109 protein-coding genes (1 of these 109 only partly in view) are annotated in these 114,207 nt (G+C 66.6%); 59 read left to right on the forward strand and 50 right to left on the reverse strand.

Annotated elements, in window-relative coordinates; all coding sequences use genetic code 11:
- A protein-coding gene (locus tag OG326_RS15950; protein WP_327145413.1) for an MFS transporter crosses the window boundary here: on the reverse strand, positions 1-1,062 show its 5' portion. The gene continues 159 nt to the left of window position 1, outside the view; only the first 1,062 of its 1,221 coding nucleotides appear in the window; the start codon lies at positions 1,060-1,062; its stop codon lies beyond the left edge, outside the window.
- Between the two features lie 439 nt (positions 1,063-1,501).
- Here OG326_RS15950 and OG326_RS15955 point away from each other — a divergent pair, with 439 nt between their 5' ends.
- Positions 1,502-1,909, forward strand: a complete 408-nt coding sequence (locus OG326_RS15955) for a DoxX family membrane protein (RefSeq protein WP_327145414.1) — start codon at positions 1,502-1,504, stop codon at positions 1,907-1,909.
- Between the two features lie 52 nt (positions 1,910-1,961).
- Here OG326_RS15955 and mhpA read toward each other — a convergent pair whose 3' ends face one another.
- The 3 genes from mhpA to OG326_RS15970 are packed head-to-tail and all read right to left on the reverse strand — an operon-like array spanning position 1,962 to position 5,348.
- Positions 1,962-3,527: a bifunctional 3-(3-hydroxy-phenyl)propionate/3-hydroxycinnamic acid hydroxylase MhpA gene (gene mhpA / locus OG326_RS15960; protein WP_327145415.1), complete on the reverse strand. Its 1,566-nt coding sequence runs from the start codon at positions 3,525-3,527 to the stop codon at positions 1,962-1,964.
- Positions 3,528-3,537: 10 nt separating this feature from the next.
- The gene (locus OG326_RS15965; RefSeq protein ID WP_327145416.1) at positions 3,538-4,461 is read right to left on the reverse strand and encodes a VOC family protein; all 924 of its coding nucleotides are present in this window, start codon (positions 4,459-4,461) and stop codon (positions 3,538-3,540) included.
- Between the two features lie 32 nt (positions 4,462-4,493).
- Positions 4,494-5,348, reverse strand: a complete 855-nt coding sequence (locus OG326_RS15970; protein WP_327145417.1) for a fumarylacetoacetate hydrolase family protein — start codon at positions 5,346-5,348, stop codon at positions 4,494-4,496.
- Positions 5,349-5,495: 147 nt separating this feature from the next.
- Here OG326_RS15970 and OG326_RS15975 point away from each other — a divergent pair, with 147 nt between their 5' ends.
- Genes OG326_RS15975 through OG326_RS15985 form a run of 3 tightly spaced genes read left to right on the forward strand, consistent with a single transcriptional unit; the run spans position 5,496 to position 7,649 of the window.
- Positions 5,496-6,179: a GntR family transcriptional regulator gene (locus tag OG326_RS15975; protein ID WP_327145418.1), complete on the forward strand. Its 684-nt coding sequence runs from the start codon at positions 5,496-5,498 to the stop codon at positions 6,177-6,179.
- Positions 6,180-6,194: 15 nt separating this feature from the next.
- Positions 6,195-6,953 carry a CoA transferase subunit A gene (locus OG326_RS15980; RefSeq protein ID WP_327145419.1) on the forward strand — a complete coding sequence of 253 codons (759 nt, stop codon included), beginning with the start codon at positions 6,195-6,197 and terminating at the stop codon, positions 6,951-6,953.
- Between the two features lie 48 nt (positions 6,954-7,001).
- Positions 7,002-7,649 carry a CoA transferase subunit B gene (locus OG326_RS15985; protein ID WP_327145420.1) on the forward strand — a complete coding sequence of 216 codons (648 nt, stop codon included), beginning with the start codon at positions 7,002-7,004 and terminating at the stop codon, positions 7,647-7,649.
- Between the two features lie 3 nt (positions 7,650-7,652).
- On the opposite strand, the gene OG326_RS15990 is transcribed toward OG326_RS15985, so the two are convergent.
- Both OG326_RS15990 and OG326_RS15995 read right to left on the reverse strand, forming a co-directional pair.
- The gene (locus OG326_RS15990; protein ID WP_327145421.1) at positions 7,653-8,243 is read right to left on the reverse strand and encodes a carboxymuconolactone decarboxylase family protein; all 591 of its coding nucleotides are present in this window, start codon (positions 8,241-8,243) and stop codon (positions 7,653-7,655) included.
- A gap of 40 nt (positions 8,244-8,283) precedes the next feature.
- Positions 8,284-9,045: an IclR family transcriptional regulator gene (locus tag OG326_RS15995; RefSeq protein WP_327145422.1), complete on the reverse strand. Its 762-nt coding sequence runs from the start codon at positions 9,043-9,045 to the stop codon at positions 8,284-8,286.
- A 207-nt stretch (positions 9,046-9,252) separates the two neighbouring features.
- On the opposite strand from OG326_RS15995, the gene OG326_RS16000 reads away from it, so the two are divergent.
- From OG326_RS16000 to OG326_RS16015, 4 genes are all read left to right on the forward strand, one after another.
- A complete protein-coding gene (locus OG326_RS16000) occupies positions 9,253-10,863 on the forward strand; it encodes a bifunctional 3-(3-hydroxy-phenyl)propionate/3-hydroxycinnamic acid hydroxylase (RefSeq protein ID WP_327145423.1) in 1,611 nt (536 codons plus the stop codon).
- 26 nt (positions 10,864-10,889) lie between these two features.
- Entirely contained in the window at positions 10,890-11,462 is a 573-nt protein-coding gene (locus tag OG326_RS16005; protein WP_327145424.1) for a VOC family protein, read from the forward strand.
- Positions 11,459-12,394: a fumarylacetoacetate hydrolase family protein gene (locus OG326_RS16010; protein WP_327145425.1), complete on the forward strand. Its 936-nt coding sequence runs from the start codon at positions 11,459-11,461 to the stop codon at positions 12,392-12,394. Before OG326_RS16005 ends, OG326_RS16010 begins: the two co-directional genes overlap by 4 nt.
- Before the next feature lie 207 nt (positions 12,395-12,601).
- Positions 12,602-13,306 (forward strand): hypothetical protein, encoded by a 705-nt coding sequence (locus OG326_RS16015; RefSeq protein WP_327145426.1) that lies wholly within the window; start codon positions 12,602-12,604, stop codon positions 13,304-13,306.
- A gap of 69 nt (positions 13,307-13,375) precedes the next feature.
- Here the strand turns inward: OG326_RS16015 and OG326_RS16020 are convergent, their stop codons facing one another.
- Complete coding sequence (locus tag OG326_RS16020) at positions 13,376-14,386, reverse strand: amidohydrolase family protein (RefSeq protein WP_327145427.1); 1,011 nt, start codon at positions 14,384-14,386, stop codon at positions 13,376-13,378.
- A gap of 230 nt (positions 14,387-14,616) precedes the next feature.
- On the opposite strand from OG326_RS16020, the gene OG326_RS16025 reads away from it, so the two are divergent.
- The 5 genes from OG326_RS16025 to OG326_RS16045 all read left to right on the forward strand — a co-directional run bounded on the left by OG326_RS16025 (position 14,617) and on the right by OG326_RS16045 (position 20,227).
- Complete coding sequence (locus tag OG326_RS16025) at positions 14,617-15,234, forward strand: DedA family protein (RefSeq protein ID WP_327145428.1); 618 nt, start codon at positions 14,617-14,619, stop codon at positions 15,232-15,234.
- A gap of 18 nt (positions 15,235-15,252) precedes the next feature.
- Positions 15,253-16,461, forward strand: a complete 1,209-nt coding sequence (locus OG326_RS16030) for an amidohydrolase family protein (RefSeq protein WP_327145429.1) — start codon at positions 15,253-15,255, stop codon at positions 16,459-16,461.
- Positions 16,462-16,482: 21 nt separating this feature from the next.
- Positions 16,483-18,237 carry a CocE/NonD family hydrolase gene (locus tag OG326_RS16035; protein WP_327145430.1) on the forward strand — a complete coding sequence of 585 codons (1,755 nt, stop codon included), beginning with the start codon at positions 16,483-16,485 and terminating at the stop codon, positions 18,235-18,237.
- Positions 18,238-18,281: 44 nt separating this feature from the next.
- Entirely contained in the window at positions 18,282-19,217 is a 936-nt protein-coding gene (locus OG326_RS16040; RefSeq protein WP_327145431.1) for an amidohydrolase family protein, read from the forward strand.
- A gap of 77 nt (positions 19,218-19,294) precedes the next feature.
- Entirely contained in the window at positions 19,295-20,227 is a 933-nt protein-coding gene (locus OG326_RS16045) for a LysR family transcriptional regulator (protein WP_327145432.1), read from the forward strand.
- Between the two features lie 28 nt (positions 20,228-20,255).
- Here OG326_RS16045 and OG326_RS16050 read toward each other — a convergent pair whose 3' ends face one another.
- Positions 20,256-20,960 (reverse strand): GntR family transcriptional regulator, encoded by a 705-nt coding sequence (locus tag OG326_RS16050; RefSeq protein ID WP_327145433.1) that lies wholly within the window; start codon positions 20,958-20,960, stop codon positions 20,256-20,258.
- 158 nt (positions 20,961-21,118) lie between these two features.
- On the opposite strand from OG326_RS16050, the gene OG326_RS16055 reads away from it, so the two are divergent.
- Both OG326_RS16055 and OG326_RS16060 read left to right on the forward strand, forming a co-directional pair.
- Positions 21,119-22,318: an acyl-CoA dehydrogenase family protein gene (locus tag OG326_RS16055; RefSeq protein WP_327145434.1), complete on the forward strand. Its 1,200-nt coding sequence runs from the start codon at positions 21,119-21,121 to the stop codon at positions 22,316-22,318.
- Between the two features lie 11 nt (positions 22,319-22,329).
- The gene (locus OG326_RS16060; RefSeq protein WP_327145435.1) at positions 22,330-22,818 is read left to right on the forward strand and encodes a flavin reductase family protein; all 489 of its coding nucleotides are present in this window, start codon (positions 22,330-22,332) and stop codon (positions 22,816-22,818) included.
- 12 nt (positions 22,819-22,830) lie between these two features.
- Here OG326_RS16060 and OG326_RS16065 read toward each other — a convergent pair whose 3' ends face one another.
- From OG326_RS16065 to OG326_RS16085, 5 genes are all read right to left on the reverse strand, one after another.
- Positions 22,831-23,502 carry a TetR/AcrR family transcriptional regulator gene (locus tag OG326_RS16065; RefSeq protein ID WP_327145436.1) on the reverse strand — a complete coding sequence of 224 codons (672 nt, stop codon included), beginning with the start codon at positions 23,500-23,502 and terminating at the stop codon, positions 22,831-22,833.
- A gap of 140 nt (positions 23,503-23,642) precedes the next feature.
- Positions 23,643-24,866, reverse strand: a complete 1,224-nt coding sequence (locus tag OG326_RS16070) for an oxygenase MpaB family protein (RefSeq protein ID WP_327145437.1) — start codon at positions 24,864-24,866, stop codon at positions 23,643-23,645.
- A gap of 225 nt (positions 24,867-25,091) precedes the next feature.
- Positions 25,092-26,129 carry a PucR family transcriptional regulator gene (locus tag OG326_RS16075; RefSeq protein WP_327145438.1) on the reverse strand — a complete coding sequence of 346 codons (1,038 nt, stop codon included), beginning with the start codon at positions 26,127-26,129 and terminating at the stop codon, positions 25,092-25,094.
- A 9-nt stretch (positions 26,130-26,138) separates the two neighbouring features.
- Complete coding sequence (locus OG326_RS16080; RefSeq protein WP_327145439.1) at positions 26,139-27,110, reverse strand: alpha/beta hydrolase; 972 nt, start codon at positions 27,108-27,110, stop codon at positions 26,139-26,141.
- Between the two features lie 53 nt (positions 27,111-27,163).
- A complete protein-coding gene (locus OG326_RS16085; protein WP_327145440.1) occupies positions 27,164-27,292 on the reverse strand; it encodes a hypothetical protein in 129 nt (42 codons plus the stop codon).
- A 140-nt stretch (positions 27,293-27,432) separates the two neighbouring features.
- Between OG326_RS16085 and OG326_RS16090 the strand changes: the two genes are divergently transcribed.
- The 4 genes from OG326_RS16090 (at position 27,433) to acs (ending at position 31,112) form a co-directional block, all read left to right on the forward strand.
- Entirely contained in the window at positions 27,433-28,101 is a 669-nt protein-coding gene (locus OG326_RS16090) for a TetR/AcrR family transcriptional regulator (RefSeq protein WP_327145441.1), read from the forward strand.
- 88 nt (positions 28,102-28,189) lie between these two features.
- On the forward strand, positions 28,190-28,702 hold the full coding sequence (locus tag OG326_RS16095) for an alpha/beta hydrolase (RefSeq protein ID WP_327145442.1): 513 nt from the start codon (positions 28,190-28,192) through the stop codon (positions 28,700-28,702).
- The gene (locus OG326_RS16100; protein WP_327145443.1) at positions 28,624-29,148 is read left to right on the forward strand and encodes an alpha/beta hydrolase fold domain-containing protein; all 525 of its coding nucleotides are present in this window, start codon (positions 28,624-28,626) and stop codon (positions 29,146-29,148) included. Before OG326_RS16095 ends, OG326_RS16100 begins: the two co-directional genes overlap by 79 nt.
- Positions 29,149-29,177: 29 nt before the next feature.
- Positions 29,178-31,112, forward strand: a complete 1,935-nt coding sequence (gene acs / locus OG326_RS16105; protein ID WP_327145444.1) for an acetate--CoA ligase — start codon at positions 29,178-29,180, stop codon at positions 31,110-31,112.
- Positions 31,113-31,207: 95 nt separating this feature from the next.
- Here acs and OG326_RS16110 read toward each other — a convergent pair whose 3' ends face one another.
- Entirely contained in the window at positions 31,208-31,384 is a 177-nt protein-coding gene (locus OG326_RS16110; protein WP_327145445.1) for a hypothetical protein, read from the reverse strand.
- Positions 31,385-31,400: 16 nt separating this feature from the next.
- On the reverse strand, positions 31,401-32,378 hold the full coding sequence (locus tag OG326_RS16115) for an SDR family NAD(P)-dependent oxidoreductase (protein ID WP_327145446.1): 978 nt from the start codon (positions 32,376-32,378) through the stop codon (positions 31,401-31,403).
- Positions 32,379-32,786: 408 nt separating this feature from the next.
- Here OG326_RS16115 and OG326_RS16120 point away from each other — a divergent pair, with 408 nt between their 5' ends.
- The 6 genes from OG326_RS16120 to OG326_RS16145 all read left to right on the forward strand — a co-directional run bounded on the left by OG326_RS16120 (position 32,787) and on the right by OG326_RS16145 (position 36,944).
- A complete protein-coding gene (locus OG326_RS16120; protein WP_327145447.1) occupies positions 32,787-33,077 on the forward strand; it encodes a three-helix bundle dimerization domain-containing protein in 291 nt (96 codons plus the stop codon).
- Positions 33,078-33,168: 91 nt separating this feature from the next.
- On the forward strand, positions 33,169-33,525 hold the full coding sequence (locus OG326_RS16125; RefSeq protein ID WP_327145448.1) for a cupredoxin domain-containing protein: 357 nt from the start codon (positions 33,169-33,171) through the stop codon (positions 33,523-33,525).
- 44 nt (positions 33,526-33,569) lie between these two features.
- Positions 33,570-34,145 (forward strand): DUF6529 family protein, encoded by a 576-nt coding sequence (locus tag OG326_RS16130; protein ID WP_327145449.1) that lies wholly within the window; start codon positions 33,570-33,572, stop codon positions 34,143-34,145.
- Between the two features lie 72 nt (positions 34,146-34,217).
- Positions 34,218-34,517, forward strand: coding sequence for an antibiotic biosynthesis monooxygenase (locus OG326_RS16135; protein ID WP_327145450.1), 300 nt, complete (start codon positions 34,218-34,220; stop codon positions 34,515-34,517).
- An 11-nt stretch (positions 34,518-34,528) separates the two neighbouring features.
- Positions 34,529-35,986 carry an MFS transporter gene (locus OG326_RS16140; RefSeq protein ID WP_327145451.1) on the forward strand — a complete coding sequence of 486 codons (1,458 nt, stop codon included), beginning with the start codon at positions 34,529-34,531 and terminating at the stop codon, positions 35,984-35,986.
- Complete coding sequence (locus tag OG326_RS16145) at positions 35,970-36,944, forward strand: sigma-70 family RNA polymerase sigma factor (RefSeq protein ID WP_327145452.1); 975 nt, start codon at positions 35,970-35,972, stop codon at positions 36,942-36,944. Before OG326_RS16140 ends, OG326_RS16145 begins: the two co-directional genes overlap by 17 nt.
- On the opposite strand, the gene OG326_RS16150 is transcribed toward OG326_RS16145, so the two are convergent.
- Positions 36,935-37,984 carry an Lrp/AsnC family transcriptional regulator gene (locus tag OG326_RS16150; RefSeq protein ID WP_327145453.1) on the reverse strand — a complete coding sequence of 350 codons (1,050 nt, stop codon included), beginning with the start codon at positions 37,982-37,984 and terminating at the stop codon, positions 36,935-36,937. The two genes, OG326_RS16145 and OG326_RS16150, sit on opposite strands and share 10 nt — an antisense overlap.
- A gap of 95 nt (positions 37,985-38,079) precedes the next feature.
- Here OG326_RS16150 and OG326_RS16155 point away from each other — a divergent pair, with 95 nt between their 5' ends.
- The 3 genes from OG326_RS16155 (at position 38,080) to OG326_RS16165 (ending at position 41,134) form a co-directional block, all read left to right on the forward strand.
- Positions 38,080-39,300, forward strand: a complete 1,221-nt coding sequence (locus OG326_RS16155; RefSeq protein ID WP_327145454.1) for a M20 metallopeptidase family protein — start codon at positions 38,080-38,082, stop codon at positions 39,298-39,300.
- A gap of 7 nt (positions 39,301-39,307) precedes the next feature.
- Positions 39,308-40,627 carry an MFS transporter gene (locus tag OG326_RS16160; protein ID WP_327145455.1) on the forward strand — a complete coding sequence of 440 codons (1,320 nt, stop codon included), beginning with the start codon at positions 39,308-39,310 and terminating at the stop codon, positions 40,625-40,627.
- 207 nt (positions 40,628-40,834) lie between these two features.
- On the forward strand, positions 40,835-41,134 hold the full coding sequence (locus OG326_RS16165) for a hypothetical protein (protein WP_327145456.1): 300 nt from the start codon (positions 40,835-40,837) through the stop codon (positions 41,132-41,134).
- Positions 41,135-41,203: 69 nt separating this feature from the next.
- On the opposite strand, the gene OG326_RS16170 is transcribed toward OG326_RS16165, so the two are convergent.
- Both OG326_RS16170 and OG326_RS16175 read right to left on the reverse strand, forming a co-directional pair.
- Complete coding sequence (locus OG326_RS16170; RefSeq protein ID WP_327145457.1) at positions 41,204-41,839, reverse strand: response regulator transcription factor; 636 nt, start codon at positions 41,837-41,839, stop codon at positions 41,204-41,206.
- A complete protein-coding gene (locus tag OG326_RS16175) occupies positions 41,836-42,936 on the reverse strand; it encodes a sensor histidine kinase (protein ID WP_327145458.1) in 1,101 nt (366 codons plus the stop codon). Before OG326_RS16175 ends, OG326_RS16170 begins: the two co-directional genes overlap by 4 nt.
- Positions 42,937-43,152: 216 nt before the next feature.
- On the opposite strand from OG326_RS16175, the gene OG326_RS16180 reads away from it, so the two are divergent.
- On the forward strand, positions 43,153-43,716 hold the full coding sequence (locus OG326_RS16180; protein WP_327145459.1) for a GlcG/HbpS family heme-binding protein: 564 nt from the start codon (positions 43,153-43,155) through the stop codon (positions 43,714-43,716).
- Here OG326_RS16180 and OG326_RS16185 read toward each other — a convergent pair.
- Positions 43,668-44,333 carry a DUF998 domain-containing protein gene (locus OG326_RS16185; RefSeq protein WP_327145460.1) on the reverse strand — a complete coding sequence of 222 codons (666 nt, stop codon included), beginning with the start codon at positions 44,331-44,333 and terminating at the stop codon, positions 43,668-43,670. The two genes, OG326_RS16180 and OG326_RS16185, sit on opposite strands and share 49 nt — an antisense overlap.
- A 142-nt stretch (positions 44,334-44,475) precedes the next feature.
- Here OG326_RS16185 and OG326_RS16190 point away from each other — a divergent pair, with 142 nt between their 5' ends.
- Positions 44,476-45,684 carry a NupC/NupG family nucleoside CNT transporter gene (locus OG326_RS16190; protein ID WP_327145461.1) on the forward strand — a complete coding sequence of 403 codons (1,209 nt, stop codon included), beginning with the start codon at positions 44,476-44,478 and terminating at the stop codon, positions 45,682-45,684.
- Between the two features lie 36 nt (positions 45,685-45,720).
- On the opposite strand, the gene OG326_RS16195 is transcribed toward OG326_RS16190, so the two are convergent.
- The 6 genes from OG326_RS16195 to OG326_RS16220 all read right to left on the reverse strand — a co-directional run bounded on the left by OG326_RS16195 (position 45,721) and on the right by OG326_RS16220 (position 54,250).
- Positions 45,721-46,794: a hypothetical protein gene (locus OG326_RS16195; protein ID WP_327145462.1), complete on the reverse strand. Its 1,074-nt coding sequence runs from the start codon at positions 46,792-46,794 to the stop codon at positions 45,721-45,723.
- A gap of 284 nt (positions 46,795-47,078) precedes the next feature.
- Positions 47,079-49,883, reverse strand: coding sequence for a DUF5682 family protein (locus OG326_RS16200; protein ID WP_327145463.1), 2,805 nt, complete (start codon positions 49,881-49,883; stop codon positions 47,079-47,081).
- The gene (locus OG326_RS16205; protein WP_327145464.1) at positions 49,880-50,998 is read right to left on the reverse strand and encodes an ATP-binding protein; all 1,119 of its coding nucleotides are present in this window, start codon (positions 50,996-50,998) and stop codon (positions 49,880-49,882) included. The genes OG326_RS16200 and OG326_RS16205 overlap by 4 nt, the downstream gene beginning before the upstream one ends.
- A gap of 14 nt (positions 50,999-51,012) precedes the next feature.
- Positions 51,013-52,368 (reverse strand): VWA domain-containing protein, encoded by a 1,356-nt coding sequence (locus OG326_RS16210; protein WP_327145465.1) that lies wholly within the window; start codon positions 52,366-52,368, stop codon positions 51,013-51,015.
- The gene (locus OG326_RS16215) at positions 52,365-53,741 is read right to left on the reverse strand and encodes a hypothetical protein (RefSeq protein WP_327145466.1); all 1,377 of its coding nucleotides are present in this window, start codon (positions 53,739-53,741) and stop codon (positions 52,365-52,367) included. Before OG326_RS16215 ends, OG326_RS16210 begins: the two co-directional genes overlap by 4 nt.
- On the reverse strand, positions 53,741-54,250 hold the full coding sequence (locus OG326_RS16220) for a hypothetical protein (protein WP_327145467.1): 510 nt from the start codon (positions 54,248-54,250) through the stop codon (positions 53,741-53,743). Before OG326_RS16220 ends, OG326_RS16215 begins: the two co-directional genes overlap by 1 nt.
- Positions 54,251-54,470: 220 nt before the next feature.
- On the opposite strand from OG326_RS16220, the gene OG326_RS16225 reads away from it, so the two are divergent.
- The 3 genes from OG326_RS16225 to OG326_RS16235 all read left to right on the forward strand — a co-directional run bounded on the left by OG326_RS16225 (position 54,471) and on the right by OG326_RS16235 (position 57,718).
- Positions 54,471-55,874, forward strand: coding sequence for a lipase family protein (locus OG326_RS16225; RefSeq protein ID WP_327145468.1), 1,404 nt, complete (start codon positions 54,471-54,473; stop codon positions 55,872-55,874).
- A 33-nt stretch (positions 55,875-55,907) separates the two neighbouring features.
- Positions 55,908-56,327 (forward strand): hypothetical protein, encoded by a 420-nt coding sequence (locus OG326_RS16230; protein WP_327145469.1) that lies wholly within the window; start codon positions 55,908-55,910, stop codon positions 56,325-56,327.
- Between the two features lie 314 nt (positions 56,328-56,641).
- Complete coding sequence (locus OG326_RS16235; protein WP_327145470.1) at positions 56,642-57,718, forward strand: methyltransferase; 1,077 nt, start codon at positions 56,642-56,644, stop codon at positions 57,716-57,718.
- 92 nt (positions 57,719-57,810) lie between these two features.
- Here OG326_RS16235 and OG326_RS16240 read toward each other — a convergent pair whose 3' ends face one another.
- The 3 genes from OG326_RS16240 to OG326_RS16250 form a co-directional block, all read right to left on the reverse strand.
- Positions 57,811-58,848 carry a 3-oxoacyl-ACP synthase III family protein gene (locus OG326_RS16240; RefSeq protein ID WP_327145471.1) on the reverse strand — a complete coding sequence of 346 codons (1,038 nt, stop codon included), beginning with the start codon at positions 58,846-58,848 and terminating at the stop codon, positions 57,811-57,813.
- Positions 58,845-60,761: a ThiF family adenylyltransferase gene (locus OG326_RS16245; protein WP_327145472.1), complete on the reverse strand. Its 1,917-nt coding sequence runs from the start codon at positions 60,759-60,761 to the stop codon at positions 58,845-58,847. The genes OG326_RS16240 and OG326_RS16245 overlap by 4 nt, the downstream gene beginning before the upstream one ends.
- A gap of 380 nt (positions 60,762-61,141) precedes the next feature.
- Positions 61,142-62,437 (reverse strand): amidohydrolase, encoded by a 1,296-nt coding sequence (locus OG326_RS16250; protein ID WP_327145473.1) that lies wholly within the window; start codon positions 62,435-62,437, stop codon positions 61,142-61,144.
- Positions 62,438-62,670: 233 nt separating this feature from the next.
- On the opposite strand from OG326_RS16250, the gene OG326_RS16255 reads away from it, so the two are divergent.
- The 3 genes from OG326_RS16255 (at position 62,671) to OG326_RS16265 (ending at position 67,671) form a co-directional block, all read left to right on the forward strand.
- The gene (locus OG326_RS16255) at positions 62,671-63,462 is read left to right on the forward strand and encodes an SAM-dependent methyltransferase (RefSeq protein ID WP_327145474.1); all 792 of its coding nucleotides are present in this window, start codon (positions 62,671-62,673) and stop codon (positions 63,460-63,462) included.
- Positions 63,463-63,563: 101 nt separating this feature from the next.
- Positions 63,564-66,599 (forward strand): protein kinase domain-containing protein, encoded by a 3,036-nt coding sequence (locus OG326_RS16260; RefSeq protein WP_327145475.1) that lies wholly within the window; start codon positions 63,564-63,566, stop codon positions 66,597-66,599.
- Positions 66,600-66,705: 106 nt separating this feature from the next.
- The gene (locus OG326_RS16265) at positions 66,706-67,671 is read left to right on the forward strand and encodes an SDR family NAD(P)-dependent oxidoreductase (protein ID WP_327145476.1); all 966 of its coding nucleotides are present in this window, start codon (positions 66,706-66,708) and stop codon (positions 67,669-67,671) included.
- Positions 67,672-67,780: 109 nt separating this feature from the next.
- On the opposite strand, the gene OG326_RS16270 is transcribed toward OG326_RS16265, so the two are convergent.
- The 5 genes from OG326_RS16270 to OG326_RS16290 form a co-directional block, all read right to left on the reverse strand.
- Positions 67,781-68,185, reverse strand: coding sequence for a hypothetical protein (locus tag OG326_RS16270; protein ID WP_327145477.1), 405 nt, complete (start codon positions 68,183-68,185; stop codon positions 67,781-67,783).
- A gap of 142 nt (positions 68,186-68,327) precedes the next feature.
- Complete coding sequence (locus tag OG326_RS16275; protein ID WP_327145478.1) at positions 68,328-69,539, reverse strand: serine hydrolase domain-containing protein; 1,212 nt, start codon at positions 69,537-69,539, stop codon at positions 68,328-68,330.
- Between the two features lie 129 nt (positions 69,540-69,668).
- Positions 69,669-70,052 (reverse strand): Rv0361 family membrane protein, encoded by a 384-nt coding sequence (locus OG326_RS16280; RefSeq protein WP_327145479.1) that lies wholly within the window; start codon positions 70,050-70,052, stop codon positions 69,669-69,671.
- A gap of 128 nt (positions 70,053-70,180) precedes the next feature.
- On the reverse strand, positions 70,181-71,053 hold the full coding sequence (locus OG326_RS16285; protein ID WP_327145480.1) for a class I SAM-dependent methyltransferase: 873 nt from the start codon (positions 71,051-71,053) through the stop codon (positions 70,181-70,183).
- A gap of 69 nt (positions 71,054-71,122) precedes the next feature.
- Positions 71,123-71,683, reverse strand: a complete 561-nt coding sequence (locus OG326_RS16290; protein WP_327145481.1) for a TetR/AcrR family transcriptional regulator — start codon at positions 71,681-71,683, stop codon at positions 71,123-71,125.
- 151 nt (positions 71,684-71,834) lie between these two features.
- Between OG326_RS16290 and OG326_RS16295 the strand changes: the two genes are divergently transcribed.
- A complete protein-coding gene (locus OG326_RS16295; RefSeq protein WP_327145482.1) occupies positions 71,835-73,280 on the forward strand; it encodes an MFS transporter in 1,446 nt (481 codons plus the stop codon).
- 64 nt (positions 73,281-73,344) lie between these two features.
- Here the strand turns inward: OG326_RS16295 and OG326_RS16300 are convergent, their stop codons facing one another.
- The gene (locus tag OG326_RS16300; RefSeq protein ID WP_327145483.1) at positions 73,345-74,298 is read right to left on the reverse strand and encodes an acyl-ACP desaturase; all 954 of its coding nucleotides are present in this window, start codon (positions 74,296-74,298) and stop codon (positions 73,345-73,347) included.
- A 499-nt stretch (positions 74,299-74,797) separates the two neighbouring features.
- Positions 74,798-75,388, reverse strand: a complete 591-nt coding sequence (locus OG326_RS16305) for a TetR/AcrR family transcriptional regulator (RefSeq protein ID WP_327145484.1) — start codon at positions 75,386-75,388, stop codon at positions 74,798-74,800.
- Positions 75,389-75,507: 119 nt separating this feature from the next.
- Between OG326_RS16305 and OG326_RS16310 the strand changes: the two genes are divergently transcribed.
- The gene (locus OG326_RS16310) at positions 75,508-76,347 is read left to right on the forward strand and encodes an SDR family NAD(P)-dependent oxidoreductase (protein ID WP_327145485.1); all 840 of its coding nucleotides are present in this window, start codon (positions 75,508-75,510) and stop codon (positions 76,345-76,347) included.
- 8 nt (positions 76,348-76,355) lie between these two features.
- Here OG326_RS16310 and OG326_RS16315 read toward each other — a convergent pair whose 3' ends face one another.
- Entirely contained in the window at positions 76,356-77,120 is a 765-nt protein-coding gene (locus OG326_RS16315) for an alpha/beta fold hydrolase (RefSeq protein ID WP_327145486.1), read from the reverse strand.
- Positions 77,121-77,225: 105 nt separating this feature from the next.
- Positions 77,226-77,888 carry a class I SAM-dependent methyltransferase gene (locus OG326_RS16320; RefSeq protein WP_327145487.1) on the reverse strand — a complete coding sequence of 221 codons (663 nt, stop codon included), beginning with the start codon at positions 77,886-77,888 and terminating at the stop codon, positions 77,226-77,228.
- A gap of 239 nt (positions 77,889-78,127) precedes the next feature.
- On the opposite strand from OG326_RS16320, the gene OG326_RS16325 reads away from it, so the two are divergent.
- The 4 genes from OG326_RS16325 to OG326_RS16340 all read left to right on the forward strand — a co-directional run bounded on the left by OG326_RS16325 (position 78,128) and on the right by OG326_RS16340 (position 80,820).
- Positions 78,128-78,928, forward strand: coding sequence for a hypothetical protein (locus OG326_RS16325; protein ID WP_327145488.1), 801 nt, complete (start codon positions 78,128-78,130; stop codon positions 78,926-78,928).
- 28 nt (positions 78,929-78,956) lie between these two features.
- Positions 78,957-79,736: a GAF and ANTAR domain-containing protein gene (locus OG326_RS16330; RefSeq protein ID WP_327145489.1), complete on the forward strand. Its 780-nt coding sequence runs from the start codon at positions 78,957-78,959 to the stop codon at positions 79,734-79,736.
- Between the two features lie 141 nt (positions 79,737-79,877).
- Entirely contained in the window at positions 79,878-80,477 is a 600-nt protein-coding gene (locus tag OG326_RS16335) for a TetR/AcrR family transcriptional regulator (RefSeq protein ID WP_327145490.1), read from the forward strand.
- On the forward strand, positions 80,470-80,820 hold the full coding sequence (locus OG326_RS16340; protein ID WP_327145491.1) for a nuclear transport factor 2 family protein: 351 nt from the start codon (positions 80,470-80,472) through the stop codon (positions 80,818-80,820). The genes OG326_RS16335 and OG326_RS16340 overlap by 8 nt, the downstream gene beginning before the upstream one ends.
- A gap of 33 nt (positions 80,821-80,853) precedes the next feature.
- Here OG326_RS16340 and OG326_RS16345 read toward each other — a convergent pair whose 3' ends face one another.
- The 6 genes from OG326_RS16345 to OG326_RS16370 all read right to left on the reverse strand — a co-directional run bounded on the left by OG326_RS16345 (position 80,854) and on the right by OG326_RS16370 (position 87,119).
- Entirely contained in the window at positions 80,854-81,252 is a 399-nt protein-coding gene (locus OG326_RS16345) for a VOC family protein (protein WP_327145492.1), read from the reverse strand.
- Entirely contained in the window at positions 81,245-82,039 is a 795-nt protein-coding gene (locus tag OG326_RS16350; RefSeq protein WP_327145493.1) for a phosphosulfolactate synthase, read from the reverse strand. Before OG326_RS16350 ends, OG326_RS16345 begins: the two co-directional genes overlap by 8 nt.
- Positions 82,021-83,250 carry an acyltransferase gene (locus OG326_RS16355; RefSeq protein ID WP_327145494.1) on the reverse strand — a complete coding sequence of 410 codons (1,230 nt, stop codon included), beginning with the start codon at positions 83,248-83,250 and terminating at the stop codon, positions 82,021-82,023. Before OG326_RS16355 ends, OG326_RS16350 begins: the two co-directional genes overlap by 19 nt.
- Positions 83,247-84,698, reverse strand: a complete 1,452-nt coding sequence (locus OG326_RS16360) for a class I adenylate-forming enzyme family protein (protein ID WP_327145495.1) — start codon at positions 84,696-84,698, stop codon at positions 83,247-83,249. Before OG326_RS16360 ends, OG326_RS16355 begins: the two co-directional genes overlap by 4 nt.
- Before the next feature lie 156 nt (positions 84,699-84,854).
- Entirely contained in the window at positions 84,855-85,550 is a 696-nt protein-coding gene (locus tag OG326_RS16365) for an SGNH/GDSL hydrolase family protein (protein WP_327145496.1), read from the reverse strand.
- Positions 85,551-85,718: 168 nt separating this feature from the next.
- Positions 85,719-87,119, reverse strand: coding sequence for a glycoside hydrolase family 27 protein (locus tag OG326_RS16370; protein WP_327145497.1), 1,401 nt, complete (start codon positions 87,117-87,119; stop codon positions 85,719-85,721).
- Between the two features lie 194 nt (positions 87,120-87,313).
- On the opposite strand from OG326_RS16370, the gene OG326_RS16375 reads away from it, so the two are divergent.
- From OG326_RS16375 to OG326_RS16390, 4 genes are all read left to right on the forward strand, one after another.
- Entirely contained in the window at positions 87,314-91,264 is a 3,951-nt protein-coding gene (locus OG326_RS16375; protein WP_327145498.1) for an amino acid adenylation domain-containing protein, read from the forward strand.
- On the forward strand, positions 91,261-91,941 hold the full coding sequence (locus OG326_RS16380; RefSeq protein WP_327145499.1) for a DUF6875 domain-containing protein: 681 nt from the start codon (positions 91,261-91,263) through the stop codon (positions 91,939-91,941). Before OG326_RS16375 ends, OG326_RS16380 begins: the two co-directional genes overlap by 4 nt.
- 92 nt (positions 91,942-92,033) lie before the next feature.
- Positions 92,034-92,951, forward strand: coding sequence for an alpha/beta hydrolase (locus OG326_RS16385; protein WP_327145500.1), 918 nt, complete (start codon positions 92,034-92,036; stop codon positions 92,949-92,951).
- Between the two features lie 133 nt (positions 92,952-93,084).
- Positions 93,085-93,441: a hypothetical protein gene (locus tag OG326_RS16390; protein ID WP_327145501.1), complete on the forward strand. Its 357-nt coding sequence runs from the start codon at positions 93,085-93,087 to the stop codon at positions 93,439-93,441.
- Positions 93,442-93,450: 9 nt separating this feature from the next.
- Here OG326_RS16390 and OG326_RS16395 read toward each other — a convergent pair whose 3' ends face one another.
- Both OG326_RS16395 and OG326_RS16400 read right to left on the reverse strand, forming a co-directional pair.
- Positions 93,451-94,605, reverse strand: coding sequence for a lipase family protein (locus OG326_RS16395; protein ID WP_327145502.1), 1,155 nt, complete (start codon positions 94,603-94,605; stop codon positions 93,451-93,453).
- Between the two features lie 119 nt (positions 94,606-94,724).
- Positions 94,725-95,453, reverse strand: coding sequence for a S1 family peptidase (locus OG326_RS16400; RefSeq protein ID WP_327145503.1), 729 nt, complete (start codon positions 95,451-95,453; stop codon positions 94,725-94,727).
- A gap of 336 nt (positions 95,454-95,789) precedes the next feature.
- Between OG326_RS16400 and OG326_RS16405 the strand changes: the two genes are divergently transcribed.
- The gene (locus tag OG326_RS16405; protein WP_327145504.1) at positions 95,790-98,018 is read left to right on the forward strand and encodes a SulP family inorganic anion transporter; all 2,229 of its coding nucleotides are present in this window, start codon (positions 95,790-95,792) and stop codon (positions 98,016-98,018) included.
- Between the two features lie 211 nt (positions 98,019-98,229).
- Positions 98,230-100,461 carry a bifunctional SulP family inorganic anion transporter/carbonic anhydrase gene (locus OG326_RS16410; protein WP_327145505.1) on the forward strand — a complete coding sequence of 744 codons (2,232 nt, stop codon included), beginning with the start codon at positions 98,230-98,232 and terminating at the stop codon, positions 100,459-100,461.
- Positions 100,462-100,554: 93 nt separating this feature from the next.
- Here the strand turns inward: OG326_RS16410 and OG326_RS16415 are convergent, their stop codons facing one another.
- Positions 100,555-101,220, reverse strand: a complete 666-nt coding sequence (locus tag OG326_RS16415) for an SRPBCC family protein (RefSeq protein ID WP_327145506.1) — start codon at positions 101,218-101,220, stop codon at positions 100,555-100,557.
- A 142-nt stretch (positions 101,221-101,362) separates the two neighbouring features.
- Here OG326_RS16415 and OG326_RS16420 point away from each other — a divergent pair, with 142 nt between their 5' ends.
- On the forward strand, positions 101,363-102,007 hold the full coding sequence (locus OG326_RS16420) for a TetR/AcrR family transcriptional regulator (RefSeq protein WP_327145507.1): 645 nt from the start codon (positions 101,363-101,365) through the stop codon (positions 102,005-102,007).
- A gap of 10 nt (positions 102,008-102,017) precedes the next feature.
- Here OG326_RS16420 and OG326_RS16425 read toward each other — a convergent pair whose 3' ends face one another.
- Positions 102,018-102,392 carry a VOC family protein gene (locus OG326_RS16425; RefSeq protein WP_327145508.1) on the reverse strand — a complete coding sequence of 125 codons (375 nt, stop codon included), beginning with the start codon at positions 102,390-102,392 and terminating at the stop codon, positions 102,018-102,020.
- A 61-nt stretch (positions 102,393-102,453) separates the two neighbouring features.
- Entirely contained in the window at positions 102,454-102,798 is a 345-nt protein-coding gene (gene fdxA / locus OG326_RS16430; RefSeq protein WP_327145509.1) for a ferredoxin, read from the reverse strand.
- 111 nt (positions 102,799-102,909) lie between these two features.
- On the opposite strand from fdxA, the gene OG326_RS16435 reads away from it, so the two are divergent.
- A complete protein-coding gene (locus OG326_RS16435) occupies positions 102,910-103,842 on the forward strand; it encodes a LysR family transcriptional regulator (protein ID WP_327145510.1) in 933 nt (310 codons plus the stop codon).
- Between the two features lie 39 nt (positions 103,843-103,881).
- The gene (locus OG326_RS16440; RefSeq protein ID WP_327145511.1) at positions 103,882-104,271 is read left to right on the forward strand and encodes a VOC family protein; all 390 of its coding nucleotides are present in this window, start codon (positions 103,882-103,884) and stop codon (positions 104,269-104,271) included.
- A gap of 28 nt (positions 104,272-104,299) precedes the next feature.
- Here OG326_RS16440 and OG326_RS16445 read toward each other — a convergent pair whose 3' ends face one another.
- Both OG326_RS16445 and OG326_RS16450 read right to left on the reverse strand, forming a co-directional pair.
- Positions 104,300-104,746, reverse strand: a complete 447-nt coding sequence (locus OG326_RS16445) for a YdeI/OmpD-associated family protein (protein ID WP_327145512.1) — start codon at positions 104,744-104,746, stop codon at positions 104,300-104,302.
- Positions 104,743-105,459: a DUF998 domain-containing protein gene (locus tag OG326_RS16450; protein ID WP_327145513.1), complete on the reverse strand. Its 717-nt coding sequence runs from the start codon at positions 105,457-105,459 to the stop codon at positions 104,743-104,745. Before OG326_RS16450 ends, OG326_RS16445 begins: the two co-directional genes overlap by 4 nt.
- A 106-nt stretch (positions 105,460-105,565) precedes the next feature.
- On the opposite strand from OG326_RS16450, the gene OG326_RS16455 reads away from it, so the two are divergent.
- The 8 genes from OG326_RS16455 (at position 105,566) to OG326_RS16490 (ending at position 113,924) form a co-directional block, all read left to right on the forward strand.
- Positions 105,566-106,288 (forward strand): TetR/AcrR family transcriptional regulator, encoded by a 723-nt coding sequence (locus OG326_RS16455; RefSeq protein ID WP_327145514.1) that lies wholly within the window; start codon positions 105,566-105,568, stop codon positions 106,286-106,288.
- A 364-nt stretch (positions 106,289-106,652) separates the two neighbouring features.
- On the forward strand, positions 106,653-107,159 hold the full coding sequence (locus OG326_RS16460; protein ID WP_327145515.1) for a (2Fe-2S)-binding protein: 507 nt from the start codon (positions 106,653-106,655) through the stop codon (positions 107,157-107,159).
- Positions 107,160-107,271: 112 nt separating this feature from the next.
- Positions 107,272-109,323 (forward strand): threonine--tRNA ligase, encoded by a 2,052-nt coding sequence (gene thrS / locus OG326_RS16465; protein ID WP_327145516.1) that lies wholly within the window; start codon positions 107,272-107,274, stop codon positions 109,321-109,323.
- A gap of 3 nt (positions 109,324-109,326) precedes the next feature.
- Positions 109,327-109,959, forward strand: coding sequence for an HIT family protein (locus OG326_RS16470; RefSeq protein WP_327145517.1), 633 nt, complete (start codon positions 109,327-109,329; stop codon positions 109,957-109,959).
- Positions 109,960-110,039: 80 nt separating this feature from the next.
- The gene (pgsA, locus tag OG326_RS16475; RefSeq protein WP_327145518.1) at positions 110,040-110,711 is read left to right on the forward strand and encodes a phosphatidylinositol phosphate synthase; all 672 of its coding nucleotides are present in this window, start codon (positions 110,040-110,042) and stop codon (positions 110,709-110,711) included.
- Positions 110,712-110,731: 20 nt separating this feature from the next.
- Positions 110,732-111,763 carry a phosphatidylinositol mannoside acyltransferase gene (locus tag OG326_RS16480; RefSeq protein WP_327146499.1) on the forward strand — a complete coding sequence of 344 codons (1,032 nt, stop codon included), beginning with the start codon at positions 110,732-110,734 and terminating at the stop codon, positions 111,761-111,763.
- Complete coding sequence (locus OG326_RS16485; protein WP_327145519.1) at positions 111,760-112,884, forward strand: glycosyltransferase family 4 protein; 1,125 nt, start codon at positions 111,760-111,762, stop codon at positions 112,882-112,884. Before OG326_RS16480 ends, OG326_RS16485 begins: the two co-directional genes overlap by 4 nt.
- Positions 112,884-113,924 carry an NUDIX hydrolase gene (locus OG326_RS16490; protein WP_327146500.1) on the forward strand — a complete coding sequence of 347 codons (1,041 nt, stop codon included), beginning with the start codon at positions 112,884-112,886 and terminating at the stop codon, positions 113,922-113,924. The genes OG326_RS16485 and OG326_RS16490 overlap by 1 nt, the downstream gene beginning before the upstream one ends.
- The last annotated feature ends 283 nt before the right edge of the window (positions 113,925-114,207 follow it).

Genomic DNA, 114,207 nt, shown 5'->3' on the forward strand with positions numbered 1-114,207 from the left:
GATCGTTCCGAGGGCGGTACCGCGCAGTTCGGCCGGGAACGAGCCGGCGATGAAGCTGTTCAACAGGTTCTGCGTGCCGAAAGTCCCCACTCCGGCGAGTGCTGACATCAACAGCATCAGCCAGGTCGTGCCGACCGCGCTCAGGGCCAGCAGCGCCAGGCAGGCGCAGCCGAGACAGACGATTGTGGTGATCTTGGAATGCCCCCGGTCCGCGATCAGGGCCGCGGACACCGTTCCGGCGATTGCGCCGCCGTTGAACGCGACGGTGAATCCGAGCGCGGAGTGCAGGTCGAACCCGCGGTCCACGAGCAGGGTGGGTAGCCATACCGCGACGCCCGAAACCAGTAGCAGCACCAAGATGCTCGTGAGGGAGAACAGCACTGTCGGTCGCCACCACGGCGCCGCGCGCAGGGCGCGAAGCGGCGATCGGGGGCGCGGGGCCGTCGATGCGAGGGAGTTCGGCAGGACGAACCAGGTCACGGGGATCAGGATCAACGCCAGCATGCCGATCAGGAACAGCGCCTGGAAGCTGTGCCGATCCAGGAGGGCGCGCCCGGCGAACGGAACGATCAGTCCGCCGATCGCGACGCCGCACTGCGCGACGCAGATATGAAACGAACGCCGATGCGGCGGAGCGGAATCGGCGACAAAGGTGATCGTGAGGATGGTGAGGGCGCCGGTCGCGGTGCCGGTCAGCGTGAGCCCCGCGGCGAACAGCCCGAGATTCGGCGCCGATCCGCTGATCGCCATTCCGAGAGCGGCGAGCGCGAGTCCGATCAGCGTAGGTGTTCGCCTGCCCCAGGTGTCGCTGGCGCGGCCGGCGAGGATGCCGCCGATCGGCATGCCCAGTGAGAGCACGCTGCCGAGCATGCCGAGGGTGGCCTTCGTCGCGCCCCACTGTCCGGAATCGAGCAGAGCGGGACCGGATGTCCCCAGTGCCCCCAGATCCCAGCCTTCGATGACGAGGATCGCGGTGCCGAGCGGGAGCACCCAGCGTGCGTTTCTCGCGTGGGTGCCGGTCGCGCTGGAATCGTTTATCGCCGAGGTGTTTTCGATGCTCACGGTGAAAGGTGCCTCTCTTGCCTGACCGGCGCGCCGCTGCGTCCGAGGCCTTGGACAGGACACTCACCGTCGCCGAAAGGCTGTGTCCCCGAGATCGAAGCTGTGTCCCGCGAGATCGCAGGGGAGGGGTTCGCGACGATCGACCATGTCGGTTGAGTGTTCTGTGAGACAGAACATAGAACCTTCAGCAGAACAGTACAAGGCTTGACGTGGGTCGCAATATCTGTCTACTGTCCGGTGCGTGATCTGCTCTGCAGAACATTGCATGCCGATGCGCCCTCGCCGCGCCCACGTGAGCGGTCACGGCTGCCGAGGGCAGGCAGCGGCATACTGGTCGATCGTGGAGTCGGTGCGCGGCACTCGAACAGCCGCGCGCCCCTTCGCCGAGCCGAATTGCCCATGGCGGCAACCACATCCGTGACGAATCGAATGGAACTTCATGAACCTATTGCGCACCGCGGCCCGCGTCCTGACGGGGTCGACCTATGCGGTTCTGGGCTGGGAAGCCGCACGTACGCCGGGCCAGCGCGTCGATATGGCCGCGAGCACTCTGACAGCGGTACGCAAGGTCGTTCCGCTCCCTGTCGATGACGAGCTCATCGTCCGTGGCAATGGCGCTGCTCAGGCGGCGGGCGGCGCACTGCTGGCCCTGGGAGTCCTGCCCAGGCTGTCCTCCGCTGTCCTGGTCGCGTCGCTCGTGCCGACTACCTTTGCCGGCCACGCTTTTTGGAATATCGAAGACCCGACCGCCCGCAAACTCCAGCGGGTGCAGTTCCAGAAGAACCTCGCCATGCTCGGCGGCCTCGCGTTCGCGTATCTCGACGGACGACCCACCCCGCGAAGCTGATCCGGCGATCACCCGGGCACGGCTCCGTCGGGAGCCGGCCCGGATGATGCGTTCAATCCGCCAACTGCCTGCGAAGTTGATCGATCAGGTGCCCCAATTCGGCGGCGGTGCTTGCTGTTCCGTAAAGGTAGAAATCGGGTCTGATGATCGCGGCGATATGCCCGTGCGCACGAAGGTGCGGCAGGTAGCCGTCATCGACGTCCGCGTAGGTGCCGGACTGCCCATCGGGGGTGAGGGGGACCACGACGGCGTCGATACTGTCGAGGAACGCCCACTGATCGTCGTCGAGCGCTACGTCCGCGACGGGGCCGTCGGTCAGGATCCGGAAGCCGGGGCCGGTGAGATCGTCGAGCAGTCCGGTGTTGCCACCGTGCCGGACCCGGTGCTGCGGTGTCAGATGTCCGACACCGGGAGCTCGCTCGCCGTCCGGGCCACGCTGCAGTATTCCGTCGCCGAGCACCGGAGGCGCCGTGGGCGGCAGCACCCGGGCCGGATCCGCGTCTCCGGCGATCATGCGCCGATCACGTTGTGCCGCAGCGTCTTCGTCGAGAACGCAGATGACTTCCCCGAGTGCCATGGACATCTCGATGGCGTGGCGGACGTGGGTGGAGCGTTCGGAGGTATAGCTGTCGAGCAGGTCCGGCCCCGCGGCCCCGCGCAGTACCAGGTCCAGTTTCCAGGACAGGTTGATCGCGTCCCGCAGGCCCGAGCACATGCCCTGCCCGGCGAACGGCGGCATCAGATGGGCGGCGTCGCCGGCCAGCAGGAGCCGGCCGGCGCGCCAGGTGTCGACCCATCGGGCCTGGAAGGTGTACACGGTGTGCCGTTCGATCGTGGTGTTGCCGGGATGCCGGCCCCACGGTTCGAGCAGCCGCCAGGCCGTCTCCGGGGTGTTGAGATCGGCGACGGTCTCGTGCGGGAGTCGCAGGAATTCCCAACGGCGCCTTCCAGGTCCGCCCGACACGATGGTGGTGGGACGGGAGGGGTCGCACAGCTGCCAGTTCATCGGAGACCATTCCCGCTGCTCGTGCGGGACGGCGTCGACGATGAGCCAGTCGAAGAAGAAGCCGAGATCGGTCATCTCGGTGGACATCTGCTGCCGGACGAAGCTGTTGGCTCCGTCGGCGCCGATCACCCAGCGCGCGAGGTGCTTTCGTGACGGTGAACCGTCGACCGCCGCGGTGAGTCCGATGTGGTCGGGGTGTTCCTCGAGATCGATCACCTGGTTCCCGCGCAGGACGGTGACCGACGGGGTCGACTCGGCGGTTTTGGCGAGCACGCGTTCCAGCTCCGGCTGGGAGAAGAAGTTGGCTGTGGGCCAGCCGCTTTCGCCGATGCCGCTCCAGTCGATCCGTACCAGCGGATCACCCTGGCCATTGCGCCACTCGTAGAAGTCCGGCACCGGATCGGTGACCGCCAGCACCTCCTCGGCAATGCCCGCGGCCTGGAAGATGCGCCCGATCTCGTGATCGAAATGCACGGCCCGCGGTTTGTCGTAGGGCTGCGGCCAGCGTTCGAGCACCAGCACGTCGTGGCCCTGGCGGCCGAGCAGAATGGCGAGCAGCTGGCCGACGGGGCCGAAGCCGACGACGGCGACGTCATGAACCTTGTCCGACATGATCTTTTCCCTATTCCGCGTGGTGTGCGCCGGTCATCAACGCGGCCAGATCTTCGGGGTGCAGGAACGAGGGCGGGGGCGGCGGACCCCAATTGAACAGTCCCCGAGCGCCTTCGAGTGTCTCCGGCGTCCAGAGCTGGTCGTCGATGATGGAGTCCATATCGGAGTAGTACTCGGAGAAGTTGCCGGCCGGATCCTTCAGGTACCAGAAGAAATTCGATCCGGCATGATGTCGGCCCAACCCCCATACGTGCCGTTCAGGGTTGCCTTCGAGCATGGCGGAGGCGCCGCGGCCCACCTCGTCGATATCGTCGACCTGCCAGGAGGTGTGGTGCAGGAAGTTCACCGGCGCGTTGAGCACCAGGACGTTGTGGTGATCGGTGGAACAGCGCAGGAACGCACCGTGGCCCTTGATCTCGTCGGACACCTTGAATCCCAGTCCGTCGGTGAAGAATCGGCGAGTGGCCTCGAAATCGACCGATCCCATCACCACGTGACCGAGCTTGCGCGGGCGCACCGGGCCCTCCCGCAGGACACCCGGGGCGCGGCTGCCCCGGCGTTCGATGCGGCCCGGCCCGTTGTACGCGGTGGCCGCCGCGGCGGGCTGCGTGAGCCGGTCCTCGATGCGCACGATGGTCCGGAATCCGGCGATCGGTTCCTCCGCCATCACCGATTCCTCGCCCCGGTACACCCGCAGATCCAGCGCGCGCAGCCGGGCGGCGACGGCGTCCAGATCGTCGGGAGTGTCTGCGCCGAGGGTGATTTCGACCAGGCGCCGGGTAGCGGCCTGCACCAGCCGCAACTGATCACCGCCGTCGCTGGTGCCCAGCCAGCCACCGGGCCCGGGGGAGAGGCCGAAATCGGTGTAGTAGTCGCGGGTCGCGATCGGTTCGGGTACGCCGATCGTGACCGATGACAGTCGGTGCAGCGCCATTGCCTAGCTCCTTGCCAAAAACGTTGTGCTGATTAGTTGTCGGAGACCATCACGTGGCGCATCTCGCCGACGCCGCGCACGTAGCTCACCAATTCGTCACCGGGAGCGAGGAATCGCTGCGGGGTGCGGCCGATGCCCACACCGGCCGGGGTGCCGGTGAAGAGCACATCGCCGGGCAGCAGCGGGGTGATGGCCGACAGCCGCGCGATGAGCTCGGGCACCGGGAAGACCATGTCGGAGGTCTTGCCCTTCTGCATCTGCTCGCCATTGATCAGGCAGCCCAGTTCGAGGTCGTCGGGATTCTCGAATTCGTCCGGGGTGACCAGCAGCGGGCCGATCGGTCCGAACCCGGGGAACGACTTGCCCATGCTGAACTGTGCCGCGGGGCCCACCGTCTGCCGGACGCGCTCGGAAAGATCCTGTCCCACAGAGATTCCCGCAATGTGACTCCAGGCCTCGGCGGCGGCGATCCGGTATCCCGGACGGCCCACCACGACCACCAGTTCGACCTCCCAGTCCACCTTGCCGGGCGGCAGGGTGACGGTGCCGTACGGTCCGGCCAGTGAGGTCGCGAACTTGGTGAATACCGGCGGTTCCTCCGGCACGTTGAAGTTCGACTCGGCGGCATGGTCGGCGTAGTTCAGGCCGATCGCGAAGACCTGGCGCGGTTGCGGCGCCGGATTGCGGAACTCCGTGGGCGCGATATCGGCCAGTCGCGGACCGTCGGCGGTCTCGAGATCGTCGCAGAACCGGAGCAGTTCGTCCCAGCGGCCGTAGGCGTCCTGGATTCGTGTGCTGAACACGCCGCCGCTGACCTGCTCGATGTCGATCACGGCATCGGACGCGGCGACGAACTTGAGTCGATCGGAAATATTGGCGAACCGCACGATGCGTACTCCCTGAAATTCGGGGGACGGAGGCTCTCCGCCCCGGTTGATGTGCACTGAATCACTTTCGAAAGTAGCGGGTGAGTTTCGACAATGCAATACTGTTTCGTATGGTGCTACCGTGATCGCATGGCGATGAGCGGCGGAATGACTCGCACAGACGGCGCGTACCAGGCATTGCGTGCCGATATCCTCGGCGGCCGACTGGTTCCCGGGGAACGGCTCAAGTTCCCCGACCTGTCGGAGCGGTACAGGGTGAGCGTCGGCGCCACCCGGGAAGCACTGACCCGGCTGGCCGGCGAAGGACTGGTCACGACGAAGGCGCATCAGGGCTATCTGGTGCGGCCGCTGTCGCACGAGGACCTGGCCGACCTGACCACGGCGCGTGTCGAGGTCGAGTCGCTGGTGCTGAAACTGTCGGTGCTCGAGGGTGATATGCGCTGGGAAGCGGATGCCGTTGCGGCACACCACCTGCTGGAGCGCACCCCGTTCCGGGATCCGGCCGATCCGGATCATCCCAGCGACGAGTGGTCGGCCGCGCACGCCGCCTTCCATATCGCGCTGCTGGCCGGTTGCCGCAATCGCCGGTTGCTCGACACCGCGAAGGCGCTGCGGCAGGAGGCCGAGCTGTACCTGCAGTGGTCGGTGTCCTTCGGCAACGAGCCCGAGCGGGACCTGCCCGCCGAACACCGGGCGCTGCTCGACGCCGCGATCGCTCGCGAACCCGACCATGCCCAGGAACTACTGCGTGATCACATCGCGCACACCGCGCAGCTGTTGATCAGCTGCGCACTGGATGAACCGAATGCGGCCGAGGCCGATATCGAATAAGGAGATACGCACGTGATGGACAAGACGGTGACCGATCCCGCGGCAGCGATTGCCGCTATCCCCTCCGGTGCGACACTCGCCGTCGGCGGATTCGGATTGTGCGGCATCCCCGAGATTCTCATCGAGGCGCTGCAGGAGTCGGGGGTCACCGATCTCGACGTGGTGTCCAACAATTGCGGCGTCGACGACTGGGGTCTGGGAAAGCTGCTGGCGGCAGGCCGGATTCGCCGGATCACCGCGTCCTACGTCGGTGAGAACAAGGAATTCGCGCGCCGGTACCTGGCCGGGGAGCTCGAAGTCGAGCTGACTCCGCAGGGCAGCCTCGCCGAACGGCTGCGCGCGGGCGGCTGCGGCATCCCGGCGTTCTACACCCCCGCCGGCCTGGGCACGCCCGTCGCCGACGGCACGATGCCCCTGCGGTACGCCGCCGACGGATCGGTCGCCCTGCACGCACCGGCCAAGGAGCTGCGGACCTTCGACGGCCGCGACTACATCCTGGAATCCGCGATCCGAACCGACTTCGCGCTGGTGCACGCGGCCATCGGCGATCGTCACGGGAATCTCGTATTCAATGCTGCCGCAGGCAATTTCAACGCATTGTGTGCCATGGCAGGCCGAATCACCATTGCGCAGGTCGAGCGCCTGGTGGAACCGGGCGAGATCCCGCCCGGCCACGTGCACGTTCCGGGCGTCTTCGTGCAACACGTGGTGCCGGTCTCCGGCATCGACAAGCGCATCGAGAAGTTGACCGTGCAGCAGCCGGTCGCTGTCTGACGACATCGTCGTCACCCCTTCGATTCTCCGAACAAGTGAGGAACACCCATGCCCTGGACACGCCATGAGATGGCCGCTCGCGCCGCGCGCGAACTGACCGACGGCCAGTACGTCAACCTCGGCATCGGCCTGCCGACCCTGGTCCCGAACTATGTGCCGGACGACATCACCGTCATCCTGCACAGCGAGAACGGGATTCTGGGTGTGGGACCGTATCCCGTTGCCGGAGAACAGGACCCGGATCTGATCAATGCCGGAAAAGAGACTGTCACGCTACGGTCCGGTGGCAGCTACATCGACTCGGCCATGTCGTTCGGCATTATTCGGGGTGGACATCTGGACGTCGCCATCCTGGGCGCCATGCAGGTCTCGGCCGCCGGCGATCTCGCCAACTGGACCATCCCCGGCAAGATGATCAAGGGCATGGGCGGGGCGATGGATCTGGTGCACGGCGCCCGCCGCGTCATCGTCCTGACCGAGCACAGTGCCCGGGATGGCAGTCCGAAAATCGTTGAGCAGTGCACGCTTCCGCTCACCGGCGTCGGTGTGGTCCAGCGCATCATCACCGATCTCGCCGTGCTCGATGTCACCGGGACGGGCCTGCATGTTCGTGAAGTCGCGCCCGGGGTGACCATCGACGAGCTGCGTGCCAAGACCGGTGCGCATCTGGAGATCGCGGAACTTCTGTCGGCGTGAGGGTTACCCGCCGGCCGGGGCAGCGGTCGGATCCGGCTTCGGGGGCGGCGTCTGCGCGAGGTTCATGACCATGGCCAGCGTGGAGTAGTAGCCCGCCGTAACCGTGAGATCGATGGTCGCCTGAACACCCAGTCGCGCCACGGCGTCCTCGTATGTCGCATCGCTGACCCGATTGGCGCGCAAGGATTCGACTACCACCCGATACGCCGCTGATTCGTCGGCGGTGAGTCCGGTGGGCGTCGTGCCGCCCGAGATCGCCACGATCACCGTTTCGGCCACACCTGCCGCGCGGGCCAGCGGCAGATGGTAGTTCCATTCGAACTCCTGCTCTCGCTCGTGCGCGGTGAGCAGGACGGCCATCTCGAAAAGCGCTTTGGGAAGCGGGCTTTCGAACCGCAGGTACGCGCCGAGCTCCTGTAAATGCTCCATCGCGACGGGACTGCGCAGCAGCGGGACGAACGGGCCGAAGACGCTCCCGCGCGGCCCCGCCGAAATTCGCTGCACGGCCGCCTGCTGCTGCGGTGTGAGTTCATGGTCCGCGAGCGGAGGCAGGCGGTCGGGTCGCTGCCGGGCGTCGTCCGATGTCGGGTGCATGAGCTCTCTTTCGAGTGGTGAACGAGGGGATCCCGGATGCTCAGCCGATCCGATTGCCCAATTCCTGTACGCCCCAGCGCAGTTCGGTGACGAGTGCTTCGAGCTTGCCGGAGGGCAGCCGAAACGACGGGCCGGACAGTGCCAGTGCCCCGCGGACGGTGCCGCGGCTGTCGCGCACCACCGCGCCGACGGCGGTCAGGCCGTCCTCGGACTCGGCGTGGTTGGTGCCGAATCCACGCTGCCGGATATCGTCGAGCTCGTTCTCGAGCGCGCGCCGGGACCGGAAGGCCTCGGCGGTGCCGCCGGTCAGCTTCGACGCGGGGTAGCGGCGGCGGAATTCGGCGGGATCGAGCGCGGCGAGCAGGGCCTTGCCCGCACCGGTGGTGTGCGCGGGGGAGTGCTGGCCAGCCCGCAGTCCGGCCCGGATCACCTGCTTGCCCTCGACACCGTCGATGAAGGCCAGTTCCGTGCCTTCCAAAGTGGTGAGATGCACCGTCTCGCCGGTTCGTTCGGCCAGCTGCTCCAGGACCGGGCGCGCCGCAGCCTTGAGGTCGCTCGCGCCCATCACCGCGACGCCGAGCTCCACCAGTGCCGGGCCCGCACCGTAGGCCTTGGTCGCGGGGTCCTGGCGCAGCATGTCCCGGGCCTGCAGGGTCGTCAGCATGCGATGGGCGGTGGAGCGGGCCACGTCCAGATCGCGGGCCACCGCGGTGATCCGCAGGGCGGGTTCGTGCCTGAGCATCAACAGGATTCGCACCGCATTGTCCACCGATTCGATCGGATACCCAGCGGGTACAGCCACGACCCCTCCTCGTCCACCATCGATCACCGTGTGCAGGTTGTTCTGCTGACCAGAACGTACACCTGCGAGCGCAACATTTCAAAGCATTCGCCCTTGACGACGTTGCGTATAAGTAACTACTGTGCAGAACATGATCCGCACAGCAGAACACAGGCGGTGCGGCCGGAACCTTCCGTGGTTTCCGCGCAGAGATCGGAATCGAAACAGATGAATCAACCATCAGTGCAGGCGGAATCACCATTTCGCGTGGTGATCGCCGGCGGTGGGCCAGTCGGATTGACAGCGGCGAATCTGCTCGCCGTCGCGGGTGTCAGCGTCATCCTCGTCGAGCGCAACCCGTCGACGAGTGACGAGGCCAAAGCCATCAGCATGGACGCGGAATCGTTGCGCGTACTGCACGGGTTCGGACCGGGCGAGCGCCTCGACGCCGTGATGGCCCCGGGTACGGGTGTGCGGTTCTACGGCCGCCGCGGGCAACGGCTGTTCCAGGCCCGCGGCGCGACCCCGTATCCGTACGGGTACGCGATCAAAAGCCAGTTCTCGCAACCGGAACTGGAGCGGGTGCTGTTCGAGCAGCTGCGCGACAGTGACAGCGTGCAGATCCATATGAGCACCGAACTGCTTTCCTATCAACAGGATTCGGAAGGCGTCGAGGTCACGGTCCGGCATGCCGGCGGTATCGAGAACACGCTGCACGCGGACTACCTGCTCGCCTGCGACGGCGGTCGCAGCGCAGTGCGCAAACTGGCCGGAATTCCCATGACGGGCAAGAGTTTCGATGATGTCTGGCTGGTCGTGGACACCGTCGGCGATGCGCACGACGACCGGTGCAGCATCCACGTCGGCGATCCGGACCGGCCGCACGTGATCGTGCCGGGCGGTGAGGGCCGCTGCCGGTACGAGTTCCTGTTGCGACCGGGGGAGGGCACCGCCCGGGAACAGCCGTCCTTCGAGCTCATCCAACGGCTGCTGGCGCCGTATCGCACGATCACGCCCGAGCAGGTCGAACGCTGTGTGAACTACCGGTTCAGCGGGCTGGTCGCCGATCGCTGGCGGGATCGGCGGATATTCCTGCTCGGCGATGCCGCGCACATGATGCCGCCATTCGCCGGCCAGGGCCTCAATTCGGGTATTCGCGATGCCGCCAACCTGTGCTGGAAACTGGCACTGGTCGGGCGCGGGTATGCCACCCCGGCGCTGCTGGGTTCATATGAGGCCGAACGCAAGCCCCATGCCGAGGTCACCGTGCGCGCCTCCGTCCGGCAGGGCCGCGTCGTGATGACCACCAACCGTCCGGCAGCGCTGCTGCGCGACACCGTCGCGACCCTCATGCTTCGAATACCGCGGGGGCGCGCGTTTCTCACGCACCTGAAATATCTGCCCAGGCCGAGGTTCAGCACCGGTGTCGTGCTGCGGGACGGCTCGAGCGCCGACGAACTGGTAGGCGTCGCGCTGGATCAGCCGCAGGTGCTGCGACCGGACGGCACGATCCGGAAACTCGATTCTGTGCTGGGCGAGGACTTCACTCTGCTCGGCGTCGATGTCTCCGAGGAGGATTGGGAGCAGGTGCTGGCTGCGCTGCCGCCGCTGCCGATCAGAAGCGTCGACATCGTCCTCGGCGATCGGCGCCCCCGCTCCAGCGGTCCGCGAGTAGCGGTGGGTGATGCCGACGGCGAGCTGGAAACGCTCTTGCAACCGGCCTCGGGTCGTTTCGTGCTGCTGCGTCCGGACCGCTATGTCGCCTGCGTCTTCCCGGCCGATCGCGCCGGAGAGACCGCCGCGTCGCTGCGGCGACTGCTGGCGCCCCTGCGCGGGTAGCTGCCCACTATTGCGAAAGGTAAATGATGACAACCGATTTCACGCCGGCCATCGCCGAACTCGGCCATGTCGGCATCCGCTGTCACGATGTGGCGCGTCAACTCGAGTTCTACACCGGCACCCTGGGGCTGACGCTCACCGATCATGACGAGAAGCTCGGCGTCTGGTTCCTGTCCGCGCGGCCGGACACCGAGCATCACGAGGTCCTGCTCGCCTCCGGCCGCACCGCAGGGCCGGATGTCGGTCTGATCCAGCAGGTTTCGTTCCGCTGCGACTCACTCGAGAGTGTGATCGGATTCTTCCGCCGCTTCCGTGAGCAGGGCGTCACGCTGGACATGGTGGTCTCACACGGCAATGCCGTGGGCGTGTACTTCTACGATCCCGAGGGCAATCGCTGCGAGGTCTACTGGCAGACCGGACTCGAGGCGCGCCAGCCGTTCATCGAGCACATCGACCTCGACACCGATACCGATCAACTTCTCGAACGCATCCGCGAATCCGTCGCCCGCTACGGCGACACGGGCTTCACCGCGTCCTCTTACGTGGAATGGACCCGCACGAACAACGAGAAGGCAACGAGCGCAGGAGAATCCGAGTGAAACTGACCCGCATTCGCACCACCGGCGGCACCGTCCGCGTCGGCATCGTGGAGGACGACGGTATCCACCTGCTGAAGGATATCGACGATATTCTGCCGCTGCTCAACGATCCCGACAGGTCGCTGGCGGACGCGGCGCTCGCGCAGGGCGTCACCGGTGAGGTCGTGGCTTTCGAAGGCGTGCAGTACCTTTCGCCGATCGCCACGCCGCCGACGCTGCGTGACTTCTATGCCTTCGAACAGCATGTTCGCGCGGGGCGGGCCTGGCGCGGACTGGAGATGGACCCGGACTGGTACCGGATCCCGGTCTTCTACTTCTCGAATCCCTACGCGGCCACCGGTAGTGGTGACATTCCGATTCCGCCGGGAAGTGCGAAGTTCGACTTCGAACTCGAGGTGGGCGCGATCGTCGGCGGCCACGGCAGGGACCTGACCCCGGCCGAGGCGGAGGGGCTGATCGCCGGCTTCTGCATCCTGAACGACTGGAGCGCACGGGATCTGCAGAAGCGCGAGATGACGCTGTCGATGGGCCCGGTGAAGGGCAAGGACACCGCTACCGGTCTCGGGCCGTGGATCGTGACCCCGGACGAACTCGAGAAATACAAGGAGGGCACCGGATACCGACTCTCGATGCGGTGCGATGTGAATGGCAAGCAATACACCGAGGCCGTGTGGTCCTCTGTGTATTGGTCGTTCGCCGAAATGATTTCTTATGCGTCACGCGGTACCGAAGTACGTCCCGGCGACATCATCGGCAGTGGTACATGCGGCACCGGATGCATCAACGAACTCGCGAATACCTACAGTCTCGAACAATATCCGTTCTTACAACCCGGCGATACCGTAACTGCTTCGATCGAAGGTCTCGGAGTTCTCGAAAATCGCATTGTCTCGGGTGTTCCGGCGATTCCGCTGCGTGACGGAACCATCTGACCGGCAACCTATTGCGTATTGCCAAGGAGCCCCGCGGTCCATTCGGACCGTAGGGGCTTCTTGCTATTCAAAGGCTTTTCACTATCACTGATTCTGATGGTGGTATATCAATAGAAAATAGGTTTGTAGTGTTGAAAGTCACCTGATAGTTTCGAATGTGATCTGGTGCATAGCGCGTCGGATTCGAAAGAAATGGAGATGGGGCCAATGAGGACCTCTACCAATAAATCTCGCCGGGCCGCGATAATTACCGCAATTGCGGTGGCGGCCGTGGGCACAGCCGCCGGAACCGCACACGCCGATACCGCGCCGGTGGTGTCCGACCCGCAGCGATTGAGCACGCAAATTCTTCCCGGCGTGCAGTACACGAGCGACCTGACCGATGGATCGGTGCTCATCACCACACCGATCGGCACGCTGACGACGCGTGGCGGACAGTTCCAGGCCGTAGACCAGGCCGGAAATACAGTGGCGGGCAATGGATTCCTGGTTCCGCCCGCGGCGGCGGTGCAGCCGCAGGCCACGGTGTCGGTCTCGCCGGAGGCGGCTGCGGTGGCCGCGCCCGCCGACGCCGATCCCGGTGAGAAGTTCAACCGGGCACTCGGCCAGGCCGGTGCTCAGTTCGGTCTGGCCACCGGCATCGGGTCGCTGGTGGGTGGCACCACCGGGGTGATCGTCGGCTGTGTGGCCGGAGCGTTCACCGGCGGCAGCCTGTTCATCCCGGTCAGCCTGGGGACGCTGTCGCTTCCCGCGGCACTGGCCGGCTGTGTGGGCGGCGGCGCCATGCTGGGCGGATTCGGAACCGCCATCGGCGCTGCGGTACTGGGGATTCCGGTCGGGATCGCCAGCGCCATCCAGATGTACAACACGCTGAACGCGCCCGCTGCCCCCGGCGGGCCGGCGACCCCCTAGCGTTCCGGCAATAGTGATGGCCCGCACCGGATTCGGTGTGGGCCATCACTGTGTGGTCATGGATCTCGGTCACGGATTCGGGCGGGCGAATCGTCCGGTTGTCGCGCCGAGGACGAGATCGCCACTGTGGTCGAGAATCCGGTGCTTCTCCTGCTCGGACAGTCGGTCCGATCGCAGCACCGCGTCGACGGCCTCCATGACGGGTCCGCGCGGCGTATCGCTGCCGAACACCAGCCGGTCGACGCCGATCGTCGCCCGAACGGTGTCGTAGAGGTGGTCGTCTTCGATGAGGCTGGTATCGAACCAGAAGCGGCGCAGGCTCGGCAGCACACCACCGATCTCCTCGTGCAGTGCCGGATCGGACATCCGCAGCCCGCGATCCCACCTGTTGGCCAGATAGGGGATCGAACCGCCGGTAATGCCCGCGATCACCTGAATCCTGGGAAACCGCAGCGGAATCTTGGCGGCCACCAGCCGGCACACCGCGATCGCCATTTCCGTCGGACCGCAAAAGGCCGGCGCCAGTAGGTGTTCCGCCGATCCGACCGCCATCTGCGGCGTCGCTCCGGGATGCAGGAAGACCATGGCCGCGCGGTCGTTCAAGGCTGCCCAGATATCGTCGAATTCCGGTGCGTCCAACGGTGAACCGGCCGCCGAGCAGCCGAGATTCACGCCCTGGAAACCGCAATCGTCGAAGCAGAAGGCCAATTCGTCCAGCGCGGCAGCGGTATGCGGCAAGGGGAGACTGCCGAACGCGCCGAACCGTCCGTGCCCGGCGGCCACCGCCTCGTGCAGGAGCTCGTTCGCGAGGCGGGTCGCGGCGATCGCCGCCGGTGCGGATTCGAAGTAGGGCTGGACCGCTCCGACGCTCAGCATGGTCAGGTCGACCTCGCCGTTCTCCATGTCCTGGAGTCGGTGCTCCAGGAAAGCCGCTGGGCCGCTGGCGAACTGGCGATCGGCAGCGGCGGCCAGGCGTGGTCCGAAGACCGCGTAGGACTCGATCCGATCACTCGCCTGCAGTGCATCCATGCGCTCGAAGAAGCGTGGGGGGAGGTAGTGGCTGTGAAAATCTATGCGCATACTTCGTCAGCGTACGCATGTGGACATAAGTTTCGAAAATATTCCGACCGGGGATGAAGATTGATGCTCGCCACCTTGGGCTCATCAGTCCTGTTTATATAAGGATACGAAGGATTGATTTCCCGTATGCCGGAACGCTCCGCAGACTCGTTGTATGAAGTCGCCAGCATCCGTCGAGCATCAGCCCGCAGATCACCGCGAATCCGCCACGCCCTGGGATGGTGCGTTAGATGCTTGATATCACCGCCGTGCTCGATGGCGTGCACGGCCCGGCTCTCTATGTTGTCTTCGCCCTGTTGACCGTCCTGTTGTTCTGGATACCAACAGGTTTGATAATCCCCGGCGAGCCGTTCTTCGTGCTCGCGGGCATTCTCGCCGCGAGCGGCCAGGTTTCGCTGCCGATCGTGATCCTGGTGATCGTCACCTCCGCCATTGTCAGCCCGATCGGCACCTATTACGCCGGTCGGGTGTTCGACGACTGGATCGGCCGCCGACCGGCCGAATCGAAATTGCGGCGCGCACTGGAGAAGGGTGAGGACACCCTGCGCAGACGTGGCGCACCGGCGGCGGTCTTCGCCTGCTGGATTCCGTTGTTGCGCACCACCTTGCCGATCATGATCGGCGCATCGAAGTATTCCTTCCCTCGTTTCGTCGCCTTCAGTGCGACCGGAACGACGATCTGGAGTGCGCTGTTCATCATCGGCGGTTACTACGCCGGACCGTTCTTCCAGAAGTTCGCGATCTATGCGGGCATGGCATTACTCGCGAGCCTCGCGATTCTCATCCTGTACAAACTCGTGCGCCGATTCGTCCGGCGTCCCGCGCCGGTGGAGTCGGCGCAGAAGTAGCTCCACGAAAGGTCTTCCATGACATACGCGTTCACGCATGCGCTGCTGATCGATGGCACGGGCGCTCCCGCCGTTTCCGATGCCACCGTCGTGGTGACCGGCGATACGATCGCCGCCGCCGGCGCCGATGCGCCGATCCCGGAGGGCGCGACGGTTGTCGACCTCGGAGGCAGGACCGTGATGCCTGGACTCATCGATGCGCATGTGCATCTGGGTGGTCTGGGATTCGGTAGCCGGCCCGCGTTCGGCGGTCGCGCGGCCACCGGCGATTACGCCGATCCGCGCGCGGGTGCGCTGCGCTACGGCGTCACCACCGCGCGCAGCCTCGGCGATTTCCTCACCGACAGCCTCGCCATCCGCGACGAGATCGACAAGGGTGACCTCGTCGGACCGCGGATCGTGACCAGCGGGCCGAGCTTCCAGGTCGAGGGTGGACACCCCAACGGCAGTGTGTGGTTCGGCGACCCGCTCGCATTGAACGAGGCTGCGCGCGTGCCGAAGACGGTCGCCGAAGCCACGCGAATGGTCGGCGAGCTCGCTGCCGCCGGAGTCGATCTGATCAAGATCATTATTTCCGAGAACGCTTTCTTCGGCCCGCCCAAGCCCGAGCTGAAGCTGCCGTGGGATATCACCGAAGCGATCATCGGCGCCGCGCACGCGCAGGGGCTGCTGGTTGCGGCGCACACCGAGAATCTCGACGACTGCCTGCACGCGGTTCGGCTCGGAGCCGATGACATCGAGCATCTGGTGATGCGTGCGGAAGAGCCGCTGGATGCCCTGGCCTTCGACGAGTTGTTCGACCTGATGGCGGCTCAGGGCACCTACCTGGTGCCCACCATGGTCGCCCACCAGCGCGACACCACGCCCGAAACCGACCCGCGCACTTTGCATTACGGCAATTCGCTGGTCAGGCGCGCCTACGACCGCGGCGTGCGGCTCGGCGTCGGTTCCGACGCGCACTCGACCGGTATGCACGGCTGGCGGCTGCGCAACGAGCTGGTGATGCTGGTGCACGATCAGGGCATTCCCGCTGCGGAAGTCCTTGTCGCAGCGACGAAGACGAATGCGGAGCTGATCGGGAAGTCCGATCTGCTCGGCACGATCGAGCCGGGCAAGCTCGCCGATCTGCTCATCGTCTCCGGAAATCCCCTGGACGACATCACCGCCGTCGCCAACGTCCACCAGGTCGTGCGCAATGGCGCTGTCGTGGTCGACAACGCGCAGTAGCCGGACGAGAGGAACATCGATATGTCCACCGAGACCGCACGGACATCCGAATTCATCACCATCACACAAACTTTCGACGGCGAGCAGGTCGACGTCGTCTACAAGCAGGCCCGCAGGCCGCCGGATATCGGCGAGGGCGGCGACGACGAGTTCGCCGGCAACGGCTATCTCGGGTATTGCCCGCCGTTCCAGACCAGGTCGTACGAGGCCGCACCCGGGATCGTGTGCGATCAGGATCAGCCGGTGGTATTGCGTGACGGCACCACGATCTACACCGACATCTACCGTCCCGACACCGATGTGCCGGTACCGGTCATCCTGTCCTGGAGCTTCTTCGGCAAGCGGCCCGGCGATGGGCTCACCCAATGGAACGTGAAGGGTGTGCCGCCGGAGACGATCTCGCTGATGGCGAAGTTCGAATCGGTGGATCCAGGATATTGGTGCCACCACGGGTACGCGGTGGCGAACGTTGATCCCCGCGGCGTGGGCCATTCCGAAGGCGACATCAGCGTCCACGGCTCGCAGGACGCCCGCGACGGATACGACTTTGTCGAATGGGTGGCCGAACAGCCGTGGTGCAACGGCAAAGTCGGTATGGCCGGAAATTCGGGCGTCGCGGTCACCCAGTGGGCGATCGCCGCGCAGCAGCCGCCGCACCTGGCGTGTATCGCCCCGTGGGAGGGCACCTTCGACCTCTTCAACGAAGCCATCTACGAGGGCGGCGTTCCCGGGCTGACCTTCCACTCCATCCTGGTCGACCTGCTCTCCGGCCCGAACCTGGTCGAGGATGTCGGCGAAATGGCCCGCCGCTACCCGTTTTTCAACAATTACTGGCGCGACAAGGTCGCGGACTTCGCGAAGATCACCGTGCCCGCCTACATCACCGCCGGGTGGAGCCACATCCACCTGCACGGCGCCTTCGAAGGATTCCGGCACGCCGCCAGTACCCGGAAGTGGATCCGGGCGCACCGTGACTTCGAATGGCCGGACATGTACTCCCCGGACAATCTCGAGGATCTCAAGCGGTTCTATGACCGGTACCTCAAGGACATCCACAACGGGTGGGAACTCACCCCGCCCGTACGCCTCGAGGTGATGGATGCGTTCGACTGCGACTACCAGGTCGATCGCGCGGAACGTGAATTCCCCCTCGCCCGAACACAATACGAGAAGCTTTATCTCGATGCCGCGAGCGGTTCGCTGTCGGCGCACCCCATCGAGACCGAATCGAACACGTCCTATGACGCGGCCGAAGGCCTCGTCACCTTCGACATGACCTTCGAGCAGGACACCGAACTCACCGGATATCTGGCGCTGCGGTTGTTCGTGGAAGCCGATGGAAACGACGAGATCGACCTGTTCGTGAACATTCAGAAGCTCAGTACAACCGGCGAATGGCTGCCGACAAGCGTGCTGGGACACCCGCATCCGGGTGCGTGGGGCAAGATCAGAGCCTCCCGCCGGGCTCTGGACGAAGCCAAATCCACTGACTACCACCCGGTACTCGCACAGCAAAGCGAAGTGAAACTGCGGCAGGACGAGATCGTCGCCCTCGATGTCCCGATCTGGCCGACCAGTCGCATATGGCATGCGGGACAACAGATCCGGGTGCAGATCTCGGGCCACTACATACGCGAAGACTGGTTCGAGCCCCTGACCTGGCAGACGTCCAATAAAGGCAGGCATGTGCTGTACACCGGTGGCCGCCACCAGTCCCACCTGCTGATCCCGGTAATTCCGCCCAGGTACCGCGACGGCGGCTACACCTACCGCTGACGCGGCTCCACGACCACATCATCGACCCACCATCGGGAGAACTCATGACGAGAATCGACGTGCACTGCCACTACCTGCCGGACTTCTACCGCGAGGCGCTGATCGCGAACGGACACTCACACCCCGATGGCATCCCGGGTATCCCGGCGTGGAGCGAATCCACCGCGCTGGAAGCAATGGACGGCCTCGGCGTCACGAAGGCCTACCTGTCGATTTCCTCACCGGGCGTGCACTTCGGTGACGATGCCGCTGCCCGCGATCTCGCGCGGCGAGTGAACGAGGAAGGCGCACGGGTCAAGCGAGCGCACCCCGGGCGCTTCGGATTCTTCGCTTCGACACCGCTACCCGATATCGACGCCACGTTGGCCGAAATCACCTATGCCTTCGATGAACTCGACGCCGACGGTGTGGTGTTCGAGACGAACTTCGACGGCATCTACCTGGGCGACGATCTGCTCGCCCCGGTCTACGCCGAACTCGACCGCCGCAATGCCGTGTTGTTCCTGCACCCCACCAGCCCGGCCAGGCCGTGCACCGGCGCCGCCGTACCGCTGCGGTACCCGCGGCCGATGCTCGAATTCCTCTTCGACACCACGCGTTCGGTGACCGATATGGTGTTGTCGGGCACGCTCGAGCGGTATCCGAACATCAAGGTCATCGTTCCGCACGCCGGCGCCACGCTGCCGCTGGTGGCCGCCCGCGTCGACGTCATCGGGGCGAAGATGGTCGGCAAAACCGACCCGATGCGGAATGCGCTGCAGCGCTTGCACTTCGATCTGGCCGGTATGCCCGTCCCCGATATGTTGCCCGCGCTGCTGAGCGTCGCGGACCCCACGCACATCCACTACGGCAGCGACCTGCCGTTCACCCCGCTGCCCGAAGTGCACACCAACACGGACAAGCTCGACGCCGCACCGATCCTGCAGGGTGAGCTGCTGGCTCAGGTGATGCACACCAACTCCGAAGCGCTCTTCGGCTGAGGTTGCGATTGCGAGCGAAGTATTCAGCGGATTGATGTTCCGCATCGAGGTATTTCGAGGAGTGATAGTTTGAGGACATGCCTGCTCGCCCAGACCTGAATCTCCTCGTCGCGCTCCAGGCACTGCTCGAGGAACGGCACGTCAGCCGTGCCGCCGAACGTATCGGCGTCACGCAGCCCGCGGCCAGCGCCATGCTGGCCCGGCTGCGCCGCCACTTCGGCGATCAGCTGCTGGAGCGAATGGGCAGCCGGTATGAGCTCACCCCGCTCGCTGTGCAATTGCGCGATCAGGTCGGTGGAATCATGCAGCTGTCGGATCGATTGTTCGAGACGACAGCGCAGTTCGATCCGGCGACCTCCGAACGCGAGTTCATTCTCACCGCCTCCGACTACGCGGTCGCCGTGCTCGGACCGGAACTGGTATCGGAGTTCGAAACTCACGCGCCGCATGCGACGTTCCGATTTCGCCAGTTCGGAATTCACCGGGAGGGGCATCCGGACACCACCGCCCGGTCCGAGGACGGGGTGATCCTCCCGCACAGCGCCTATCCGCTCGGGCTGTCCAATCTCGAACTGTTCTCCGATGAATGGGTCGCCGTCGTCGACCGCACCAATCCCGTCATCGAGCACACGCCGGGTCTGCACGAGCTCCGGGGCTTGCGCTGGGTACTGGCCCAGCACGAACCGCATGAGCCGCCGTTCATGGTGCGGCGGCTCGCCGAACTCGGTGTGGATCTGCGACCGCAGGTGGTCACCGACAGTTTCCTCGCGCTGCCGCTGTATATCGCGGGCACCGATCGGATCGGCATCGTGCAGCACCGGCTGCTGCATGCGATCGCATTACCGCCGGCCCTGCGAATCATCCCCTGCCCGTTCGAGGTCGGCCCGATCAATGAAGCGCTGTGGTGGCATCCGGTGCATACGCACGACCCCGGCCACAAGTGGTTCCGCAGGACGGTGCTCGAGGCCGCCGCCCGCGTCGCCGCCGTGACGCCGATCATCGAGGAATGAGCGATTCGGCCGGCGCGGCTTCTTCCCGCTATCCGTGTGCGGCGGAGCGTTGTTCGCCGGACTCGGTGACGATGACCATCTCGTCGGCCGCGCGCTGAATATGCTCGCGCAGTAGCTGTTCCGCGCGGTCGGCATCGTGGGCGAGGGCGGCGTCGACGAGAGCGCGGTGTTCCAGTGCCCCCCGCTCCAGGACCTCGTCGACGGGGCTGCGCAGCGGCGACCATCGCCGGTACAGGGCGCTCACATCGCGCAGTCGCGCCGTGCCGTCGTGCATGTAGACATTGGTGCACCCGGAGAGCAGCGTCATGTGGAAATCGGTGTGCACGGTGTTCCAGGCCGGGCTGAAGGACGAGCCGTCCTCGGCGAAGTAGGGGGTCCGCTGCAGGAGATGGTGTGCGGCAACGACTTCCGACTCCCACCGCATCGAACCGGCGAGCACCGACTGGCGGAAGAACTGCGGCTCGATCAGCGTGCGCACCTGGGTGAGTTCGGCGAAATCGCGGGCCGACAGCGGGATCACGCTGAAGCCCAGATTGCTCACCGTCTTGACGATGCCCTGCTCGACCAGCCGGGCCAGTGCCTCGCGCAGCACGCCGACGCTCACACCGTGCCGTGCTCCCAGTTCGGGAAAGGTGAGCCGCTGTCCCGGCGCCAGATGCCCGTCCAGGATGTCCGCACGGATTGCCGCGGTCACCATATCGGCGCGTGAACCTGCGCTTTTCGCCTTGGCCATGTCGGTAGCGTAGCCGATCGACGAACGCGCATCTTTTACATACTTTCGAAACTTGGTTGACTGTGCGCACATTTCTGGTGTCTTATGGGGTGCACCACATTCGCGGCGGACTGCTCGACAGGTGCATGCGAGCGCCCCGCCGGATCGACAGGAGAACCATGAGAGACGTACTGGACCCGCAGGTGAACGGGTCCGTTCATCCGGCAGTCGCGCGGGCGCAGCAGCTCGTTCCGCTGCTGCGGGAGCGCATTATCGAGACCGAGGAGCTGCGGCGGCTGCCGGAGGCGACCATCCAGGACGGTATCGACGCCGAACTGTTCTCACTGCTGCTTCCGGAGGCCCTGGGCGGCGCCGGCGGCGGGCCGCGGGAGTTCGTCGATGTGCTTCGTACGCTGGCACAGGGGGATCCGTCGGCGGCGTGGACGATGTCGTTCTTCATCGCGCACGGCTGGATGCTCGCGCGGTGGCCGGAAGCCGCACAGCGCAAGATATTTCAGGGTGATGGACCGGTGCTGGTGGCTGTCGCGGCGAATCCGCCCGGTCGTGCCGAGCGGGTCGAGGGCGGATACCGATTGTCCGGGCGCTGGGGGTACTGCTCGGGGGTGCTCAATGCGAATTGGGTGCAGTTGGCGGCGAAAATCGAAGGGGAGGAAGAACTTCGACTGTTCTTGATCCCGCGCGCCGAGGTCGAGGTGCCCGACACCTGGTACATGGCCGGCATGAAGGGCACCGGCAGCAACGATGTCGTGGTGCACGACAGCTTCATTCCCGAGGTATTCAGCCTCGAACTCGCCGCCTGGCTGCCCCGGGACAATCCGGGTGCGGCGCTGTATCCCGAATCCACGTACGCCTACGACATTCGCGACCTGCTGGTGTTCCTGCTTCCGGCGCTGCTGCTCGGCGCCGGGCAGGCACTGATCGGGGACTATCGCCATCGCCTGGACACGCGCCGCGCCGCGTTCGATTCGACGCTGACCGGTGACACCGTCGCGGGCCAATTGCGCTATGCCCGAGCGGTTTCCCAGCTCCGTGCCGCCGAAGCCGTACTCGACCGTGCTGTTCGCCAGACCCTCGAGGTGAATGCCGCCAGCACCGAATCCATGAGTGATGAGCTGCGCGCGAACATCAAGCTCGACTGCCTGTCCGTAGGCCGATTGGTGTGGGAGGCCATCCAACTCGCGATGCGCGGATCCGGCGCGGCGATCTACCGCACGAACGATGACACCCAGCATTTCCTGCGCGACGTCGAAGTGATCCTCGGTCACCTCACCATCGACGAGGACGGCATGCTCGAGCGTGCCGGACAGGTCCTGCTCGGTCGTGCCGACGGCCCGTCCGCCACCCGGAACTTCACCTAGGCGGAGGAAAGATGCTGTCCGAGCACGTTTTCCGAGATCTCATGGCCGGAGTATGCGGACCGGTCACCATTGTCACCGCGGCGTCGGGGACCCAGCCGTACGGAGCGACGGTGAGCGCGTTCGCGTCCCTGTCGCTGTCCCCGCCGATGATCACCGTTGCGCTGGACCGCCGTTCGAGCCTGCTGACGGAAATCCTGCACACCGACAGGTTCGGGGTGAACGTGCTCGGCCACGGCGACGACGAGATCGCCATGTCCTTCGCCCGGCGTGGCACCGACCGGTTCAGCGGCATCGACTGGAGATTCGACCACGATCTACCCCGCCTGACCGATGCGCCGGGCTGGCTGGTCTGCCGCCTGGTCCGCGCCGTCGACGGTGGCGACCACATGCTGCTGCTGGGCGAGGTGATCGCCGCCGAAACACGCACGGCCGCACCACTGGTGTACGGGCACCGCACATTCGGCACCCACTCCGCCTATGTCGAACAGCAGGCACGGTAGGTGCGTGCTCGGCTATGCGGTCGGTGGCTCGAGCATCGGGACGAGGAATTGGCGGGCGATCGCGGCCAACTGTTCCTCATCGTCGAGATCGACGGTATGGCTCGGGATCGCCAGGAACGAGGCGCAGATGCGGACCATCAGCTCGGCGACCAGTTCGGTGCGCAGGTCCGGGGAGATGGTGCCGGCGCGTTGCTCCTGGCGGAGCTGGTGTGCGACGAATTCACTGACCATGGCCACCGCTCGCCCGCCGTCACCGATGAGCGAACTGACGAAGTGATCGGGTTCCTCGGTGATCAGGGAGCCGATCAGTGGGTTGCCGCGTAGTGCGCGCAGGGAGCTCACAAAGCCGAGCACTACGCGATCACCGGGGGTCGCGGCCGCGGTGATATCGACGAGGAACTTGTCGAAGTAGCGGCGGAATTCGCGCAGGACAACCTGTTCGACCAGTTCGTCTTTGGTGGCGAACCGGCGGTAGACGGTGATGCGTGAGACGCCCGCCTGCCGGGCTACATCCTCCATGGTGGAGCGCTGGATGCCCCACCGTTGGAATTGCCGGTTGGCCGCATCGAGGATGCGTGCGCGAATCCCGTCGGTATTGTCGGTCTGTTCGATCGCCTCGAGGTAGGCGCGTTCGAGCAGGGATTTACCGGTTGGGGGAGTACCGGCGGGTAGCGCGGATTCCACGGGTGCCTTCCTCGAAGATACGTAGGTACGTCGGCTGTTCCATCGTATGGCCTCGGCGGCGGAGGCAGCGGTGTGGCGGGCGAAGGCAGCGCAACACTGTTCCTTCCACCCGCCGCGCGCCTGCCTGCCGCGGACATGAATCAGCGGTTGGTCAAAGGGATTTCGATACTGAGCGGCATTCGGAGTTCGGCCACGTACCAGAGCGCGAACTGGCGCAGGAACTCGTCGAACATCCAGTAGGGCACATCCACGGCCGGAGCCACCGACAACACGCCTTCCCGGACGGCGACGAACGGGCCCCACGCGACTTCGAGCAGCGGGCTCCACACCGGCTCCCGGGGAATGGTGAGCCAGTCGGCGACCTTGTCTCCCATGACAAATCGGGTGAACGCCCCCAGCACGCCCCGGCTGATCAGCGTGAGATCCAGGTCCTCGCCGAGGTTGAGCAGCTGATTGGCCAGGTCGTTGCCCTCGGCGGTCGGCGCCAGGATCGGGTCGAGCATCTGCGCGGCCTGCGCGTCGGCCTGATCCCAGGTCGCGGGGATGTATTCGTCGCGAATGCCGAGCAGGTGACCGGCCAGTTGCCAACTGTGCAGGTAGCCATCGGATTCGGCGGCCGGGATCGGTACCTTCCAGGCGTTCAGCGTCCGCATGATGGTGGTCGCCAGACTGTGCCAGGTGACCATCAGATCGTCCTGACTGATCGGCGTGACGCCCGCCGGCCAGTGCGGCGACTGCGGCAGCAGATGCCGCACGGACGCGTGGATGATCCGGGTTTTCACGCAGGTCACAACCATCTCGCCATCGTCACCGTAGGCATTGACCGTGCCGATGTCGTACCCGAATTTCGCGGTCTTGGCGATCCGCTCTTTCAAATGCGAACCGCCCCGCGAGTAGTACACCGCAAGTGCCTCGTGCGGAATGACCGTGGACATCATCCCGCTGGCGAAGGCGTAGAGCACGCCCAGATAGAGACCTCGCTTCTTGGTGAATTCGAACGAGCTCGCCAGCTTGCCCTGATCGGCCCACGACGGCAGCTGCCTGGCGTGTTCGATGAAATCGGCCAGCGCGGGCGGCAATCCGGCCGGTAGTGGTTGACCATTGCGGGTCCAGGTCGCCAGCAGTCGGTTGACCTGGGGCACATCGGCGTGGTCCATCACATCCGCCAGTACCGAATCGGCGTCCGGGTCGTACACCGTGAGCGGATCGGCCCCGCCGCCGCTGCCGACCACCGAATCGTTCGGCGACCACGACCACGGCTCCGCCCTCGCGGTACGCGCGGTCAGCGCCAGCGCCCCGACGGCGCCCAAAAACCCACCCCCGGCCCTCAGTGCGTCCCGCCTGCTGAGTCGATGTGCATCCATCCTGCGGTCCCTCTTCGTTGAGTCTGATACAAAGACACGAGTGCTGTATCTGAGTATCTTTATGACAGCACACCGTGACTGCCATCACAACCGATCGGCAAAGATTGCCGGTGGCTACCAACCGAGATGAAGGACCAGCAGATGAACCCCTGGGTCGTAATTCAGAATCTCCTCAACCAGCTGGACCTGGGGTCCACCGGAGCTATCTGTTGTCCAGCACCATGATCATGGCCATTGCGCGCGCCCGATTCTCGATCGCATCGACGCCGAACCCGACATGATGCGACAGCTTGGCGAGCCGGTGCGCCACACTGCTGTGGTGCAGTGCATGGAATCCGCTGCGGCTCTGAGTGTTCCGGATCGGAGGTACACCCTCAGCGTTGCCAGGAGTTCGATGCCGCTCTCTGATTTGCTCAGTTCCAGGGCCCGGACGATGTCCGGAATCCTGGCGTGATCGATCCGGGGTCCGGGCGTCAGAAGAACGAGGGCTCCGAGATCGTCCGCGTACACCACGGGCGTGCGTTCGGACGTTTGACTGCGCGCGAATCGGGCGGTGCCGACAAGCAGGTGCGCGTCCGAAGCCTTGGCCGCCAAAGATATTCCGACACAGGCGGAATGCGTGGCGGCGGCCTGGTACAGCTCGGATTCCCGCAGGCGTGAATCCAGCACAAGATCGAGATGTTCCCCGGCCATCTCGATGCCGGTCGATCGACCGGGTGCCGGGTCGGCCGACATGGGCAGGCGCACACCCCCGGCCATCGTGGAGACGAGCACGCGCACAGCGGTCGACGGTTCTATGCGCAGCGCGGCGCAGGCGGTCAATACCGCGAATTCATCCACGGGGAAGAGCAGATTCCGGGTCTGCTCCGTATCGGTGAGGGGGCGCCGAGGCTGCAGGATCGAGGCGGCGGTGAGTGCCATGCGGTCGACGAGCATATCGTCGAGCGGAAGTTTCTCACCGGGCCGCTCGATCCAGACCCTTCCCGCGACCACGTCGCCGAGGACGATGTCCTTCGCGGTGGTCGGGGCGAGCTGCGGCAGGGGCGACCACTGCCCGCGCCGGTCGCAGCGGAGCACGTCTCGGCTCCCGACCTTCCCGGTTGTTTCGATACCGACAACACAGTCGGCCAGTGCGGCGCTTGCGCGGAGCAGAGAGGTGGCGTCGGCGCCGTGCCTGACAAGTGCGTCGAAATAATCGATGACGCGCACCATGCCTGCCGAATCCGCATCGAGTTCGGCAAGCCGGTACATCAGCCCCTGCATCGGGTCACGCTACAAAACCGGAGACGGCACACGCAGGCCCCTTCGCAAAGCGTTGCGTGATTCCGCGGCGGCGCGCCTGCTGACCTCGGCCGTTGCCACCAAACCGGATCCGTGGAAGGTGCCGGAGAAGGAGTGCAGCTCGACACTGACGCCGGCCTGGAGCAGCCGCAGGGCGTAGTCGATCCCTTCGTCGCGCAGTGGGTCGAGTTCCATGGTGCACAGATAGGTCGGGGGCAGTGCGCTGAGATCGGTCGCGCGTGACGGCGCCGCGTATAGGGAGACGCTCGGATCCGCTGGGCCGGTGTAGGACTCACCGAGGTAATACCGCCAGGACAGGATGGCATTGGGCCGGTTCCACAGCGGCGTATCGATGAACTCCGCCATCGAGACGGTGTGCAATCTGTCGTCGAGTTCGGGGATTTCGAGGAGCTGGAAGGCGACCGGAACAAGCCCTTCATCCCGGGCTTTCAGCACTGTGCCGGCGGCGAGTCCGCCACCCGCGCTCTGACCGCCGACGGCGATGCGAGCGGGATCGATTCCCCATTCGGCCGCGTGCGCATGGATATGGGTCAGGGCTGCGTAGCAATCGTCGAGCGGGCCGGGGAAGGGAGTTTCGGGGGCGAGGCGATAGTCGACACTCGCCACGGCGATTCCGAGTTCTCGCACTATGTCGAGGCAGTACGGATCGCACGATGCTGCGGTGCCGACCGCGAATCCGCCGCCGTGGATCCAGAGAAGAACGGGGAGAGGCTCTTGCACGTTGTCGGGGGTGAAGAACCGCACCGCGATATCCGGATCTCCACCGAGACCGGGAATCGTCAACTCTTGCAGGAGAACTCCGTCGAAGGACAGATCGGCCAGCATTGTGTCGACCATGTCGTTCAAGGTTGTCCGTGCCGCCGGCAGGTCGGAGAAATCACCCTCGGGGAGCATGGTGATCGAGGCGGCGAGTTCGGGATCGAGCGTCGGGAATTGTGACATGCATCGATAATCTTCCCGAGTGTGACCTACGTCATCCGCCGTGTGCAGGACATTCATGGACGGCGGTCCGACGGGTGGCGGAAATGCCCTGCGGTGGAGCGGGATCGCGGTATCCGCGGGCACGCCGCCAGCGTGGCGACGACCGCGGTCAGCTCCGGATCGATCATGTCTTTTGGTGCCATCGTCTGTCCTGTTCGGGGTGCGGGCAGCTTTCGGGGAGTGGTCACAGTCGAACTAATGGACAACTGTAAGATTGTTGTGTTTGGGAGGAAACCATATGATTGCTGCGGCGTCAACGGATCATCGAAACTAGGGAGATGCGGTGGGCCTGACAGGCATTCCGCCGGCGGTGTTCATGCGCGAGGGAAACGCCATGGACCCGCGGTCGGTGCGGACTCGGCAGCAATTGCTCGCGGCATTCGAGCGGCAGCTCGAAACCGGCGAGATCGCGCCGACCGTATCCTCGCTGGCACGCGAAGCGGGGGTGAGCCGCAGTGCCTTCTACAAGCACTTCACGGGCGCCGACGAGGTGGGCGTCGCCGCGTTCCGGGCGATACTCGACGATTTCGAACCACTGGGCGGCGGCCGGGCGAACGCGGATATCGCACCCGAAATGGCAACTGCCGCAAGCTTCGAGGAGCTTTTCGTCCATCTCGGCCGGCACCGCCGACTCTGTTCGGCCGTGCTCATCGCGGACGTTCAGGTCCCGGTCCTGGCTGAACTGGGCACCACCCTGGTCGAGCATCTGGCCGAAGCGATCGGCCGGGTCGGCGCCAAACCCGAGGGTCTCGACCCCGCACAGGCCGCGACCTTTCTGGTGGGCGGGATACTCGGGCTGTTCCTGGCCTGGCTCCAAGACTCGGATCACGATGCCGATGGCCTGGCTTCGGTAGTCGCGAGCATGTTGCCGGATTGGCTTCGGGGCACAGGAACTCTGGACGCCCCGATCCGCGTATCGCGGACTTCGCCTCAGGAGCGCATCGGTTCCTGACGGATCCGCGTATTCGTCGGGAGTTGTGCTGCGATTTCCGACGCTCGGCGGATGCACGGCATGTTCGGTTTCGCGCAGGATTGCCTGCATGACATACGAATTCGATCCTGAGCTTGCGCCGATGCTTGCTCTGCTACCGGATCAGAGTTCCGGAAACCGGTCTCTCACAGAGGTTCGAGAACAACTTGCCGAGTACACGGCAAATGCGGGAGAAATAGATCTCTCCGGGGTTCGGATCCGCGAACTGTCGGTTGCCGGACCTGCTGATGCGCCGGACATCGCCCTGCGGACCATTACTCCCGACGCGCGGCGAAGTTCGGGCGCCGTCTACTACATTCACGGCGGCCGGTACACCGTCGGATTCGCTTCGATGCGTGACGACGCCAATGTTGTCCTGGCTCGAAATCTGGGCGTTGTCGTGATCGCGGTGGAGTATCGACTTGCTCCGGAGAACCCGTTTCCCGCAGGTCTGGAAGAGACTGCTATGCCGGACTGCTGTGGGTCACGAAGAACGCTGACGCATTGGGCATCGATCCGGAAAACATTGCGATTCAAGGAGATAGCGCAGGCGGCGGACTGTGTTCCGCCCTCGCCCTGCTGACACGCGATCGGGGCGGCCCCTCCCCGGTGTTCCAATATCTCGGCGTGCCGGAGATCGACGACCGAATGATCACCAAGAGTATGCGGACCTTCACCGACACCCCGATCCTGAATCGCGCGGCTGTCGAGGAGAGCTGGGATGCCTACCTCGGTAAGGGCATCCGGGGTACCGACGCCGTGCCGCCGTACGCCGCGCCGGCTCGGGCCGTCGATCTGTCAGGCCTGCCTCCCACCTATATCTCGGTCATGCAATTCGACCCGCTGCGCGACGAGAACATCGCCTATGCGCAAGCGTTGCTCGACGCCGGGGTATCGGTTGAGCTGCATCTCTTTCCGGGCACCTTCCACGGATCCGGTCTCGTGAAGAACGCGGCGGTGAGTCAGCGTGAGGTCCACGAGGCGCAGATCGTCTTGGGGCGGGCACTCGGCGTCCCTGGAGTGCAGTGATCACCCACGAAGAAGAGAGCACGATCGGTATGACCACCAATGGATCCGAACCCGATGTCGCAGAGGTATATCCGCCGAACGCCGAGTTCGCCGCGACCGCCAATGCGGGACCGGAATTGTATGCCGCCGCGGCCGCCGATCGCCTGGCGTTCTGGGCAGATCAGGCGCAGCGCCTGCACTGGCACCAGAAGTGGACCGAGGTCCTCGACTGGTCGGACGCGCCTGTCGCGAAATGGTTCACCGGCGGCGAGTTGAATGTCGCGTACAACTGCGTCGACCGGCACGTGTTCGCCGGTAACGGAGATCGCGTCGCGATCCATTTCGAGGGGGAGCCGGGCGACAGCCGCGACATCACCTACCGCGACCTGCTCGCCGAAGTCTGCCGGGCGGCAAACACTTTCACCGATCTCGGCCTCGTCCCCGGGGACCGCGTGGCCATCTACATGCCGATGATCCCCGAGGCGATCGTGACGATGCTCGCATGCGCGCGCCTGGGTCTGACCCATTCGGTGGTGTTCGCCGGGTTCGCCGCGACCGCGCTGCGCTCACGTATCGACGACGCCGAGGCCAAGCTCGTGGTCACCGTCGACGGTCAGTGGCGGCGCGGCCGGGCGGTCCCGCTCAAGCCTGCCGTGGACGAGGCGGTCGAAGGCGCGGAGTCGGTGCGAAATGTGTTGCTGGTCAAGCGGTCCGGCGTCGATGTCGACCTCACCGAAGGCCGGGACCTGTGGTGGCACGAGACCGTCGAGAAAGCGTCCGCCGAGCATGTGGCGCAGCCGTTCGACGCCGAGCATCCGCTGTTCATCCTGTATACGTCGGGCACCACCGGTAAGCCCAAGGGCATTGTCCACACCTCCGGCGGGTACCTGACGCAGGTGTCGTCCACGCACCACAGCGTTTTCGACCACACTGCCGGTCGAGACGTGTACTGGTGCACCGCGGATATCGGCTGGATCACCGGCCACAGCTATATCGTGTACGGCCCCTTGTCGAATGGCGTCACCCAGGTGGTCTACGAGGGCACGCCCAACTTTCCCGACGAGCATCGCCACTTCCGGATCATCGAGAAGTACGGCGTCTCCCTCTACTACACCGCACCCACGCTGGTGCGCACCTTCATGAAGTGGGGGCGCGATATCCCCGACGCGCACGACCTGACGTCGCTTCGACTGCTCGGCTCGGTCGGCGAACCGATCAATCCCGAGGCATGGCGCTGGTTCCGTGACGTCCTGGGAGGCGGCCGGACCCCGATCGTGGACACGTGGTGGCAGACGGAGACCGGCGCGATCATGATCTCGCCGCTGCCCGGCGTCACCGCCACCAAACCCGGATCCGCGATGGCGCCGCTGCCCGGCATCTCGGTGCGGATCGTCGACGGCGACGCCATGCCCGTCGGTCCCGGCGGCAGCGGCTATCTGGTTCTCGACCAGCCGTGGCCGTCGATGCTGCGCGGTATCTGGGGCGATATGGACCGCTTTCGCGAGACCTACTGGTCCCGCTATGCGGAGGAGGGCTGGTACTTCGCCGGCGACGGCGCCAAGTACGACGAGGACGGCGCGCTGTGGGTTCTCGGACGTGTCGATGACGTCATGAACGTCTCCGGGCACCGGATCTCCACCTTCGAGGTCGAATCCGCACTCGCCGGACACCACGCCATCGCCGAGGCCGCCGTGGTCGGCGCCGCGGACGAGATGACCGGTCAGAGCATCGTCGCGTTCGTGATCCTGCGCGAAGGCGCCGAGAACAGCGGTCAGGCGCTGATCGCGGAACTGCGGGCACAGGTCTCCGCCGAGCTCTCGCCGATCGCGAAGCCGCAGCAGATCACCGTTGTGCCGGAGCTGCCCAAGACCCGCTCGGGCAAGATCATGCGGCGTCTCCTGCGTGACATCGCCGAAGGCCGCGATCTCGGCGATACCTCGGCCCTGGTCGATCCCAAGGTGCTCGACGCGGTTCGGGGTCGGTGAGCTCGGGTACGACAGGACGACCGGCGCCCGCCCAATTCTGCTACCGCGGTAGCGAATTGGGCGGGCGCCGGTCGGCGTGTGCTGCACTTGCGGTGTTACCGGCGCTTCTTCGCGAAGTAGGCGACCGATCTGCTGAGAAACAGGTTCTCCTGCTCCAACTCCCGGACCCGCAGCTCCAGCTCCTGCAACCGGGCCCGCTCGGACCTCGGCAATTCCGAATCGCAGACCGGCCGCGACTCCTGGCTGGGATCGCATGACTTCCGCTGTGCCACAACGACTCCGTTCAGGTCATCGAGATTTCACGATGGGCTCGTGCTCGACCCTGGCCGATCCGTCGAAGAGATTTCGCTGGTCCCAGGTGAGGGCTGTGGTCGTTCCGGGGAGGCACAGCGAATCGAGATCCCAGCCCGCCTGGTGAAACCGAGAGCGAATCAGCTCGGGCTCCTGGTAGAACGCGATGTGACAGCCCGCGATGAAGAGCTCGCGACCATTGATCGAGTGCGCCTCCTCCGTGCAGAGCCAGCCGATCGCGGCAGCGGCGTGCGCGGAATGCGGGTCCACGGCGAACGGTGCGCCCCCACCGTCCATCCACATATTTGCCAGTGGAGGTATCCCCAGGGCTTCCACCGCGTAGCTCAGGCTCGCCATATTCTCCGGCGTCGCCATATTGCTGTTTGCGGTAATCGGGCGAATTACATTGCTGCGTACGCCGAACTCGCCGAGATCGCGTGCCACCGTGCGTGAGAATCCGACGACGCCCTCCTTCGCGGCGGAATAATTGCCCATGCCGTAGTGCCCGATTCCGGACGGAGACGAAAGATTCACGATCGAGCCGCCCCGCGCCATCAGATGCGGAGCGGCGTGGCGCACGGTAGCGAAGTAGCCCTTGAGATTGACCGCCAGCACCAAATCGAAGTCTTCTTCACTCATCTGGTCGATCCGCGTCGGGCGAATGATGCCGGCGTTGTTGACGAGGATATCGATCCGCCCGAACGCGTCCATGGCCGCGTCTACCACGGCTTTACCGCCGGCCATGCTGTCGACGCTCGACGTCTCGGCGACGGCTTCGCCGCCCGCAGCGCGGATTTCCTCGACCACGGCCTGCGCCACCGACCGATTGTTTCCCGTGCCGTCCGGTTCGCCGCCGAGATCGTTCACCACGACCCGGGCGCCTTCGCGCGCCAATAGCAGCGCTGTATCCCGCCCTATTCCCCGACCCGCTCCCGTGACGATGGCGGTCTTTCCTGCAAAGCGTTCTCGGCCCATTCGGTCGTCCTTTCATTCGGTGGCGAATTGCTCTGCCACAGAGACGATTCTGCGTGAACGACCAAGAATGGGCACCTGTCATCTGTCGGCTATTCAGCCCGAATGGTCGACGCGGTGCTGTTGACGACAATCGGCTGGCAAGCCGGTGAATCCGGCGGCGCGGACGTGCGCACGTCCGTCGTTCGTAGGCGTGCAGCTGCAATTTCATTTGTCGCTTGCAGGTGTCACTGTCGAGGACCTGTGGTGCCGATTCGCTGACGTGTTGTGCCACAAACGAATTCGAAGTAGATGTGCTCGGCGGTAGCCGCGAGACTACAGGGATGCGGCCCGGGCGGGGCCGTCGCCGGGGACCTGATGAGGGTTTGGTTATCGGCGTCATCCGTTGGTGTATGGAGGCGAAATCAGAGCATGAGCGCATCCGAAGAGGAGCGGCAGATCAGTGAGCTCGTCGGCCGGCTGGCCGACAAATTCCCTCATCTGGCGGAGCGGGTGGTCGGTGAGGAAGTGCGCGGGATACACCGCGAATTCAACGGTCATCGGGTTCGGGAATTCATACCGCTGCTGGTGGAGCGGATTGCGGAGCGGCAGTTGAGCCGGCGGGTGTCCTACAGCTCGGCCATCGGCAACCCGCTCGCCGCGGCGGGTGACCCGCTATGGGATCGGGTGCAACCAGTATCTCCGGTTCGCATTCGAGGGTGAGGTTGCGGCGTATTGTCCCTGGGAGGGTCCTATCGGTCAGGAACGAGAGGGATCGACCATGCGGGGCATTCACCGAGGTGTGTTCGGAGCCGTGCCGGCGAGCGTTCTCGCCGTGCTGCTGATCGGAGCGTCGCCCGCGCACGCGGACCCGCTACCGATCGTGCAGCTCGGGTTCCACAACGGCTACTGCTCGACGACCGAGGTCGGGGTGCCCGCGAATACCCCGTTCGATATCGATATCGACACCACGTTCCAGTTCACCGACACGTCCCAGTTCCGGATTCCCGCGCTGGGCATTCGGGTGATCCTGCCGAGCGCGTACTTCAACCCGCACACCCGGGTCGAGATCGGCCCGCAGCCCCCGGGCCCGATTCCCTTCGAGCTCGAGACGCCCTGGGTGTCGGGGAGTGCGGGCAAGGGCTGCTTCGGGACCATCCAGGTCTGGTGAGTGTTCGAGCGATAACCGCGTAACCCGTTGCCGTATCTGTCTGTATGAAGTCGACCGTATCGGGCCCGGCGGGCGTCGTGCCGAATACCGCTGTCCGGCAACTGATCGCGGTGGCCGTGCTGCTGACCGGCGCCGCGATCGCGGTGACGCTCGGAGTGCTCGGCACCCACTTCGGGCCCGTCCCGCGGCCACTGCCCACCTGGGGCTTCTCCGCGCCGCAAACCTTCAAGGCATATCTGAGCAGCCTGGTCCTGGTCTTCATCCTGGCCCAATTGCTCACGGCCGTATGGATTTACCGGTGGCACGCGGGCCGCTGGGTCCATCGCTACCACCGCATCGCCGGTGCGCTCACCTTCACCGCAAGCCTCCCGGTGGGCTACTACTGCCTCTACAGCTTCGGCTTCCACCTGGACGACGGCATCCCACCGCGCATCCTGGTGCACTCGATCGCCGGCATCGCCTTCTACGGCGCGTTCGCCGCCAAGATGCTGGCATTGCGCCTGCGCAACGCACCCGCCTGGCTGGTGCCGGTCCTGGGCGCCCTCGTCTTCGGAACCTTCGTCCTCGCCTGGTCGGCGGCGGCCCTGTGGTGGTTCCACACCGTCGGCTTCTCCCGCTGATCGGAACAGTCACACCGCGCCGCGATTAGTTCCGGTCTGTCGTTGCCTCTATCCATGCAGGAGGTGATCGAGATGACCGCAGCGATCGTGGTGCAGTACCGAACCAGGGCCGATTCCGCGGAACACAATCAACGGCTTGCCGAGCGGGTTGTCGAGGAGCTCAACGCACGAGATCCGGGCGGATTGCGCTATCAGGTTTTCCGGCTCGAGGACGGTGTGGGATTCGTGCACATCGCCGTATTCGACGGCACGGCAGACCCATTCGGGGATTCGTGCGCCTTCGCGGCGTTTCATGCGGAGTTTCCCGCCCGCCTGGTCGGACCCGCGACGGTGCTGCGGGCGGCCGTTGTCGGCACCTACGGAATCGAATGAGGGGCGAAGAAATGAGAAGCATGCAAACGGCATTGGACTCCGGAACGGAGCAGGCGGTGCGCAGCCGCTACCGGGTGTTGGCGCTGGCGTGCGCCGCCATGTTCATCACGGTGGTCGACCTGACGATCGTCAATGTGTCGCTGCCGAGGATGGCCCTGGACCTCGGGCTCGGTGAGGACGCCCTGCAGTGGGTCGTCATCGGGTACAGCGTGCCGTTCGGCGGCCTGCTGCTGCTGGCCGGGCGGGTCGGCGACATGCTCGGGCGGCGGCGCGTCCTCCTGGCCGGCCTGATGATCTTCACGCTGGCGTCGCTGCTCGCCGGATTATCCACCAGCACAACGATGTTGATCGCATCCCGTGCGGCTCAGGGGGTCGGGGCAGCACTGATCGCGCCGTCGGCGCTCGCGGTCGTCGCGGACACCTTCCCGGAGGGAAGGGAACGCAACGGCGCTCTCGGAATCTATGGCGCGCTCGGCGGCGCGGCCGCCTCGGTGGGCGTGCTGGCCGGCGGCTTCCTGACCGATGGTCCCGGCTGGCAGTGGGTCTTCTTCGTCAATGTGCCGATCGGCGCGGTGCTGGTGGCGGCCACCGTGGTGTTGCTGCGCGGCCACCGAATCGTCCGTCGCGGAGCCAGTTTCGAGCCGCGCAGCGCCCTGGCGGTGACGGGCGGATCGATGCTGGGCCTGTATGCGCTGAACCGGGGCGTGGTGGACGGGTGGACCTCGGCGACAACACTCGCGCTCGCCGCTGCGGCGATCGCGACACTGATGGTGTTCGTCTGGTCGGAATCGCGCAGCCGAAGTCCGCTCATCCCACCGTCGCTGCTGGCGAACCGGCCGGTAGTGCAGGCGAATCTGGCGGCGGCCACCGGTTACGGCAGCTTCTTCGCCTTCATCTTCCTGACGACCCTGCTGATGCAGCAGCAACTGCACTACTCACCGACGAAGACCGGCGTGGTGTGGCTGCTGACCTCGGGCACCGGATTCGTATTCGCGGGCCTGACCGGCGCAGTCCTGGCAAAACGCTTCGGTCCCCGCCGGTTGATCGGGCTGGCGTCGATATTGATGGTGGTCAGCGCCCTGGGGCTGATGGTCATTCCGCAGCATCCGCATTTCGCCGTTTCCCTACTGCCCACGTTGGTGATCGCCGGTGTGGCCGTCGGCCTGTTCGCGCCGTCGGTGCAGATCGCGGCCCTCACCGAGGTGTCCGATACCGATTTCGGTGCGGCTTCGGGTCTCATGGAGACCTCGCGCGAGTTCGGTGGTTCGGTGGTGATCGCCTCGGCGTCCACCGTCCTGTTGGGCGCGCACGCCGACTTCCTGCACGGCGTGCACGGCGGATATGCGGTCATCGCCGTCGCCGCGGCTCTGGGCGTCATTGTCGCCATCCCGCGCCCACGGCAGCGCCGACCTCGGACACAGCGTGCGGCTACGACCACAATGGGAGGCAGCCATGAACACGGACATTGAGGATCGCTCGCGTGACGAGGACTTCGCCCGGTCGGCCGAGCCGCTGCGGCGTGAGTTGATCGGCTACTGCTACCGGATGCTCGGCTCACTGCACGATGCCGAGGAAGTGGTCCAGCAGGTCTACCTCGATGCATGGCGGTCCTACGACCGTTTCGAAGGCCGTTCGTCATTGCGCACCTGGATGTATCGGATTGCCACGAGGGCCTCGCTCCGGGCGCTGGAACGCGCCAGATATCGCCCGCTGCCGTCGGGTCTGGGGCCACCGGGCACCGATGCGGGCGTGCGCGGCCCGGAGGTGCACTGGCTGGCACCGTTCCCCGACCGGCTGATCACGTCCGACCCGGCCTCGGTGGTGATAACGCGACAGAGCACCCGCCTGGCGCTGGTGGCGGCGCTGCAGACCCTGCCTGCCCGGCAGCGGGCCGTGCTCATACTCCGTGACGTACTCGAGTGGCACGCAACGGAAGTCGCGGTCGCGCTCGAGATGACCGTGGCCGCGGTCAACAGCGCGCTGCAGCGCGCCCGCGCCCAATTACCCGTCACCGAAGAAGGTTTGACCGAACCGACCCAGGCTCGGCAGCGAGAGCTGCTCGACCGATACGCGGCCGCGTTCGAGAACGCGGATGTCCGAGGGCTAGTGGCAGCGCTCACCGACGACGTCACCTGGGAGATGCCGCCGGACCCGCTCTGGTTCGCGGACCGGGCGACCACGGTGGCCTTTCTCGGAAGCCGGATGCGGGAACTGGGCGCCGCCCTGGTTCAGCCGATGTCGGCGAACGGACAGCCGGCCCTCGCCCTGTACATCCGCGACACCACCGGAGACTGGCGCGCTCACGCCATTCACGTGCTGACCGTTGTCCCCGAAGGAATCTCCCGCGTCGCCGCCTTCCTGGATCCGGCCCTGTTCCCAGCGTTCGGCCTTCCCGACCGGCTCCCTCCGGATCGGAGTCATTCATGACCATGCGATAGGTCGTCGGGGTCGGTCCAGATTGCCATCGGGACCGTCTCCGCGCTGCGTCCGGCCGAATCCAGCACGCGCCCCATGCGTTTGATGAAACGCAGCACGATCGATGTGCCGAGGATCGTCAGTCGCGGTGCCTCGGCCGAGAGCCGCGACTCGACCACGAGCACCTCGTGCATGGTCTGCAGTGAGAATCCGACGGCGAGATTCGGCTCGCCGCCGGAGACCCGCATGCACACGCGGGCCCCCGGCACTCGGAGCAACGCCTCGACGGTCGCCCGGTCGTTCGGATCGGCCCGCGCCCACAGCCACATGCCCACCGGCCAGCTCGACAGCGACAGAGCCAGATCGCAGCGCAGCACCAGCTGCCCGTCGGTGATCATACGGTCGAGCCGTCGGCGAATTGTGCTGATACTCAGGCAGGTTTCGTTCGCCAGCTCGGCCAGCGGGGTGCGGCCATCCTGCCCCAATCGGAGGATCAGGGTGCGATCGACGGCATCGAGCGGCCGTGTCGGCGGTGGGCGCACGGGCCACGGCCGCACACCGTCCATCAGACGGGACCGCTGCGCGGCGTCCAGTGCGTTCAGCTGCCATTGGTCGCCCATCCGGTACACCCGCGTCACCAGCATCGTGCTGGTCGCGGCCACCCCGGGCACCGCCGACAGCGATTCCAGCAACAGCCGCGAGAGTGCCACCAGCCCAGGCACATTGATCAGCAGCGAGAGATCGTGATCGCCGCTGATGTGCTCGACACTGAGGACGTGCGGCCAGCGGGCCAGCCGCTGCGCGGTGGCGTTCACCGCCCCGTTGGCGCAGCTGACCAGGACGATGGCCTGACAGGCGTCCGGCACACCGGTGGCGCGGCCGCCGACCCAGGCCGCCCTGGCGGCGCTGAGCCGTTGCCAGCGCCGCGCCACCGTGACGGGGTCGACGTCCAGCGCCGCGCCGATTCGTTGCCAGGTGGCACGCGGAGCGATCTCGAGGCAGTTGATCAGCATCAGATCCAGCTCGTCCAGCGTGCTGGCAGAATCCTGCATCCCCACCCCGATTCCTCGAAGATCCTGCGGATTTACGCATTCTTCGACAGGCCTCGCCATCCTGTCACGATTCCGCATCTCAGGAGGACTCGGCAATGCGAACATCACAGAAAAGGCTTGTGCTCCACCATGATCTGGTCCGGCTGCGCCGCGAGCTGCATGCCGACCCGGAGGTCGGACTGCGATTGCCCCGCACCAGGCAGCGGGTGCTCGACGCGCTCGCCGGGCTGCCACTCGAGATCACCCTCGGCCGCGATATCGGATCGGTGACCGCCGTGCTCCGCGGCGGCCGGCCGGGACCCTCGGTACTGCTGCGGGGCGATATGGACGCACTGCCCGTGGCGGAACGCACCGGGCTCGACTACGCCTCGGGCAATGGCGCGATGCATGCCTGCGGGCACGATCTGCACACCGCGATGCTGGTCGGCGCCGCCCGGCTGCTCAGTGCGCGACGGCATGGGCTCACCGGCGATGTGGTCTTCATGTTCCAACCCGGCGAAGAGGGCGAGGACGGCGCGGCGAAGATGATCGCCGAGGGCGCGCTGGAGGCGGCCGGGTCGCTCCCGGTGGCGGCCTATGCGATGCACGTCATGTCGGCGCGATTCCCGCACGGCATCTTCACCACCCGCAGGGGACCCCTGATGGCAGGCGCCGACCTGCTGTCGGTGACCGTGCACGGCACCGGCGGGCACGGCTCGGCCCCGCACCTGGTCCGGGATCCGATCCCCGCCGCGGCGGCCGTGGTCGGTGCGCTGCCGGGTCTTCTCACCCGGACCGTCGACCCGGCCGATACGGCGGTGCTCACCATCGGAAGCATGCACGCGGGCGCCGCCGGGAACGTCATTCCGGAGCGCGCTGAACTGCTCGGCACGCTGCGCTGGCACGATGTGCGCACCCGCGACGCGCTGCGGGAGGGTTTCTCCGAAGTGTGCCGCGCGATCGCCCGAGCACACGGTGTGACCGCGGATCCGGGTGTGGTCGAGTACCTGGACGTGACGGCCAATGACCCGGACGAGGCCGATTTCGTCGCGAGGGTGGCGGCCGAGGTGCACGGGGCGCAGCGGTATCGCGATCTGCCGCAACCACTCTGCGCCGGAGAGGACTTCTGCCGGGTCCTCGACCGGGTACCGGGAGCGATGATCCTGCTCGGTGCGTGCCCACCGGAACGAGATCCCGCCCACGCCTTCGACAATCATTCGCCCTACGCGGTTTTCGACGATTCGGTGCTCACCGACGGCGCGCTGCTGCATGCCGAGATCGCCGCCCGCAGACTGGCCGCCGCCGCTCGGCTGACCGCCGACGCCCACACCGCATAGGCCGCTCATGTCCGATATCAGCTCCGCCCCGCAACCCGTCCGCACGCTTCCGCTCATCCAATCCAGTTCCGCCGCAAGCGATGCGGTCTCTCGACCATGGCGCACTCTCGCCTCGACCGGTGTCGGCAATGCGCTCGAATGGTACGACTGGGCGATCTTCGGAACCTTCTCACCGTTTTTCGCCCACGCGTTCTTCCCCTCCAGAACCGGCACCCTGGCCTTGCTGTCGGCGTTGGTCGTCTTCGCCGTCGGGTTTGTCATCCGGCCGGTCGGCAGCCTGGTGTTCGGCTGGTACGCCGATCGGCGGGGGCGCCGCCCGGCGCTGGTCGGGGCGATCGCGCTCGCCGCCGCCGGTAGCCTGCTGATCGGTATCGCGCCCGCCCATGCCGCGATCGGCGTGGCGGCCCCGGTCCTGCTCGTCCTCGCGCGGCTGGCGCAGGGCCTCGGGCACGGTGGCGAAATGCCTGCCGTGCAAACCTATCTCGCCGAATCCGCACCGCCGGGTCGGCGGGGCCGCTGGGCCAGCTTCGTCTATGTGTCGGGGACGACCGGGATCGTGGCGGCGACGGTTCTCGGCGCCGTGCTGTCGGGTCTGCTGAGCAAGGCGCAGATGGAGTCCTGGGGCTGGCGACTGCCGTTCGTATTGGGCGGCGTGGTGGGCATCTACACGCTGGTGATGCGATTGCGACTGCCGGAAACCCGCGTCATCGCGCGCACCGGCGCGGGTGGCCGGCTCCTGCGGGGCCTGTGGCAGCAGCGCGCCGGGTGCGCCCGAGCATTCGGGCTGACCATCGGCGGTACCGTCGCCTTCTATCTCTGGGTGATCGGCACACCGGCGCAAGCCGTTGCCGCACACCGGATTCCGGCATCTCAGGTGCTGTGGATCAGCGTACTGGCCTCGGTGTTCCTCATCGCGCTGCTGCCGCTGTGCGGTATCGCGTCGGATCGAATAGGCCGGCGCCCATTGCTGCTGCTGTCGTTCCTCGGCACCGCGGTCGTGGTCTTCCCCGCGATGGCGCTGCTACGCGGGGGTGCCTGGTCCATGGCCGTCGCACTGTTTCTCGCAATGGCGTTCCTGGCCCCGTTCGCGGCGGTCGTTCCGGCGGTATACGCGGAACTGTTCCCGGCCGGGATGCGCGCCACCGGAAGCGGTTTCGGCGCGGCGCTCGCAACCGCCGTCTTCGGCGGCACCGCGCCCTATCTGCAAACCTGGTTGACCACCTCGGGCCGCACCAACCTCTTCGCCGGATACGTGCTCGTCCTCATGCTGATCAGCGCGGCGGTGGCGGCGTGGACACCGGAGACCGCCGATGCGCCGCTCGACTGACCGGATGGGATCAGAATTCGGGCTCCGAGCAGGGGAAATGGGGCGGCGGCCGAAAAATTTTGTTTCGCGAAGCAAGCGATGGCTACCCCTGGAGAACGCGGTGGTGCCTTCGAACACCGATGACGACCGTGTCGGAGGCTGCCCCGCGGAACCGGAGTTTGCCGATTACCTGGCTGACTTTCACGACAGCGGGAAGGAACCAGACTTATGTTGACGCTCACCCCCACTGCCATCGAGGTGGTTCGCACTCTCACGCATGCGGAGGGCATGCCGGAGGAGGCCGGACTGCGAATCTTCACGGCGGACGACTCCGCCACGCTGCAGCTTGCCGTCGCTCCGGTGCCGGCCGAGCAGGATCAGGTCGTGACCGCCGAGGGATCGCGAGTGTTCCTGGATCAGCAGGCCGCCGCATTCTTGGACGACAAGGTCCTCGATACCGGTCAGGACCCCAATGGTGAAGGCGGCTTCGTCATTTCCCAGCAGGGCCAGGGCGTCTCGGGCATCTGACATTCGACCTCCTGCTCCCGCTCGTATGCGGTGAGCAGGAGGTCCAGCCAACGGATTCAGAGGATTCCGTCAGGGCAGCAGGCGCTGTTCCTTCGCCACCGCTACGGCGGCGGCGCGGGTGTCGACGGCGAGTTTGTCGTAGATGCGCCCGAGGTGGGTTTTCACGGTGGCCTCGCTGATGTGCAGGGCGCGAGCGATATCGCGATTGCCCAGGCCGCGCGCGAGTTGGGCGAGAATGTCCAATTCGCGGGCGGTGAGGGTGGGCCGCGGGTTGCGCAGGTGCGCCATGACACGGTGGGCCACCGGTGGCGAGAGTGTCGTACGGCCTTGGGCGGCAGCCTGAATCGCGGTGAACAGTTCCTCGGGGCTTTCGGCTTTGAGGAGGTAGCCGGTGGCGCCGGCGGCGATGGCGCGGGTGATGTCGGCGTCGGTGTCATAGGTGGTCAGAACGAGGACACGGGGTGTGGGAGCGGGGAGTTCGGTGATTCGGCGGGTGGCTTCCGCGCCGTCCATATCCGCGCCGAGTTGCAGGTCCATGAGGACCACGTCGGGGCGCAGGCGATCGGCCAGTGTGACCGCCTGCGCGCCGCTGCCCGCTTCGCCGATCACCTCGATGCCCGGCGTGCTCGAGAGCAGCGCCAGCAGCCCCGCGCGCACCACCGCGTGGTCATCGCAGATGAGCAGGCGCACAGGGGAATCCGTCATCTCGTCTCCAGGGGGATGGCGGCGGAGAGCACTGTGCCCTCGCCCAGCGCGGATTCAATGGTCAGGGTGCCGCCGAACTGCCGCAGGCGGGCGCGCACGGCGGGGAGCCCGTGACCTCGCTCGGCGGCGGCGACGGCGGGGCGCTCGGGGTCGAAACCGCAACCGTCGTCGGCAATATCGAGGGCGACCTGATCGCCCAGGTAGGTCAGCGTGATCGTGGCGGTGGTGGCGCGCGCATGCTCCCGCACATTCGCCAACGCGCCCTGGGCAATGCGCAATAGCGTCGATTCCACGCGCGCGGGCAGGTCGGCCGGGACGCCGTCGGACTGGAAACTCACCGTGAGGGCATCACTACTCTCACGCCCAGCCAGGGTGCGCAAAGCCGCAGTGAGCGAACCGTTTTCGGCCAATTCCGCGGGCGCGAGATCGTGCACGAACCGCCGGGCCTCCGCGAGATTCCGGTCGGCGATCTCGGCCGCGGTGCCCACATGTTCCCGGGCCCGGGCCGGATCGTCCGCCCACACCCGCTCGGCGGCCTGCAGCAGCATCCGCTGACTCGAAAGCCCCTGTGCCAGCGTGTCATGGATCTCCATGGCCAGCCGCTGGCGCTCCGCCAGCATCCCCGCACGCCGTTCGAGCGCCGCCTCACGATCGGTCTGCCGTTGCATGTGCACGAAAACCGCGGTGGCGACGGCGGCCACCGCGGGCGGCGCCAAGAGCACATTCGGATCCAGCCAGCCCGCCAAACGCACCTGGGTGACCACCACCAGCCCGGTCAGCAGCACCACCAATCCCAATGCCACGCGTAGCGGCAGCATGCGCAGGGCGAGATACAGCAGTGGTACCGCACACCAGGCGAAGCTCGGACCGAGGATCACCAGGACCGCCCAGACCGCGACCACCGGAACGAACCACACCGTGCGCCGGGAGCCCAGGACGTACAGCACGGCCAATCCGAGGGAGAGCGCGATCACCCACGGGGCGCGCGGCGTTTCGTGGTGCCGGATGAGAAAGCGGGCCAGCGAGGCCGCCAGCAAGATGTAGAAGGCAGCGTCCATGATCAGGCCGAGGCGGCGCGAATCGGCGCTGGGTGCCACTTCGGTACCTCCTCGGATCGATGGCGAACTGGGCAAACAGTGTCATTGTGCCTGGCGCGGGTGGGTGTGCGGGTCAACCGATCGGCTGATACCTGGGTCGGCCGGGTGGGGCGCGGACACTGGCCGGGACGTCGATGGCAGGTGCGGCGCGGGCTCGCAGGATGGATCGGGAACGGGCCGATCGGCCCGAACCGAGCGCGATCGTGAGGAAATGGCATGAGCGACAAGCAGGTATCCACCCGTACTCGAATTCTCATCGGCGGGGTGGCGGCAGTGGCGGTGACCGCGGGAGTCGTCGGCGTGGTGGCGTCCACTGCGGACAGCACCGAGCCCGGAACCACGTCGCCCGTCGTCGCGGACGCGGCGGAGGGAAATCTGCAGCAGAGTACGCATCTCACCGTGGCGGCTGCCACCAAAGCCGCGCAGGCGGCGCTGGATGCGGCGCGGCAGGAGAATCAGCGCGTCAGCGTGGCCGTGGTGGATCGCGACGGCAACACCATCGTGGTGCTGCGCGGGGACGGTGCGGGACCGCAGTCGTTCGATTCGGCTCGGGAGAAGGCATTTACGGCGGTGTCGTGGAATGCGCCCACCTCCAAGCTGGTGGAGCGGTTGTCGTCCGCGCCGCAACTGGCGGATATTCCGGGGACATTGTTCCTGGCCGGCGGCGCACCGGTGGTCGCCAAGGGCGCGCCGGTCGCCGGTATCGGTGTGGCGGGCGCGCCGAGTGGCGATCAGGACGAGAAGTTCGCGCAGGCGGGCGCGGCGGTACTCGGTCGCTGAATCCGGACGCCGAAGGCGATCAGATACAGCAGGCCGGGGAAGGCGGCGACGCGCTCCCACAATCCGAACTGCGCGGGTCCGCCGATCTTGGCCAGCATGAAGCCGATTCCCACGATCGCTGTCGTCCCCAAGGCTAATCCCAAGGCCCCGAGGCGGTTCCGGTCTGCTCGCCACAGCACCGCACCGATCAGGAATGTCCCGGCGGCGAGACTGCCGATCGCGATTGTCGCGCCCAGCACGTGCATGGTCTTGGCGGTGTCCTCGGGATTGAATGCGACCAGGCACAGGCCGATTCCCGCGAGGAAGACCAATCCCAGACCCAGCACGCCGATGCGACTCGGCGGCAGCGCGGGTTTCACGAGTGCTGCACCCACGCACATACACACCCCGGCGATCGTCCACGAGATATTGGTCGCGACGTGCCATGGCGAGCACACCCACGTATCGAGTTGATCGGAACGATGGCATGTCGCGGCACCAAGATCGCTGATCGCATTGCGCGACCAGCTGTACGGGGTGGTCCATCGACTCTGCGAGACGACCAGCATGACGAAGTACTGCGCCACCAGGATCCACGCGATACCGCCGATCGCTACCTGACGTGTTCGAGCATTCAAGGCTCCTCCGTGGTTGTCGGTGTCGTCGCGGCCTGTGCGCGCCCCGTTGCGCCTCGGCATCCAGTAGCTGATCATTTGCCTTCAGTGCGCGGCGGATTGCGGTGCCGACGCAATCATCCCGTGCAAACTCCCGGAGGCGTGCGTGCACTATCTGATCGGAAGTATCGGGTTGGCGTCTTTCCTGTTCCTCGCATGGTTGCCCAGCAGCGATCGACGGGCGGCGGGCGGGCGGCTGGGGCGCGTCGGGGTGCTGCTGCTCGTGCAGTTCGGACTTGCCCTGCTATTGCTGAAATCATCGGTGGGGGACACCGTGATCCATGCCGTCAGCTCGAGTTTCGATCATCTGATCACGTACGCCGGTACCGGCACGGCCTTCGTCTTCGGCGACCTGCCCAGGGTCGGTACGCAGCCCGCGATCTTCTTCTCGGTCCTCATGCCGATCGTGCTCGTCTCCGCCCTGATCGGGATTCTGCAGCATATTCGGCTGCTGCCGTTGATCATTCGCGCGGTCGGACAGGTGGTGTCCTGGGTCAGCGGATTCGGCAGGCTCGAATCGTTCAATGCGGTCGCGGCAATGCTGCTCGGGCAGTCGGAGGTGTTCATCTCCCTGCGCGACATTCTGGGCCGCATACCCGAACGCCGGATGCTGACGCTGGCCACCTCGGCCATGTCCACGGTGTCGGCCGCGATCCTGGGGGTGTACATGCAGCTTGTCGAACCGCGGTACGTGATCGCCGCCATCACCCTGAATCTCTTCGGCGCGTTCGCCGTCTCCGCGCTCATCAACCCGTATCGGACCACCACCCGCGAGGATGATGCCCTGCTCCACGTCGAGGACGCCGAATCCCGGGACAAGCCTTCCTTTTTCGAGATGCTGGCCGACTACATCCTGCTGGGTTTCCGGATCGCGATCACCGTCGCAGCCATGCTGCTGGGCTTCACCGCCCTGCTGGCCCTGATCAACGGCATATTCGCGGCGGTGTTCCACGGCACCACCTTCCAGGATGTGATGGGACACGCCTTCGCGCCGCTGGCCTGGCTGACCGGGATCTCCTGGGACGAAACCCGTTCTGCGGGAACGTTCATGGGCACCAAGCTGGTATCGAACGAGGTGGTCGCCATGCAGCAGCTGCACAGCCGCCAGACCCCGCTGTCGAGTCACACCATGGCGATCCTCTCCACCTATCTGGTGTCCTTCGCCAACCTCACCACTATTGCCATTGTCACCGGAGCGGTCCGCATCATCGATGCCGCCCAAGGCGCCCTCGTCGCCCGCAAGGGACTCCGCCTGATCTACAGCGCCACCCTGGTCAGCCTGATCAGCGCGACCGTCGTAGGTCTGGTGCAGTAATCCACCGCGACCGGAGGTGATTGCGGGTGCCGATCGCTAACCTCCGTGCAGCCAGCGGTCTTTCAGGGCCAGGTGGTTGTCCCACCAGGCCTGGATCTGCGCGGGGTCCGAACCCGCGGGAGGCGGCGGGGATTCGCCGGGGAAGAGCCAGTTGGCGTCCGGTGCACCGACTTTGGTCGAGGTCGGCGGGACGCTCGAGGTGGTCGGATCGGTGGTGGTGGTGGTGGTGACGGCCGGATCGGTGGTGGTGGGGTGCGCCGGATGGGTGCGTTTCGGGGGAGTGGTGATGATCGGCGCGGGATTGTCGGTGATCGGTTCCGGCGCGGGGGGCGGCGCGGGGCTATCGGTGATCGGTTCCGGCGGCGGGATCGGCGCGGGCGCTTGCGTTGTGGGAGCTAGTGCGGCGCTGGAGCCGGCGGGTGTCATGTGGACCTGTGCCACCGATGCGGTGTGTTCGCGGATCTGCACCAGGGTGAATCCGGTCGCGGCCAGTGTCGCCGCGGCGACGGCGACTCCCAGCAGCACCAGGCCGGGGCGGCGATTCCCCGTGGGAACCTCGGCATCGGGTCGGCTCGACTGTCCGGCCACCACCAGTGCGCCGCCGCGAGCCACCGCGTTCGCGGGGTCGGGCGCCTCGGTGACGGGCACGGTGAACCCGAGCCGCACCGCCTCGGCGACAGCGGGATCGGCCAGCGCCGAACCGCAGACCAGAACCGCGTCGGGCCGTAAACCCATGGCGTTCAGGATCGGCCAGATCCGTCCGATCGCCTCCTGCGTGGTGGGTGCGTCGACGACGCCGGTCGACCAGGAGTCCGCCGCCATGATCTGGGTGCGCCGGGGCGTGGCCAGGACGAATGCGGTGTGATGATCGAGTAGTTCGAGCACCATCAGATTCCCGGTGCCCGCCGCCTCCTGCGCCAGGGCCAGCAGTGCGACCTTGATCGAGACATGTGAGGCGCGCTGCCATATCCCGTCGGCGAGCGCCGAGACGGTCGCGCGCCGTTCGGTGACCGTGCGATACACGACCGCCACATCACTGATCTCCGGGGCGTCCCGGGCCAGCGCGTCGAGCACCTCGAGGACGACGGTATCGACCGATTCATCCCGCACCGGGCGTTCCAGCGCGCCTGGCCTCGGTGAATCCCGCTGTCTGCCTGCCGGATCCGGTAGTAGTACCCCGCGCACCACTGTCCGTTCCGCTGAAACTCCGCCGAAAACCCTCATCCGATCAACCTCTGTTTGAAAATGCACTTCTTCGGTAGTTCGTCATGCGCAGTCGAAACGATTGGCCGAAAGCCCAACTTTGTCGAAAGCCCAAATTTCGGGAAGAAATGTGCGGGAGGCCGGAAGGCCCGGCCGGTCGTCCACTGCGGTGACGAACCGGCCGGACCGGGTCAATTCAGCGCGGCTGACAGTCCGAGCTGTGTCGCCAGGGCGGCGGCGGTGGCGGGGAACCGATCGAGTAGGTCGGTCACCTCGCGGTTTCCGGCTGGTCCGGGTTGTTGCCAGCTGCCCTCGATGCCGAGGAGCCCGGCGAGTGCGTCGCAGGTGCCGGGGTGAGCGGCCAGTAGGCCGGTGACCGGTCCGCGCGATGCTGCCGCCATCGGGGTTGTGACCGCGGTGGATTCGATCGACCAGGGTGGCGTGAAGGCGTCCACCGCGGGGAGTGCGCCGGGGAAGGTGCGGGCGGCTTCCCGGACCAGTCCGGGGATGAGGTCGCCCGCCTGATCCTTCAGTGCGGTGATGAGCTTGGGTAGCCAGGGCAGCAGCACCGCGTCCGGCAGTGTGCCGAAGGCCTTCGACAATAGCTCCACCACAAAGGGTTTCAGTGCCGGGGCCGGGTCGATGGCCTGTACGAAACCGCTTACGTAGTGCGGAACCGTGGGCAGCACCAGCGGATTGGCGAGCATTGCGTCGCACCGCGCGCGCAACTCGGCCATGGTCAGCATGCCGAGCTGGAACCGCGCCGCCCACAGCAGAGCCACCTTGGCCGGCGCTTCCGGATGCGATTGCAGTACTGCCAATTCCAGCTGCGTGTGATCGCAACCCAGTGACAGTGCCAGGTTCTCCATCCCGAACAGGAAGCCCAGCATGGCCGCGACCTGTGCCGGTCCGGTCTCCTCGGCGGCGAAGGCGGTGGGCAGCAGGGTGCAGTAGTGCGAATACCCGGCCGTCACGAACCGTTCGCACCAGGCCGGCAGGCCGTCCTCGGTGGATCGGAAATAGTTGAGCAGCAGCCGGATTCGCCGCAGCACGACGGGCGCGTCGTCCACTGTTCGCTCGGCGGCGAGCAGTTCGACCGCACGGTTGCCGAGTTCGGCGGCGAGCCGGACCGACCCCAGATACACCAGCGCATCCTCGACCGCGCCCAGTGCGACCGCGGCCGTCGCATCCGGTGCGGTGACCGCACGCCGCAGGCGTTGCTCGAGCACCTGCTCCACCGAGACGCCCTCGTAGCCGAGCTCCACCAGCGACCGCTGATACTTGCCGAGCCCGATATCCCAGCTCTCCTGGATCGAGGTCTCGCCCAGGCCGCGCGAACCCATGATCGGCCGCAGTGCGTCCTGCGGCAGCAATCTGCGCAGCAGCCACAGCAGATCCGAGCACGGCCGCAGGTCCGGATTCGACTTCAGATCCAGCAGTGCGCGCTGCAGTGTCCGCTTGGACAGATCCATTCCGAGCGGTTGCAGCCGGTCGAGCACATCGCGGGCCAGCGGCGGCAGCGCCGCATAGCCGACCTGGCCGATGCGGTCGCCGCCGAGCAGGATTTCGCACAGCCGCCGCACATCCCGGCGTCCGGGCACCCGATCCTTTTCGATGCAGGTGACGGCCGCGTCCTGGAAGTCGTACGGTGTCGGCCGCGCGCGATTGCGCAAGCCCGCCAGCAGGATCGAGGTCTCGAAGATGGCAATGGCGTCGGCGGTGCTGGCCAGGTAGCCATTGCGCCGGGCCAGCCGGACGATATCCACCGACCATTCCAGCAGCTCGGCCTCGTCGAGCGGGTCCAGCACCGGCGGCCGCGACAGGAATCCCGAAAGCTGATCCGCCACTTCGGCTTCCGATTCGGCAGGGAGCAGTGGCAGCTTCTTGGCGGCCTTCTTCGCCCCCGGCTGGCCCTCCAGCTGGAACGGCTGCACTCTGCCGCGCCGCAAACCCTTCGCCCAGGTGGCCGCCGCGATCGACACCGCGCCGCCGGCCAGCCCGAACTGTGCCTCGATCGCGGAGTGGCTGGACGGAATCAGCCCGTAGTGCCAGGTGGTGGCCGAGCGCGGCGAGATCTCGAACGCCGCGTCCGACTCCAGTCCGAACTGTGCGACCGGGCTGGCCGCATGGGCCGCGCCGCATACGTATAACACCCGGGCCGGGTCGATCCTGTTGGCGGACAGGTGTTCCCGCATACGGGTCCACATGTACCGTTCGCGATCTTCGTCCTCGGCTGTGCTGCCGCGCCGCAGCCGCCGGAACAGGCTGCCGATCATCACCATGACCTGGCGGTAGGTGTCGTAGTCGGCGTCCGCGAGCGGTTGTTCGACGTACTGATCCCACCATTCCGACCAGTGCCGGACCTTGCCGTGGTGCAGCAGGTGTTCTTCCAGTTCCGCGAATCGCGGTCGCAGATCACCGATGTCGATGCCCACCGCCGCGCCGTGCAGGCCGTCGTCCTCGGGCTGCTCGCCATCGCCGGGCGTCTGCGCCGAGTCCGCGGTGGGCGCCCACTGGAAGACGTGATCGGTGGACCGATCCACCAGCACCAGTTCGACGCCCGGCGTCTCGAGCGCATAGGCGATGGCCTGGTACTCGGCCGAGGATTCGGTGATCGGCGCGACCACCGACAGCGGCGCCCACTCCGCCGGGAAACCGGTGGTGTCGGTGGCGAAGGCCTGCAGCGCCACGGGCAAGCGGCAGTTGCGCAGCTCGTCCAGCAGCGGCCGCAGATCCTCGCACAGTTCCAGATAGATGACGCTCGGCTGCTTTTCGCGCAGCCGCCGCACCATTGCCAGACCGGAGGCGGGGGAGTGGTGGCAGACCGGGAAGATCTCCAGCCGCTCCGTCAGCGCCCGGTCGACATCGTCGACGATGCCCGCCAGAATATCGCCCGCCGCCCCGGGGGCCCCGGCGAACGCGACGGCCGCGTTCGCCAGCTGATCCCGCAGTGCGCCAAAGGTATTCGGCGCGGGCCGAGTATCGGAGACGGTCATGAGAGCCTCGCGATCGCGGCCCGGCCGCCCTCCAGGAACTCGCCCCAGGGCGCCTTGCCCTTCTTGTCCCTGGTGCGCGGCTCGACCACACCGTGCAGGTACTTGTTGAGAATGGCCAGGTCCTCGGGCTGCCGCCGGGCCAGAGATCCGACCAGCGACCCGGCGAGGGTTTCGGCGCTCAGTTCCTTCGCACCGAAGAACTGGCTGTGCAGAATGGCGTCCTCGAGCACGCCGATCTGCTCGGCGGTGGACAGTGCCGACTCCAGTTTGTCGTCGTCGCTGGTGGCGGCGGCCGCGGCGGCGCGCAGATCGGCGAAGCTCTCCAGCAGGATGTCCAGCAGGGTGGGCGGCAGTTCCAGCTCGAGGGAATGCCGGCGCAGCAGTTCCGCGGTGCGGAAGCGCACGATCTCCGCCTCGCTCTTCTTATTGGACACCACCGGAATTCGCACGAAATTGAAGCGCCGCTTGAGCGCCGAGGACAGATCGTTCACACCCCGGTCGCGGCTGTTGGCGGTGGCGATGATGGAGAAGCCCGGTTGCGCGAACACCACATTGTCATCGTCGAGTTCGGGAATCGAGACGTACTTCTCCGACAGGATGGAGATCAGCGCGTCCTGCACATCGCTGGTGGATCGGGTGAGCTCCTCGAAGCGGCCGATCACGCCCTGCTCCATGGCGGTCATGATCGGGGACGGGATCATCGACTCCCGCGACTGACCCTTGGCGATGACCATGGAGATATTCCACGAGTACTTGATGTGGTCCTCGGTGGTGCCCGCGGTGCCCTGCACCACCAGCGTGGAATTGCGGCTGATGGCCGCGGCGAGCAGTTCGGCCAGCCAGCTCTTGCCGGTGCCCGGATCGCCGATGAGCAGCAGGCCCCGGTCCGAGGCCAGGGTGACAATGCTGCGCTCGACGAAGCTGCGGTCACCGAACCACTTCTGGCTCACCTCCCGGTCCAGTCCGTCGGCGCGTTCGGAGCCGAGAATGAACAGCCGCACCATCTTCGGGCTCAGCCGCCAGGTGTAGGGCTTGGGGCCGTCGTCGATGGACTCCAGCCAATCGAGTTCCTCGGCGTACTTGATCTCGGCGGGGGCGCGCAAAACGTCGTTCATGAGGTCTGTGTCTCCTAGTCGAGAAAGTTCTTGAGTTCGTGCACGAGCTTCTGGATGCGTCCGGAAAGCACCGGGGTGCCCAGGGCTTTGAACCGTTCGCGGAACCACGGATTGACGCTCTGATGGCCGGAGCTGTTCACCGAGCCGACCGGGATGAGCTTCACCCCGGAGCGGTGCACCGCCTCCATGGACTCGAACAGCGGCTGTGAGCGGTCGAACTCGTAGAAGTCCGAAATCCACACCAGCACGGTGTTTTTCGGGTCGGTGATCTTGGGCTGGGCCATGGCCATGGCGATCGGGCCGTCATTGCCGCCGCCGAGATTGGTGCGCAGCAGCACCTCGAACGGATCGTGCACCCACGGGGTGAGATCCAGGGCGCGGGTGTCGTAGGCGATGAGATGCACATCCACCTTGGGCAGGCCCGCGAAGATCGACGCCAGAATGGTGCAGTTCACCATGGAGTCGACCATGGAACCGGACTGGTCCACCACCACGATCATGCGGGCGGGGACGGTGCGCTTGGCGGTCTGCCGGTAGTAGAGCCGGTCGACGTAGAGGCGCTCGTCCTGGGGGTTCCAGTTGGGCAGGTTCTTCCAGATGGTCCGGTCCACATCCAGATTGCGCAGAATGCGTTTGGGCGGGACCGAGCGGTCGACGGTGCCGACGCTGGTCTGCTGCACCTGGGTGCGCAGGACCTCGGCGACCTCGTCGATATAGCGGCGGATCAGGCGTTTGGCATTGGCCAGGGCCACGCCGGACAGATTGTGCTTATCGCGCAGCAGCTGTTCGATGAGCGACATGCTCGGGGTGAGCTGGGCGGCCAGGTGTGGATCCGCCAGCACTTCGCGCAGCCGCATACGGGACACCAGCTCGCCTTCGAGGCCGGTGAGCACACCCTGTACCGAACCGGCCTGCTCTTCGCCCAGGCAGCGGCGCAGCCACTGGGCATCGGACTGCCAGCCCGCCAGCTGGGTTGCGCTGACCTGACCGGAGCCGGTGGCGAAGACGTTCAGCAGCAGCTTGGAAACCAGTGCGGCAGTGCGGACATCGGCCGCGCCGATGGAGTGGGGCGTCGCGGCGACGGCCTCGCTCGGCTCGGCCTCGGTCCCAGCATCCCCGGTCCCAGCATCCCTGGTCCCGGTATCCCCGGCCTCGGAGAAATCGAGGTTGTCGAATTCCGCCTGCATCTCCGGATACCGTTGCACCACATTGTCGATGGAGATGCCCGGATCGAGCACTGCCAGCGGCAATCCCAGATCGTCGACGATCCCCGCGCTCGCCTGCTCCAGCGTCGGCTGCTGATCCCCGGTGAAGACGCCGGCCAGCAGACGCCAGTACAGGATCTGGCGCCGTGTCTCGTGATTTGTCATTTGCGCAGCAACCGTCCCGCGCGCTCGCGCAGCACCGCCACGGCATCGCCCGACTTCGCCTGTGCCTTGGCGACTTTCGGATCGGTCGGGCCGAGTGCCCAATCGCCGTTGTGGAAGGCGGTGAGCACCGTTTTGACCTTGCGCTGTACGGCCAGCGGTCGCACCGACCAGCCGCTCGCATCCCAGCGCAGCAGTCCGATCAGGGTGCTGGAACCGGTCACCCCGGCTGCGGTGAGCGGACCGGCGGACGGCAGTGCGTCCAGCTCCACGCGGATGCGCTGCCCCTCCAATTCCAGTACACCGTCGCGGAACCGGTACCCCTCGAGCAGAACCGGTACTGCGATATGCACCGGATCGCGATCCAGCGGTGCGACGGCCGGGGCCTGCGCCTGCGGCAATTGCACGGTGGCGGTGACGAACGGATCGGCGGCCTCCCCAGCCTTCGCCCGATCGTCCTCCCACAGCAGGTCACCGGTGGCCGTCAGCGGCATATCGGTGAGCTCCAGCGCGCGGTGTTCGGCCAGTGCGGTGAGCAACTGCCGATGCGCGCCCAGCAGCTGCCACACCGCCGGTCCCACAATGGTGTCCACCTTGGCCGCCGCGACAGATGCGCGCACCTGGCGTGCCGGTGCGCCCGCGGTCTCCAGCACGCCGTGCACCTGAACCTGTACGGCGGTCCCGTGCTCGTGCACGTCCACGCCCAGCGGTAGCAGGCGGCCCGAAACCGATTCGGGTGCAGCCGATTCCGTGCCGCGCCAGGACAGCAGCAGGGCGCGTGCCCACAGATCGGCCCAGCGGCGCGCCGGTATCCGATCCATGGTGGCGATCGGCGCGCAGGCGCCCAGTTCGGCGGTGAAGCCGTCCAGCAGTATCGCCAGCCGGCGCAGCGCGGGGTCGGCCAGTAGCGCTTCCACGGTGCGATCCGCCGCAGCGACCAGGTCATGGTCCACGCCGCGCCATCCCGCGATGGCCAGTTCGCCGAGCCAGGCGCGGGAACCCGCCGCGAGTGGGGTTGGTGCGGCGGTATTCGGCGCGGCTTCCCACTCGAATCGATTGCGGCCCAGTGCTTTATCGGTCTGTTCGACCAGTGCGTCGTGTACCGAGCCCAGGAGGGCGGCACGGGCGGCAGCCAATGCCGTCAACTCATCCGTGCCGATCGCCCCGGTGCTCACCTTCGATACCGCCGCGGATACCGCCCCGGTCAGTGGCGATCCCGCCACGGCTCCGGCCAGCGCGGTCAGTGCCGCGCTCTGCGGTTCCGAAACCCGGGCGAAGCCATTGACCAGTGCGGTATCGAACCCGCCCACGATCTCCAGGGCATCCGTGACTCCCGCGGGTGCGTCCGCCAGCGCGGTCAGCTGTACTGCCCGCATCAGCGACCCACCCCCGCCGGAAACCAGTGCAACTCCGGAATCGGCGTCGCGCTACCGGGCAACTCCAGGTAGGTCAGATGCCGCAGGAACCGGCTGAACACCGCGGCGGCCGGAGCCGGATCGCGAGTTCCCTTGAGGCAGCTGGAAAGTCGGGAACCCTCGGGTACCTCGACCCGCAGGAACCGGGCCACCCGGTCCTGCCCGTACTGCAGCACCGCTTCTTCGATGAGCGAATCCAGATGCTTGCAGCCCCACCCCTGGTTCAACCCGCCGCACGGCCGGTTGTTATTGGTGCTGCAGCTCAACCCGTGCGTCCCCGCGGTCACCGAGGCCACGTACACGCGTGAAATATCGGACCCACTCGACACGACCCCCTGCAAGCGCCCGTCGGCCAGCTCCACGAACGGCACCTTGTTCAGTTTGCGTGGTGCGATAGTGGGCAAAACCCTTACGACAGAAGCGCTTTCCCACGCCGGTTGCTCCGGCGCGGCGCTCGAATTCGAGTCCATCGTTCTCCCTCCCGATCGATCAAGATGCGCTCAAGGTATGTGACCGCACCGACAAGTTCCGCCGGTATCCGTGCGCCATACCGTGCGCCACGCGCACGGGTTGTGGCGTCGGAGGAGCCGGGCGCGGTATGTTTTGTGAGATCTACGGGAAAGCTGCTGGCGGGGGCGGTCGACCGTAGTCTGGGGACGCGTCGGGCAGCTTGATTTATTAAGGGGCACAGTGTCTTTCAGTGGGTGGTCGCAGCGTGTCCGAATACTCGTGGCCGTCGCCTCGGCGGTGACCGCGGCGGTGCTCTACGCCCCGGTGGGGCATACCGATCAGGGGCCCGCGGGTGCGGCGCCCACCGATGCCACTGAATGGCAGAGCTGGATCGACCACACGGTGCCGAAGCCGGTGCTGCCGCCGGCGCCGTCGCCCCCGAACGCGCAGTTGTCGCCCGAGCTCGCCTCGCTCTGGCGGTCCACGCTGTCGCCCGCCAGCGGTGATCCGCTCTTCGATGATTGGCCGAGCGGGTTGGATGCCCTGAAGCCCGGTGATCCGATCGAGGTCCGGGACGTCACGGCGACTGCCGCGCCACTGGCCGGGGTGCCGATCTCCCGGGCACTGCTGTTGAAGTTCCGGACCACCGGGGCCTCAGGCGGGGCGTCGTTCGGCACCGCCACCCTGCTCATCCCGGCCGCGAGCTGGACCGGTCCGGGTGACCGGCCGGTGCTGGTGAACGCGATCCCGATCAATTCGCTGGGGCTGCAGTGCACGCCCAGTTATGCGATGGCGCACGGTGTGAACAGCAAGTTCAGTGTCGGGGATCTGTTCCCGCCCGCCACTTTTCTGGCGCTGTCCCGGGGTTACGGGGTGCTCATCCCCGATCACGAGGGGCCGCGGATGGCCTACGCGGAACCGCGGGTAGCCGGGCACGTGATGCTGGACGCCATGCGATCGGTTCGCGCCGTGGAGCCGAATACGCTGGGGCAGAGCAGGTTTGCCATCGGCGGCTATTCCGGCGGCGCGATCGCCGCCTACGCGGCGGATATGCTGCTGGGGGAGTACGCGCCGGAGTTGTCCGGGTCGCTGGCGGGTGTCGCGCTGGGCGGGCTGGTCACCGACTATCGAGAAGTCGCACACCACTTCGACGGTGGTCTCGCCTCCGGGATCCTGATGGTGGTCGCGCTTGCCTTCGCCCGCGAACATCCCGAACTGCTGAACCAGCTGAACAACCTCGGCGAATGGCTGGCCACATCCCCCGTCAAGGACACCTGCGGCGACAGCAACGGCATTCTCGGCATCACCGGCGTCCCGATCGAGATCGCCACGAACAACGCCCACCCCCTCGACACCACGGTCGCCGCCGCCATGTTCGGCAATTCCGACTTCCGCGACCGCACATCCGCTGCGCCGCTGTACATCTACCACGGCATGCTCGATATCTGGGTCCCCGAAACCGAATCCCTCAACCTCTTCGCCGACCAGTGCTCCCGAGGCGTCCCCGCCGTCTACCGCTCCATCCCCGGCGAACACACCATCACCCTGATGGTCGGCTTCCCCGGCGCCATCGACTGGCTCGATCAACGACTACGCGGCGACGCAGCCCCCAGCGAATGCCCCGCCCCACGCCCGGGATCCTGAATCCGCCGCACGCGCCCAGACCCGAAGTCTGAATTGTCCTTTGTAGCCCGCGGTTGGCGGGGCAAGCCCCGCTACGACGTGCAGATCGCGGTGCTGAACCGGGTCGTGGACGCCGATGCCCTGGCCTCGACCATGCGAGCGTGCCCGAGCGTGAACATCTCGGTGCGCGATCGCGACGGGTCGGAGCAGGTCATCGACTGGGAGGTGCCGGTGCTCAAGGACATCGCGGGCGCGGGGCAGGTGCGGGAGATGCCGTACATCCGGGAACTGGGCAATAAGAGCTCCGGCAGTATGCCCACGGCCGCTGTCGTGCGCTTCGCGACGGTGGGCGCCCGCACCGTGGTCGAGTACATCAGCGGCAACCTCGGTTCCTTCCGGCCCGAAATGCCCGCCGAGAGCATCGCTTTCGGCGACCGGCTGCTGGCCACGCAGGTGGCCAAACTGCAGCGCTGACCCGCGCTGCCTGTGCCTGTCGGTGCGCTCCGTTAGTGTCTGGGAATGCACAGGACGCGGCTTCTCCGGGCTTGATCTGCTGCTGGATCACCGTGGGTGGGCAATCGGTGATGTGATGGAGGCAAGCCTTGCGTTCGGCCCGGATTGCAGCTGGCTGCCGGTTCGCGGGGTCGGTCACAGCACTGGAGGAATTGCACATGGCGCATCCCGAGAGTTCGATCGATGGCAACCCGCTTCTCCCGGATCGAGAGGTGTCCTCGGAAGCGGTTGCGGTATCGGGTGCCGATCGTGGCATTCGCCGAGAGTTGTTGTTGATGAGGGCATTTCAGAGCCGGATCGGCGGGCCGGTGCTGCGGCGTTTTGCCGATCCGCAGCAGATTCTGGAGCAGGGGATGGCGTTCTGGTCCTCGCGGGTTGTGCTCACGGCGGTCGAGTCCGGGGTTTTCACCGAGTTGGCGGTGAGTCCGCTGTCGGAGCCGCAATTGCGGGACCGGCTCGGGTGGCATCCGCGAGCCACCGGGCCGTTCCTCGGGGCGCTGGTCGATATGGGGCTGCTGCGGCGAGATCGCTCCGGGGTCTACACCAATTCGCGTCAGGCCGCACTGTTCCTGGACCGCGCCAAACCGAGCTATATCGGCGGGTTGATGGAGCTGTCGAGCACCCGGCTCTACGACCTGTGGTCGGGGCTGGGGGATCTGCTGCGGACCGGCAGGCCCGGGGCCGAGGAGGAACACGGCGAGAGTGAATTCTTCTCCTCCCTCTACGGCGACCGGGCAGCGCTGCGGAACTTCCTGGCCGGGATGACCGGAATCTCGACCGGCGAGGCGATGCTCATCGCCAAACGCTTTCCCTGGCAGCGCTTTCGGACATTCGTGGATGTCGGCGCGGCGCAGGGGGCGCTGCCCGTGCGGGTCGCGCTCACCCACTCCCATATCAGCGGGGTCAGCTACGACCTGCCCGCGGTGGGCCCGATCTTCGAGGAATACGTCGAGTCGTTCGCGCTGAGCGACCGGATCGGCTTCGTCGCGGGCGATATGAACGACGGCCCACTGCCGAGCGCGGACGTGATCTGCTTCGGCCACCTGCTGCACGGCTACAGCGAAACCAAGCGGCGCGAACTGATCGCCAAATCCTACGAGGCGCTGCCGCCCGGTGGCGTGCTGCTGGTCTACGACGCCATGACCGATCCGGGCGGCAGGAACAATCTCATCAGCTTCCTGTCCAGCTTGAACATCATGCTGGAGATGCGCGAGGGCTTCGAAGCCACAACCACCCAGTGCTCCGGCTGGCTTCGCGACGCGGGATTCACCCACATCAAGAAGCGGCATCTGATCGGCCCGACCTCGATGGTGTTCGGGCGCAAACCGGGACGACTGCCCGCCTCGTCATGAGACGAACGGTCCAGAAGGCGCGCTGCCCTCTGGACCGAATCGGCTACGCCGAGCGATGGGCGATCAGGTACGCAGCCGGTGGATACCTGCGCCTATCCCTGACGGAAACATAATGTGCCCCACTGGAATCCGGCTCCGATGGCGGAGAGAACATAGGTATCGCCGGGGTGGAGACGGGCATCGGTGCGCGCCTGATGCAGAGCGGTCAGCACCCCCGCGGAGCCGGTATTGCCGAGGGTGTCGAGAGTGATGGGCGCACGCCGCATCGGCACTTCGAGCTCGGTCATCGCGGCGGTGAGGATATTGAGATTGGCCTGGTGCAGGAAGAAATGGTCGATTTCGGTGACATCGAGCCCGGCGTGGTAGGCGGCGGCGCGGATGCTTTCCGGCAGCCGGGTGGTCGCCGCCGCCCACACCGCACGACCGTCCATCCGGAGATAGTGTTCGCGCTCGGCGACGGTCCGGGCGCTGGTCGGTAGCCGGGATCCACCGGCCCGGATCTCGACGTCATGGGAGAGCTGAGATCCGAAGTCCCAGGCCAGAAGTCCGGCGCCGGTGGTTTCGGTGCGGGTCAGCACCACGGCCCCGGCGGCGTCGCCGAAGAAGACACCGGTGGTGCGGTTCAGGGGATCGGTGACCCGGGAGGCGCAGTCGGCGGCGACGACCAGCACCGCCCGTGCGGAAACCTGCAACAGATGGGCCGCGAGCAGAATGGCTTGCAGCCCATTGGCGCAGGCTGCCTGGGTGATGTCGATGGGCAGCGCCCGTCCGGCGCCGAGGCGGTCCTTGACCATCAGCGCCGTCGAGGGAAGCGGCTGGTCGTAGGTATAGGTCGCGACGATGACGGCGTCGAGATCGCGAGCTGCGATCCCCGCCTCGGCAAGTGCCGCGGGAGCGGCGGCGATGCACATATCCGAAACCGCCAGCTCCGGCGCCAGGCGCCGGCGTTCCCGGATACCGGTGCGCGCGACGATCCATTCGGCCGAGGTATCCAGCGTCCGGGTGAGGTCGGCGTTGGTGACGACCGTATCGGGCAGATGAATGCCGGAGCCCGACACCGTGATCGGTAGCGGCACGGGCGGCCGCACCGGCGGGGACTGCGGTTGATCGGTCGCGTAGGTCATGGTCATGTGCGGGCACCGTCCAGCGCGGCGGTGTTGTACGCGGGGGCGATCAGGGTATCGAGATCGATGTAGTACCGGCCCGATTCGCAGTGACTGCCGAGCAGGATACGGCGCGCGGCCGAGGTGACCAGCGCTCCGCCGAGTGCCACATCGGAGGCCAATTGCGGCCAACTGCTCAGTGTCCGGCCGATTTCCCCGAATGCGGAGGCGAGTTCGGGGCTGATTCGTTCGGCATCGACCATGGCCAAGATGAGATCCGCTTTCTCTTGATCCGAGAGCTCGGGCAGATCGGCAGCGCGGAGGTCGCCGATTCTGCCGTGCAGCAGTGGCCGATCCGGCTCCAGATCGAAGCGTTCGATATCGAGCATGCCGCGATCATTGCAATCCATGACCACCGGAATCCCCAGTGCGCGAGCGCATTCCCGAGCCGCGATCTTGACGTACGGCGTATCGCACTCCTCCACCAGCAGATCGATCGGTGTCCGATCGCCGTGGAAGAACTCGGCCATGGTGGTCTCGGTGAGCCCGCTCGTCATGATCTCGATATCCAGATACGGGTCGATCTCGAACATTTGGCGTGCGCAGATCACCGCCTTGCCGATGCCGAGATGATGTACGCCCGCACGCAGCCTGTTCATATTGGACAGGCTCAGTTCGTCGAAGTCGGCGAGCCGGAACGCGCCACCGACGCCTTCGAGCGCGAGCGTGACCGCGGCGCTGTTGCCGACCGACAGTCCGACGATCCCGATCCGGCGATCGAGCAGCCGGCGTTGCTGCGGGCGTTGGATCTTCTCGCGATTGCGGTCGGTGCGGACGAGCCGGAACTCCTCGCGCGGCAGCACATGCACCAGCCGCCCAGACCAGGGGTACCAGACCCAGCTGCCGTAGGCCCAGGCCTCGACCCCGGCCAGCTGCTCGTCGATCTTCCGCTCGAGTTCGGCCCCCGCATAGCGGCGATCGGGCTCCCGGCAGCGGATCAGCTCGGCCAATTGCGAGGTGATGGTGTCGTGCACGGCGGTGACCCGGCCCGATTCCAGGAGCGCGGTCAAGGCCGCATGGTCGGCGGCGTAGGTGGGTTCGAGCAGCACCGGCTGCCACCCGTCGGCATCCGGCACGGCTGCCGCCACCAGAGCCGCTGGCGCATCGCGGCTTTCGATCCCGGCCGCAGTCCACGCACCGAGATCGCCGCTCGTCGGTATGCCGAGATCGTCACTCGTCAGCGCTGGGAACTCCGCACGCATGCGGCCCACCAGATCGGTGTATTCACCCGCTCCCGCCGCGGTCCGGTGCAGCAGGATCACCACCTCCTCGGTATAGCGCTCGACATAGCAGCGAGTCCCCGCCACGGGATGAAATCCGAACCGGCCGTGGAACTGATCCTGGCCGTCCCGGGTCCCCGACGTGCCGATCATGATCTTGGCTCCGAGATGATGCGCGGCGCCGATCGCGACCGCGTTCAGATAGGCGCCGAGCCCCAGCTTGCGGGCTCGATGCTCCACCACCAGCCGACTGTGCTCGTAGGTGTCCTCGACCCCGGCGCCTTCGGCGGCCAGCAGTCGTTCGTACTGCTGTTCACCCAGATGCGCCCGGGACTGGAACAGCTCACCGGTCGCCGGGGTCGAGAGCCGGATATACCCCAGCACCGGGCCGTCCGGATGTCGCCGGGCGACGAAATGCCAGGCACCGTAATCCAATTCCTGATCGTCGACATGGGCGCCGGCGGCATCGCGGAAGCCCGGCCGCCGGCCGTTGTCGTACAGGATTCGAGCCCGCAGCTCCTGTAACCACCGCACCTGATCGGTGGGGTCGGCCCCGCTGCGGGGTGCTTGGAACGCCGAAACATGCCACTGCACATCAGGATTGCGGTTCCAGATATCGCGTCCGTCGATGGACGTGCGAGATCCGCCAGATACCGACACGTGCATGGATCCTTTCCAGGAATTCGTTTGCTGAGTGTGCTGTGCGTAGATGCGGACGAGCAGAGTACGTCAACGTCTGAGCGAATTCGAGCAGGAAGAACACGTGTTTCTCGTGCCATGAAGGGCTAGCGAGCCGTGTTGCTAAATAGTAGCTGTGTGATCTGGCAAATGACCAACTGGACAAATCGCCGTGGTGTGTCCGAGGCGCAGGAGACCGCGGAGGGCGCGGTGCGCACGGCGGAGAACGCAGTGGGCGACAGGTCGGCAGGGGCCCACCGGCGGCGATGTACACGCGGGCGAGCGCCCTCGGCCCGGCGGCCGGAGCGGTTCGGGAAGTGCTGTGCAGGGCCGGGATTCACCGCCCGGGGCGGCGCGGCTACTTACGCCGGGACGTCACCGGCGCGGCGCGCATCGAGCCAGGCGAGGGCCGCCGCGGTGAGCGCGGTGACGCCGTGGGCGATGGTGGGCTCGGCAAGCGGCGCGAAGTACGGCGAGTGGTTCATCGGGATGTCCTGGTCGGTCGTGCCCTTTTCCTGTGCGGCCGCGACTTTCGCCGGGTCCGCACCGCCGAAGAACCAGAAGGACAGCGGCGCACCGGCGGCCTCGGCGAGGTAGCCGACGTCCTCGCTGGCCGGGAAGGCGCCCATCTCCAGGACCTGCTCGGCGCCGAGAGCGGCCCGCAGCGCGGCGCGCGTCTTGTCCAGTGCGACAGGTTCGTTGATGGTGACGGGCAGCCGGGTCAGCGACTCGATCGTCGGCGGGCGGTCGGCGCCCGCGGCCTCGGCCTCCGCATCCACGATCCGCCGTATCGCCTCGAGCACCTTGGCGCGCAGTTCGGGCGAATAGGTCCGAATGCTCAGGCCCAATTCGGCCTGATCGGCGATGATGTTCTCCTTGGTGCCCGCGTGCAGCGTGCCGACGGTGACGACGGCCTGGTCGGATGCGGCGATCTCACGGGACACGATGGTCTGCAGGCGCATGACGGTCGCGGCGGCCATCACGATCGGATCGACCGTCGTCTCGGGGCGCGAACTGTGGCCACCGCGGCCGTGCAGGGTGATCCGCAAGCTGTCGTTCGCGGAGAGGATCGCGCCCGGGCGTGTCGCCACGGTGCCCACCGCGATCGGCAGGACATGCTGGGCCAGCACGATTTCCGGCTTCCCGAAGCGTTCGAACAATCCGTCGTCGACCATGGCCTGCGCGCCGAGGCCGATCTCCTCACCCGGCTGGAACACCCCGAGCACGGTGCCGGACCACCGATCCCGGTCGGCCGCCAGCATTTCGAGCGTGCCGAGCAGGCAGGTGACGTGCATATCGTGGCCGCAGGCGTGCATGGTCGGCCGGCCGCTGTCCGGATCGGTGGCGCTCGAGGCGTAGGGCAGTTCGGTCTGCTCGCGCAGCGGCAGTGCGTCCATATCCGCGCGCAGCATGATCAGCGGGCCGGGGCCGTTGGCGAGGCGGGTGACAACACCGGTCCCTCCGACTCCTTCCGTCACCTCATAACCGAGGGCCTTCGCGCGCCGGGCGACGATCGCCGCGGTGCGGTGCTCGGCGAAGGACAATTCCGGATGCGCGTGCAGGTCTCGGTACAGCTCCGCTAGATCGGCGGTAATGCTGGCGACACGACTGTTGATCGACGGCACAGCGCCTATGATCCACGGCTCGGCGCCGCTCATGGCGGTTTCACCGTTTTCGTTCCTTCTGGAACAAGCGCACACAGTGTGATCGAGGCTGTCACGCACGACATTTCGGGCATTCGCGACAAACGTTTGACCGGCGGCAATGGATCGGCAATGGATATCGACAGAGCCGAATCCCTTCCACATGAAACCCTTCGGTCCGGGGCGGTGGCGGACTAGCCTGTGCGAGTAGGTATGTGGTCGGTCGATCGATTGAAGTGGTGATTGGATTGGACAGGGTTATCCCGCTGGATCAGCCGCATACCTCGCGCATCTATGACTACTTCCTCGGGGGTAAGGACAACTACGAGGCCGACCGCAAGGCCGCGGAGGAGATTCTGCAGGCGTGGCCGGATATTCGGACCGCGGCGCGGGTGAATCGGCAGTTCATGCAGCGCAGTACGCGGTTCCTGGCCGAGGCGGGGATTCGGCAGTTCCTCGATATCGGGACCGGGATTCCGACCGAGCCGAATCTGCATCAGATCGCGCAGCGGGCCGCTCCGGATGCGCGGGTGGTGTACGTGGACAACGATCCGGTGGTGATGGCGCACGCGCGGGCCTTGATGCCCGGCGGAACCTCGGGGACGACGACCTATATCCAGGGTGACGTCACCGATCCGCTCGCGATCCTGGCCGCCCCGGAATTGGGTGAGGTGCTGGATCTATCCCAGCCGGTCGGTTTGAGCATGATCGCGCTCCTGCATTTTGTGGAGGCCAGCGTCCCGGCGATCGTCTCGGCCTTCCTGAGCGCTTTGGCTCCCGGCTCGTATCTGGTGATCTGCACGATCACCGCCGATTTCGCGCCGGAGCAGGTGGTCGCTGCCCAGGATGTGTATCGGGTGCGCAGATTGCCGGCGCAGGTGCGGACGCATGATGAGGTCACCGGGTGGTTCTCCGGTCTGGATCTGGTCGAGCCGGGTGTGGTGCCGCCACATCGATGGGGTCTGGTGGAGACCACCGAGATCTCCCCGGCCTTCGATGCCAAGGTCTCGTGCTACTGCGGCGTGGGCCGCAAGCCCTGACCGGGGTCGGCCGATCGAGCCGGTCGGGAAATTGCCGGGGTATTGCTCGTACCGCCGGGGGCAGCGATAGGGTGAAGGGCCTCCGATAGATCTGGTAGCCGATGATCGATCCCGAGCCGTTCGACACGCAGCGTGACCACGTGGCCCCGTCACTTCTCGCTGAGCTCGAGTCGGCGGGGTTCGAGCAGGTCGAGGAAATCGGGCGGGGTGGTTTCGGGGTGGTGTACCGCTGCCGGCAGCCCGCCCTGGATCGAACGGTAGCGGTCAAGGTGCTCACCGCCGATCTCGACGCCGAGAACCGGGAGCGATTTCTCCGGGAACAGCGTGCGATGGGACGCCTGACCGGTCATCCCAATGTGGTCGATGCGCTGGAGGTCGGGACGACCACCGGCGGCCGTCCGTACATCGTCATGCAGTACTGCGCCCAGGGTTCACTCGACGCGAGAATCCGGACCACCGGACCGCTTTCCGTCGAAGACCTTCTCCGACTGGGTGTTCGGCTCGCCGGGGCGCTGGAAACCGTGCACCGTCTCGGCGTGCTGCACCGTGATATCAAGCCCGGCAATATCCTGCGCACCGATTACGGCGATCCGGCGCTCACCGATTTCGGGATCGCGCACTTCTCCGGTGGCTTCCAGACCGAGACCGGGATGGTGACCGGCTCCCCGGCCTTCACCGCACCCGAGGTGCTGACCGGGGGGAGTCCGAGCGTCGCGTCGGATATCTACAGCCTGGGCGCCACCCTCTTCTGCGCGCTCACCGGTCATGCGGCGTTCGAACGCCATTCGGGAGAGCAGGTGGTCGCGCAATTCGTGCGGATCACCACCCAGCCGGTACCGGATCTGCGTGCGGAGGGCATCCCCGACGAGGTCTGCGCGGTGCTCGAGCGGGCGATGGCCACGCGCCCCGAGGATCGGCAGCCGAGTGCCGCGGCACTGGGGGAGGAGCTCCGTGATATCCAGCGCCGCAGTGGGTTTCGCGTCGACGATATGGCATTGCGGCTCGATGTCGATGAGTCTCGGACCGGTGCCCCGTCGGTATCACGGCCGGTGACCGAAGCGGTGCGCCGAGAAGGGGTGATTCGAAACCTGCCCCTGGAGCTGACCAGCCTCATCGGTCGTGACCGTGAAGTCTCGGACGCGCAGCATTTGCTGTCGACTGCCCGGCTGGTCACCTTCACCGGTATCGGCGGGGTCGGTAAGACGCGATTGGCGGTCCGGCTCGCCGCGGCGGTCGCGCGCGATTTCGCGGACGGGGTGTGGTTCGTCGAACTCGGTGAGCTGATCGACGAGGCGCTCCTGTCCGGCGTCGTCGTCGCCGCGCTGGGTGTGCGCGAGTCGGGGCAGTCGCCCGAGGACACGCTGCTCGAATTTCTGGGAGCGCGCCGCGGACTGCTGATCCTCGACAATTGCGAGCAGGTGATCGACGGTGCGGCGAAATTGTGTGAAACCCTGCTGAAAGGCTGTGCGCGACTGCAGATCCTGGTCACCAGCAGAGAGGCGCTGGGCATCGGCGGGGAGGCCGTCCTGCGGGTGCCGCCGCTGACGATTCCCGAATCCCGCAGTGCGCCGGTGCCGCAGGCGTCGGAGCGGTACGCGGCGGTTGCGCTGTTCGCCGAACGGGCGCGGGCGGCGGTGCCGACATTCGAACTCACCGAGGACAATTGGGCAGTCATCGCCCACATCTGCCGTCGGCTCGACGGCGTCCCGCTGGCGATCGAGCTGGCCGCCGCGCGGCTGCGAGCCATGTCTCCCGAACAGCTCCTGAGCCGCCTCGCCGATTCCTTCGGATTGCTGACCCGCGGCGCCCGGGGATCGTCCACCCGGCAGCAGGCGCTGCGGCGGTGCATCGATTGGAGTTATCAGCTGTGCACCTCGCAGGAGCAGCTGATGTGGTCGCGGCTGTCGGTATTCGCCGGCGGCGTCGATCTCGAAGCCGCGGAACAGGTCTGCGCTGCGGAGACGGCGTCCGGCGATGTGCTCGATATTCTCACCGCGCTGGTCGATAAATCGATTCTGATCTGCGAGCCGCACGGTTCGACGGTGCGCTTCCGCATGCTCGAGATACTGCGCGATTACGGCCGCGAGCAGGCGCAGCACAGTGCGGAGTATCCGGACCTGCGGCGGCGGCATCGCGACTGGTTCCTGCGGTTGGCGTCGCAGGCGCAGCAGGAGTGGGTCAGTGCGCGGCAGCTGGAGTGGATCGCGCGACTCGAGCGGGAGCAGCCGAATCTGCGAGATGCCATGGAGTTCAGCGTTTCCGATGATCCGGTCGCAGGACTTCGCATCGCGTCGGCGCTGTACCAGTATTGGAGTTCGCGCGGCCTGTACGGCGAGGGGCGGCGCTGGTTCGATCGATTGCTGGACGGCGATAGGGGCAACCCCCGCGCCGAGCACGTCATGGCGCTCTACGCCGACAGCGCGCTCGCCGATATGCAGGGTGATCTCGAGGGCGCCGGGGCGTTGGTCCGGGAAGGACAGGCGCTGGCGACATCGGCGGACCCGGCCGTCGATGCGATGGCGGCGTATGCGGCAGGCTTTCTCGCCTACAGCGGCGGGCAGATTCCGCGCGCCCGCGCCCTGCTGACCGATGCGGTGGCGGAATTCGGGCGGCAGCAGAGGATCGCGCCGCTGGTCGAGGCGCTGATCATTCTGGGCCTGTGCCACGCGCTGTCCGGAGCTACTGAGCAGGCAAGCGATTGCTACACGCAGGTTTTGGAGATCACCGAGTCCCGGGGCGAATCGGTGGGCCGATCCTATGCGCAGTGGTCGATGGCGGTACTGCTTTGGACCAGCGGTGAATCAGACCGAGCCACCGAACTTTTGGATGAAGCGCTCACCAGACTGGCTCGGCTGGTCGAAGATCCGGTCGGCACCGCCATGTGCCTGGAGGCGCTGGCCTGGATCGCCTGCGATACAGGCGATCCGGAGCGTGCGGCGGTGCTCATGGGCGCCGCGGCCGCGCGGGGCGCCGTGGCGAGCAGTTGGCCGATCTCGCTGCCGAACCTGACTGCCAGCCATGTCGATTGCGTTCGATCCGCCGAGTCGGCCTTGGGCCCAGCGGGATTCGCGGCCGCGACCCTGGTCGGAGAGGGTCTGTCGAGCGCGGCCGCCGTGGCCTATGCGCTCGGGGAGTGACGTAGTCGGCGTCTGCTGCGTGGTCGCTGGTAACCCCTGGGTCACGAAGATCGAATACGATCGCGACGCAGTGAGATTCGATCTTCAGGGAAGTATGGGTAGTGCGTTGACGAGCGTTCGTAAGGCCATTGCGGGAGTCCAGATCGAGTTGGTCCGGAAGGTAGTGAATGTCCTGACCGTGCCGCAGCGCTTGCCATTGCCATGGGGGCCGACCCTGCGTGATCGGGTCGAGGGTAAGACGGTGCTCATCACCGGGGCGTCCAGCGGTATCGGCCGCGCACTGGCGCTGCGGGTGGCGGACGAGGGTGCGACCGTCATCGTGACGGCCCGCCGCACAAGCGAATTGGATCAGCTGGTCGCCGAGATCGCGGAGCGGGGCGGGCGGGCGTTCGCGCTCACCTCGGACCTGTCCACCGCCGAGGGCATCGACAAACTTGCCGATGAGGTGCTGGTCGAGTTCGGCGCCCCCGATATCCTGGTCAACAATGCGGGCCGTTCCATCTGGCGTTCGCTCGCCAGTTCCGAACACCGCCTGCACGATTTCGAACGCACCATGCGCATCAACTACTTCGGTCCGGTCGGGCTGATGCTGCGCTTGCTGCCGGAGATGCGCCGCCGCGGTTCCGGGCACATCGTGTCGAGTTCCTCGCTCGGCGTGATCACCGATGTGCCCCGTTTCTCCTCCTACCTCGGCTCCAAGGCCGCGCTGGAGGCCGTGATGCGGGTGGCGGCGGTCGAATGCCTTTCCGATGGAATCTCTTTCACGGATGTGCGGCTGCCGCTGGTGGCCACCGATATGAGCGCCTCCCTGGGCTGGAGCGGCTACAAGACGTTGTCGGCCGAGGCCGCGGTGGATATGCTCGCCGACGCCATCGTGCGCCGTCCCGCCCATCTGGAGAATCTGCACGGCGCGCTGTCGCTCTGGTTCAACCTGCTGCTGCCGGGTGTGGCTCGTCGCGGGCTGAGCGAACTCCACCGCAGGCTGCCCGATCCGGGGCTCGCGAAAGCGACTGCGCCGCACGCGGAACCGGCCGCGGTCGCCGATACTGCGGTCGTGCCCGCGCACGACTGAACTTTCACAGCAGAAACGGCCGGTCCCTCACACGTTCGTGAGGGACCGGCCATGCTCCGCGATGTGCGGACCTCACCGCGAATGCGGTTGCCGAGTCACCGGTTTCGGCTCAGGAGCCGGACGATCCGGTGCCCGACAGCAGGCCGGACAACAGCCCGCCGGCGCTGCCGCTGCCCAGACTCGAGGATCCGGTCGAGACCTGCAGGTTCCAGGTGCCGCAGCCGGTGGTGAAGAACGCGATATCGGTCGACTGGATGGTGACGCTCGCCGAACCGTTCACCGCCCCACCGGTCTGCAGCACCGCGGTGGCACTGGGGGTGAGCGCCGACAGTCGCGCCCACGCGCAGGTCGTGAGGGCGGTGGTGGTGGTGTAGGTGCCCGCCTGGATATCGGTGCCGACATTGAAGATGGAGTCGGTGCTCATGCTGGTACCGGCCGCGCTCGCGGTACCGGTCGAGCTCAATACGGCGGTAGCGGCGAGAGCGAGCCCGCTGACCCAGAGTGACTTGCGCATATAGGGGGTCCTCAATCATCTGAAACGAATGTGTTTCGGAGGCTAGTGCGCGCGGGTTCGCTCTGTGGGCATATCCAGGAACCTCACAGGAAGCAGCGGAGTCGCGGGCGGATGGCCGACATCGGCCATCCGCGCCTGCCGTCTAACCCGCTTCCGCGTAGCGAGCCGGTGCGGCGGTCGCGCCGGCCGCCTCCAGCGCCGCGCGCTGCGCCGCGCCGGCGAGGAACGGGAGCCGGGTGTCGGCCACCGAGGTCGGAATGCTGCCGAGGTGGTTGGTGACGAACGCGACGGAGAGCCCGAGGGTGGGAATGGCGAGCGCGCCGGAACCGCCCAGGCCGAAGTGGCCGAAGGCGCGGCGGGTGAGGCGGGTTCCGACAATCGCGCGATGGTAGCCGCGGGCGAATTGTGGCGCGGCGCCGAGGACGTAGTCGTAGCGGCTGTTCGCGGGCATATGGGCAATGGCCGCGGCGGTTTCGGAGCGCAGCAGGCGGCGCTGGCCCAGTTGGCCGTCGTTGGCCAGCGCGCCGTACATCTTGCCGAGCGCGCGTGCGGTGAAGGTGCCGTTCCAGCCGGGCATCATGGCGTCGTACGGGCGCGGTCCGGTGGTCATATCGGCCCAGCCGTCGTAGACCGCGCTGCGGGCGGAACGAATCTGGCGGACCCCGGCGAAGGGTGCGATCAGGGTATCTATCGGGATGCGGGCGACGCCGAGGCGCGGACCCAGCGTGGCGATGCGGTGACGCTGATCTTCGGGGACGCCGAACCAGAAGTCATTGTCGCCGAGAGGTTCTGCCACTTCGCTGCGCAGCACGTCGCGGAAGTCGCGGCCGGTCGCGCGCTGGGCGATCTCGGCCACGAGGGTGCCGAAGGTGATGGCGTGATAGCCGGAGGCGCGCAGCCGCAGCGGATCCGGTGCGGCGGTGGCGATGGCCGCCGCCACCAGGTCGTGGTCGAGCAGCTGGTGCACCTCGGGTAGCAGATCGCGAATGCGCTGCAGCCCGGCGCGATGGCTGAGCACATCGCGAATCGTGATGTCGGCCTTGCCGTGTGCGGCGAACTCCGGCCAGTAGGTCGCGACCGGCGCATCCAATTCCAGCACGCCGCTGTCGATCAGGCGGTTCGCCACGGTCGCGGCGACACCCTTGCCCGTCGAATACGACAGGGCGATGGTGTCGGCCTGCCAGCGCCGATCCGGGGCCGCCCACCCCGACCAGATATCCAGCACCGGCTCACCGTGCAGATACACCGACAGCCCGCCGCCGCCCTGCCGTTTGCGGCGGAACATATGGAAGAACTTCGCCGCGACAGCAGTGAATCGGTCATCGATCAGCATGGACGTACTTGCGGTCGGCATGGTCAGACTCCTTTGTCTGTCGCGCTCACAGCAAAGCCCGTGCTAACAACTGCAAGCATCTTGCTAACTGACTGTAACCGGGGCCGATCGAACCAGGCAATGGATCGCCGCCCTACTGGCGGCTGCTGCCTACCGCCGCATGTCCGCCTGCGGTACCGGCCGATCGCAGACGCGCCAGCTGTCGGTCTTCTCCAGAATGAACAGGTACCGATCGCCCTTTTTGTCGGGTTCGGTCGTGTAGCGAATGAACGCTGTCAGCGACCCCCTGGGGGGAGTGAGTGTGATCGATACAACACCCCACAGCATGCCCGCACCCCGCCGTTCGAGGTCGCGACGGGCCTGCTCGGCGAAGACCTCGGCCGGTATCTGCTCGAGCTCGGATCGCAATGCGCCACAACTGCTTTCCACCGCCAGCGCATGATCGCCGCGATTGTGCGCGGCAATCAGCGCGGCGACCACCGCTTCGGCCTCGAGATGCTCGCCCTCCCCGGCCGTACTGTTGCTGTCCCCCACCGAATGCCTCTCCCGAATAGCCCATATCACCCAAGTGGTGGTGGCGACGGCAATGTCGCGGTAGACCACTATGGTCGACTATTCCAGCGCTGCAATCGGTTACCGAATCGGTGTCCGATGAACCGGCGTCAGGGATGTACGACGGTCACCAGGTTGATCAATGATTGCTGCTGGGGGCCGTCGGCGAGGGGCTGGCCGAGTTCCTGGATGTAGTCGGTGAGGTAGACGCGCTCGCCGGTCCAGCCGCGGTGACCGAACCATGCGGTGGCTTCGCCGCGAGGCTCGTTGTAGATCAGGCGCACCCAGTCCGAACCGCCGTCGCTGTCGGCCATGGCGGTGGCGGCTTCTTCGGGCAGGGGATCCATCTGCTCGATCGCGACCTGGCTGCCGGGGGCGCTGAGTGCGTCGATGGAGTCGAACAGCTGGTCCTGTGCGGCCGGGGGCAGGTAGATCAGCAGGCCCTCCACCAGCCAGGCGCTGGGCAGGGCCGGGTCGAAGCCGCTCTCGCGCAATGCTTTCGGCCAGTCTTCGCGCAGGTCCACCGGTACCTCGTGGCGCTGCGCCAGCGGCTTGTGGCCCGCCTCGGCGAGTGTTTCGCGTTTGAACTCCAGCACCTGCGGGCGGTCCAGTTCGTAGACCACGGTCCCGCCGGGCCACGGCATGCGGTATGCGCGGGCGTCCAGACCGGCGGCCAGAATGACCACCTGCCGGATGCCGGTGGCCGCGGCCGCGGTCAGGAAGTCGTCGAAGTAGCGGGTGCGGGAGATCTGATGCTGCTGGAACTGGATCCCGAATTCGGGGGTCAGCAGTGGATGGTCGGGCACGCGACCTTCGAGCAGATCGACCCACTCCTTGCCTGCCGCCCGCACGAAGATCTCGGCGAGCGGATCGTGCGCCGGTGCATCGGCCGCACGGCCGGCCAGTGCGCGGGCCGCCGCGACGAACAATGCCGTAGATCCGACACCGGTATTGATATCCCAGGAATCTCCATCGGTTCGCATGCTCGCCAACGTACCGACTGCGGCGGGTCCGGGCCCGCCGCAGCGGTTTTCGCCGCGTGAAATCAGCGCTCAGGCGTCGAAGTTGCCGGAAGTCGGGACGCGGAGGCCGTCGAGCGTCACCGCGAGCAGTCGTTCCGCCGCCTCGGGCGTCGTTTCGCAGGCCACGCCGATCCCGTGGCCGAACCGGAGCACATCGCGGGGTTCGATATCCCTGCGGATCGCGCCCGCGTCCTGCGCGGCCTGCAGTACCGCCGCCGCTGCCCCGGTGATCGCCGTCCGGCACAGCATGAAGGTCGGCGTGTTGTGGTCCATACCGGCCTTCAGGGTGGTGGCGAGGCTGCGATTGGCCATCACCCACTCCACCTGCTCACGCAGCCAGATCTCGAATGCCGCTTCGGCCGAGTGCTTTTCGAGCAGTTCGTGGGCGCGCTGGCTGAGTTGCTCGATGCTGGAGCGGTAGACGGCCTCGATCAGCACTTCTCGATTCGGAAAATGCCGGTACAGCGTGCCGATGCCGACGCCGGTGCGGCGCGCGATCTCTTCCAGCGGAGCGTCGGGGCCTAGCTCGGCGAATGCCTCCTGAGCGGCCGACACGATCCGCTCGTAGTTGCGCCGCGCATCGGCGCGCATCGGCTTTCCCGTCGGCGGTGCTTCCACGGACCCTCCAGTAGAAAACGGATGGACCCTCCGGATAGACTTGCGCAAGTGGAGGAACCCTCCATATGATAGCTCTATCGAAACGGAGGCATCCTCCGTTTGATTTCATTCGATGGAGCCTCTCTTGTCGACCACCCTTTCTTCGAACAATGCTGTCGCGGACACCCTCGTCTCCGCGCCCCCCGAATCAAGCCGACTTCGATCGAATATCGTGCTGGCCACGCTGCTGACCTGCCAATTGATGATCGTCCTGGATGTCACGGTGATGAATGTGGCACTGCCGCGCATTCAAGCCGACCTGCATTTCACCGCCACCAGCCTGTCCTGGGTCATGAACGCCTACACCCTGGTCTTCGGCGGACTGCTGCTGCTCGGCGGGCGTGCCGGTGATCTGTTCGGCCGCCGCAATCTCTTCATCGCCGGCGCGACCCTGTTCACCGTGGCCTCGCTCGCGGGCGGTCTCGCGCCGTCGGCCACCTGGCTGCTCATCGCCCGTGTGGTGCAGGGCGTCGGTGCGGCGATGGCCGGACCCAGCACGCTCGCACTGCTGACCACCACCTTCCGTGAGCCCAAGGCGCGCATTCGCGTACTGGCACTGTTCTCCGGAATGTCCAGTGCCGGTTTCGCCATCGGCCTCATTGTCGGCGGTCTGCTGACCGAATGGCTCAGCTGGCGATCGGTGCTGTTCATCAATGTGCCCTTCGGGCTGGCGGTCGTGGCACTGGCGCTGCGCTATCTGCCCAGGGCCGCACGGCAATCCGCGCATCTGGATCTGCCCGGCGCGATCACCGCCACCACCGGTGTGGCCGCACTGGTCTACGGCTTCATCCGCGCCGCATCGGACGGCTGGGGCAATGCGACCACCGATATCTCCCTGGCGGCCGGGGTCGTCCTGATCGCCGTCTTCCTCGTCATCGAATCACGCACGGCCCAACCGCTACTGCCCCTGCGATTGTTCGCCGACCGCAATCGCGCCGCCGCCTACGCGAGCATGTTCCTGGCGCCCATGGCAGGCATGTCGATGTTCTTCTTCCTCACCCAGTTCCTCCAGGACGTCCTCGGATTGAGCGCTCTGGCAACAGGCTTCGCCTTCCTGCCCACCGCCCTGCTGATGTTCACCATGATCCGTACCATTCCACGCCTGCTCCCGCGCTTCGGCCCGAAGCCCCTGGCCATGATCGGCACGGCATCGATGGTGGCCGGGCTCGTCCTGCTGACCCAATTGACGGCCGACAGCGGCTACTTCCCACTCCTGTTCGTGGCCATGTTGCTCATGGGTTTCGGTCTCGGCCTGGCGGTTTCGCCACTCAATGTGATCATCATGTCGAACGTGGAACCCCATGACGCGGGCGCCGCCGGTGGCGCACTGCAAACCCTCCAGCAAACCGGCGCCTCCCTGGGCCTGGCCATTCTGGTGACAATCTTCGGCACCGCCTCCCGCGGCGCCGGCGGCTCCGCCCAGCACGCCCTTGTCACCGGTATCACCACCGCCTTCGCCGCCGCCGCAGCCATCGCCACCCTCACCTTCGCGGTAGCCCTGACCTTCCGAAACACCCGCCCCGCGAACTGAATACGCGCACTCCACCCCTCCGCCTGGTCGATGCCCGACCAGGCGGAGGGCCTGCGCCGGGAACTCAGGCGCGAGCTCTGTCCCGGGCCAGGGCGCGGTCGCGCTGTTCCTCGAAGCGGGGGATCTTCACGTGCTGCATATCGTCGAGGAAGCGGGCGAGGCGGTCGCGGGCCTGTTCGCCGCGGGCGGTGAAATCGTTGCGGCCGAAGATATTCCATTGGCGGACTACGGGCATGAGGACGTCTTCCAGGTGCTGGCGCAGGTCGTAGACGCCGTGTTTGGCCATCAGGACGCCGTTGCGGCGGAAGTTGGGCATGCCCGCCCCGGGCATCCGGAAGTTCTCGACGATGGTGTCGATGGCCTCCATGGCCTGGTCGGGGACCAGGTCCAGGGCTGCGCCGCACATGGTGCGGTAGAAGATCATGTGCAGGTTCTCGTCTGCGGCGATGCGCTGCAGCATGCGGTCTGCGATCGGGTCGTCGCAGACGCGGGCGGTATTGCGGTGGCTGACGCGGGTGGCCAGCTCCTGGAAGCTGACGTAGGCGACCGAGTAGAGGAAGCCGGCTTCGCCTTCGAGCACCTCGGTGGGTGCGTTGAAACCGTGTGTCATATGCGCCATTCGGTCGTTCTCCAGCGCGACGGGGTCCACGCCGCGGGTGACCACGAGGTAGTCGCGGATGACCACGCTGTGCTTGTTCTCCTCCGCGGTCCAGCGGCCCACCCAGGTTCCCCAGGCGCCGTCGCGGGAGAAGTTCTCGGAGATCTCACGGTGATAGGAGGGCAGGTTGTCCTCGGTGAGCAGATTGGTGACCATCGCCGCCTTGGCGACCTCGCTGAGCTTGGATTGTTCCGGCGCCCAGTCGATTCCGTCCAGCATGGCGAAGTTCCGGCCCGCGTCCCACGGAATGTAGTCGTGCGGATGCCAATCCTTGGCTCGTGCCAGATGCTGGTGCACGCACTCCTCGGCGGTGGGTTCGAGCTCGGACAGGATCTCTCGCTGAGTCAACTGACGCGGCACACCATGCTCCCGGGTCCAGGGCCCGCGCCTGATGCGCTGCGGCCGAGTCGTATCGACCAACTCACCAGGGAATGCCGCTGTCCGTTAGGGGCAAAAGTCCCGACGGCCGAGGATGTTGAGATAGCTCACACGGGGAGGTCGATTCGAGTGGCACTGGCACCTGACCGACGGATTGGGCAACGGTCCGGGAGTCGAGGGGTCGACTCCCGGACCGTTTCGTGTTCCGGCCACCGGCGCTGTGTATCAGCGTCCCGCTGGGCACCATCGGATCCTGCGCCAGCATCGCAAGCAGTCTGCGTTGCCGCGACGACCAGCGCATTCCCCGATATCTGCACGCTTGCGGTTCGCCGCACCGTGCCCGGAGCAGACCGGGTGGCGATCGCCGTTGCTGGCGAATCTCCGCCGGTCACAAGAAGTCTCACGGACGCGGCGGCCGACGTCGAACCGGGGGGAGGGGATGGCACGGCGCGTCGGTGGGTTGGCACAAACGGGACACCGGCTATCCGAAGATCGCGAGGAGCCGCCGGCTGCGCGCGATCATCGCCGGGGCGCTCTCGTCCGGATGGTGCAGCCACCAATCGACCAGTGCGGTAACCGTGCCCATCCAGACCGCCGTGACGGCCGACAGATCCTCGGGGTCGGTCAGCCCGCGTCCGTCGAGGACCCGGCCCACGCCCTGTCCGGCCTGTTCGGCGATGCGCCGCCGCGCACCCTGGGCGGCCTGCGCGGCGGCCCCGTCCGCGGGATGCGATCGGTCGAAGAGGACCTTCCAATCATGCGGTCGCGGTTCGAGTGCGGTGAAGATCGCCGCGAGCGTGTGCTCGGCCATCTGCAGCGTCGCCGGACCGCTGATCGCCTCGTCGATCGAATCGCCGAGTGCGGCCGCGGCCCGCTGCACACACGCCACGTACAACCCGTCCTTGGTGTCGAAGTAGGCGTACACCAGCGGTTTCGACACCCCGGCCCGGGTGGCCACCACGCCGAGCGACAGACCGGCATAACCGACCCGGGCGATCTCCGCGGCCGCGACATCGAGGATCTGCGCCTCGCGCTGCGCCCGCGGCACTCCCTTGGTTCCCGCACCGCTCACCACTGCCGCCTTCCGTCCGCACCTTTGACACCGGATTGAGCTCTCGGTAATTTACCAAATAGTCAATTAATGCGCGCCGGGCTGCGGCAGCCCATGAACATCACCTAGGACGGCGTCGAATGAAGAACCCACTGATCACCGCGTTGCTCAATCCGACACCGTCGGTCAGGGACTTCTTCGGCGGCAGCACACCCGATCTGCGCGGCAGGACGGTAATCCTGACCGGCGCCTCCTCGGGCATCGGCGAATCGACCGCACAGCTGCTGGCCGCACGCGGCGCTCGGATTCTCGCCGTGGCCCGCGACCGCGAACGACTCGATACCGCCTGCAAGGTGATCACGGCCGCGGGCGGCGCCGCTCACGCCATGCCCTGCGATATGACCAGCCCCGATGAGGTGGCAGCACTGGCAGCCGATGTGCTCGACCGCTTCGGGCCGCCCGATATCGTGATCAACAATGCGGGCCGCTCGATCCGCCGCACCGCACTCGAGGCCGCCGACCGCCCGCACGACTACGAACGCACCATGGCGGTCAACTACTTCGGTCCCGTCCGGTTGACCCTGGCGCTGCTCCCGGCCCTGCGCGAGGCCGGTCGCGGCCACATCATCAATATCGGCACCTGGGGCACCACCGCCGGAGTAATGCCCAAATTCACCGCCTACCACGCCTCCAAGGCCGCGCTGTCCGCCTTCGGCCGCAGCCTCGGCGCCGAATGCCACGGCACCGGAATCGCGGTCACCACAATCGGATTCCCGCTGGTGCGCACTCCCATGATCAGCCCCACCGGCGACTACGACACCCAATCCGCACTGACCCCCGAACAGGCCGCGCAGTGGGTCCTCACCGCGATCCGCGATCGCCCCGTCGAACTGTTCCCCACCTACGCCGCCGCCCTGCGCCTGATCTCCACCGTGTCACCACGTCTCGCCGATGCTCTGGTCCGCGCCGCCGGCATCTGAACCCTCCTTCAGCCCAGCGGCTTCCGGCGGATCGGCGCGAAGGTCGGCACCGGATCCTTGCCGAGGAAATCGGCTATGAGCAGATTGCAGAGATCCGGTTTCTCGGCGAGCACGCCGTGTGAGGTCCCCGGAACGATGGCCAGCTCGGCCTCCGGCAGGCTGCGGTACATCTCGAGCGCGTGTTCGAGCCGAACCTCATCGTCGTCTCCCACCAGAATCATTGTCCGACTGGTGATCTGCCGCAGCTCCGCGGGAGTCAGCGAGGGTTCCCGCGTATGTTCGGCCGCGATCTTGGCGACAATGGTGTCGTAATGGTCCGCGCCGTCGGGGGAGACCTCGGCATAGGTATCCCGCATGAAGTCCGGCGGCGTCAGATCATGATCGAGCACGCCGTCGGCCCAGCCGTCTCGATGGAATACCCCCGCGGCGAATACCAAGCGCCGCACCAGATCCGGGCGGCGCAGCGCGACGAGCAAGGCGACCACCGCGCCGTCGCTGTATCCGGCCAGGAATGCCGGTCCACTCACGACATTCTCCAGGAACGCGATGGTGTCCTGCGCCATCAGCTCGAAGCTGATCGGCCCTTCGGCATCGGGAGTGCGCCCGTGCCCACGCCGATCCGGCGCGTAGAGACGGAACTGCCGCGCGAGCCCGTCGAAGTTCGGCGTGAACGCGCGGGAATCGACCCCCGCGGGATGGAGCAGTACCAGCGGGTCGCCTGCTCCGAGTTCCTGGTGCCACATGTGCACGATGCCGGGCCGGGGAATCGTCATAGGGAACCACCTCTGCCGTTGCGTTTCACCACCTCGTACCGCAATGGTGATTGGTCGGTCGACCATTGGTGTAGACGGCCCCACGGGCCGACTTCGCTGCCCGTTTTAGAGGCGGCGGATGCGGGCCAGCCAGGCGGCTACGTCGACGCGGCCGTTGTGCTGTTCCATGTGAGCTGCCGCCTCGGCGACCGAATCGGTGACGCGACCGCGATAGCGGGACGGGTGCAGGTCTTCCAATTCCCAGCCCTCCGTGAAGGATTCGCGGATGATCGAATCGCTGATGCGGGGACCGAAGCCCGGTTCGCTGTCCGACAGTGCCAGGATATGTACCAGGCCGCCGGGGCGGCATACCGTGTGCAGGCTGCGGACGTACTCGGCGCGGGCGTCGGGGTCGGTGCCGAAGATGTGGAAGAGGGCGCTGTCGACGATGGTGTCGAATACGGGCTCGCCGTCGTCGGCGAGAGTCGGGGCCTCGCTCAGATGTAGTGCGTCCGCGACATCGAAACGAGCCTGTGGCACACCCTGTTCCGCCGCATTGCGGCGTGCCCACTCCACCGCGTTCGGCGCCAGATCAACGCCTCGAACGTCATATCCCAACCGCGTCAGCAAGATCGTGTGCTCCCCGGCCCCCGTGCCCGGATCGAGCACCCGTCCCCGTATCCACCCCGCCCGCTCCAACTCGACGATCGCGGGCTGCGGCTCGCCGATCACCCACGGTGCGATGCCACTGTCGTAGACGGAATCCCAGAATTCAGCTGGCCTAGTCATACCTCTACTGTGGCCCCTCGACAATGGTTGAGGTCAACCCCGCCACGCCCCTGGATACTTTTCGGCGACGTTGCGCGGCGATAGAATTCCGGCATTCGATGGACGCACTCCGGGATGCCGGTCGGCGTCACAGGTTTTCGGCGGCGTTGGACAATGATGCTGAACGTAGATGGTGGTGGCACTTTCACCGCAGGGGCAGTCGTTCCGGGGTGGGGTGCGAGACCGGCTCGGTGGGCGTGATGACCGGGGCCGAGGAAGTCGGGGCGCGGTTCGTCGCCGCGCTGGCGCGGGCGGCCGGATCGGGAAGTCCACGCGGGGCGGGTCTGCTGAGTGTCGCGTGCGTGCAGGTACTGCCGGTGACGCGGGCCGCGATCATGATCTGGACCGGGCCGGGCGGGTGGGAGATGCTCGGCGCCTCCGATTCCGAGGCAGCAGATTATGCGCAATTGGAGGCCGCGACGGGGGAGGGCCCGGGTCCGCAGGCTCATCGGCACCAGGCGCCGGTACTGGTCCCCGATGTCGCGGCGGCACTGGGGGCGGGTCGATGGCCGCTGCTCGCGGCGGCCGGGTTCGCACACAAGGACGGCGGGGTCTTCGCCTTTCCGCTGCAATTGGGCGCGATCCGGGTCGGGACCCTGGACCTGTACGCCGACACCATGCTGGACAAGGCCGGGTTCGCCGCCGCCGTACAGGTCGCCGAACTCATTACCACCCTGTTGCTTTCGGCGACCCCGGATCCGCGCCCGGAACTGCCCGAGCAGCACCGCGCCGACGCGATCGACGTCTTCACGCACGCCATCAACGACAGCTATCGCCTGGGTTCGTGGTGGGAACCGGCGCAGTCGACCCGGGAGATCCATCAGGCCACCGGGATGATCGCCGCACAATTGGGCACCGACATCACCACCGCGTATGCGCGCCTGGTCGGCTTCGCGCTGGCGGCGAGCCTTCCGATCGCGCAGGTCAGCGCGGACGTGGTGGCCCACCGCGTACTTTTCCGCCCCGACGACGGTAGTGAGCCCGATCCGGGACCCTCTTAAAAGTGTTGTGTTACAGGAGGTTCGAACGATGACTGGGCGAGAGCGTGCGCTGATCGCGGCGTTCGTGCAGTTGGCCGACACCCTGGTCGCGAACTACGACCCGGTCGAATTGGCCCAGGAGTTGGTCGATGCGGCGGTCGCGCTGCTGCCGGTCACCGCCGGAGGAGTGCTGCTCGTCGACTACCGCGACCAGCTGCAGGTATTGTCCTCCACCAGCGAAGGGGCCCGGCTGCTCGAGCTGTTCGAGCTGCAATCCCGCGCCGGACCGTGCCTGACCGCGTTCCGCACCGGACGCGCCGTGCTGGTCGAGGACCTCGACCACGATCAGGGCAGATGGCCCGCCTTCGCGCGGCGCGCCCGCGAGGACGGCGTGCGGTCGGTGTACGCGCTGCCGATGCGGCTGCGCGAGGAACGCATCGGTGCGCTGAACCTGTTCGCCACCAGCCCCGGCCGGCTCGACGAGGACCAGGTCGCGATCGCCCAGGCCCTCGCCGATGTCGCGACCATCGGCATTCTGCACGCCCGCGTGCTGGCCGATCACCTCACCGTCGCCGCACACCTGCAGGGCGCGTTGAATACTCGCGTCGTCATCGAGCAGGCCAAGGGTCTGCTCGCCGAACGCGGCGGCCTCGATATGGACGCCGCATTCCAAGCACTACGTGCCCACGCCCGCCACACCAATACCCGCCTGGCCGATCTCGCGCGCGCGGTCATCACCCGCGAAGTCGACGCGACCGCTGTCCTGACCCGGCTCGCGGACCGGAGTGATTTCGGTGGAAGCGGCGCGAATGATAGTGAACCCGAGTAGATCTCGAGCCCTCCTCCGTTCGCTGCGGTGACCGCAAGCAGGCATTGATCGGCGAGTGCGAGGACGTCTCGATCCCCGGCATTGACGTCGGCGGCCACCGTGTGTATTTTTGTGAGCGCTCGTTCAACTATGGGAGTTTCGATGGGGCGTACACAGCAGTGGGATCGGGCGCAGGTGCTCTCGGCTGCGATGCAGCTGTTTCGCCGGCGCGGGTACCTCGGCGCCTCGACACGTGAACTGGCCGAGGCGACCGGGTTGCATCCGGGAAGTCTGTACCGGGAGTTCAGTAATAAGGAAGACCTGTTCTGTGCGGCCTTGGACGCCTACAACATCGAGGTCGTCCAGGGCCGGGTGCGGCAGCATATGGCCGCCGCACAGGATCCCGTGGCGGGCATCCGGTCCTTCTTCGTCTCGGCGATCGACACCGGGGTCGAGCGCGATCCGGGATGTCTTGTCACCAATACCGCGGTGGAATCGTTCGGCCTTCCCGAAGCCACGGCGGGCGTACAGCGCGGACTCGACATTATCGAGTCCGGCTTCCACGATGCCCTGACCCGGGCCCGAGCACTCGGGCAGCTGCGCGAGAGCGTCCGGGCCGAAGTGCTTGCCGCACAGCTGCTCGCCACCTATCAGGGCCTGCTGGTCCTGGTTCGCGCCGGTGCTCCGGCCGCCAAATTGCACATGATCACCGACGGCGCACTGGCGTCGATCGGCGCTACCGAGGGGAACGAAAATGACTGACGAACAACAACTCTGGGACAGCTACTCGGCCTGCTGGTCCGCCGACCCGGGCGCACGGCCCGCCGCACTCGCCGCCGTCGCGATCGACGACGTCACCTACCGCGACCCCGGGACCGAGGTCGGCAACCGCGCCGAATTGGCCACGTACATGCAGGGTTTCGCGGACGCGTTCCCCGGCCACCGCTTCCGCATCGATGAGGTGCTCGCCCATCACGACCGCTCACTCGCCCGCTGGACCCAGGTCGGCGCGCAGGGCGAGCCCGTGGGTTCGGGCGTGAGCTCCGCCCGCCACCACGACGGCAAACTCGCCGACATCACCGGATTCTTCCTGCCGGCGTCGTAGCCGGTTGTCGATGGCCGGCCCGGCCGGGACCGCTCAATACATCATGCGGGGGTCGAGGTAGTGCTTGAACTCCAGGAGATTATTGGACGGATCCCGCAGGACGAAGCTGAGGTGTTCTTCGGCGGTCCCGGCGAAGCGGGTGAATATCGGTGCGTAGAAGGGGAGTTTGCGGGTTTCGGCCAGACGCACCAGGCGATCGAAATCCTCTCTACTGCGGAAGGTCACGCCGAAGTGGCGGGGATACAGGTCGGGTTCGTGATCGATCCTGTCCGAGAGATGGCAGACGACCTGATCGCCGAAGAAGTCGAGGGTGATGCGGTCGGGGTAGCGGCGGGCCAGTTTCGCGCCGAGACCGCGGACGTAGAATTCCTCCGCGGCGTCGAGATCGACTGCGGGGATGGCCAGGTGGAAGGCATCGCGCATCTCACGCATGGGTCTGCTCCTGCGCCACCAGCGAATCGAAATCGGTGAGGGTGTCGGCGCGCAGGCCCAGCCGCAGGGTTTCCAGCCCGATCACCTCACTGGAATGGATATTGCCGAGATTCACCTGCGGGCCGAAACGCCGCAGCAGATAGATCTGCAAATCCTTGGTCGGAGCCTCGAACATCAAGTGGTTCACATCGATCGCGGATTCGGCGATCTCCTCGATCAGTCCGTAGCGCAGTTCGCCGTCCGGGCGGCAGATACCGCTGCGGCCGCTCTCGCGGGCCTCGGCGATCACGAAATGCGCACCCGCGTCGAGATCCTGCTGGATGTAATCGATCCAGCGGGCGGGCGACAATGTCTCCGAGCGGACCGGATCCTTGAAACCGACCTCGGAGAGCACGGTGAACTCGTCGGCGAATTGCCGGATGTAGCCGGCCTTCTCCGCATTGGACAGCGGGATGGTGCCATTGGAGATCTCGACCACGGTGGCGCCCGCGTCACTACAGAGCTTGTACCATTCGTCGACCCGATCGTTGATCAGGAACTTCTCGAAAAGGGTTCCGCCGAAATAGAATTCGACGCCATTGTCGCGGGCGGCGCGGGTCTTGCCGAGAATGCCGGAGGTGGCCAGGCAGGTGCCCCAGCCGAACTTCACATAGTCGATCAGATCGCCGTAGCTCGCCATGATGTCGCAGAAGCAGCTGTTCGGAAGTCCGGGGTCGATCACCATGGTGAGACCGCGCTCGCGCGGCTTGGCATCCCGGCCGGGCAGGTTCAGGGTGTGGGCGAACATACGACCTCCTTGCAGGAATCGCGGGCGGGCGCCGGGGTACGGAATCGCCGGGGGATCAGCACGGACAGATCGGTGCGGAGCATGGGCCGTCCGGTGAGCCACAGACTTCCGGGGCTGCGGCGCAGAATCTCGGTCCCGATCAGCGACAGCGCCACGACCGCGAAGAACAGTAGGACGGTCTCCCAGAAATGCCCGATCGTCGCTCCCCAGGAGACGAAGGCAGGAGCCAGAATCTCGAGCATGAGGGGATGGATCAGGAAGATTCCGAACGAGCGATCCGCTCCGTAGCGGACCGCGCGGGCCAGCAGATCGTGATCCTGTCGCTGTGCGGCCCAGAGCGTCCCGAGCAGATAGAGCCCCACCGTCACCCCGATGAACCAGATGATCCGCTCCGGCATGAACTCACCGGAGGCCATCCACGGCGGCATACCGCCGTGCACCAGGCGCTGGTAATCCCATTCCGCGGCAACGGCCGTCACGATCACGGCTGTCGCGAGCACCCGGGCATATCGGCGCAGGAAGGCCTGGACCGCATCGATATGCCATGCGGCGATGGCCCCCAGCACGGTGAAGAACTGGTACGGAACAAATGTGGCGTACAGGTGCACCCAGAGCTGCCCCGGAAAACCGGTGGTGAACGGCGGATACGTGAGGGACCACAGGCACAGCAATTCCAGTGCGGCACTGACCATCAGCACCCAGCGGTGCCGGCCTTCGGTGCGCCGCAGGAGCTGCAGCAGGAGCGGGAACAGCAGGTACACCTGCATGGTGACCAGCAGGAAGTAGAGGTGGTAGTACGCGGTGCCGAAGACGAGATCCAGTCCGAGCCGGCTCAGCAGCCAGCCCACCGAGCCGTAGTTCTGGCCCAGATAGATGGAATAGGCCCAATACACCACCGACCAGGCCACATACGGAATGCCCACCAGCGCGAACCGCCGCGGCCAGAAGTTCCTGGCGCGGAACGAATCGTTCGCGAACTGGTAGATCAGCACGAATCCGGTGAGCGCGAAGAAGGCGTAGCGAGTGAAGTGCAGCAGCGCCATGGCGCCGTTCGCCGCGACGCTTCCCGAATCGTTCACCCCGCCGATGACGTGCACCGCGATGACACAGGCGAAGGTGAGGATGCGGAACAGATCGATCTGATGCAGGTAGGGCCGCTTCTGCCGGCGACCTGCCGTCTCGGGCGGACGAATTGCCGCGTCGGTACTCATGTTCCGACCGCATCGTGAGCCTGGCTGCGCAGGACATGGCGACGCACCTTGCCGGTCGCCGCGCGCGGGAAATCATCGACGAACCGAATCTCGGCGGGACGCTTGAAGCTGGTCAGCTGACGTGCGCAATGATCGTGCAGCTGCTGCGCCAATGCCATTCCACCGTCCCGCTGGGGGAGTGTCGATACAACGAAAGCGACTGGTACACAACCGAGAACGGGATCGCTGCGGCCGACCACCACCACATCGCGCACGCCCGGATCGGCGAGCAGGACCTCTTCGATCTCGCGCGGATACAGCAGTTCGCCGCCGCGATTGATCACATCGTCACTGCGCCCGGTCAGATACAGAAATCCGGCGGCGTCGACGCGGCCGAGATCACCGGTATCCAGCCAGCCCTGCGCATCGAAACGATCGCGGGCGCGACCACCGCGATAGCCGCTGATCACCCCGGCGCCCCGAATATGCACGCGCCCAATCTGTTCCGGTGGCAGCACCGCGCCGTTCTGGTCCCGGATCTCGAGCTGCACCCCCACCGGGCGACCGCACGAACCCAGGGGGGTCGGACCGTCCAGCGGTGTGGCGGTGATCTGGCTGGCCGCCTCGGTCATGCCGTAGCTCTCGACGATCGGCACACCGCTGGCCGCGGTGATCCGCTTGCGCACCAGACTGGGCAGCGGTGCGGACGCGGAACGGATGAAACGCAGTTCGGTGCAGGCGCTTTCGTGCCCGGTGAGATCGCCGCTGAGCACCGACAGGATCGCGGGCACCGCATTGAGCCAGGTGATCCGCTTGCTCGCGAGCAGTTCCCAGAATCCGGAGGCGTGGAACCGCTGATCCAGTACCAGGCAGCCGCCCGCGGTCAGCGTCGCCAGCAGCGCGACCACTTCGCCGTTGATATGGAACAGCGGCAGGCAGTTGTAGCCGCGGTCTTGATCGGTGAGCCGATGGTGCCGCACCACCGCGCCCGCCACATGCAGCAGTTGCTGTTCGGTCAGAGGGACGGCCTTCGGTTCCCCCGTCGAACCGGAGGTCGACAGCAGTACCGAGCCGCGGCGCGCCAGCGATATCGGGCCGGAGCGCACAGGTTCGGCGGTCGGGGAGATGAACAGGGCGTCGCAGACCACGGCCAGCTCAGGTCGGGTGCCGACCACCACGACCGGGCGAACACCGAGCAGCACCCGCAGCAGTTCGCCGATCGGGGCGCGCGGGTCGACCGGGAGCGCGCAGCGCCCGGACGCGATCACCGCGATGAAGACCACGGCGAAGGTCAGCGGGTCGGGCACATCGACCACGACCACCGCGCCGGGACCCGCGCCGACCGCGTCGAGGCGCCGGGACCATTCGGATACCGCGATGTGCAATTGCCTGTAGGTGACGGTCCGGCCGCTGCGCGCATCCTCGAATATCGGTTTCGAGGCATGTAGATCGGCGCGCGTGGCGATCATCGTCACGAGTGTCTCTGCGTGCGAAGGGTCCTCGGCTGGATCCTGACACTTGGTCACCGCATCCATTCCTCACATGGTCGTCGCCGAACCTGTGATACCCGTTTCCCGGTTCTGTGAACCTGCTGTGCGGTCCGGCGAACCTGCCGTCAACTCCGGCTAGGCGGTCGGCCTGCGCACGGCGGGCACCTGGGCGGGATTGTGGACAAGACCATCGGCACGCAGGTCCGACGCGAGTTGGTCGGCAATCCAGCGATGCCCCGCGGGAGTCGGATGTAACTGGTCGGGCAGCCGCGGAAAGCGCCAGCTCGATACCAGCGGATCGAAGACGTACACGCCCGGATCGGCCGATCGCGCGGCGGAGACGATGGCGGAGTCGGTGTCCCACACGATCTTCGAGGGATGGTCGCCGGTCGGGAAGACGGTGAGCACGGCGATGGCGGAGGTGGGTGATTCGGCGTGAATCTCCCGGATCAGCTGCACTACTCCGGCGCGCACGCGCGCATCGGGCTGGCCGACATCATTGTGACCGGACTGGATGATCACCAGTGCGGGCTTCAGATGCGGCAGATCGAGTTTCGTGAGCAGCCGATTGAGCGGGCCGAGTGAATGCGCACCGCCGACGAGGTAGCCGGCGCCGGAATCGGCGCTGACCACCGCGCGCCATCCGATCGAGGTCGCGAGCACCTGCGGCCACGCTTGGGTGGGAGAGGCGGCTCCGGTACCGGCGGAGAACGATGCGCCGACGACCGCGAGCACCGGGAGGTTCGCTGTGGCGGCGTTCACCGCGTGCGGGCCCCCGTGCACGAGCGCGACCACCGCCGGCCGCGAACGCGCGTCCTCGTGATAAGCCACGACCGAGGACGACACTACGGAAACCGATAAAACAGCGAAACCGGCAGCAAGCCAGCCCAACAGGGTGCGACGCACGCCGACAGTCTGCGCGACGGTGCCGAGCGGGGTCAAGGAATACCCAGAAGCTGACGCATTAATCGGATAGGCCCGGATTCGGTCCGAGATCGCTCAGCAGCGGGTGAGTTTCAGCAGTGCCACGCCGTGCGCGGGGATATCCCGGCCCGCTACCCGGTCGGTGGTGGTATCACCGGTATGCGCCCAGAGATCGCGCACCTGATAGGACTGCCCGGACGGCAGGCCCAGTGCGGCAAGGGTGGTTTCGATGGTGGTGGCGAGGCCGCCACGATTGATCAGGGCCACCGCGAGCGAGCCGTCGGCCAGCGGTTTGGTCAGCACTCGATCGTCGCCCGGCAGCGGCGTGGCCTGCGCGACCAGTGCGTCCTGATCGATCGAGACGACCTCGGAATTGGTCAGCAGTGCCCGCGTCTGCTCGGTCATGGTGCGGACGTCATTGCCCGCGAGCAACGGCGCGGCGAGCATGGCCCACAGCGAGAAATGGGCGCGCTGCTCATCGGGTGTGAGGCCCTCCTGCAGATCACCCAGCCGGGCAATCGCTTCCGGTGAGAGCGGCACGCCCGAGGCGAGTTGCCGCGTCTGGTCCGGGGTGAGCCTGTCCGGGAGCGCGAAATCGGGTGTATTGCTGAGCTGGACGCCGAAGAACCGGGCGATCGGGACGCCGACCACCAGCATGTCGGGATCGTTCCAGTACCCCGGACGGCTGCGCGCGGCCAGCGGCGCGGCGGCGTGAAGTTGATCGAGGATGCCGAGATACGAACTGGTCGAGTAGCCGTAGGTCTGGACCGTGAAGAAAGTGTTCTGCCACAGCGGAATCAGATCACCGTTATTGCGGGTCATATCGGCGACCGTGGACCAGTCGTAGCCGGCGTCCGCCGCCGGATTCGCCGAACTGTGCGGATTGATGCTGTAGATGATGTGCCGCCCACTGGCCCGCAGGGCATCACGCATGGCGGTGAAGGCGCGCACCTGATCGCCGAGGTCCGCATCATTGCGGCACCAGTCGTACTTCAGATAATCGACGCCCCACGCGGCGAACGTGCGAGCATCAGCCACCTCATGCCCCAGCGAGGCATTCCGCGTGGTCTGCCCGCAGACCTGGTTGTACGGACTGGAATACAACCCGAGATACATACCCCGGTCATGCGCATACTGCGCCAGCGCGGCAATCCCCCCGGGAAACCGCCCCGGATCAGCCCGCAGATTTCCCTGACTATCCCGTGTCGGCGCGGCCCACCCCGCATCGAGATTCACATACCGATACCCCGCATCCCGCATCCCGGACGCCACCATGGCATCGATCGTCGCCCGAATATTCTTGTCGGACAACGAGATCCCAGAGTTCCAGGAGTTCCACCCCATCGGCGGCACCGCCCGCACCCCCACCGCCGGCGCAGCCCGCACCGGAGTCGGAATAACCCCCGCATCCGCACCGAGCGCCCCCGCCAGGCAGCCGGCCGCAACCGCCGCGATAGCCCACTCCCGGATACGCACGCTCGATATTCCTTTCGGTCGTGCAGATCCGGTCTCACCGGACGCCGTAGCGTACCGCCACCGCTGTCGGCGGCTCGATGCCGTCCGGGGAATCGAACTCGCCGTCGTGCGCGGTACCGGGTGGGTTGTCGGGCGATGCCGTAGGTTTGCTGGTTGACGGTTCAAACCCTGCTGTTCGGGCGTGAGGAGGCGCGTTGGCGCGGGTCGACGGGGACCTGGGTGTGGGGGGAACTGTGGGTGCGGTGGCGTGTGGCGGGGGTGGTGAGGACACCGAGTTCGCGCTGTCCGCTACACAATTGCGGTGGTGGGTAGCGCAGCAGCTGTATCCGGATGTGGCCAATACCGTGGCTCTGTATCTGGAGTTGCGGGGGCCGCTCGAGGTGGGATTGCTGGGGGAGTGTGCGGGGCGGGCGGCTCGGGAGTTGCAGTCGCCGCTGGTGCGGTTTCGGATTGTCGCGGGGTATCCGCGGCAGTATGTGGACTCCGGTGCGTTCGGGGCGGTGGGGTTCGAGGATGTGAGTGGGTGTGCCGATCCGATTGCGGTGGCGCGGGAGGCGATGGATCGGGATTACGGGACGCCGCTGGATCTGCTCAGCGATCGGCTGACGGTCGCCACACTGTTTCAGGTCGGGCCGGAGGTGAATCTGCTGTATCTGCGCAGTCACCACATTGTGCTCGATGGCATGGGTGCGGCCGGGGTGCTGCGCCGAACGGCCGAATTGTATGCCGCTGCAACAGGTTCGCCCCTCGCATCCACCGGGTCGTCGCGAGGACCGATGACGATCGGTGAGCTGCTGGAGGAGGAACAGGCCTACGCCGATTCCGCGCGGGCGCACTCCGATGGTGAGTACTGGGTGGAGCAGTTGGCGGGGGTCGGCGAACCGGCGCGACTGGCGGGTGTGCAACCCGCCGGGCTGCGACCGCACCGGGTGGGAGCGACGCTGCCGAAGCAGACCGCGGATCGGCTGACCCTGGTGCGGCAGCGGTTCGGGCATCTGTTCCCGGAGTTGACGATTGCCGCGTTCGGTTGCTATCTGGCCGCGATGACGGGTGCGGACGAGGTGCTGCTGTCCCTGCCGGTGGCGGCGCGGCCGAGCGCGGCGCTGCGGCAGTCGGGTGGATCGGTGTCGAACGTGGTTCCCTTGCGGCTGAGCGGATTCGGTGTCGCCACGGCGGGGGAGATGGTCGCGCAGGTGCGGGCGCGCGTGGTGGGGGCGCTTCGGCATCAGCGGTACCGGTATGAGGACATGCAGCGGGGTCTGGGCGAAAATCACACTGTTCGAGGCGGTTTCGGACCTGTGCTGAATATGCTCAGGTTCGTCGAGACCCCGCGCATCGGGCCGCTCACCGCGGAAATTCGGCTGCTGGCGCTGGGGCCGGTGGAGGATCTGCTGGTCAACGGCTATCAGATCGGTCCCGATGACCGGTCGATCGTCATCGATATGCAGGCGAACTCGCGGATGTACTCGGCGGAGGCGCTGGCCCGGCATCATCGGCAGTTTCTGGCGTACCTGGACGACTTCCTCGCCGACCTGGAGCAGCCGGTGCGAGCATTGGGCTCGGACCGTGCGCTGCCGGTCACCGCGGCGGCGCGCACCGACCGGTTGCTGCCGGATCTGTTGTGCGGGAACGTGATCAGCGGACGCGGCGGCGACCGGGTCGCGGTGCAGGACGGTACGCGTACCTGGACATATCGCGAGCTGGACGAGATGTCTTCGCGGTGGGCACGCGAACTGATCGAGGCGGGCGCGGGCCCGGGCGATTTCGTGCTGCTGGCGGTGCCGCGATCGGCCGAATCGGTGCTCGCGGTGTGGGCCGTGGCGAAGACCGGAGCCGCCTTCGTTCCGGTCGATCCCGCCGACCCCGCGCAGCGATTGGTCACCGTCGCAGCGGATTCCAGCGCGCGATGGGGTATGACCGTGAGCGCCGACCGTTCTGGGCTCCCGGTGGGACCGGGCTGGGTGGTCCTGGACGATGCGGACACCGTCGCGCGAGTTCGCCAGCGCTCCGGCGCACCGATCCAGGAATCCGGGCGAACACGGCCACTTCTCCCCGAGCATCCGGCCTACCTCATCTATACCTCGGGCACGACCGGTACGCCGAAGGGCGTGGCCGTCACTCATCGCGGACTCGGCCCGCTCACCGATCACATTGTCGAACACTATGGAGTACATCCGGATTCACGGATCCTGCATGCGCACGCCCCGTCGTTCGATGCCCATCTGCTGGAGTTGCTGGCCGCATTCGCGAGCGGGGCGCGGTTGGTCGTGGAACCGCCGTCGGTGGTGGCCGGACCCGATTTGGCCGCCCTGCTGCAAGAGGCCGCCATCACCCATTTCCTCACCACCCCGGCGGTACTGGCGACGCTCACCCCCGATCAGGTGCCGGGATTGCGGGTCGCGGTGGTGGGCGGTGAGGCCTGTCCCGCCGAACTGGTACGACGCTGGGCGCCGCATCTGGAACTGTTCAATGGATACGGCCCGACCGAAACCACCGTCATGGCAACCCAATCCGCGGCATTGACCGCCGGCGGGCCGGTGCCGATCGGCGCACCACTGCCCGGAGTGCGCGCGCTGGTCCTGGACGACCGGCTGCGATCGGCCGCGCGCTGTGGAACCGGTGAGCTGTATCTGGGTGGTCCCGGTGTGGCGGAAGGCTACCGGGGCCGCCCGGGCAGCACGGCCCAGCGCTTTGTCGCGGACCCGTTCGGAAAGGGCGAAAGGATCTATCGCACCGGTGATCTCGTGCGCTCGGCGGTGGACGGCAGCCTGGAGTTCCTCGCCCGGGCCGACGATCAGTTGAGTGTGCGCGGGCGCCGCGCCGAGCCCGCCGAGATCGAGGCCGCGCTGACGGCGCTGCCCGAGATCTCACACGCTGTCGTCACGGCACACGAAGGTGTGGGTGGAACCCGGTTGATCGGCTATATCGTTGCTGCGCAGGGGATTCGACTCGATCACTCCGCTTTGACTCGGCGCCTGCGTGAACTCCTGCCCGCGGCCTTGGTTCCTGCACAGTTGGTCGAGCTCGCTCAGCTGCCGGTCACCGCGCACGGCAAGATCGATCGTGCCGCACTACCCGTGCCGACGCCCGTTCAGCGCCCCTACCGCGCACCCGAGTCCGAGCTGGAATGCCTGGTCGCCGAACACTTCACAGCGATCACCGGAACTCCCCGCGCCGGCCTCGACGACGATTTCTTCGAATCCGGCGGCAATTCACTGCTCGGCGTGGCACTTTCGGCCCAGCTTGCCGCGGCCACCGGCCTGCCGGTCACGGTCCGCTGGCTCTACACCGCACCCACGGTGCGCGAACTCGCCGATCGCCTGGCCGGTCACGATGGCAGCTCCGCGACCGACGACGCCCTGGGCGTAGTACTGGCCCTGCACCGCAACGGTTTCCGGCCCCCGCTGTTCTGTGTGCACTCGGCCGTCCCGCTGGCCTGGTGTTACGCCGGACTGGCCCGCCACCTCACGGACCGTCCGGTGTACGGCTTGCAGGCTTTGACCCTGGAGGGTGAGCCGCGCGCGGACGTCACCATCGACGATCTCGCCGACGGTTATGCCGCCGAGATCCTGCGAGTGCAGCCGCACGGCCCCTACCACCTGCTCGGCTGGTCGCTGGGCGGCCAGATCGCACACGCCATCGCCGTCCGCCTGCGTGAGCGCTCTGCCACCGTGGCGACACTGGTCATGCTCGACAGCATCGTCTTCCCCGAGGACATGCCGCCGCCACCGGTCCCGCGCATGCGCGATCTGCTGACCCATCTGCTCGGGGACGAACCCGAGGACGGTGATGCACTGCCGGACCTGACCGCCGACCAGGCCGCCGCCGAATTGGCCGCCGCGGCAGCCTCTTTCGGCACCGGCCTCACAGCCGAGCAGCTCACCCGCCTGCATCACGGCTACGTCGACGGCGTGCGCCTGTCCCATGGCTACCGCCCCGGCGTCTTCGACGGCGACCTGCTGTACTTCTCGGCCACTCGCGGCGTGACCGAATCGTTCGGGGCGGAGATGTGGCGCCCGTACATCTCCGGCGCGCTCCACGAACATCCCGTCGCCGCCACCCACGCCCAGCTCACCAACCCCGACGCCGTCGCGGTCATCGGCCCACTGCTCGCCGCCCACCTCGCGCGCGAGGACGCCGGATGAGCGGGGTGACCTGGTGCAATGTGTACGGGGAGCCGCAGCGCTGGGAACAGCAGGGCCCGGCGGCCGCGACGCTGGTGCGGTGGGTGAGCGATCATCTGCTCAAACCCCATGCGGGACTGGGCCGTCCGGGCCCGGTGTGCCCGTTCATGCGGCATACGACCACTAGGCAACTGCTGTGGGCCGGTGCGGCCACCGGCACGGACTGGTCCACGGAGGGCATGCAGGGCGTGATGGACGACGCCTTCGCGGTGTATGCGCGACTGCGGCAGGAAAACCCCGCGGACTCCAGGGGTTTGACGCTTGTCACCCTCTTCCCGGACCTGAGCCGCCACGAGCTGATCGATGCCGTGCACCGTGCTCGTAAAACACAGGCGGTCGCGGCAGGCCTCATGCTCGGCCAGTTCTATCCGGGCTGCACCGTCCCGGGACTGTGGAACAGCGACTTCCATCCCCTCGACGCCCCGGTGCCGATGCTCGTGCTCCGCCCGATGATGAGCACCGACTTCCCGTTCCTGGTCGCCCGGACCGAATGGCTGTACGCGTACTTCACCCGATTCGCGCCGGACCTGCCCGGGAAGCTGCGCTGGGCGATTGCCGAACGAATGCGGGTGGTCGGTCCGGAGGCAGGTGAGATCACCGCGCTGCGCATGCACTCCGCGGGCGAACACGCGCGGTGATGACGGGAAACGGATCTCTGACGGGGGATACTCCAGTAATGCGCCGGCTACCGCTTTGTCTTGCCACCCTGACCGCCGTATTTGCCGGTCTGATGCCAGTGGTGTCGGCCGCCCCGGCGGCGGCGGCGATTGTCGATGTCCGGCCGCTGGGTGGCAGGCAGTTCGAGGTCGACGTCTACTCGCCCGCCATGGACAGGACCATCCCGGTCTGGGTTTCGCACCCCGACGGTCCCGCGCCCGCGCTGTACCTGCTCAATGCCGTCGACGGTGGTGAGTCCGGCGGCCCGTGGACCAATCGCACCGATGCCGCGCAGTTCTTCGCGGACAAGCAGGTCAATGTGATTCAGCCGATCGGCGGTCGCGCCTCCTTCTATACCGACTGGGCGGCCGATGATCCGGTGCTCGGCCGGAACAAGTGGTCGACCTTCCTGATCGACGAGCTGCCCGCGGCGCTGTCCGATCGTTTCGCCCTGACCGGCCGCAATGCCATTGCCGGAACATCGATGTCGGCGACCTCGGCCCTGGATCTGGCGATCGAGGCGCCCGGCCGATATCAGGCGGTCGGCGCCTTCAGCGGCTGCTCGGGCACCGCCGATCCGATGTCCGCGGCCGTCGTGCGCTCGGAACTGCAACTGTTCGGCGCGAACGCCGACAATATGTGGGGCGGACCCGGCAATCCGGCCTGGGCGGCACACGATGCGGTGCTCAATGCCGACCGGCTGCGCGGTGTGGCGCTCTACCTTTCGGCCGGCAATGGCCTGCCCGGCGTGCACGACACCCTCGCCGACCCGTCGATCGGCGGTGACGTCGGCCGGTTGACCGATCGCCTCACGGTGGGCGGCAGTATGGAATCGGTGGTGCACGGCTGTGCGGCCGCCCTGGCGGGCCGGCTCGCCGCGCTCGGCATCCCGGCCACCGCGGTCTTCCGCAACGGCACCCACGCCTGGCCCTACTGGCAGGACGACCTGCACGACTCCTGGCCGGTCTTCGCCGCCGCCCTCGGCGTCTAGTCACCGATCCGGCAGCGGTCGATAGTGTGGCCGCGAGGTCGTAGGCTGGTTGTCGAAGCAGCAAGATCATTGGTGGCGCCGGGGGCGGGCGGCTGTGCGGCAGGCGGACTCCCGGAGACGAGCAGGAGGAAGCATGGCACTCGGATCGGTTTTGGGACAGGCCGCGCGCGGCATGAACGGTGTGATCGTCAAGCTGATCGACGCACCCGTGATCGGCCCGCTGCTGGGTCGCGGATTTGTGGTCATCACCTACGTCGGCCGGCGCTCGGGCAAGACCTTCAGCACCCCGGTGAACTACTGGCGTTCCGGGGACACGCTCACCATCGGTGTCGCCATGGCGGATTCGAAGTCGTGGTGGCGCAATTTCCTGGGTGAGGGCGGCCCGATCTCCTTGCACCTCAACGGTTCCGATCGCACGGGGCTCGCGATCGCCAAGCGTGACGACAAGGGCCGGGTCACCGTGAAGGTGACCCTGAACCCCGCGAGCTGATTCAGCGGCTCACGACCGGACCCGGGCGGCGAGGAAATCGTCGAGGGCGGACCACATCTGGGGATTGAGCTGGGTGTGGCCGCCGGTCCCGACAACGCTCCGGAAATCGACCCCGTTCGCGGCGAACTGGGCGGCCAGGGCGGCATGCAGCGGCGAGGGCACACTGGTGTCGGTTGCGTTGAGCAGCAGCAGGATCGGCCTGTTGTAGCCGGTGGTCGGCACGGCCATATAGCTGTTCACCGCCCCGATGAGCGGGCCGTCGGCGAGCGGCCGGCTCAGCAGCTGGCCGATGCCCAGATCGCTGATGGTCGCATTGATCTGCGGCTGGCACATGGTCCCGATCCGATCGAGCACGGAATGCCCCAGCGGCGTCAGGTAACTGTCGACGGCGGCGTCGGGACGTGCGGCGCGCAGCCCGGCCAGAATGTCGGTGAGGTAGCCGACCGTCTCGGCGGTGCCGGGGATGGCCGGGGTGGTGGGACCGGCGATGGTGAGCGCCTTCTCGACATCGGATTCGGGATCGATGGCGACGGTGCCGCGGAAGTCGAGGTCGGGGGAGTAGATAGCCTGCAGATGGCTGGTGGCCAGGGCGGCCTGACCGCCCTGCGATAGACCCAGGACCGCCCAGGTCCCCGACAGCTCGGGACGGGCCGCGCGGGCCGCGCGCACCATATCGATGGTGGCGGTCGCCTCGCTCTGCAGTTCCAGGTACGGATGCGGGCCGGTGTCGTACAGCCCGAGCCCGAGATAATCGGGAGCCACCACCGCGTACCCCTGGGAGACCAGTGATCGCATGATGGTGTCCTCATCGGCGATGAAGTGGTCGTACGGCGCGGTGCTCGGATCGGATTTACCGCCGCAGCCCATGCCCAGACCGGTGGTGCCGTGATCGAATGCGACTATCGGCCAGCCGTTTTCGGGCGCCGGTCCGGCCGGGACGAACAGTGCTCCGCTGGCCTGCTTCGGCGCGCCGTTGGAACTGGCCATCCAGTATCGGACGACCGATCCGCCTGGGATTCCGTGGAAGGCGTCCGATTGCGGTTCGGCCGAGATCAATGTCCCGGGCGGATCCGCGGCCGCGGGCCCGGCGTCGAAGGCGACCGCCATACTCGCCGACGCGGTGGCCGCGATGACGGCGCTGGTCCATTTGCGAAGCCCACGCATCGAAAGACCCTCCTGAATCGCCAGGCGCAACCGTGCAGTATTTGCTGACTATTCGCCAACCATGTCGGCATTGCAAGGTGACCCGGCACACCGGAGGTCGCGCGGCAGGTCGATTCGGATCAGAACAACCGGAAGCCCGCTCCGGCGCCACCGTGCTGATCGATACTGGTCAGGACATTGCCGATACCGGTGGAGAGGTCGGGCTCGTGTAGGGGGTCGGCGGGGTCGGTGCAGGAGGGCATCTGCAGCACCACGCTGCCGAGGTCCAGGAGCTGCCCGGCGATGACCATGCCGACCAGTCGGTCGCCGACCAGCACCGGTGCTCCCGAGTCGCCGTGATCGGCGCACACATGACTGCTGAACCCCTCCGGCAGCGTCTGCCAGACCGGTCCGCAGGTGAACCCGGTGGTGCGCCCGTTCTTGCACACCGTCTCCAAAAGCCCCGGCGGCGAACCGATTCCATTCACCACGCTCTGCGTGATCTGCCGCACCGGAACCACCTTGGCCGGATCGAGTTCGATGATCGCCCAGTCCCAGTACTCGTCGACCTCGGCCACCCTGCCGATCACACCGGTGCGCACCGACCCCTCCGACCAGACCGAGGCGCCGATCTCACCGCAGTGTCCGGCGGTCATCGCGACCAGCCGGTTCCCGCCGTCGAATCCGACGGCGGTCACGGTGCACAGTGCGTAGAGCTGAGGGTCGTCGGTGCTGATCGCGATACCGGAGCCGCCGCCCAGCACCGCGGGACCGTCGGCCGCGGCCGTCCCGGGGGTCAGCCCGAAGGCGAGAATCGAAGCGGCCGAAATCGATCCGATACTGGTCAGGATCCTGCCGAGAGCCAACATGTCGAACCTCCCGTAGGGGAAGTCGTGCGGATGGGCTGCAACCGAACCAGTCAAACACACCAACCGGCCTGTTTTGTATTGAATGTCTGATTGCCACGATTTGGGCGGGCGATGGCCGACGTCTACTCTCGGGCGGGAGTGGCGCAGGTCACAGTTTGATAGCGGTTCACCGTAATCGCCGCAAACTCTTTCCGGATCCTTTGCATAGTCTTTACGATTACCGCGTTCTGCATAGCGCGTCGTGCTGTCTACAGCCTCGCCCGCAGCTCGCTCTCGATGCCAGTACATGTTGACCGATGAACCGGGCGGCTTCCGCCGTGCCGGCGAAGGAGAAATATGTCCACCGACACCGAACAGCCTCCCCGGACGTCGCTTCCAGGCCTCGCCGAGTTGGTACGCCACGATCTACCGGCTTCGCTAGTGGTATTTCTGGTCTCGTTGCCGCTGTCCATCGGTATTGCCGTCGCCGCCGGAGCCCCGGTGGCCGCCGGCCTGATAGCCGCGGTCGTAGGGGCGGTGGTAGCCGGACTAGCCGGCGGTTCGACACTGCAGGTCAGTGGTCCCACCGCCAGTCTCACCGTGGTGGTCGCCGAATCGATCAATCAATTCGGCTGGGCCGCCACCTGTTTCATCACCGTCGCGGCCGGACTGCTGCAGATAGTGTTCGGGCTCAGCCGAATAGCGCGCGGCGCACTGGCCATCGCGCCGGTCGTGGTGCACGCCATGCTCGCCGGGATCGGCATAGTCATCGCGCTGCAGCAGGTGCACGTGCTGCTCGGCGGCAATTCCCTGAGCTCCTCGTGGGACAGCCTGGCCGGGCTGCCGCAGGAGCTGCGCTCGGTGCACGGCGGCGATCTCGCCGTCGGCCTGCTGGTGATCGTCATTCTGGTCGCCTGGAAACGCATGCCCGCACCGGTGCGCGCGGTGCCCGGCCCGCTGGTCGCGGTCGTCGCGGCGACGGCGCTCGCACTGGTGCTGCCGGTCCGGGTCGAGCACATCGTGCTCAACGGCTCGCTGCTGGACGAACTGCGCCTGCCCGAATTGCCGCACGGCAGTTGGGCATCGGTCGCGCTCATGGCGGTGACCATCGCGCTCATCGCGAGTGTGGAGACCCTACTATCGGCCGTGGCGGTCGATCGGATCCGGCAGAACGCCTCGCGCCGTACCGATTTGGATCGGGAACTGATGGGGCAGGGCGTCGCGAACATGGTGTCCGGCATGATCGGCGGCCTGCCGGTGGCGGCGGTCATCGTCCGCAGCATCACCAATGTGAAGGCCGGAGCGCGCACCAGGGCCTCGACCATGCTGTGCGGGCTGTGGGTGCTGCTGTTCTCGGTGGCGCTGGTCGGGGTGGTGCGGCAGATTCCGAAGGCCGCGCTCGCCGGACTGCTCATCGTGGTGGGCATTCAGCTCATCAAGCTCGCGCACGTGCGCCGCGCCCAGCGCACCGGCGATCTGATCGTCTACGCGGCGACCATCATCGTGGTGGTGTTCTGGAATCTGTTGCTGGGCATGCTCGTCGGGCTCGCACTGGCCTTCGCGCTGCTGCTGTGGCGGGTGGTGCGGGTCTCGGTGCACGCCGAAGCCGTGCGGCCCGATCGCTGGCGGGTCACCGTCGACGGCACCTTCACCTTCCTCGCGCTGCCGAAGCTCGCGGCCGAGCTCGCGAGGGTGCCCGCCGGTGCGGACGTGACCCTGGAAATGACCGTGGACTTCCTGGACCACGCGGCCTACGACGCCATCGAGGAATGGGTGGCCGAGCACCGCGCCGGGGGCGGCACCGTCGAGTTCGTGGAGATGGGCTCGGTGCGCATGGACGGCGCGACCGACGGCCCGCCCGCGCGCGGCGATTCGCGGCTCATGCTCAATGAGGCGCTGGCGCCGTGGCGGCGCTCCGGCGGTGATGTCGATCCGATCGTGGCGGGCGTGGCGGCATACCACCGCAGTCACGCGCATGTGGTGCGTCCGCACCTCGATGTGCTGCGCGATGGGCAGGAACCGGATTCGCTGTTCATCACCTGCGCCGACTCCCGGATCGTCCCGAATGTGATCACCAATAGCGGTCCCGGCGATCTGTTCACGATCCGCAATATCGGCAATCTGGTGCCGGCCGATCGCCAGGACTTCTCGATGGAGGCCGCGCTCATCTACGCCCTCGACAAGCTCGATGTGCGGTCGGTGGTGGTGTGCGGGCACTCCGGCTGCGGTGCGATGGCGGCGCTGCACTCGGAATTGGTGACCGGCTCCGAACTCGACGGCTGGCTGGCCAATGCCCGGCCCAGTCTGGACCTGTACCGGCTCGGGCATCCGGTGGCGCTGGCCGCCGCGGCCGCGGGATTCGGTCCGGTCGATCAGCTGGGCATGGTGAATGTGGCTGTGCAGCTGGAAACCCTGTACGCGCATCCGGTGGTGCGCCGGGGCGTGGTCGAACGGGGAGTGGTGCTGTCCGGTCTGTTCTTCGATATCGCGACCGCTCGCGTCATCGAGGTCACGGTGGACGGCTTTGCCGAGATCGGGGATGTAGGCGGTCGGCTGCAAACTGTCAGCGCGGTGCTGCCGGTGTGACGTAGGCCGCTTTTCGGGCGTGAATCCGTAAGGATTCACGCCCGTTTTACATTGTGGCCTCGCTTTTCTCAGGGTTTACTAAGTCTTTACTTCTAATCTTGGCGAAGCTCGTCCGGTGAGTCTGTGGCCAACGCTGTCCACAGCAGCAATTCGATGCCCACAGAACATATTCGACGCTTCCGGGTCAATCCGATCCGGAGAAGGAGCCGAGATGTCCACCGACACCGATTCACCACCAGGCGGTAACGACGCGCCGCTCCGCAGCGGTGCGGACCGCTGGTCTGTCACGCTTTTGCGCCACGATCTTCCTGCTTCCATAGTCGTATTCCTTGTTGCGCTACCGCTATCTCTCGGCATCGCCGTCGCCTCCGGCGCGCCGATCGCCGCCGGCCTCATTGCCGCTGTGGTCGGCGGCGTGGTGGTCGGAATGCTCGGTGGCTCGCCGCTGCAGGTCAGTGGCCCGGCCGCCGGTCTGACCGTGGTGGTCGCGGAGACCATCAACCAATTCGGCTGGCGCACAGCCTGTTTCATCACCGCCGCCGCGGGTCTACTGCAGATTCTGTTCGGCCTCAGCCGGATTGCCCGCGCAGCACTGGCCATCGCGCCTGTGGTGGTGCACGCCATGCTCGCCGGTATCGGTATCACCATCGCCCTGCAGCAGCTGCATGTGCTGCTCGGCGGATCCTCGCGCAGCAGCGCCTGGAAGAACCTGACCGAGATGCCCGACGAATTGCTCTCGCTGCACGGCGATGACTTCTTCATCGGCGCCGTCGTCATTGCCATCATGCTGAGCTGGAAGTACGCCCCCGGACGCCTGCGGGTGCTGCCCGGCCCGCTGGTCGCGGTCGCCATCGGCACGGGGCTGTCGCTGATCCTGCCTGGCAATGTGGAGCGAATCGTCTTGAGCGGCTCGCTCTTCGACGCCATCGGCCTGCCGGAGATCCCGTCCGGCGGATGGGGTGCGGTCGCCCTCGCGGTGCTGACGATCGCGCTCATCGCCAGCGTGGAAAGCCTGCTGTCGGCGGTCGCCGTCGACAAGATGCATACCGGCCCGCGCACCAATTTCGACCGGGAACTGATGGCGCAGGGCGCGGCCAATGTGACCTCCGGTCTGCTCGGCGGACTGCCCGTCACCGGTGTCATCGTGCGCAGCGCCACCAATGTGCAGGCCGGCGCCCGCACCCGTGCTTCGGCGTTCCTGCACGGCATCTGGATCCTGGTGTTCTCGGTGGCCCTGGTCTCGGTGGTGCAGCAGATTCCCAAATCGGCGCTGGCCGGACTGCTCATCGTGGTCGGCATCCAATTGGTGAAGCTGGCGCACATCCGGCTCGCCCATCGCACCGGCGATCTGATGATCTACCTGGTCACCGTGGTGGCCGTGGTCTTCCTGAACCTGCTGGAGGGTGTGCTTATCGGGCTGCTGCTGGCCTTCGCGCTGCTGCTGTGGCGGGTGGTGCGGGTTTCGGTGTCGGCGACTCCGGTGACCGGTACCGACCGCTGGCTGATCAGCATCGACGGCACCTGCACCTTCCTGGCGCTGCCGAAGCTGTCCGCCGAACTGGCCAAGGTGCCCGAGGGTGCGCACGCGCTGGTCGAGCTGAGCGTCGACTTCCTCGATCATGCGGCGTACGAGGCCATTCACGATTGGGCCGCACAGCACGAATCCCATGGCGGGCGAGTCGAATTCGTGGAACTGGGGTCCGCTCCCATGGCCGATGCCCTGACCGGACCGCCGGTGCGCGGTCAGGCCCGCGGGCTGCTGGACGGCGTGCTGCGCCCGTGGCGTGCGGACGGCAATCCGATCACCACCGGTGTGGCCGCCTATCACCGTCGTAATGCGCACGTGGTGCGTCCGCACATGGACGAGCTGCGGGACGGGCAGAATCCGCACTCGCTCTTCGTGACCTGCGCGGATTCCCGGATCGTTCCCAACCTGATCACCAATACCGGGCCCGGCGATCTGTTCACCGTCCGCAATGTCGGCAATCTGATTCCCAAGGACGGTCGTGACAACTCCATCGAGGCGGCGCTGTCCTTCGCCCTGGAGGAGTTGCGGGTGGATCAGGTTGTGGTGTGCGGACATTCGGGGTGCGGGGCGATGAAGGCCCTGCTCGGCGGAGTTCCCGCGGGCCCCGGCCTGGGGGACTGGCTGGCCAATGCCGACGCCAGTGTCGACCGCTGGCACCGGGGTCATCCGGTGGGCACGGCTGCCGCGGCCGCCGGTTTCGATCCGGCCGACCAGCTGGCCATGGTCAATGTCGCGGTCCAGCTGGAAACCCTGCGCGCGCACCCGGTGATCCGAAGAACCATGCAGCAGCGCGAGATCGCGGTCTCCGGGTTGTTCTTCGACATCGGTACCGCCAGGGTGCTGCAGATAACCGCCGATGATCTGTCCGAGATATCGGACCCTGACCTATCGGCCCTGGCAGCAGTAACTCACTGACCGCTCCATGTCACAGAACGAGCCCCCGGTTTCATCGACCGGGGGCTCGTTTCGTCGTGTGGCAGTGAACTATTCGCGGAATCGGCGTGGTCTTCAGGCGTGCGCCTCGGCGGCTGCCTTCAGGTCCTTCAGCCAGGCCTCGAGGCCCGCGCCGAGGAATGCGGTGGAGGTGGGGACGTCGGCCTCGACCTGTGTGCCGCTCCAGTTCTCCTCGGTGCGCACCAGGACGCCGCCGCCGACCTCGGTGAAATTCCAGACGTGCACGCCATTGTCGATGTTCAGGCCGTCGCCGACCGCGGGCCCGCTCCAGCGAATGCAGCTGTCCGGCTGCACATTCTGGACCGTGGAGGTGATGACGAGGGTGGTCGCCGGGGTGGTGGCGGTGGCGGGCACCGGAGTTGTCCAGCGGAACTGCGAGCCCGGCTGAAACGGTCCCTGGTCCAGGCGCTTATTGCTCTCGACCGGCTGCTGCCACGCGGGCCAGTGTTCGACATCGGTCTGCAGATTCCAGATGGTCTGCAGTGGCGCCTTGATCAAGGCCTCGGTCCGGTAGTGGATCGGGGCCTTGCTGTCGATACCGGCTCCGCCGCAGGTCAGTGCGGCGGGCATGGCGGAGGTTGTGGTCGGACCCGGGTTGCCGGCGGTGGACTTGCTATTGCTGCCGCATGCGGTGGTGGTCAGTGTGATCGCGGCCGCCAGTGGGATCAGGAACAGGGCGGTGCGCGCGGTGGGGCGGCGGCGGATGTGCGGGTGGGACATGGTCGCTCCTCGGTTTCCTCTAATTGCACTCGATTTACTTAGAGGTTATAAGTGAACGGAATGGGTGTCAATCAGAAATCTGAGGGAGGGTAGAGATGCTGATAGCCTCTAAGTCATCAGTTCTGAGAGGAGGCGGTCGACGATGGCACCGAGCCGGACGGGTTCGCGGGAGCGCTATCGCGCCCAGGTGCGCGAGGAAGTCAAGAAGCACGCCTGGGAGCAGATCGCCACCGCGGGTGTATCGGCGTTGTCTCTCAACGCCATTGCCAAACTCGTGGGCATGAGCGGCCCGGCCCTGTACTCGTACTTCGCCAGCCGTGACGACCTGATCACCGAGCTCATCCGCGACGCCTACCGCAGCCTCGCCGATACCCTCCGGGCGAAGTTCGACTCCGGCGCCGACGTCGCCGGGCTCGCCCACGCCCTACGTGACTGGGCGCTGCGCGACCCGCAGCGCTACTTCCTGATCTACGGCACCCCGACCCCCGGCTACCACGCTCCCGACGACACCACCGCGATCTCCTCGGAAATCATGTCGGTCCTGCTCGAGGCGTTCGCCGCGCAGCCCCGCGGCGGCTCCCCAACACCCTTCGACATCCACCTCGAGACGCACGGCGGCTGGGCCGCGGGTCACCCGGTCCCCGCCGCGACCCTGCATCAGGCCCTGTCGTTCTGGACTCGCCTGCACGGCGTCCTCTCCCTCGAACTGGCCGGCCAGTTCGCCGGAATGGAGTTCGACCCGGCGCTCCTTTTCGCCGATGAACTGGGTACGCTCCTGCCGCGCTGACGATGTGCGTTCAGTCGGTCTGAGTGATGTAGAAGCGGTTTCCGTCCGGATCGAGGAATGCGAACATCGGTGGGGCGGTCTCCCATTCGAGCAGCGTGCCGACACTGAATCCGAGCTCGGCGAGGGTGGTGTGCGCGGCGCGGGCATCGGGCGTCGCCAGCCGGATCCCGGTGTCGATCCCGGCGGGCAACTCCTCGGACGCGCGCACGAACGAGAGCGTCGTATCGGCCCCCGGCGCCCGCAACTCCAGCCATCGAAAGCCCGGCTGCAACTCGGCATCCATATGGGTCTCGAACCCGAGCTGCTGCCATAACGCCTTACTGCGGTCCTGGTCGGTCACGGGAACAGCCACAGTCAGCACACCGGCACATGTCGTCTTGGTCATGAAAATGAGGACGACCCGACCCTGCCGAATTCATCGGTGCTCACTGCGCACGATCGCCCACCTACTGCGAAAGTGGCTGGTATTCCTGCACGTAGGGGGTATCGACTCCCAGCGCGCCGGCACCTCTCGTGCCGCCGGGATGCCCGAGTGGTGCTGTGCGCCCGGGCAGCGGCTCGTCGAAGAAGCGGGCGTTCTCGGCGACGAACTGCTCCTGTCCGGGCGGCATGTCGTCCTCGTAGTAGATCGCCTCGACCGGGCAGACCGGTTCGCAGGCCCCGCAGTCGGTGCATTCGTCGGGCTGGATGTAGGCCATCCGGTTGCCGATGAAGATGCAATCCATCGGGCACTCCTCGATGCAGGCCCGATCGAGTACGTCTACGCATGCCGCGCCGATTACGAACGTCACGATGTTCTCCTCTGAGGTACTGGCCCCGCGACCGGGGGATATCTACGATCCTGTTGCTCGCGCAGGCGATCGGGTAGCGGCCTGACGCCACGCACCTCATAAGGTGTCCTTATGAGCTTGCCGCCCGGGACACCCGATCTGGAGGTGCTGGATCTGCTTGTCTCAGTGGCGGAGCTGGGCAGTCTCGGCGCGGCCGCGCGGCGGCACGGCATCAGCCAGCCTGCTGCCGGTATGCGGATCAAAGCCCTGGAGCGGCGAATTCGCTTGCGGCTGTTGGATCGCGGGCCCACCGGGTCGGCATTGACCGACGCCGGGCACACCCTGGTGGAACTCGGTCGGCCGGTGCTGGCGGCCGCGCTGGAACTGGCGGAAGGAGTCGCGGCTCTGCATCGCGTCGCGCGCCCGAGCCTGCGCATTCTGGCCTCGACGACTATTGCGGATCATCGAATTCCGCACTGGCTGAACGCATTGCGGAAGATCCGCCCCGAGCTGGCCGTGGAACTGGATGTGGCGAACTCCCGGCAGGTGACCGTGGCGGTGCGCGACCGGGAGACCGAACTCGGCTTTGTCGAAGGGCCCCATCCTCCGGCGGGGTTGGGCAGCCGCGTACTCGTCGCCGATGAGCTCGTCGTAGTTGTCGGCCGGACGCATCTCTGGGCGACTCGCCGCCGTCCGGTGACGCCGCGCGAACTCGCAGACACCCCGCTGCTGTGGCGGGAGAAGGGTTCCGGGACCCGGGACACCGTATGGGAAGCACTCGAAATTCACGGCGCCCCGGCGCAACCGGCCGCCGAATTCGGCTCGGCCGCAGCGATTCTCACTACTGCCCGCAGCGGTGCCGCACCCGCTGTCGTCAGCCGTCTCATCGTGGCGCACGAGCTCCGTGCAGGCACCCTCCACGAGGTACCCCTAGCCGACGGCGTCATCCTGACCCGAAAGTTCCGCGCCATCTGGCACCGCCGGACCCCTCCCAGCGGTCCCGCCGAGGACCTGGTCGAACTCGCCGCACGCATAGAGCAGGCACGAACGAACCGGCTCGGATAAACCCGGCCCGAGGGCCGTTCGGGCTGGTTTCATGAGGCGATGGAGATACTCGGAGTGGACAATGTGCTCGTCCCGGTCGGCGAATTGGCTGCGGCCAAGGAGTTCTACGGGGGCAAGCTCGGTCTGGTCATGAAGTTCGAGGTGCCTGAGCGGGGGCTGGCGCTGTTCGCGACAGGTGCGGAGGCTCCGGGGATCATGGTTCGTAGCGATCCGCGGGCGGGGGAGGGCGCGCCGCCGGGGATGCGGTTGTGGCTCGAGGTTCCCGACGCCCGTGCGGCCGCTGGGCAATTGGCCGAACTCGGTGTCGCGCCTTTGGCCGCGCCCTTCGAGGTCGGTACGGGCTGGACGGTCGAAGTCGCCGATCCCTGGGGCAATGTCATCGGCCTGACCGACTATTCGAAACGCCCTGGACTGGGTCGGCGTGCGTAATCGACTGTCCGTGCGGCCGTTCGGTCGGTCAGCCTGACGGTTGTGCGGCGCGCAGTTCGTCGATGGCCTTGGTAATGCGGCGTTGGCGGGTTTCGGGGGTTTTCGCTTGTTCGATCGGGGTGAGGAGGCGCTGCTTGCGGCTGTGGGACAGCTGCTCGAAGGTGTTGCGCAGGGACTTGTCCAGGGCGGCGGCGAGGTCGGAGGGGACATCGACGGTGCGGGGTGCGGTGTCGAGTTCGAGTTCGACGTCCACCTCATCGCCCGCTGCTACTCCGGCAGCGGCGCGGATATCGGCGCTGACACTGAGCAATTGCCGCCCGCCCATCACGCCGATGGTGGTCCGGTAGGTGTAGCCGTTGATCGTCACCGCGACCGGTGGGCGGCGACCGGCCCCGAGCGCCGCGACCAGGTCCGCGGGCACCTCGATCCCGGTCGTGTTCTTTCCGGTGGCCTCGACGGTGGTGCGGAATTTCATTGCGGGGCTCCTTCTCGGCTGGGAGACAGTGCTTCTCGTGCGGGAGCGAGTGCTCGGTACAGCCGGGCGGACACCGCGGCCAGCCAGGCGAAACCGGCGGCGACCGCGACCCAGAACGCCAGCACGATCACCGCGCTGTCGGAGCCGGTGGCAATGCCCATCCAGCCTGCCAGGAATACAACACCGCTGACCAGCGAGTACCACGCCCAGCCTGGGCGGTTCGTGCGGCGAAATGCCCAGGCGGATACGAACATTGCCGCGATCAGGCAGGCGAAACCGACTGCACCGGCGATCAGGTGACCGGTTCCGTGGAACGTCGGATGCACCGGCTTCCCGGCCGGCGTGCCGACCGGAAAACCGTTCATCGGATCGGCGACCAGGACCCCGGCCGCGATCAACCCGACCCCGTACCCGCCGACCAGACCCGGCCCCCAGACGCCGCCGGGCTTCCCCGCCAGAGCCCGGCGCAATCCGGCCGCCGCCGTCAGGACCATCGCCCCTGTCACGACCAGAACCGTGATGTGGATCCAGCCGAGTCGGCCATTGGCCAGCAGGCTCAGATCGTCGTGGGCAATGCGATATCCCCGCCGGGTGCACGCCTCGATCAGGCCGGCGATCAGATAGAAGGGGCCGGCCAGGATGCCGTACCCGAGCAGCGACCGCGTCACCGCCGTCTCGCGATCGCAGCGGTCAGTGTGTACCGAAACCGCCATGACACCCTCCTCTTGCACTTACCAGTACCAAGGATAATGCACAGTACAGTACCCACTGGCACGATAGGGTGCAACAGTTTCGTCAGAGGCATGACAGGAGGGCCGCATGACAGGGGAAGATCCCGGCAACCCGGAGAACGTGCTGGTGGTGCGAATTCCCATATCGAAGCCGGGCGGTGACCCGCGCCCGCGCCAAGGCCTCGACCCACGCGCGGTGCGAACCAGAACGGCCATAGCCGTCGCCGCGACCACCCTGTTCCTGCACCAGGGCTATCAGGGCACCAGCATCGACGACATCGCCGCGGCAGCGCGGGTGTCAAAACGCAGCGTGTACAACAACTTCGGCGATAAGCAGCGGTTGTTCACCGAGATCGTGCTCGGCGCCACCCCCACCGCAGCGGAGTTCACCGAACAGCTCGTCACCAACCTCGCCGACGCGGCCGACGTGCCCACCGCCATCCGATCCCTCGCCCGCCGCCACCTGGCCGCCGTAGCCCAACCCCACGTCCTGCAACTCCGCCGCCTGATCATCCTGGAGGCAACCCGCTTCCCCGACCTCGCCGCCGAGTACTACCAACGCGCCCCCGGCCGCGTAATCGACGCCCTCACCACCGCATTCCAAGCCCTCCACCAACGCGGCGAACTCCACGCCCCCAACCCCCGCCGCGCCGCCGAGCACTACTCCTACCTCGTCCTCGGCACACTCCTGGACACCGCCCTGTTCACCCCCGACGCCCCGCCACCCCCACCCGCCGAACTGGAACAAATCGCGGACACCGGCGCCACCGCCTTCCTCGCCGCCTACCGCCTCGGGCCGGAGCGTCGCTGACCACTCGTAGAATCGGCCTTAGCGGACAAAAATTGAGCTGAGGCAACAGGTTTCGCACTCCGGGCCGGGTGTGTGAACGGTCGGGCCGGATCCCCGGCGCGCCTGCGGGGCGGTCGATCGGATGCCCTCTAAGGTGAGGCCGTCTGCGGCCTCCATGGCCTGGCAGTGACATTCTGGTGTTGAGCCCCTCTGGTGGCGGCTGGATCGGAGTCCGATGGAAATGGTTGCGCAGCCCCCTGTTCGGATGAGTGAAGTGCCTGGTACTCGGCTACTGGATGGGCAGTGGCTGGGTGAGCGGATCTCCGAGATGGGTATTTCGTGGGGGACGGGGGATTCTCGGGTGTCCGGGACCCTGTGGTGGTGCATGGCTGCGTCGTCGCTGGTGGATCCGATTGTCGGGGCGTATGCGGAGGGGGTGCCGGCGCTGGATCCGGCATTGGAGCGGATCGGGTGTGAGATTCGGCCGGACGGGGGAGTGGAGCGGGTGCGGCCGCTGACGGGGACGGCGGCGGACGAGCTGCCGACGGAATCCGTCGGGCATGCGCTGCGGCACACGCTGTCGCGGGTGGTGCCTGTGGTGTCGGAGGTGTCCGGTGCGGGAGTGGCTTCGCTGTGGGCGATCGTCGCCGATGCCATCGGCAATCGGGCGCTCGATGCGGGCGCCCAGGAATCGGGTGCGTTGCTGGCCAGGGAGGTGGCGGGGCGGCTGCCGGTGCCTCGATTCAGTGATATCGGAGGCCGTACTTTTGTGCGCCGCATCTCCTGCTGCCTGGTGTTCGAGGTGCCGGGCTGCGAGATGTGCACGAGTTGCCCGAAACGACCTGCGGCTGAGCGCGAAAGACTGCTCGCGGAGCTGGCCGCGCGCGGCTGACACCCCGGCACCCGGTCCATCGGCGCACCGCCACCACCGTGCCGATAGCATGGACCGGCCAGACATCGCGGGGAATTCCCGCGCTTACGACAATGCCTAGGAGTGCGCAGCCGTGACCACCACAGCCCCGAAGAGCCCCGTCGCCCTCGTCCGGGTGTCGGCCGGGACTACGGCGGGTGCCGCGGTGCGCGAGGCCGACCTGCCGAGCAAGGGCCCCGACGCCGTCATCGTCGTCCGCGACGCGGAGGGCAATCTCAAGGATCTGTCCTGGATTCCGGACGCCGACACCGAGGTCGAGGCCGTCACCGCCGATTCCGAGGACGGCCGCAGCGTGATCCGGCACTCGGCCGCGCATGTGCTCGCACAGGCTGTGCAGCAGGAGTTCCCAGAGGCCAAGCTCGGCATCGGCCCGCCCATCAAAGACGGCTTCTACTACGACTTCCAGGTCGAGCGCCCCTTCACCCCGGAGGATCTGGCCAAGCTGGAATCCCGGATGAAGAAGATCATCAAAGGCGCACAGCGCTTTTCGCGCCGCGTGACCGATGTCGAGGAAGCTCGCGTGGAACTGGCCAAGGAGCCGTTCAAGCTGGAGCTGATCTCCGATAAGTCGGGCATCGACGATCCGGAGGTTATGGAGGTCGGCGGCACAGAGCTGACCATCTACGACAATCTGGACCCGCGCACCGGCGAAAAGCTGTGGGGCGACCTGTGTCGCGGCCCGCACATCCCGACCACCAAGTACATTCCCGCGTTCAAGCTGACCCGCAGCTCCGCCGCCTACTGGCGTGGTGATCAGAGCCGCGAGGATCTGCAGCGCGTGTACGGCACCGCCTGGGAATCGCAGGAGGCGCAGGACGAGTACCTGAACCTGCTCGCCGAAGCCGAGAAGCGCGATCACCGCAAGCTCGGTCTCGAGCTGGACCTGTTCTCCTTCCCGGACGAGCTGGGCTCCGGCCTGCCGGTGTTCCACCCCAAGGGCGGCATCATCCGCAAGGAGCTCGAGGACTACTCGCGCCGCCGGCACATCGCCGCCGGCTACGAATTCGTCAATACCCCGCACATCACCAAGGGCCATCTCTTCGAGGTCTCCGGCCACCTGGACTGGTACCGCGACGGCATGTTCCCGGCCATGCACCTCGATGCCGAGCTCAATGACGACGGCACCGTGCGCAAGCCCGGCCAGGACTACTACGTCAAGCCGATGAACTGCCCGATGCACAATCTGATCTTCCGTTCGCGCGGCCGCTCGTATCGTGAACTGCCGCTGCGCATGTTCGAGTTCGGCTCGGTCTACCGCTACGAGAAGTCCGGTGTCATCCACGGCCTGACCCGCGTGCGCGGCATGACCCAGGACGATGCGCACATCTACTGCACCAAGGAGCAGATGCACGCGGAGCTCACCTCCACGCTGCAGTTCGTGCTCAGCCTGCTGCGCGATTACGGCCTCGACGACTTCTACCTGGAGCTGTCCACCAAGGACCCCAAGAAGTTCGTCGGCTCCGACGAGCTGTGGGAGGAGGCCACCGAAACCCTGCGCAAGGTGGCCACCGATTCCGGCCTGGACCTGGTGCCGGACCCGGGCGGCGCGGCCTTCTACGGCCCGAAGATCTCCGTGCAGGCCAAGGACGCGCTCGGCCGCACCTGGCAGATGTCGACCATCCAGCTGGACTTCAACCTGCCCGAGCGTTTCGAGCTCGAGTACACCGGCTCCGACGGCCAGAAGCACCGCCCGGTCATGATCCACCGGGCGCTGTTCGGTTCCATCGAGCGCTTCTTCGGCGTGCTCACCGAGCACTACGCGGGCGCGTTCCCGGCCTGGCTCTCGCCGGTGCAGGTGGTCGGCATCCCGGTCGCCGAGGCCTTCGCCGAGCACCTGGACGGCGTGATCGAGCAGCTGCGTGAGCACGATGTGCGCGCCGAGGTGGACCGCAGCGACGACCGCATGCAGAAGAAGATCTTCAACCAGACTGCGCAGAAGGTGCCCTTCATGCTGCTCGCCGGCGCGAAGGATGTGGAGGCGGGCGCGGTCAGCTTCCGTTTCCGCGACGGCACCCAGGTCAACGGTGTGCCGGTCGCGGAGGCGGTGTCCACGATCATCGAGTGGATCAAGGGCCGCGAGAACGACTCTCCGACCGCGCAGCGTTTCGAGAAGGCGAACGGGTAGGGCATGAGTGAACGTACGGCGCCCGGAGGTCTCACCGAAGACGCTGCGGGGCTTGCAGATTCGACGCCGCGAGAGACGATCGTCGATCGCGGCGCCGGCGACCCCGACCGCCTGCAGCGGTTGTGGACGCCGTACCGCATGTCCTACATCACGGGGGCGACCGGCGAGCGCAAGCCCGCCGACGACTCGGATACAGACGCGCCCAAGAAGACCGGCCATCCCTTCACCGATATCCCCGAGATGTCGGATGAGGACGGCCTGGTCCTGGCGCGCGGTCAATTCGTGTACGCGGTCCTGAACCTGTACCCGTACAACCCCGGCCACATGATGGTGGTGCCCTACCGCCGGGTGGCCAATCTCGAGGACCTCACGCTCGACGAGAGCACCGAGCTGATGGCCTTCACCCAGCAGGCGATCCGCGTCATGAAGCGGGTCTCGCGGCCGGAGGGTTTCAATGTCGGCCTGAATCTCGGTGGCGTTGCCGGTGGTTCACTCGCCGATCACCTGCATCAACATATCGTGCCCCGCTGGAGTGGCGACGCGAACTTCATTACCGTCGTCGGCGGAGTGAAGGTCATGCCGCAGCTGCTACGGGAAACCCGGGCACTGCTGGCGGAGGCCTGGAAGGAGGCGTAGATGAGCGATAATCGCGCAGCGGCTCATCGGAGCCGACCGGGTGCGGGTGTCCCGCAAGACACAGAAGGAATCCGAATAGCGTGCTGAGCTTCTTCGGTCGCGAGACGTTCGCCAAAGCGACTGCGCCCCTGGGCAAAGCCTTGGTGAGCACCGGGCTCACACCGGATGCCATGACGCTGATCGGCACCACCGCCTCGATTGCCGCGGCGGTGACGCTGTTCCCGTCCGGTCACCTGTTCTGGGGAACCATGGTGATCTGGCTCTTCGTCATGTTCGACATGCTCGACGGCGCCATGGCCCGAGCGCGTGGCGGCGGCACCAAATACGGTGCGGTACTCGATGCCACCTGTGACCGGGTGGCCGACGGCGCCATCTTCGGCGGTCTGGCCTGGTGGGCCGTCTATCACGAGCACTCCAAGGTGCTCTTCGCGGCTACCCTGGTGGTATTGGTGACCTCGCAGGTCATCTCGTACGCCAAGGCGCGCGCGGAGGCCAGCGGACTGTCGGCCGACGGCGGCATCATCGAGCGCCCCGACCGGCTGGTCATCGGTCTCGTCGGCGCCGGATTCACCGGTATCGGCGGGTATTTCGAGATCGACTGGCTCACCTACGCGGTGTATGTGGCCATCTATGTTCTGGCGGTGCTCAGCATCGTCACTGTCTTCCAGCGTGTGCTGGCCGTGCGCAATTCGCCTGGCGCACGCGACATTATCGCCCCCGTGGCGAAGGCGCCGGAGGAACACCAGCGGTGAGCACCGATTTCACGTCCGCGATGACCGATAAGGCGTACGCGGCCGGATGGGCTCTGGTGCGCGGACTTCCGGAGGGCGCGGCGCGCCGCGGTTTCGATACCGGAGCCGATGTGGCCGCCCGCCGGATGAATCGGAAGGCGCACGCCGGACATCCGAATCAGTTGCGGCGCAACCTCGCCCGGGTGATCGGCACGACGCCCGAGCAGGTGCCCGATGATCTGGTCCGCGCTGCCATGCGTTCCTACGCCCGGTACTGGCGCGAGGCGTTCCGGCTGCCGACCATGGACCACGCCGGAATGGTGAAGTCCGGCCAGCTGTTCGTCGACCAGGTGGAGCACCTGGAGGCCGCACTGGCCGCAGGTCGCGGCGCGGTGCTGGTGCTGCCGCATTCCGGCAACTGGGATATGGCCGGCGTATGGCTGGTGCAGAACCACGGCACCTTCTCCACCGTCGCCGAACGGCTGCAACCGGAATCGCTGTTCGAGCGCTTCGTCGAATATCGGGAAAGCCTCGGCTTCGAGGTTTTTCCGCTCACCGGCGCCGAGCAGCCGCCGTTCCCGCTGCTGGCGGAACGTCTGCGGCAGAACCGCGTGGTGTGTCTGATGGGTGAGCGCGACCTCACCGGAAAAGGCGTGCCCGTCGACTTCTTCGGCGAACGCACCTGGATGCCCGCCGGTGCGGCGAAGCTGGCCATCGAGACCGGCGCGGCGCTGATTCCGGTGCACTGCTGGAACACCGTCGACGCGCAGGGCCGCGAAGGCTGGGGCTTCAAGACGGAAGCGGCGCTGGATGTTTCGGGCGGCGCGGCCGCCGCGACCCAGCTGGTGGCGGACCGCTTCGCGGCCAATATCGCCGCCCATCCCGCCGACTGGCACATGCTGCAACCGCTGTGGGAAAGTGATTTGTCGCAGTCGCGGCTGGACCGCATCGCGGCGGCGCAGCAGACTGTGACAAAGGATCAAGTGGGGATTCGGGAGCCCAGCACAGCCGAAGGCGTTGGTGGACACAGCGCCAACGGCGTCGACGGGCACAGGGGAGACGCAGCACTATGAGAATCGGCATGGTCTGCCCGTACTCGTTCGATGTGCCGGGTGGAGTGCAGTCGCATGTCGTGGAACTGGCGCAGGTACTGCTCGAACGCGGTCACAAGGTGAGCGTGCTCGCGCCCGCCGCCGACGACACACCGCTGCCGGACTATGTGGTGTCGGCCGGTAAAGCGGTCGCCATTCCCTATAACGGGTCTGTCGCGCGACTGTCCTTCGGCCCCACCGCCTACACCCGCATCCGCCGGTGGATCGGCGACAACGATTTCGACGTGCTGCACATTCACGAGCCGAACGCCCCCAGCCTGTCGATGCTGGCCTTGAAGATCGCCGAAGGCCCGATCGTCGCGACCTTCCACACCTCGACCACGAAGTCGCTGGTGCTCAGTACTTTTCAAGGCGTGCTGCGGCCGTACCACGAGAAGATCAGCGGGCGGATCGCCGTCTCCGAGCTGGCGCGGCGCTGGCAGGTGGAGGCGCTCGGCGGGGATGCCGTCGAAATCCCCAATGGCGTGGACGTTCCGGCCTTCGCGCACGCCCCGCTGCTGGAGGGCTATCCGCGCGCGGGCGGAACCGTGCTGTTCCTCGGCCGCTACGACGAGCCGCGCAAGGGTATGGACGTGCTGCTGGGCGCACTGCCCGGACTGGTCCGCCGCCATCCCGATATCGAGGTGCTGATCGTGGGCCGCGGCGATGAGGAGCGGCTGCGCCGCGAAGCCGGTGAAAACGCCTCGCACCTGCGCTTTCTCGGGCAGGTCTCGGATGCGGAGAAGGCCTCGGCCATGCGCAGCGCCGATGTGTACTGCGCGCCCAATCTCGGCGGCGAAAGTTTCGGCATCGTGCTGGTGGAGGCCATGGCCGCCGGAACCGCCGTGGTCGCCAGCGATCTGGACGCCTTCCGCCGGGTGCTGCGCGACGGCACCGCGGGCATGCTGGTGCCGGTCGGCGATTCGGATCTGCTGGCCGCGGCGCTCGATGAGGTGCTCACCGATTCCGATCGCCGCGCGGAACTCATCCGCACCGCGAATCAGGTTGTCGGCGAATACGATTGGCCCGTCGTGGCCGAGCAGATCCTACGCGTCTACGAAACCGTCACTGTGGGCGATACCCGCGTCAGGACCGCTGGATGATCACTTTCTCCGCGACCACGATTCTGGTTCTCGCCTTAATCGCGGCGCTTGTCATCACCCTGGGCGTCTGGGCCTACACCACCGCCAATCGCCTCGACCGGCTGCATGTGCGCAGCGATCAGGCGCGGAATGCCTTGAGCGCCGCGCTCGATCGGCGCGCGGTGGTGGCGCGGACGGTGGCCACCGTACTGGGCGTCGATGCCGAGCCCGAACGCGCTGACCAGGCCCGGCACCTCGCCGCATTGGCTGGGCGCGCCGAGCGCACCGACTGGCGTGATCGGGAAACGGTCGAGAACCAGCTGGCCGGAGCGCTTTCGGCCGTCGAGATCTCGCAATTGCCGCCGCAGTTGGTGGCCGAGCTCGCCGATGCCGAGGCCAGGGTCTTGATTGCCAGGCGTTTTCACAATGACGCGGTGCGCGACACGCTGGCGCTGCGCACCCGCCGGTCGGTCCGCCTGCTGCACCTGGGCGGAACCGCGCCGCTGCCCACGTATTTCGAGATCGCCGAACGCGTGACGGCCGCCGCCTCGACCGGTTTGGAGGTCGACACCGTGCGGACCTCCGCGCGGGTGCTGCTGCTGGACGAGGACAATCGGGTACTGCTGCTGCGCGGCCGCGATCCGAAAGTCCCCGATGTCGAATTCTGGTTCACCATTGGCGGCGGTGTCGATCCCGGTGAAACCTTGCGTGAGGCCGCAATTCGCGAGCTATACGAAGAAACCGGTTATCCCGCCGACTCTTCCGCACTACACGGTCCGCTCTGGCGTCGTGTCGCGGTATTCCCGTTCAATGGCGAACTGATTCGTTCCGAAGAACTCTTCTTTGTCCTTCGGGCTAAAAACTTCGAACCCAATCCGGCAAAATTGGATTTCGTCGAACGGCGGTCTATCACCGGTAGTAAATGGTGTCATGCCGGGGATATCGCAGCACTGGACCGGTCGGGTGAAACGGTATATCCCTACCACCTGGACGAGCTGCTGGAGGAAGCCATCGCCGCAGCTGACGGCCATGCCGACCCAGAGGTCCGCTCGATTCGCTGAATGTCCTGAAACGCCGAACGCCACCTTGGATGACGGTAGTCATCTTCGGTGGCGTTCGAACTCCGGAGAAAGGGCTCCGATTATATTCGAGCCCTCATGCGCTGTCCTGGTCAGATGAAGAATCCCAGTGTGGCGAGGAATGCTGTGGCGGCGATCCAAGCGGCGCCGCCGAGGGTGGCAAGTCCAAGTCCTAGCAACATGATTTCTTTCCTTTCGTCCTTCCGCGGTTTGCGGATGTACACGGTTAATCTCACGCAAACCGTGATGCGTTTCACCTTTTTCG

Origin of the sequence: Nocardia sp. NBC_01327 (assembly GCF_035958815.1) — a bacterium.
Taxonomy (GTDB): Bacteria; Actinomycetota; Actinomycetes; order Mycobacteriales; family Mycobacteriaceae; genus Nocardia.

Excerpts from the sequence above, each read along its gene's own strand:
- OG326_RS16330 (WP_327145489.1), top strand. The coding sequence starts at position 78,957 with ATGACTGGGCGAGAGCGTGCGCTGATCGCGGCGTTCGTGCAGTTGGCC.
- OG326_RS16460 (WP_327145515.1), top strand. The coding sequence starts at position 106,653 with ATGGCTGCGTCGTCGCTGGTGGATCCGATTGTCGGGGCGTATGCGGAG.
- OG326_RS16335 (WP_327145490.1), top strand. The coding sequence starts at position 79,878 with ATGGGGCGTACACAGCAGTGGGATCGGGCGCAGGTGCTCTCGGCTGCG.
- OG326_RS16340 (WP_327145491.1), top strand. The coding sequence starts at position 80,470 with ATGACTGACGAACAACAACTCTGGGACAGCTACTCGGCCTGCTGGTCC.
- OG326_RS16360 (WP_327145495.1), bottom strand. The coding sequence starts at position 84,698 with ATGATCGCCACGCGCGCCGATCTACATGCCTCGAAACCGATATTCGAG.
- OG326_RS16260 (WP_327145475.1), top strand. The coding sequence starts at position 63,564 with ATGATCGATCCCGAGCCGTTCGACACGCAGCGTGACCACGTGGCCCCG.
- OG326_RS16320 (WP_327145487.1), bottom strand. The coding sequence starts at position 77,888 with ATGACTAGGCCAGCTGAATTCTGGGATTCCGTCTACGACAGTGGCATC.
- OG326_RS16170 (WP_327145457.1), bottom strand. The coding sequence starts at position 41,839 with ATGACGGATTCCCCTGTGCGCCTGCTCATCTGCGATGACCACGCGGTG.
- OG326_RS16205 (WP_327145464.1), bottom strand. The coding sequence starts at position 50,998 with ATGAACGACGTTTTGCGCGCCCCCGCCGAGATCAAGTACGCCGAGGAA.
- OG326_RS16355 (WP_327145494.1), bottom strand. The coding sequence starts at position 83,250 with ATGAGTACCGACGCGGCAATTCGTCCGCCCGAGACGGCAGGTCGCCGG.
- OG326_RS16470 (WP_327145517.1), top strand. The coding sequence starts at position 109,327 with ATGAGTGAACGTACGGCGCCCGGAGGTCTCACCGAAGACGCTGCGGGG.
- OG326_RS16410 (WP_327145505.1), top strand. The coding sequence starts at position 98,230 with ATGTCCACCGACACCGATTCACCACCAGGCGGTAACGACGCGCCGCTC.
- OG326_RS16435 (WP_327145510.1), top strand. The coding sequence starts at position 102,910 with ATGAGCTTGCCGCCCGGGACACCCGATCTGGAGGTGCTGGATCTGCTT.
- OG326_RS16015 (WP_327145426.1), top strand. The coding sequence starts at position 12,602 with ATGAGGACCTCTACCAATAAATCTCGCCGGGCCGCGATAATTACCGCA.
- OG326_RS16120 (WP_327145447.1), top strand. The coding sequence starts at position 32,787 with ATGAGCGCATCCGAAGAGGAGCGGCAGATCAGTGAGCTCGTCGGCCGG.
- OG326_RS16315 (WP_327145486.1), bottom strand. The coding sequence starts at position 77,120 with ATGACGATTCCCCGGCCCGGCATCGTGCACATGTGGCACCAGGAACTC.
- OG326_RS16240 (WP_327145471.1), bottom strand. The coding sequence starts at position 58,848 with ATGACCATGACCTACGCGACCGATCAACCGCAGTCCCCGCCGGTGCGG.
- OG326_RS16445 (WP_327145512.1), bottom strand. The coding sequence starts at position 104,746 with ATGAAATTCCGCACCACCGTCGAGGCCACCGGAAAGAACACGACCGGG.
- OG326_RS16350 (WP_327145493.1), bottom strand. The coding sequence starts at position 82,039 with ATGTTCGCCCACACCCTGAACCTGCCCGGCCGGGATGCCAAGCCGCGC.
- OG326_RS16200 (WP_327145463.1), bottom strand. The coding sequence starts at position 49,883 with ATGACCGTCTCCGATACTCGGCCCGCGCCGAATACCTTTGGCGCACTG.
- OG326_RS16345 (WP_327145492.1), bottom strand. The coding sequence starts at position 81,252 with ATGCGTGAGATGCGCGATGCCTTCCACCTGGCCATCCCCGCAGTCGAT.
- OG326_RS16385 (WP_327145500.1), top strand. The coding sequence starts at position 92,034 with ATGCCAGTGGTGTCGGCCGCCCCGGCGGCGGCGGCGATTGTCGATGTC.
- OG326_RS16455 (WP_327145514.1), top strand. The coding sequence starts at position 105,566 with ATGACAGGGGAAGATCCCGGCAACCCGGAGAACGTGCTGGTGGTGCGA.
- OG326_RS15955 (WP_327145414.1), top strand. The coding sequence starts at position 1,502 with ATGAACCTATTGCGCACCGCGGCCCGCGTCCTGACGGGGTCGACCTAT.
- OG326_RS16480 (WP_327146499.1), top strand. The coding sequence starts at position 110,732 with ATGACCGATAAGGCGTACGCGGCCGGATGGGCTCTGGTGCGCGGACTT.
- OG326_RS16215 (WP_327145466.1), bottom strand. The coding sequence starts at position 53,741 with ATGCGGGCAGTACAGCTGACCGCGCTGGCGGACGCACCCGCGGGAGTC.
- OG326_RS16080 (WP_327145439.1), bottom strand. The coding sequence starts at position 27,110 with ATGTCACAATTCCCGACGCTCGATCCCGAACTCGCCGCCTCGATCACC.
- OG326_RS16045 (WP_327145432.1), top strand. The coding sequence starts at position 19,295 with ATGCCTGCTCGCCCAGACCTGAATCTCCTCGTCGCGCTCCAGGCACTG.
- OG326_RS16180 (WP_327145459.1), top strand. The coding sequence starts at position 43,153 with ATGAGCGACAAGCAGGTATCCACCCGTACTCGAATTCTCATCGGCGGG.
- OG326_RS16135 (WP_327145450.1), top strand. The coding sequence starts at position 34,218 with ATGACCGCAGCGATCGTGGTGCAGTACCGAACCAGGGCCGATTCCGCG.
- OG326_RS16060 (WP_327145435.1), top strand. The coding sequence starts at position 22,330 with ATGCTGTCCGAGCACGTTTTCCGAGATCTCATGGCCGGAGTATGCGGA.
- OG326_RS15990 (WP_327145421.1), bottom strand. The coding sequence starts at position 8,243 with ATGCACCCGACATCGGACGACGCCCGGCAGCGACCCGACCGCCTGCCT.
- OG326_RS16055 (WP_327145434.1), top strand. The coding sequence starts at position 21,119 with ATGAGAGACGTACTGGACCCGCAGGTGAACGGGTCCGTTCATCCGGCA.
- OG326_RS16210 (WP_327145465.1), bottom strand. The coding sequence starts at position 52,368 with ATGACAAATCACGAGACACGGCGCCAGATCCTGTACTGGCGTCTGCTG.
- OG326_RS16040 (WP_327145431.1), top strand. The coding sequence starts at position 18,282 with ATGACGAGAATCGACGTGCACTGCCACTACCTGCCGGACTTCTACCGC.
- OG326_RS15975 (WP_327145418.1), top strand. The coding sequence starts at position 5,496 with ATGACTCGCACAGACGGCGCGTACCAGGCATTGCGTGCCGATATCCTC.
- OG326_RS16155 (WP_327145454.1), top strand. The coding sequence starts at position 38,080 with ATGCGAACATCACAGAAAAGGCTTGTGCTCCACCATGATCTGGTCCGG.
- OG326_RS15980 (WP_327145419.1), top strand. The coding sequence starts at position 6,195 with ATGGACAAGACGGTGACCGATCCCGCGGCAGCGATTGCCGCTATCCCC.
- OG326_RS16235 (WP_327145470.1), top strand. The coding sequence starts at position 56,642 with ATGAGGGCATTTCAGAGCCGGATCGGCGGGCCGGTGCTGCGGCGTTTT.
- OG326_RS16220 (WP_327145467.1), bottom strand. The coding sequence starts at position 54,250 with ATGGACTCGAATTCGAGCGCCGCGCCGGAGCAACCGGCGTGGGAAAGC.
- OG326_RS16075 (WP_327145438.1), bottom strand. The coding sequence starts at position 26,129 with ATGCAGGGGCTGATGTACCGGCTTGCCGAACTCGATGCGGATTCGGCA.
- OG326_RS16440 (WP_327145511.1), top strand. The coding sequence starts at position 103,882 with ATGGAGATACTCGGAGTGGACAATGTGCTCGTCCCGGTCGGCGAATTG.
- OG326_RS16070 (WP_327145437.1), bottom strand. The coding sequence starts at position 24,866 with ATGGATGCACATCGACTCAGCAGGCGGGACGCACTGAGGGCCGGGGGT.
- OG326_RS16000 (WP_327145423.1), top strand. The coding sequence starts at position 9,253 with ATGAATCAACCATCAGTGCAGGCGGAATCACCATTTCGCGTGGTGATC.
- OG326_RS16310 (WP_327145485.1), top strand. The coding sequence starts at position 75,508 with ATGAAGAACCCACTGATCACCGCGTTGCTCAATCCGACACCGTCGGTC.
- OG326_RS16130 (WP_327145449.1), top strand. The coding sequence starts at position 33,570 with ATGAAGTCGACCGTATCGGGCCCGGCGGGCGTCGTGCCGAATACCGCT.
- OG326_RS15985 (WP_327145420.1), top strand. The coding sequence starts at position 7,002 with ATGCCCTGGACACGCCATGAGATGGCCGCTCGCGCCGCGCGCGAACTG.
- OG326_RS16275 (WP_327145478.1), bottom strand. The coding sequence starts at position 69,539 with ATGCCGACCGCAAGTACGTCCATGCTGATCGATGACCGATTCACTGCT.
- OG326_RS16325 (WP_327145488.1), top strand. The coding sequence starts at position 78,128 with ATGACCGGGGCCGAGGAAGTCGGGGCGCGGTTCGTCGCCGCGCTGGCG.
- OG326_RS16085 (WP_327145440.1), bottom strand. The coding sequence starts at position 27,292 with ATGGCACCAAAAGACATGATCGATCCGGAGCTGACCGCGGTCGTCGCC.
- OG326_RS16400 (WP_327145503.1), bottom strand. The coding sequence starts at position 95,453 with ATGTTGGCTCTCGGCAGGATCCTGACCAGTATCGGATCGATTTCGGCC.
- OG326_RS16035 (WP_327145430.1), top strand. The coding sequence starts at position 16,483 with ATGTCCACCGAGACCGCACGGACATCCGAATTCATCACCATCACACAA.
- OG326_RS16140 (WP_327145451.1), top strand. The coding sequence starts at position 34,529 with ATGAGAAGCATGCAAACGGCATTGGACTCCGGAACGGAGCAGGCGGTG.
- OG326_RS16395 (WP_327145502.1), bottom strand. The coding sequence starts at position 94,605 with ATGCGTGGGCTTCGCAAATGGACCAGCGCCGTCATCGCGGCCACCGCG.
- OG326_RS15965 (WP_327145416.1), bottom strand. The coding sequence starts at position 4,461 with ATGGCGCTGCACCGACTGTCATCGGTCACGATCGGCGTACCCGAACCG.
- mhpA (WP_327145415.1), bottom strand. The coding sequence starts at position 3,527 with ATGTCGGACAAGGTTCATGACGTCGCCGTCGTCGGCTTCGGCCCCGTC.
- OG326_RS16005 (WP_327145424.1), top strand. The coding sequence starts at position 10,890 with ATGACAACCGATTTCACGCCGGCCATCGCCGAACTCGGCCATGTCGGC.
- OG326_RS16160 (WP_327145455.1), top strand. The coding sequence starts at position 39,308 with ATGTCCGATATCAGCTCCGCCCCGCAACCCGTCCGCACGCTTCCGCTC.
- OG326_RS16250 (WP_327145473.1), bottom strand. The coding sequence starts at position 62,437 with ATGAGCGGCGCCGAGCCGTGGATCATAGGCGCTGTGCCGTCGATCAAC.
- OG326_RS16165 (WP_327145456.1), top strand. The coding sequence starts at position 40,835 with ATGTTGACGCTCACCCCCACTGCCATCGAGGTGGTTCGCACTCTCACG.
- OG326_RS16425 (WP_327145508.1), bottom strand. The coding sequence starts at position 102,392 with ATGACCAAGACGACATGTGCCGGTGTGCTGACTGTGGCTGTTCCCGTG.
- OG326_RS16285 (WP_327145480.1), bottom strand. The coding sequence starts at position 71,053 with ATGCGAACCGATGGAGATTCCTGGGATATCAATACCGGTGTCGGATCT.
- OG326_RS16150 (WP_327145453.1), bottom strand. The coding sequence starts at position 37,984 with ATGCAGGATTCTGCCAGCACGCTGGACGAGCTGGATCTGATGCTGATC.
- OG326_RS16450 (WP_327145513.1), bottom strand. The coding sequence starts at position 105,459 with ATGGCGGTTTCGGTACACACTGACCGCTGCGATCGCGAGACGGCGGTG.
- OG326_RS16405 (WP_327145504.1), top strand. The coding sequence starts at position 95,790 with ATGTCCACCGACACCGAACAGCCTCCCCGGACGTCGCTTCCAGGCCTC.
- OG326_RS16270 (WP_327145477.1), bottom strand. The coding sequence starts at position 68,185 with ATGCGCAAGTCACTCTGGGTCAGCGGGCTCGCTCTCGCCGCTACCGCC.
- OG326_RS16115 (WP_327145446.1), bottom strand. The coding sequence starts at position 32,378 with ATGGGCCGAGAACGCTTTGCAGGAAAGACCGCCATCGTCACGGGAGCG.
- OG326_RS16030 (WP_327145429.1), top strand. The coding sequence starts at position 15,253 with ATGACATACGCGTTCACGCATGCGCTGCTGATCGATGGCACGGGCGCT.
- OG326_RS16020 (WP_327145427.1), bottom strand. The coding sequence starts at position 14,386 with ATGCGCATAGATTTTCACAGCCACTACCTCCCCCCACGCTTCTTCGAG.
- OG326_RS16380 (WP_327145499.1), top strand. The coding sequence starts at position 91,261 with ATGAGCGGGGTGACCTGGTGCAATGTGTACGGGGAGCCGCAGCGCTGG.
- OG326_RS16050 (WP_327145433.1), bottom strand. The coding sequence starts at position 20,960 with ATGGCCAAGGCGAAAAGCGCAGGTTCACGCGCCGATATGGTGACCGCG.
- acs (WP_327145444.1), top strand. The coding sequence starts at position 29,178 with ATGACCACCAATGGATCCGAACCCGATGTCGCAGAGGTATATCCGCCG.
- OG326_RS16485 (WP_327145519.1), top strand. The coding sequence starts at position 111,760 with ATGAGAATCGGCATGGTCTGCCCGTACTCGTTCGATGTGCCGGGTGGA.
- OG326_RS16095 (WP_327145442.1), top strand. The coding sequence starts at position 28,190 with ATGACATACGAATTCGATCCTGAGCTTGCGCCGATGCTTGCTCTGCTA.
- OG326_RS16415 (WP_327145506.1), bottom strand. The coding sequence starts at position 101,220 with ATGTCCCACCCGCACATCCGCCGCCGCCCCACCGCGCGCACCGCCCTG.
- OG326_RS16390 (WP_327145501.1), top strand. The coding sequence starts at position 93,085 with ATGGCACTCGGATCGGTTTTGGGACAGGCCGCGCGCGGCATGAACGGT.
- OG326_RS16145 (WP_327145452.1), top strand. The coding sequence starts at position 35,970 with ATGAACACGGACATTGAGGATCGCTCGCGTGACGAGGACTTCGCCCGG.
- OG326_RS16290 (WP_327145481.1), bottom strand. The coding sequence starts at position 71,683 with ATGCGCGCCGATGCGCGGCGCAACTACGAGCGGATCGTGTCGGCCGCT.
- OG326_RS16420 (WP_327145507.1), top strand. The coding sequence starts at position 101,363 with ATGGCACCGAGCCGGACGGGTTCGCGGGAGCGCTATCGCGCCCAGGTG.
- OG326_RS16025 (WP_327145428.1), top strand. The coding sequence starts at position 14,617 with ATGCTTGATATCACCGCCGTGCTCGATGGCGTGCACGGCCCGGCTCTC.